At 68.4% G+C, this 109713-nt stretch carries 93 protein-coding genes (1 of these 93 running past the window's edge); 49 read left to right on the forward strand and 44 right to left on the reverse strand.

All coding sequences use genetic code 11. From position 1 onward, the window contains the following. Window positions 1-510: the final stretch of a glycerol-3-phosphate dehydrogenase/oxidase gene (locus WYM_RS03390; RefSeq protein ID WP_019179422.1), read on the forward strand. 1227 nt of this gene lie to the left of the window's left edge; only the last 510 of its 1737 coding nucleotides appear in the window; its start codon lies beyond the left edge, outside the window; the stop codon is at window positions 508-510. A gap of 95 nt (window positions 511-605) precedes the next feature. Then, window positions 606-2144, forward strand: a complete 1539-nt coding sequence (gene glpK, locus WYM_RS03395) for a glycerol kinase GlpK (RefSeq protein WP_019179423.1) — start codon at window positions 606-608, stop codon at window positions 2142-2144. A gap of 6 nt (window positions 2145-2150) precedes the next feature. On the opposite strand, the gene WYM_RS03400 is transcribed toward glpK, so the two are convergent. Both WYM_RS03400 and WYM_RS03405 read right to left on the reverse strand, forming a co-directional pair. Next, window positions 2151-3011, reverse strand: a complete 861-nt coding sequence (locus tag WYM_RS03400; protein WP_019179424.1) for a DNA-formamidopyrimidine glycosylase family protein — start codon at window positions 3009-3011, stop codon at window positions 2151-2153. An 81-nt stretch (window positions 3012-3092) separates the two neighbouring features. Next, the gene (locus WYM_RS03405; protein WP_026059509.1) at window positions 3093-3659 is read right to left on the reverse strand and encodes a GNAT family N-acetyltransferase; all 567 of its coding nucleotides are present in this window, start codon (window positions 3657-3659) and stop codon (window positions 3093-3095) included. Window positions 3660-3963: 304 nt separating this feature from the next. Here WYM_RS03405 and WYM_RS03410 point away from each other — a divergent pair, with 304 nt between their 5' ends. Then, the gene (locus WYM_RS03410) at window positions 3964-4725 is read left to right on the forward strand and encodes an endonuclease domain-containing protein (RefSeq protein ID WP_237739284.1); all 762 of its coding nucleotides are present in this window, start codon (window positions 3964-3966) and stop codon (window positions 4723-4725) included. A 327-nt stretch (window positions 4726-5052) separates the two neighbouring features. Here WYM_RS03410 and trpS read toward each other — a convergent pair whose 3' ends face one another. After that, the gene (gene trpS / locus WYM_RS03415; protein WP_083866126.1) at window positions 5053-6057 is read right to left on the reverse strand and encodes a tryptophan--tRNA ligase; all 1005 of its coding nucleotides are present in this window, start codon (window positions 6055-6057) and stop codon (window positions 5053-5055) included. A gap of 27 nt (window positions 6058-6084) precedes the next feature. After that, a complete protein-coding gene (locus WYM_RS03420) occupies window positions 6085-6789 on the reverse strand; it encodes a TetR/AcrR family transcriptional regulator (protein ID WP_019179428.1) in 705 nt (234 codons plus the stop codon). 149 nt (window positions 6790-6938) lie between these two features. On the opposite strand from WYM_RS03420, the gene WYM_RS03425 reads away from it, so the two are divergent. Beyond that, the gene (locus WYM_RS03425; protein WP_019179429.1) at window positions 6939-7991 is read left to right on the forward strand and encodes an NAD(P)-dependent alcohol dehydrogenase; all 1053 of its coding nucleotides are present in this window, start codon (window positions 6939-6941) and stop codon (window positions 7989-7991) included. A gap of 39 nt (window positions 7992-8030) precedes the next feature. Here the strand turns inward: WYM_RS03425 and WYM_RS03430 are convergent, their stop codons facing one another. From WYM_RS03430 to sdhC, 7 genes are read right to left on the reverse strand one after another with little or no spacing between them, the layout of a single operon-like run. Further along, complete coding sequence (locus tag WYM_RS03430) at window positions 8031-8879, reverse strand: exodeoxyribonuclease III (RefSeq protein ID WP_019179430.1); 849 nt, start codon at window positions 8877-8879, stop codon at window positions 8031-8033. 44 nt (window positions 8880-8923) lie between these two features. Continuing rightward, on the reverse strand, window positions 8924-10234 hold the full coding sequence (locus WYM_RS03435) for a YihY/virulence factor BrkB family protein (RefSeq protein WP_019179431.1): 1311 nt from the start codon (window positions 10232-10234) through the stop codon (window positions 8924-8926). A gap of 9 nt (window positions 10235-10243) precedes the next feature. Then, window positions 10244-11500, reverse strand: a complete 1257-nt coding sequence (locus tag WYM_RS03440; RefSeq protein ID WP_019179432.1) for an MFS transporter — start codon at window positions 11498-11500, stop codon at window positions 10244-10246. Window positions 11501-11507: 7 nt separating this feature from the next. Further along, window positions 11508-12311: a succinate dehydrogenase iron-sulfur subunit gene (locus WYM_RS03445; protein WP_019179433.1), complete on the reverse strand. Its 804-nt coding sequence runs from the start codon at window positions 12309-12311 to the stop codon at window positions 11508-11510. Continuing rightward, complete coding sequence (gene sdhA, locus WYM_RS03450) at window positions 12311-14137, reverse strand: succinate dehydrogenase flavoprotein subunit (protein ID WP_019179434.1); 1827 nt, start codon at window positions 14135-14137, stop codon at window positions 12311-12313. The genes WYM_RS03445 and sdhA overlap by 1 nt, the downstream gene beginning before the upstream one ends. Window positions 14138-14180: 43 nt before the next feature. Next, the gene (locus WYM_RS03455) at window positions 14181-14627 is read right to left on the reverse strand and encodes a succinate dehydrogenase hydrophobic membrane anchor subunit (RefSeq protein ID WP_019179435.1); all 447 of its coding nucleotides are present in this window, start codon (window positions 14625-14627) and stop codon (window positions 14181-14183) included. 1 nt (window position 14628) lies between these two features. Beyond that, complete coding sequence (gene sdhC, locus WYM_RS03460) at window positions 14629-15060, reverse strand: succinate dehydrogenase, cytochrome b556 subunit (RefSeq protein WP_083866127.1); 432 nt, start codon at window positions 15058-15060, stop codon at window positions 14629-14631. A 236-nt stretch (window positions 15061-15296) separates the two neighbouring features. Between sdhC and WYM_RS03465 the strand changes: the two genes are divergently transcribed. From WYM_RS03465 to WYM_RS03500, 8 genes are all read left to right on the forward strand, one after another. Beyond that, window positions 15297-16412: a mannose-1-phosphate guanylyltransferase gene (locus WYM_RS03465; protein WP_019179437.1), complete on the forward strand. Its 1116-nt coding sequence runs from the start codon at window positions 15297-15299 to the stop codon at window positions 16410-16412. Between the two features lie 185 nt (window positions 16413-16597). After that, window positions 16598-17746, forward strand: a complete 1149-nt coding sequence (locus WYM_RS03470) for a BMP family lipoprotein (protein ID WP_019179438.1) — start codon at window positions 16598-16600, stop codon at window positions 17744-17746. Window positions 17747-17876: 130 nt separating this feature from the next. Beyond that, window positions 17877-19394, forward strand: coding sequence for an ABC transporter ATP-binding protein (locus tag WYM_RS03475; protein WP_019179439.1), 1518 nt, complete (start codon window positions 17877-17879; stop codon window positions 19392-19394). Continuing rightward, window positions 19391-20722: an ABC transporter permease gene (locus tag WYM_RS03480; RefSeq protein ID WP_019179440.1), complete on the forward strand. Its 1332-nt coding sequence runs from the start codon at window positions 19391-19393 to the stop codon at window positions 20720-20722. The genes WYM_RS03475 and WYM_RS03480 overlap by 4 nt, the downstream gene beginning before the upstream one ends. Further along, on the forward strand, window positions 20719-22008 hold the full coding sequence (locus WYM_RS03485; RefSeq protein ID WP_019179441.1) for an ABC transporter permease: 1290 nt from the start codon (window positions 20719-20721) through the stop codon (window positions 22006-22008). Before WYM_RS03480 ends, WYM_RS03485 begins: the two co-directional genes overlap by 4 nt. Before the next feature lie 2 nt (window positions 22009-22010). Beyond that, window positions 22011-22412, forward strand: coding sequence for a cytidine deaminase (locus WYM_RS03490; RefSeq protein WP_026059512.1), 402 nt, complete (start codon window positions 22011-22013; stop codon window positions 22410-22412). Next, window positions 22409-23740, forward strand: a complete 1332-nt coding sequence (locus WYM_RS03495) for a thymidine phosphorylase (protein WP_019179443.1) — start codon at window positions 22409-22411, stop codon at window positions 23738-23740. The genes WYM_RS03490 and WYM_RS03495 overlap by 4 nt, the downstream gene beginning before the upstream one ends. A 39-nt stretch (window positions 23741-23779) precedes the next feature. Further along, on the forward strand, window positions 23780-24895 hold the full coding sequence (locus WYM_RS03500; protein WP_019179444.1) for an adenosine deaminase: 1116 nt from the start codon (window positions 23780-23782) through the stop codon (window positions 24893-24895). Here WYM_RS03500 and WYM_RS19055 read toward each other — a convergent pair. Continuing rightward, window positions 24892-25851, reverse strand: a complete 960-nt coding sequence (locus tag WYM_RS19055) for a DUF559 domain-containing protein (RefSeq protein WP_157524833.1) — start codon at window positions 25849-25851, stop codon at window positions 24892-24894. The two genes, WYM_RS03500 and WYM_RS19055, sit on opposite strands and share 4 nt — an antisense overlap. Window positions 25852-26188: 337 nt before the next feature. On the opposite strand from WYM_RS19055, the gene WYM_RS19060 reads away from it, so the two are divergent. Further along, window positions 26189-27499: an acyltransferase family protein gene (locus WYM_RS19060; RefSeq protein ID WP_019179446.1), complete on the forward strand. Its 1311-nt coding sequence runs from the start codon at window positions 26189-26191 to the stop codon at window positions 27497-27499. Here WYM_RS19060 and WYM_RS03515 read toward each other — a convergent pair. The 9 genes from WYM_RS03515 to WYM_RS03555 all read right to left on the reverse strand — a co-directional run bounded on the left by WYM_RS03515 (window position 27463) and on the right by WYM_RS03555 (window position 36544). Further along, complete coding sequence (locus WYM_RS03515) at window positions 27463-28122, reverse strand: response regulator (protein WP_019179447.1); 660 nt, start codon at window positions 28120-28122, stop codon at window positions 27463-27465. The two genes, WYM_RS19060 and WYM_RS03515, sit on opposite strands and share 37 nt — an antisense overlap. Beyond that, window positions 28119-29315 carry a sensor histidine kinase gene (locus WYM_RS03520; protein ID WP_040569000.1) on the reverse strand — a complete coding sequence of 399 codons (1197 nt, stop codon included), beginning with the start codon at window positions 29313-29315 and terminating at the stop codon, window positions 28119-28121. The genes WYM_RS03515 and WYM_RS03520 overlap by 4 nt, the downstream gene beginning before the upstream one ends. Window positions 29316-29317: 2 nt before the next feature. Beyond that, complete coding sequence (locus WYM_RS03525) at window positions 29318-30109, reverse strand: alpha/beta hydrolase (protein ID WP_019179449.1); 792 nt, start codon at window positions 30107-30109, stop codon at window positions 29318-29320. 22 nt (window positions 30110-30131) lie between these two features. After that, window positions 30132-31286 carry a mannitol-1-phosphate 5-dehydrogenase gene (locus WYM_RS03530; protein WP_026059513.1) on the reverse strand — a complete coding sequence of 385 codons (1155 nt, stop codon included), beginning with the start codon at window positions 31284-31286 and terminating at the stop codon, window positions 30132-30134. Further along, the gene (locus tag WYM_RS03535; protein ID WP_019179451.1) at window positions 31286-31723 is read right to left on the reverse strand and encodes a PTS sugar transporter subunit IIA; all 438 of its coding nucleotides are present in this window, start codon (window positions 31721-31723) and stop codon (window positions 31286-31288) included. Before WYM_RS03535 ends, WYM_RS03530 begins: the two co-directional genes overlap by 1 nt. A gap of 647 nt (window positions 31724-32370) precedes the next feature. Next, window positions 32371-34062: a PTS mannitol transporter subunit IICB gene (locus tag WYM_RS03540; protein WP_026059514.1), complete on the reverse strand. Its 1692-nt coding sequence runs from the start codon at window positions 34060-34062 to the stop codon at window positions 32371-32373. Next, entirely contained in the window at window positions 34059-35813 is a 1755-nt protein-coding gene (ptsP, locus tag WYM_RS03545; RefSeq protein ID WP_019179453.1) for a phosphoenolpyruvate--protein phosphotransferase, read from the reverse strand. The genes WYM_RS03540 and ptsP overlap by 4 nt, the downstream gene beginning before the upstream one ends. A gap of 2 nt (window positions 35814-35815) precedes the next feature. Beyond that, complete coding sequence (locus WYM_RS03550; RefSeq protein ID WP_019179454.1) at window positions 35816-36091, reverse strand: HPr family phosphocarrier protein; 276 nt, start codon at window positions 36089-36091, stop codon at window positions 35816-35818. A 99-nt stretch (window positions 36092-36190) separates the two neighbouring features. Further along, window positions 36191-36544 (reverse strand): PTS sugar transporter subunit IIB, encoded by a 354-nt coding sequence (locus WYM_RS03555; RefSeq protein ID WP_019179455.1) that lies wholly within the window; start codon window positions 36542-36544, stop codon window positions 36191-36193. 176 nt (window positions 36545-36720) lie between these two features. Between WYM_RS03555 and WYM_RS03560 the strand changes: the two genes are divergently transcribed. After that, complete coding sequence (locus WYM_RS03560; RefSeq protein WP_019179456.1) at window positions 36721-38652, forward strand: BglG family transcription antiterminator; 1932 nt, start codon at window positions 36721-36723, stop codon at window positions 38650-38652. Window positions 38653-38685: 33 nt separating this feature from the next. Here WYM_RS03560 and WYM_RS03565 read toward each other — a convergent pair whose 3' ends face one another. Beyond that, complete coding sequence (locus tag WYM_RS03565) at window positions 38686-39270, reverse strand: GNAT family N-acetyltransferase (RefSeq protein ID WP_019179457.1); 585 nt, start codon at window positions 39268-39270, stop codon at window positions 38686-38688. A gap of 146 nt (window positions 39271-39416) precedes the next feature. Between WYM_RS03565 and WYM_RS03570 the strand changes: the two genes are divergently transcribed. From WYM_RS03570 to WYM_RS03590, 5 genes are all read left to right on the forward strand, one after another. After that, window positions 39417-40985: an ABC transporter substrate-binding protein gene (locus tag WYM_RS03570; RefSeq protein WP_019179458.1), complete on the forward strand. Its 1569-nt coding sequence runs from the start codon at window positions 39417-39419 to the stop codon at window positions 40983-40985. A 119-nt stretch (window positions 40986-41104) separates the two neighbouring features. Then, window positions 41105-42064: an ABC transporter permease gene (locus WYM_RS03575; protein WP_019179459.1), complete on the forward strand. Its 960-nt coding sequence runs from the start codon at window positions 41105-41107 to the stop codon at window positions 42062-42064. Then, a complete protein-coding gene (locus tag WYM_RS03580) occupies window positions 42061-42930 on the forward strand; it encodes an ABC transporter permease (protein WP_019179460.1) in 870 nt (289 codons plus the stop codon). Before WYM_RS03575 ends, WYM_RS03580 begins: the two co-directional genes overlap by 4 nt. Further along, window positions 42927-43772, forward strand: coding sequence for an ABC transporter ATP-binding protein (locus WYM_RS19065; protein ID WP_019179461.1), 846 nt, complete (start codon window positions 42927-42929; stop codon window positions 43770-43772). The genes WYM_RS03580 and WYM_RS19065 overlap by 4 nt, the downstream gene beginning before the upstream one ends. After that, window positions 43769-44692 carry an ATP-binding cassette domain-containing protein gene (locus tag WYM_RS03590; protein ID WP_019179462.1) on the forward strand — a complete coding sequence of 308 codons (924 nt, stop codon included), beginning with the start codon at window positions 43769-43771 and terminating at the stop codon, window positions 44690-44692. Before WYM_RS19065 ends, WYM_RS03590 begins: the two co-directional genes overlap by 4 nt. A 19-nt stretch (window positions 44693-44711) precedes the next feature. Here the strand turns inward: WYM_RS03590 and WYM_RS03595 are convergent, their stop codons facing one another. The 3 genes from WYM_RS03595 to WYM_RS03605 all read right to left on the reverse strand — a co-directional run bounded on the left by WYM_RS03595 (window position 44712) and on the right by WYM_RS03605 (window position 48937). Continuing rightward, complete coding sequence (locus WYM_RS03595) at window positions 44712-46097, reverse strand: MFS transporter (RefSeq protein WP_019179463.1); 1386 nt, start codon at window positions 46095-46097, stop codon at window positions 44712-44714. A gap of 123 nt (window positions 46098-46220) precedes the next feature. Beyond that, window positions 46221-47987, reverse strand: a complete 1767-nt coding sequence (locus tag WYM_RS03600; protein ID WP_026059517.1) for a phospho-sugar mutase — start codon at window positions 47985-47987, stop codon at window positions 46221-46223. A gap of 116 nt (window positions 47988-48103) precedes the next feature. Then, window positions 48104-48937 (reverse strand): purine-nucleoside phosphorylase, encoded by an 834-nt coding sequence (locus tag WYM_RS03605; RefSeq protein WP_019179465.1) that lies wholly within the window; start codon window positions 48935-48937, stop codon window positions 48104-48106. A gap of 96 nt (window positions 48938-49033) precedes the next feature. Here WYM_RS03605 and WYM_RS03610 point away from each other — a divergent pair, with 96 nt between their 5' ends. Then, window positions 49034-50491 carry an NAD(P)H-quinone dehydrogenase gene (locus tag WYM_RS03610; RefSeq protein ID WP_019179466.1) on the forward strand — a complete coding sequence of 486 codons (1458 nt, stop codon included), beginning with the start codon at window positions 49034-49036 and terminating at the stop codon, window positions 50489-50491. 259 nt (window positions 50492-50750) lie between these two features. Further along, window positions 50751-51860: an alpha/beta hydrolase gene (locus WYM_RS03615; RefSeq protein WP_019179467.1), complete on the forward strand. Its 1110-nt coding sequence runs from the start codon at window positions 50751-50753 to the stop codon at window positions 51858-51860. 156 nt (window positions 51861-52016) lie between these two features. Here the strand turns inward: WYM_RS03615 and WYM_RS03620 are convergent, their stop codons facing one another. Both WYM_RS03620 and WYM_RS03625 read right to left on the reverse strand, forming a co-directional pair. Continuing rightward, window positions 52017-53783: an acetyl/propionyl/methylcrotonyl-CoA carboxylase subunit alpha gene (locus tag WYM_RS03620; protein WP_026059519.1), complete on the reverse strand. Its 1767-nt coding sequence runs from the start codon at window positions 53781-53783 to the stop codon at window positions 52017-52019. 75 nt (window positions 53784-53858) lie between these two features. After that, window positions 53859-54539: a Maf family protein gene (locus tag WYM_RS03625; protein ID WP_019179469.1), complete on the reverse strand. Its 681-nt coding sequence runs from the start codon at window positions 54537-54539 to the stop codon at window positions 53859-53861. 147 nt (window positions 54540-54686) lie between these two features. Between WYM_RS03625 and WYM_RS03630 the strand changes: the two genes are divergently transcribed. From WYM_RS03630 to WYM_RS03645, 4 genes are read left to right on the forward strand one after another with little or no spacing between them, the layout of a single operon-like run. Then, the gene (locus WYM_RS03630; RefSeq protein WP_019179470.1) at window positions 54687-56060 is read left to right on the forward strand and encodes a class I SAM-dependent RNA methyltransferase; all 1374 of its coding nucleotides are present in this window, start codon (window positions 54687-54689) and stop codon (window positions 56058-56060) included. A 9-nt stretch (window positions 56061-56069) separates the two neighbouring features. Beyond that, a complete protein-coding gene (locus tag WYM_RS03635) occupies window positions 56070-56747 on the forward strand; it encodes a response regulator (protein ID WP_019179471.1) in 678 nt (225 codons plus the stop codon). Further along, window positions 56728-58002, forward strand: a complete 1275-nt coding sequence (locus WYM_RS03640) for an ATP-binding protein (protein WP_019179472.1) — start codon at window positions 56728-56730, stop codon at window positions 58000-58002. Before WYM_RS03635 ends, WYM_RS03640 begins: the two co-directional genes overlap by 20 nt. Continuing rightward, window positions 57999-59048, forward strand: coding sequence for a hypothetical protein (locus WYM_RS03645; RefSeq protein ID WP_019179473.1), 1050 nt, complete (start codon window positions 57999-58001; stop codon window positions 59046-59048). The genes WYM_RS03640 and WYM_RS03645 overlap by 4 nt, the downstream gene beginning before the upstream one ends. Before the next feature lie 356 nt (window positions 59049-59404). Here WYM_RS03645 and WYM_RS03650 read toward each other — a convergent pair whose 3' ends face one another. After that, window positions 59405-59635: an acyl-CoA carboxylase subunit epsilon gene (locus WYM_RS03650; protein ID WP_019179474.1), complete on the reverse strand. Its 231-nt coding sequence runs from the start codon at window positions 59633-59635 to the stop codon at window positions 59405-59407. Window positions 59636-59663: 28 nt separating this feature from the next. Further along, entirely contained in the window at window positions 59664-61253 is a 1590-nt protein-coding gene (locus tag WYM_RS03655; RefSeq protein WP_026059520.1) for a carboxyl transferase domain-containing protein, read from the reverse strand. A 204-nt stretch (window positions 61254-61457) separates the two neighbouring features. On the opposite strand from WYM_RS03655, the gene WYM_RS03660 reads away from it, so the two are divergent. Further along, window positions 61458-62255 (forward strand): biotin--[acetyl-CoA-carboxylase] ligase, encoded by a 798-nt coding sequence (locus WYM_RS03660; protein WP_026059521.1) that lies wholly within the window; start codon window positions 61458-61460, stop codon window positions 62253-62255. A 96-nt stretch (window positions 62256-62351) separates the two neighbouring features. On the opposite strand, the gene WYM_RS03665 is transcribed toward WYM_RS03660, so the two are convergent. Next, window positions 62352-63026 carry a hypothetical protein gene (locus WYM_RS03665; RefSeq protein ID WP_019179477.1) on the reverse strand — a complete coding sequence of 225 codons (675 nt, stop codon included), beginning with the start codon at window positions 63024-63026 and terminating at the stop codon, window positions 62352-62354. A gap of 178 nt (window positions 63027-63204) precedes the next feature. On the opposite strand from WYM_RS03665, the gene WYM_RS03670 reads away from it, so the two are divergent. From WYM_RS03670 to WYM_RS19070, 6 genes are all read left to right on the forward strand, one after another. After that, the gene (locus tag WYM_RS03670) at window positions 63205-63789 is read left to right on the forward strand and encodes a PH domain-containing protein (protein ID WP_026059522.1); all 585 of its coding nucleotides are present in this window, start codon (window positions 63205-63207) and stop codon (window positions 63787-63789) included. A 63-nt stretch (window positions 63790-63852) separates the two neighbouring features. Then, on the forward strand, window positions 63853-64989 hold the full coding sequence (locus tag WYM_RS03675; protein WP_019179479.1) for a 5-(carboxyamino)imidazole ribonucleotide synthase: 1137 nt from the start codon (window positions 63853-63855) through the stop codon (window positions 64987-64989). A gap of 218 nt (window positions 64990-65207) precedes the next feature. Then, the gene (gene purE, locus WYM_RS03680; RefSeq protein ID WP_026059523.1) at window positions 65208-65675 is read left to right on the forward strand and encodes a 5-(carboxyamino)imidazole ribonucleotide mutase; all 468 of its coding nucleotides are present in this window, start codon (window positions 65208-65210) and stop codon (window positions 65673-65675) included. Window positions 65676-65680: 5 nt separating this feature from the next. Then, window positions 65681-67147 carry an LCP family protein gene (locus WYM_RS03685; RefSeq protein ID WP_192813704.1) on the forward strand — a complete coding sequence of 489 codons (1467 nt, stop codon included), beginning with the start codon at window positions 65681-65683 and terminating at the stop codon, window positions 67145-67147. Window position 67148: 1 nt separating this feature from the next. Further along, on the forward strand, window positions 67149-68276 hold the full coding sequence (locus WYM_RS03690; protein ID WP_019179482.1) for a glycosyltransferase: 1128 nt from the start codon (window positions 67149-67151) through the stop codon (window positions 68274-68276). 819 nt (window positions 68277-69095) lie between these two features. Beyond that, window positions 69096-71627 (forward strand): hypothetical protein, encoded by a 2532-nt coding sequence (locus WYM_RS19070; protein WP_237739287.1) that lies wholly within the window; start codon window positions 69096-69098, stop codon window positions 71625-71627. Window positions 71628-71704: 77 nt separating this feature from the next. Here WYM_RS19070 and WYM_RS03705 read toward each other — a convergent pair whose 3' ends face one another. Then, window positions 71705-73177 (reverse strand): DUF2142 domain-containing protein, encoded by a 1473-nt coding sequence (locus WYM_RS03705; RefSeq protein WP_019179485.1) that lies wholly within the window; start codon window positions 73175-73177, stop codon window positions 71705-71707. A 211-nt stretch (window positions 73178-73388) separates the two neighbouring features. Here WYM_RS03705 and WYM_RS03710 point away from each other — a divergent pair, with 211 nt between their 5' ends. Next, a complete protein-coding gene (locus WYM_RS03710; protein WP_019179486.1) occupies window positions 73389-74099 on the forward strand; it encodes a glycosyltransferase family 2 protein in 711 nt (236 codons plus the stop codon). Continuing rightward, complete coding sequence (locus tag WYM_RS03715; RefSeq protein WP_019179487.1) at window positions 74096-74500, forward strand: DUF2304 family protein; 405 nt, start codon at window positions 74096-74098, stop codon at window positions 74498-74500. Before WYM_RS03710 ends, WYM_RS03715 begins: the two co-directional genes overlap by 4 nt. 7 nt (window positions 74501-74507) lie before the next feature. Here the strand turns inward: WYM_RS03715 and WYM_RS19075 are convergent, their stop codons facing one another. The 3 genes from WYM_RS19075 to rfbB are packed head-to-tail and all read right to left on the reverse strand — an operon-like array spanning window position 74508 to window position 77374. Then, window positions 74508-74909 (reverse strand): GtrA family protein, encoded by a 402-nt coding sequence (locus tag WYM_RS19075; RefSeq protein WP_157524835.1) that lies wholly within the window; start codon window positions 74907-74909, stop codon window positions 74508-74510. Window positions 74910-74939: 30 nt separating this feature from the next. Continuing rightward, on the reverse strand, window positions 74940-76373 hold the full coding sequence (locus WYM_RS03725; protein ID WP_019179489.1) for a sugar nucleotide-binding protein: 1434 nt from the start codon (window positions 76371-76373) through the stop codon (window positions 74940-74942). Window positions 76374-76375: 2 nt separating this feature from the next. Further along, complete coding sequence (gene rfbB / locus WYM_RS03730) at window positions 76376-77374, reverse strand: dTDP-glucose 4,6-dehydratase (RefSeq protein ID WP_019179490.1); 999 nt, start codon at window positions 77372-77374, stop codon at window positions 76376-76378. A gap of 81 nt (window positions 77375-77455) precedes the next feature. On the opposite strand from rfbB, the gene rfbA reads away from it, so the two are divergent. The 8 genes from rfbA to WYM_RS20975 all read left to right on the forward strand — a co-directional run bounded on the left by rfbA (window position 77456) and on the right by WYM_RS20975 (window position 89516). After that, on the forward strand, window positions 77456-78325 hold the full coding sequence (gene rfbA / locus WYM_RS03735) for a glucose-1-phosphate thymidylyltransferase RfbA (RefSeq protein ID WP_019179491.1): 870 nt from the start codon (window positions 77456-77458) through the stop codon (window positions 78323-78325). 116 nt (window positions 78326-78441) lie between these two features. After that, a complete protein-coding gene (locus WYM_RS20970; RefSeq protein ID WP_019179492.1) occupies window positions 78442-80379 on the forward strand; it encodes a rhamnan synthesis F family protein in 1938 nt (645 codons plus the stop codon). Next, complete coding sequence (locus WYM_RS03745) at window positions 80376-82313, forward strand: rhamnan synthesis F family protein (RefSeq protein ID WP_019179493.1); 1938 nt, start codon at window positions 80376-80378, stop codon at window positions 82311-82313. Before WYM_RS20970 ends, WYM_RS03745 begins: the two co-directional genes overlap by 4 nt. Window positions 82314-82505: 192 nt before the next feature. After that, window positions 82506-83285 carry an ABC transporter permease gene (locus WYM_RS03750; RefSeq protein ID WP_019179494.1) on the forward strand — a complete coding sequence of 260 codons (780 nt, stop codon included), beginning with the start codon at window positions 82506-82508 and terminating at the stop codon, window positions 83283-83285. Further along, window positions 83285-84493, forward strand: coding sequence for an ABC transporter ATP-binding protein (locus WYM_RS03755; protein ID WP_019179495.1), 1209 nt, complete (start codon window positions 83285-83287; stop codon window positions 84491-84493). The genes WYM_RS03750 and WYM_RS03755 overlap by 1 nt, the downstream gene beginning before the upstream one ends. A gap of 51 nt (window positions 84494-84544) precedes the next feature. Further along, window positions 84545-85681, forward strand: a complete 1137-nt coding sequence (gene glf, locus WYM_RS03760) for a UDP-galactopyranose mutase (RefSeq protein WP_019179496.1) — start codon at window positions 84545-84547, stop codon at window positions 85679-85681. Beyond that, window positions 85678-87501: a glycosyltransferase gene (locus tag WYM_RS19085; RefSeq protein WP_019179497.1), complete on the forward strand. Its 1824-nt coding sequence runs from the start codon at window positions 85678-85680 to the stop codon at window positions 87499-87501. The genes glf and WYM_RS19085 overlap by 4 nt, the downstream gene beginning before the upstream one ends. Then, a complete protein-coding gene (locus tag WYM_RS20975) occupies window positions 87498-89516 on the forward strand; it encodes a DUF6541 family protein (protein ID WP_019179498.1) in 2019 nt (672 codons plus the stop codon). The genes WYM_RS19085 and WYM_RS20975 overlap by 4 nt, the downstream gene beginning before the upstream one ends. Window positions 89517-89531: 15 nt before the next feature. On the opposite strand, the gene WYM_RS03775 is transcribed toward WYM_RS20975, so the two are convergent. Next, entirely contained in the window at window positions 89532-90923 is a 1392-nt protein-coding gene (locus WYM_RS03775; RefSeq protein WP_237739289.1) for a glycosyltransferase, read from the reverse strand. 80 nt (window positions 90924-91003) lie between these two features. Next, a complete protein-coding gene (locus WYM_RS19100; RefSeq protein ID WP_019179500.1) occupies window positions 91004-92023 on the reverse strand; it encodes a glycosyltransferase family A protein in 1020 nt (339 codons plus the stop codon). Between the two features lie 328 nt (window positions 92024-92351). Between WYM_RS19100 and WYM_RS03785 the strand changes: the two genes are divergently transcribed. Continuing rightward, on the forward strand, window positions 92352-93623 hold the full coding sequence (locus WYM_RS03785) for a hypothetical protein (RefSeq protein WP_019179501.1): 1272 nt from the start codon (window positions 92352-92354) through the stop codon (window positions 93621-93623). Between the two features lie 15 nt (window positions 93624-93638). Here the strand turns inward: WYM_RS03785 and WYM_RS19105 are convergent, their stop codons facing one another. From WYM_RS19105 to WYM_RS03805, 4 genes are all read right to left on the reverse strand, one after another. Then, window positions 93639-94130 (reverse strand): GtrA family protein, encoded by a 492-nt coding sequence (locus WYM_RS19105; protein WP_019179502.1) that lies wholly within the window; start codon window positions 94128-94130, stop codon window positions 93639-93641. 86 nt (window positions 94131-94216) lie between these two features. Further along, window positions 94217-95245, reverse strand: a complete 1029-nt coding sequence (locus tag WYM_RS03795; RefSeq protein WP_019179503.1) for an NAD-dependent epimerase/dehydratase family protein — start codon at window positions 95243-95245, stop codon at window positions 94217-94219. Further along, window positions 95245-96036, reverse strand: a complete 792-nt coding sequence (locus tag WYM_RS03800; RefSeq protein ID WP_237739291.1) for a glycosyltransferase family 2 protein — start codon at window positions 96034-96036, stop codon at window positions 95245-95247. The genes WYM_RS03795 and WYM_RS03800 overlap by 1 nt, the downstream gene beginning before the upstream one ends. Then, window positions 96003-97214: a nucleotide sugar dehydrogenase gene (locus WYM_RS03805; RefSeq protein WP_237739292.1), complete on the reverse strand. Its 1212-nt coding sequence runs from the start codon at window positions 97212-97214 to the stop codon at window positions 96003-96005. Before WYM_RS03805 ends, WYM_RS03800 begins: the two co-directional genes overlap by 34 nt. A 130-nt stretch (window positions 97215-97344) precedes the next feature. Between WYM_RS03805 and WYM_RS03810 the strand changes: the two genes are divergently transcribed. Continuing rightward, the gene (locus WYM_RS03810; RefSeq protein WP_019179506.1) at window positions 97345-98142 is read left to right on the forward strand and encodes an ABC transporter permease; all 798 of its coding nucleotides are present in this window, start codon (window positions 97345-97347) and stop codon (window positions 98140-98142) included. Continuing rightward, window positions 98142-98888: an ABC transporter ATP-binding protein gene (locus WYM_RS03815; protein ID WP_019179507.1), complete on the forward strand. Its 747-nt coding sequence runs from the start codon at window positions 98142-98144 to the stop codon at window positions 98886-98888. Before WYM_RS03810 ends, WYM_RS03815 begins: the two co-directional genes overlap by 1 nt. A 3-nt stretch (window positions 98889-98891) precedes the next feature. Here WYM_RS03815 and WYM_RS03820 read toward each other — a convergent pair whose 3' ends face one another. The 3 genes from WYM_RS03820 to WYM_RS03830 are packed head-to-tail and all read right to left on the reverse strand — an operon-like array spanning window position 98892 to window position 102799. Next, window positions 98892-99878 (reverse strand): glycosyltransferase, encoded by a 987-nt coding sequence (locus WYM_RS03820; RefSeq protein ID WP_019179508.1) that lies wholly within the window; start codon window positions 99876-99878, stop codon window positions 98892-98894. 57 nt (window positions 99879-99935) lie between these two features. Further along, complete coding sequence (locus WYM_RS03825; protein WP_019179509.1) at window positions 99936-101309, reverse strand: O-antigen ligase family protein; 1374 nt, start codon at window positions 101307-101309, stop codon at window positions 99936-99938. After that, window positions 101306-102799, reverse strand: coding sequence for an O-antigen ligase family protein (locus WYM_RS03830; protein ID WP_019179510.1), 1494 nt, complete (start codon window positions 102797-102799; stop codon window positions 101306-101308). The genes WYM_RS03825 and WYM_RS03830 overlap by 4 nt, the downstream gene beginning before the upstream one ends. Before the next feature lie 95 nt (window positions 102800-102894). Here WYM_RS03830 and manA point away from each other — a divergent pair, with 95 nt between their 5' ends. The 4 genes from manA (at window position 102895) to WYM_RS03850 (ending at window position 108983) form a co-directional block, all read left to right on the forward strand. Next, on the forward strand, window positions 102895-104046 hold the full coding sequence (gene manA, locus WYM_RS03835; RefSeq protein ID WP_019179511.1) for a mannose-6-phosphate isomerase, class I: 1152 nt from the start codon (window positions 102895-102897) through the stop codon (window positions 104044-104046). A 181-nt stretch (window positions 104047-104227) separates the two neighbouring features. Beyond that, on the forward strand, window positions 104228-104554 hold the full coding sequence (locus WYM_RS03840; RefSeq protein WP_019179512.1) for a WhiB family transcriptional regulator: 327 nt from the start codon (window positions 104228-104230) through the stop codon (window positions 104552-104554). A gap of 89 nt (window positions 104555-104643) precedes the next feature. Continuing rightward, complete coding sequence (locus WYM_RS03845; protein ID WP_237739294.1) at window positions 104644-107571, forward strand: glycosyltransferase family 2 protein; 2928 nt, start codon at window positions 104644-104646, stop codon at window positions 107569-107571. After that, complete coding sequence (locus WYM_RS03850; protein ID WP_019179514.1) at window positions 107568-108983, forward strand: DUF5719 family protein; 1416 nt, start codon at window positions 107568-107570, stop codon at window positions 108981-108983. The genes WYM_RS03845 and WYM_RS03850 overlap by 4 nt, the downstream gene beginning before the upstream one ends. A 32-nt stretch (window positions 108984-109015) precedes the next feature. On the opposite strand, the gene WYM_RS19110 is transcribed toward WYM_RS03850, so the two are convergent. After that, window positions 109016-109456: a metallopeptidase family protein gene (locus WYM_RS19110; protein ID WP_019179515.1), complete on the reverse strand. Its 441-nt coding sequence runs from the start codon at window positions 109454-109456 to the stop codon at window positions 109016-109018. Window positions 109457-109713: the final 257 nt, after the last annotated feature.

Below are 109713 nucleotides of genomic sequence, written 5' to 3' on the forward strand. Positions count from 1 at the left end.
GCGTCCGCCGAAGACCTGGCCGACCGCGCACTCGCGCTTCTCGCCCACCCGCGGCGCCGCTCCACCAAGGGCCTCGCGATCGGCGGAGGGCGCGGATACCCGGTGACCGAGCGGGCGCGGCAGCAGTGGATCGCGGGGCACACCGACGACCTTCCTGCGGCGCGGGTCGCCACGCTGCTCGATCGCTACGGGACGGTGGCCTCCTCGGTCATCGACGCCATCGCCGCCGCCGACGACGACGCGCCGTTCGAGCACGCGCCTGAGTACAGTACGGGGGAAGTGCGCCACCTCGCCGCGAGCGAGGATGTCGTGCACCTCGACGACGTCCTCATGCGGCGCACGAGCATCGCCTTCATCGGCGCGGCGACCCCCGCCGCCGTCGCCGAAATCGCCCGCGCCGTCGCGCCCGTCCTCGGGTGGGATGCCGCACGGACCGACGCCGAGACGACTCGGGCGCTCGCCGCCGTGCACGCCGCCGACCCGGCCGGGGCCGAGGCGTCCGCACGATAGCCTGACCGCACCCGTGAACGGCGCCCGGCGCTTCGATCGCGGGAACAGCGAGCGGGCGACGCCGCGAAGGCGCGGCTCGCAGAGAGGAGACGGCGTTGGCCGACCACGTCCTTGCCATCGACCAGGGCACCACATCGACTCGTGCGATCGTGTTCGATGCGGGAGGCGCGATCGTCTCGGTCGCACAGCGAGAGCACGAGCAGGTCTTCCCCCGGGCCGGCTGGGTCGAGCACGACCCGGTCGAGATCTGGACCAACACCGAGTGGGTGATCGCCGCCGCCCTGTCGCGGGCGCGGATCGCGGCATCCGGCGTCGCCGCCATCGGCGTGACGAATCAGCGCGAGACCGTGATCGTGTGGGAGAAGCGCACGGGGCGCCCGGTCTACAACGCGCTGGTGTGGCAGGACACCCGCACCCAGCCGCGCATCGATCAGCTCGCGCGCGATGGCGGCTCCGATCGCTTCGCGGAGACCACGGGCCTGCCGCTGGCGACATACTTCTCGGCGTCGAAGGCGGCCTGGATCCTCGACAACGTCCCGGGTGCCCGCGCTGCTGCGGAGGCGGGCCAGCTGCTGTTCGGGACCCCCGACACCTGGGTGGTGTGGAACCTCACGGGCGGCGCGCGCGGCGGCATCCACGTCACTGACGTCACGAACGCCTCGCGCACGCTGCTGATGGACCTGCGCACTCTGGACTGGTCGGACGAGCTCCTCGACGTCTGGGGGATCCCCCGCGCGATGATGCCCGACATCCGCTCGTCCTCGGAGGTCCTGGGGCACTCGCAGCTGCCGTCGGTGCTGGACGGCGTGGCGATCGCGGGCATCCTCGGCGACCAGCAGGCGGCGACCTTCGGGCAGGCCGCGTTCGACGCCGGCGAGTCGAAGAACACCTACGGAACCGGCAACTTCCTGCTCGTCAACACCGGCACCGAGATCGTGCGATCGGGCAGCGGCCTGATCACCACGGTGGCCTACCGCTGCGGCGACGAGCCGGCGCGGTACGCGCTCGAGGGCTCGATCGCCGTCACCGGCTCGCTGGTGCAGTGGCTGCGCGACAACCTCGGGATCATCCAGCGCTCGGAAGACGTCGAGACGCTCGCCGCCACTGTCGACGACAACGGCGGCGCCTACTTCGTTCCGGCTTTCTCGGGCCTGTTCGCACCGTACTGGCGGCCCGACGCGCGCGGTGCACTGGTCGGCCTCACCCGCTACGTCAACAAAGCCCACATCGCCCGCGCCGCGCTGGAGTCCACTGCCTTCCAGACCCGCGACGTCATCGACGCCGTCATCGCCGACACCGGCCGCGGCCTCGATGAGCTGCGCGTGGACGGGGGCATGACCCGCGACGACCTCCTGATGCAGTTCCAGGCCGACATCCTCGGCATCCCGGTCGTGCGCCCGAAGGTCGTCGAGACGACGGCGCTCGGCGCGGCGTACGCCGCCGGCCTCGCGACCGGCGTGTGGCGAGACCTCGACGAGCTGCGGACGCACTGGCGGGAAGACGTCCGCTTCGAGCCGCGGATGCCCGAGGAGGAGCGCGAACGCCGGTACCGGATGTGGCGCAAGGCCGTCGCGAAGTCGCTGGACTGGGTGGACGACGACGCGCGGGTGCTCATGGGCACGACCGGCGACTGAGGCGGGCTACTTCAGCAGCCGCGACAGCCGGCGGTCGGCGAGGATCTTGCCGCCCGTCTGGCAGGTGGGACAGTACTCCAGCGAGTTGTCGGCGAAGAACACGCTGCGCACCGTGTCGCCGCACACCGGGCACGTCGCGTCGCGGCGCCCGTGCACCTGCATGCCGCGGCGCTTGGCGTCCTTGAGCTCGGCAGGCGGCTTGCCGGATGCCGCGGCCACCGCCTCGGCCAGCGTCGCCGTCAGCGCGCCGTAGAGCCGGTCGACCTCGGCCCGATCAAGGCTCGCGGCCAGCGCGTACGGCGACATCTTCGCCGCGTGCAGGATCTCGTCGGAGTAGGCGTTGCCGACGCCGGCGATGACCGACTGGTCCCGCAGCACGCCCTTGATCTGCGTGCGGCGGCCCTCCAGCAGTGCGGCGAACGTCTCGCGGCTGAAACCGCGGTCGAGGGGATCGGGGCCCAGACGAGCGATACCCGGGACATCGGCGGGATCGCGCACGACGTACACCGCGAGCGACTTCTTGGTGCCGGCCTCGGTGAGATCGAAGCCCGACCCGTCGCTCAGTGCGACCCGGAGTGCGATCGGCGTCTTGCCCGGCTTGATGAGCGTAGGCGTCAGCTGGTCGGTGAAGCGCAGCCAGCCGGCCTTGGCGAGGTGGAACACGAGGTGGGGGCCGGTCGTGGCGAGGTCGATGAACTTGCCGTGACGCGACGCTCCGGTGATCTCGGTGTCGTTCAGGGCATCGATGGGCGGATCGTACGTCTTCAGCGCCGCGATGTTGGCGACCATCGTCCGGGTGATCCGCAGACCGGTCACCCGCTCGCCGAGGAAGTCGACGAGCCCCTGCACCTCCGGCATCTCGGGCATGGCCTCATCCTGCCATGGCGCACCGACGCGCCGACAGCCGGCGTTTCACGCTCGCCGGGCGCGGCACCGGCACGATCGGAGTCAGTCCTGCAGGACCGGCCAGGGCTGCGGCATCCGGTCGTCCGTCGTCAGCAGCCCGGCGATCCAGCCGTCGTCGCGTCCCTGCGGATTCACGAGCGCCCCGCGGAGCGTGCCCTCGTACCGGAAGCCGAGGCTGCGCGCGGCGCGGGCCGAGCCGATGTTGCCGACGACGGCACGCCACTCGATCCGGTGCAGGCCGGGGCCCTCGGACGCGAAGCCCCAGTCCACGACGGCCCGTGCGGCCTCGGTCAGCAGCCCGCGCCGGCGCGACCACGGCGAGACCCAGTAGCCGAGCTCGCCGCTGCCGGTTCCGTCGAGCCGGTACAGCCCGATCATGCCGGCGAGCACGCTGCCCTCGCGCATCGCCCAGGTCACGTGGGCTCCGCTTCTCCAGTCCGCGGCGACCTTCGGCACGAACTCCTCGGCGTGCCGGCGTTCGTACGGCGACGGGACCGTCGTGTACCGCTGGGTCTCGGCATCCTGGCAGGCGTCGTAGATCGCGTCGACGTCGTCGACCGTCGGAAGCGACAGCACCAGCCGCTCCGTACGCAGAATCACAGGCTCCACCTCGTTACCGTACAGCCCCGCCCCGGTTCGCAATTCAGTCTGCAACGGATGCCGAGGGGCGCCGCATTGGCGCGGAGTCCGCGAGCGCGCACACACGAGGTCTCACGCGGACTGAATTGCGAACCGTGGGTCGCTGGTTCCTCCCCAAAGGAGACGTGGTGCAGTGCTGCCCACAGTCCCGATGATCTCGAGGCGGATGTGGTCGGCCCGCAGGGAGACTGCGAACGTGCATGTGAAAACCCGCGCCGAACTTCTCGCATGCGGCTGGACCTCGCGGCAGATAACTGCGAGCGTCCGCACCGGGGTGGTGATTCGTGCCCGCCGGAACCGCTATGTGCTCGCCGACGCGCCGGACGACGTGGTGAAGGCGGTCCGGGTCGGCGGACTTTTGAGCTGCCTCTCGCTGCTGCGCGCGCTGGACGTCTTCGTCTTCGGGAAGCCGGATCTGCACGTTCACATGCTTCGCGGCGCGAGCCGCATGCGCTCGCCGAAGAGCGCGAGCAAGAAGCTGCCCGATCGCCGACGGCGAAAGATCACCCTTCACTGGCACGCGCTCGTCGTCGAGCCCGGTGCCGGATGTGTCAGCGTCTTGGACGCTCTGATCCATGCCGTGCGGTGTCAGCCGCCGCGGCATGCCGTTGCCTCGATCGACAGCGCGCTGAACAAGGGTCTGCTCGAAGTGGACGAGCTCGCCATTCTCTTCGGTGCCCTTCCGAAGCGCCATCAGATCCTGCGGGAATTCATCGACGGTCGAGCTCAATCCGGGCCTGAAACGCTTGTCCGGCTCATGCTGCTGACTCTCGGGTGCGAGTTCGCGCTCCAGGTGGAGTTCGGCGGAGTCGGCTTCGTCGACCTCGTCGCCGACGGCTGGCTCGTCATCGAATGCGACAGCAAGGCGCATCACAGCTCCTGGGAGCAGCAGATGAAGGACTACCGACGCGACCTCGAGCTGGCCAAGCGCGGCCTCTCGGTGCTGCGCCTCACCGCCGAGGACATCCTCTACAACCCCGATGAGGTGCTCGACGCGCTTCGGAGCCTTCTCCGCGGTCCTCGCCCCGTGGTGTGAGTCTCCGCGAGCAGCGCGTCTGCTCGGCACCTCTGACCCGTCGGCTGTTCGCAATTCAGTCTGGATCGGATGCCGGCCCTCACGATTCCGCGGATCTCCGGGGCGCGCCGCCTCCCTTCGCACGGCAGGGACTGAATTGCGAACGGGGGAGGGAGTCCTGGGTGGGGATCGGGAACCGTGACTGCGGCCGTGGAGGTTCGTCGCTCAGTCCGCACGGGATGCGACCGGCCGAGAAACCCCGGAGATCCCGGGATCGGGGCGGCGTCGCCCGCACCCGAGACTGAATTGCGAACGCGGCCGCCACTGAACGCGCCGGTCCGCACCGGGTCAGATGCGGCGGAGGAGGCCGACCTTGTCGTAGACGTCCGAAAGCGTGCGGCCGGACACCTCGTCAGCCTTGGCGGCGTTCACGGCGAGCACGCGGTCGAGCTCGGCCGGGTCGTCGAGCAGCTCGAGCGCGCGAGCGCGCACCGGACCGAACTCGTTCACCACCACCTCGGCGAGACCCTTCTTGAAGTCGCCGTAGCCGCGACCGGCGTACTCGTCCTCGATCGAGGGGATCTGGCGGCCAGTCAGGGCCGCGTAGATCACCAGCAGATTCGAGACGCCCGGCTTGGACTCCCGATCGTAGCGCACCGAGCCCTCGCTGTCGGTGACGGCGCGCATGATCTTCTTCGCAGACACCGCCGGGTCATCGAGCAGCCAGAGCACACCGGCATCGGACTCCGCGGACTTCGACATCTTCGAGGTCGGGTTCTGCAGGTCGTAGATGCGCGCGGTCTCCTGCTGGATGACCGGCATCGGCACCGTGAAGGTCGCGCCGTAGCGGCTGTTGAACCGCTCGGCGAGGTCGCGCGTCAGTTCGACGTGCTGCTTCTGGTCGTCGCCGACGGGCACGATGTCGGTCTGGTACAGAAGGATGTCGGCCGCCATCAGCACCGGATAGGTGAACAGTCCGACCGACGTGACGTCGGCCCCGTAGCGCTGCGACTTGTCTTTGAACTGCGTCATCCGGCCGGCCTCGCCGAAGCCGGTGACCGTGGACAGGATCCACGCCAGCTCGGCGTGCGCGGGCACGTGCGACTGCACGTACAGCGTCGACTTCGACGGCTCGATGCCGGCCGCGATGTACTGCGCGGCGGTGCGGCGAGTCTTCTCGCGCAGCTCGGCCGGATCGTTCGGCTGGGTGAGGGCGTGCAGGTCGACGACGGAGAAGAACGCGTCGTAGGTCTGCTGCAGGTCGCGCCACTGCATCAGGGCCCCGATGTAGTTGCCGATCTGGAGGGAGTCGGCCGAGGGCTGCATTCCGGAGTAGAGGCGCGGTTTGCTCACCTCACGATCCTAAGGGCGGCGGATGCCTCAGCCGGCCGCCGTCGGCAGCGCTCGGCGTTCGATGCCCTCGAGCAGGATGTCGAGGGCGAACTCGAACTCCGTCCGGTCGTCGCACCAGCCGAGCGTCCCGACCTCGTCGTCGTGGACGACATCGACCAGCATGGCTCGGACATTCGGCATGAGCTCGCCCAGCGCCGCGGCGGCGGCCGCGTCGACCTGGCCGTCAGCGCCGGGCGGGTCGTCGAGGATCAGCTCCTGCGAGAACCCGAACTGGCGACTGCCCAGGGTGTGCATCGCGTGATGGATGAGGTCCCACGACAGCCCGCCGGACCGCATGACGCCGACGTTGGTATCGACCCACGAGCCGAAGGCCGGTGTCATCGTGCCCCGGGCCTCCAGTGCGCGCGGCACCCACGAGTGATCCTGCAGCACGTCGCGGGCTGCGAGGATCCGTGCGCGGAGGTGCTCTCGCCAGGAGGCCGGCGGGGGAGTGGTCGCCGCTTCGGCGCGCCGGGCGACGTCTTCGAAGATGAGGTCGAGCGCGCCGGTGACGACGGCGTCCTTGCCCCGCACGTGGTAGTAGATCGACATCGGCTCGACGCCGAGCTGCTGGGCGAGCCGCCGCATGGTGAGGGCGTCGAGGCCGCTCTCGTCGGCGAGCCGGATCGCCTCTCGCAGAACCCGCTCGCGAGACAGCGGCACTCGTGCGGGCGTCGTCGCGGCCGTCGTCATTCGTGACCTCCTGTCTCCACGGTACCGCCCCGGCTCTGGCGCGAGCCTGACCGGAGTCGACCGGAGGGGGCTGGACGGCGGCTGATCGACGCGCTACCTTACGATGTAAGACTTACACCGTAAGGCTCGGTCATTCGAAAGGCGAGGCAATGGACACGACAGAGCGCCACACCGGCACATCCGCAGATCGAGCGGCGGCATCCGATTCGACGCGAACGATGCGCGCCGCCGTGTACCACCGGTTCGGCGGGCCGGACGTCGTCAGCATCGAACGGATGCCGCGGCCCGAGCCCCGCGCGGGAGAACTGCTCGTGCGGGTGCATGCCGCGAGCGTGAGCATCGCCGACCACCGGGTCCGCGCCCGAGATGTGCCGCGGGGTCTGCGGGTGCCGACGATGCTGGCCCTCGGCATCCGCCGGCCGAAGCACGCAGTGCTCGGCATGGATGCGGCCGGGGTGGTCGAGCGCGTCGGCGCCGACGTGACCGGCTTCCGCCCGGGCGACCGCGTCGTGCTGCTGCGCGGCGCGCGCTTCGGCTGCCACGCCGAGTACACGACCGTCTCAGCATCGGGGGCGGTGGCGCGCATCCCGGACGAGCTGTCGTTCCTCGACGCCGCCGCGCTCCCGTTCGGCTTCGGCACCGCCGAGACGTTCCTCGAGGCCGGAGGGGTCTCCGCCGGGAACGACGTGCTCGTCAACGGCGCTTCGGGAGCGGTCGGCTCGGCCGCGGTGCAGCTGGCGAAGCAGCGCGGTGCGACGGTCACGGCTGTCACCAGCGCCGGCAACGCCGGTCTGGTGCGCGAACTCGGGGCCGATCGCGTCATCGACTACGCCCGCGAGGACTTCGCCGCCGAAGCGGCCCGGTACGACGTGGTCGTCGAATGCGTCGGCAACGCGCCGTACCGCCGATCGGCACGAGCACTGCGCGCCGGCGGGGTGCTCCTGCTCGTGATCGCCGACCTCGCCGGGATGCTGGGTTCGAAGCTGCGGCCGGTGCGCGGGGGCATCCGGCGGATACAGGATGTCGGGGCCGTCACCGGCGCGCACCTCGAGCAGTTCGCGCGGCTGGCTGCCAGCGGTGCGATCCGCCCCGTGATCGACCGGGTCTACCAGCTCGACCAGATTCGCGAGGCCCACGCCTACGTCGACACCGGTCGAAAGCGCGGCAACGTCATGCTGCTCCTGGCTGATCAGACGGCCTAGTCCGGCGGCGCTCCGTCACGCCGTGGTGTGTCCGGGGCGCTACCGGCCGATCGCGTAGTCCGCGATGACCGGAGCGTGGTCGCTCCAGCGCGTGTCCCACGACGGGGCGCGCACCACGCGGTACTCCGTCACGCGGTCGCCGAGCGCCGGGGTGGCCAGGTGGTAGTCGATCCGCCACCCCGAGTCGTTGTCGAAGGCGCGGCCGCGCATCGACCACCAGGTGTACGGGCCGTCGACGTCACCGTGATAGCGACGGCCGACGTCGACCCAGCCGAGTCCCGTTCCCACCGAGCCGTCGGCGCCGGTCACGTCGGCGCCGGCCGCCCCGAAGAATCGGTCGAAGTACGCGCGCTCCCGCGGGAGGAACCCGGCCTTCTTGACGTTCCCTTTCCAGTTGCGGATGTCGAGCTCGCGGTGGCCGACGTTGAGATCGCCCATCACGAGCGCGAGGGGCGAGGCTGCCGCCAGCTGCGGCATCCGCTTCTCCATGGCATCGAGGAACGCCCACTTGGCGTCCTGCTTGGGCGTTTCGGCCTCGCCGGTGTGCACGTATGCGCTCACGACGATCAGCCGCTCGCCGTCGATGTCGAAATCGGCCTCGATCCAGCGCCCGGCGCTGTCCAGCGGCTCGGGGCCGAGCACGCGGCGGACTTCGACCGACGGCATCCGGCTCGCGACGGCGACGCCGGCTCGGCCCTTCGAGAGCGCCTCGTCGTTGACGATCTCCCAGCCCGGAAGGGCAGTGCGCAGCTCCTCTTCGGTGGCGCGCACCTCTTGCAGGGCCATCACGTCGATGTCGGCGGCGTCGAGCCACTCGAGCATGCCTTTGCGCGTTGCCGCACGGATCCCGTTGACGTTGACAGAGGCGATGCGAACACGGCGAGACACGTCCGCCAGCCTATCCGCGCCCGCCGACACGGGCGCGGCTCCGGTCACACCCCCGGGCGGCGCGGGGTGTCGTCCGCGGCCCCCGGAGGCGCGGCGTCCCGGGATCGTCGCGGCTTCTTCGCCGCGCTCGAGCTCGACGCCATCCCCCGGACCGCGGGCGGCGGCGCGGAGTCCTCCACCTGCCGAAGCTCCTCCTGCGCCTCACGGAGCGCCCGGTCGGCGAGCCAGGTGCGGTACCAGGGCGCCTGCGCCCGGGCGTCCTGAGCGGTGCGCACCCGCAGCTGCGCGGCCAGCAGCAGCGCCGCGTGCTCGGCGGCCAGGCGTTCCGCCTCGGTCTGGGGAAGCAGCACGACGTCATGGTCTCGGGCCGATACGGCGACCCACGCGGCGCCGACCAGCATGACGATTCCCAGCAGCCGGAACCACAGCAGCATCCCGATGAAGATCGCGAAGGTGGCCAGGAGCGGATTCGACGGCGTGTAGCTCAGCAGCAGTCCGGCGCCGAGCTGGAGGACCGAGATGCCGAGGCCGCCCAGCATCGCGCCCGGCCAGATGCGGCGCCACGGAAGCCTCGTCCCGGTCAGGAAGCGGAACAGGCCCGCCAGAGCGGTGGAGGTCACCGCGAAGCCGATCACGAGCGAGCCGATGCTGACGCTGACCTCGGTCAGGGCGGTGGTGTCGGTCCAGCCGATCAGGGAGAAGATCCACTTGATGGCCAGCGTGCCGATGGTGCTCAGCGCGGCGCCGAGGATGAGGGCGGCGCCGAAGATGAGCGCGGCGAGGAAGTCTCTGGCCTTGAGCAGGACGTAGCTGCGACGATCCGGGGGGATGGCGAAGAGCTCGCGGACCGCTCGGCGTGAATAGGTGACCCAGTCGATCGCCGTCCAGATGAGAGCGCCGAGGGCGATCACGCCGGTCCACCCCAGCACCCCGGAGTTCTGCGACGCGATCTGCTGCATCTGCTCGGGCGTGGCGATGCCGCCGCTGGGCGCGATCAGCCCCGGGATGTAGCTGTTGATGAGGTCGATCAGCGCATCGACCGCCTCCGTGCTGCCGCCGAGCCACAGCCCCGCGATCGCGAACACCAGGTAGATCGCGGCGAAGCACGCGAACAGCGCGACGTAGCTCACGCCCGCGCCGAGGAGGAAGCCGTTCTCGATCAGGAAGTGTCGCCACACCCGCACCGGGAACCAGGCGAGCGTCGCCTGTGTGATGCGCGTCGCGCGGTTGATCGGTGCGTCGAAGCGCTCGCGGAGCGACTGCTCGGTCTCTTCCCACCGGTCGCGGAGTGTCTCCTCCGCGCGTTGCGCGGCGTCCGCCGCCGCGCGGGCGTCGGGCGGGGGAGTGTGCGTCACGGTGTCAGGTTAGCGAGTCGAGTCCGTGACCGGCGGCAGGTCGCCGCTCGCGCGGGATGGCGCACGGTCCGGAGGCGTCGCACTCACGCTGCTCCGGAATCTGGGCACGGCGAACAGCACCAGGGCCAGCGCGACAGCGGGAAGCAGGAAAGCCGGGCCGAGACCGGGAGCGTCGGCGAGGAGGCCGATCACCACCGCGCCGAGGATCGCGCCGGCGTAGTTGAACAGATTGACGCGTGCGATCACCTGATCGCTGTGGACCGGAGCGAGGTCGCCGGCGGCCCCGAAGGTGACCGGGATCAGCACGCCGGCCGACGCGCCGGCCAGCGCGAACCCGATCACGGCCGCGGCGGGCATCGGCACCAGCGCCACGATCGCGCATCCGATCGCGGCCGTGCTCGCGGCGATCGCAACCAGCAGCCGGCGTCCGAGGGCGACGATGAGGCGGTCGGTCACCAGGCGGGTAACGAGCACCACGGCCTGGTAGGCCGCGTACCCCAGCGGCGCCACCCAGGCGAGCGCGGCGAGGTCGTCCTGCAGGTACACCGTGCTCCAGGTGCTCACCGCCGAGTCCGCGACGAAGACGGCGAGGATCACCAGGCCGAACACCCAGATCCCCGCGCGCGGCAGGCGGGCGCGTTCACCGGGTGGCAGCGCGTCGTCGACCGCGACCTCGCGTGCCGCCAGCCGCGCCACGACGATTCCGGCCGCGAGCGCGATCACGGCGGCACCGGCCAGCGCGATGCCGGCGGCGAGGGCGGATGCCGCGACCGCCGACACCAGCAGCGCTCCGACGATCGCAGCCGCCGTGGCTGCGGCGAAGAAGCCGCCCAACAGGTGCCTGCCGAACGCCCGCTGCACCGCCACGCCCTGCATCGCCGCGGCGGCGTCGACGCAGCCGAGCCCGATCCCGAAGACGGCGAACGCCGCCGCGAACACCGGGAACGGAGTGGGAAGCGCGATGACGGGGAACGCCACCGCCTGCACGACGAGCCCCAGCGTCAGTGCCGCCCTGCTGCCGTGCCGCACTGCGACCGCGTTCGCAAGCAGCGAGCCGAGGGCCGCGGTCAGGGCGACGCCGAGCACCAGCAGCGAGACGACCGTGTCGTCGACCGACTGGCGCGCCTTCAGCGCCGGAAGCGAGGTCACGACCACGGCGTAGCCGAGACCCTGAGCCGCGTAGGCGCCCGTTATCGCGAGGCGCGCGCGGCGCAGCGCGAGAGAGGTCTGCCGATCCGGCGCGTCGTTGCGCCGCGGAGCGGTCATCGGCCCGCTACGGGCGTCCGCGCAGCACGGCCTGCTTGACCTCGGCGATGGCCTTGGTCACCTCGATGCCGCGAGGGCATGCCTCGGTGCAGTTGAAGGTCGTGCGGCAGCGCCAGACGCCCTCCTTGTCGTTGAGGATGTCGAGGCGCACATCACCGGCGTCGTCGCGCGAGTCGAAAATGAAGCGGTGCGCGTTGACGATCGCGGCGGGGCCGAAGTACTGGCCGTCGGTCCAGAACACCGGGCACGACGAGGTGCACGCGGCGCACAGGATGCACTTGGTGGTGTCGTCGAAGACCTCGCGGTCGACGATCGACTGCACGCGCTCCTTGCCCGGCTCGGGGGTGGAGTTCGCGATCAGGAACGGCTGCACCTCGCGGTAGGAGGCGAAGAACGGCTCCATGTCGACGATGAGGTCCTTCTCCAGCGGCAGGCCCTTGATCGCCTCGACGTAGATCGGCTGCGAGATGTCGAGGTCCTTGATGAGCGTCTTGCACGCCAGACGGTTGCGCCCGTTGATGCGCATGGCGTCCGAGCCGCAGATGCCGTGCGCGCACGACCGGCGGAACGACAGCGAGCCGTCGACCTCCCACTTGATCTTGTGCAGGGCGTCGAGGACGCGGTCGGTGGAGTAGAGCTCGACGTCGTAGTCGACCCAGCGCGGCTCTTCGTCCACCTCGGGATCGAAGCGGCGGATGATGAAGGTGACCAGGAACGACTGGATGCCGGTGTCGCTGGCGGCGGCATCCTGTGCGCTGTCCTGCGACTCGGCGTCGGTGCGCTCGATGACGTCTGTGGCCGTGGTCGCCATCAGTACTTCCTCTCCAGCGGCGGGTAACGCAACTCGCCGGCCTCGTTCTTCGTGAAGACGACGGGCTTCCAGTCGAGGCGGATGTGGTCCTCGGAGTGCGAGGACGCCGCGTCACCCGAAAGGTACGCCATCGTGTGCTGCATGTAGTTCTCGTCGTCGCGCTGCGGGAAGTCGTCGCGCATGTGACCGCCGCGGCTCTCCTTGCGGTTGCGTGCGGTGACCACCACGACCTCGGCGATGTCGAGCAGGAAGCCGAGCTCGACCGCCTCGAGCAGGTCGGTGTTGTACCGCTTGCCCTTGTCGTCGACGTGGATGTTCTGGAAGCGCTCGCGCAGCTCTTCGATGACGAGGAGCACCTCGCCGAGCGACTCGTCGGTGCGGAACACCTGCGCCTTGCGGTCCATCTCGTCCTGCAGCTTCTTGCGCAGCACGGCGATCCGCTCGGTGCCCTGGTTGTTGCGAAGGCCCTCGATGAGGCCGCGCACCTCGGCGGCGGGGTCCTCGGGGAGCGGCACGAACTCGGCGGTCTTGACGTACTCGACCGCGTTGCGGCCGGCGCGCTTGCCGAAGACGTTGATGTCGAGCAGCGAGTTGGTGCCGAGGCGGTTCGACCCGTGCACCGAGACGCACGCGCACTCGCCGGCCGCGTAGAGGCCGGGGACGACGGTCGTGTTGTCGCTCAGCACCTGAGCGTCGTTGTTGGTCGGGATGCCGCCCATGGCGTAGTGCGCCGTGGGCATGACCGGAACCGGCTCGACGACCGGGTCGACGCCGAGGTAGGTGCGCGCGAACTCGGTGATGTCGGGGAGCTTGGTCTCGAGCACCTCGGCGCCCAGGTGCGTGCAGTCCAGCAGCACATAGTCGCGGTGAGGTCCGGCGCCGCGGCCCTCGGCGACCTCCTGGACCATGCACCGGCTGACGATGTCACGCGGGGCGAGGTCCTTGATGGTCGGCGCATAGCGCTCCATGAAGCGTTCGCCCGACACGTTGCGAAGGATGGCGCCTTCGCCGCGCGCGCCTTCGGTGAGCAGGATGCCGAGACCGGCGAGACCGGTCGGGTGGAACTGGAAGAACTCCATGTCTTCCAGCGGCAGGCCCTTGCGCCAAATGATGCCGACGCCGTCGCCGGTGAGGGTGTGCGCGTTCGACGTCGTCTTGAAGATCTTGCCGAACCCGCCCGTGGCGAAGATCACGGCCTTCGAGTGGAAGACGTGCAGGTCGCCGGTGGCGAGCTCGTACGCCACGACGCCGGCGATCTCGGTGCCGCCGCCCTCGCTCTGCACCGTGATGAGGTCGAGCACGTAGAACTCGTTGAAGAAGTTGATGCCGAGCTTCACGCAGTTCTGGAACAGCGTCTGCAGGATCATGTGGCCGGTCCGGTCGGCCGCGTAGCACGCGCGGCGCACCGGCGTCTTGCCGTGGTCGGCGGTGTGCCCGCCGAAGCGGCGCTGGTCGATCTTGCCCTCGGGGGTGCGGTTGAACGGCAGACCCATGTTCTCGAGGTCGATGACCGCGTCGATCGCCTCCCGGGCGAGGATCTCGGCCGCGTCCTGGTCGACGAGGTAGTCGCCGCCCTTGACGGTGTCGAAGGTGTGCCACTCCCAGGAGTCCTCTTCGACGTTGGCCAGCGCCGCGGCCATGCCGCCCTGCGCGGCGCCGGTGTGCGAGCGCGTCGGGTAGAGCTTCGAGATGACCGCCGTCCGCGCGCCGGGTCCGGCTTCGATCGCCGCACGCATGCCGGCGCCGCCGGCACCCACGATGACGATGTCGAACTGGTGGTAGTGGACGCCGTCTCGGACGTAGCTGTCGATGCTCTGGGTGGTCACTCTCAGTGCTTTCGGTGGGGGAGGATCTCGGTCGTTGCCCGCGCTACGCGCAGAGCTCCTGCAGCCAGTCGGCGCTCGTGTCGCTCAGGCCCAGGCACGGGTCGAAGGTGAACACCACGAGCGTGCCGAGGACGATGAGGAACCCGGCCGAGAGCCACAGCGCCCACACCAGGACGGTGCGCGTGCGCTTGTGCGTGACGTAGTCGTTGACGATGGTGCGCATGCCGTTGGCGCCGTGGATGAGGGCGAGCCACAGCATCAGCACGTCCCACCACTGCCAGAACGGCGAGGCGAACTTTCCGGCGACGAAGGCGAAGTCGATGCCGTGGATGCCCTCGCCGAGCATGAGGTTCACGAAGAGGTGGCCGAAGATGAGGATCACGAGCAGGACGCCCGAGGCCCGCATGTAGATCCAGCCCCACTTCTCGAGGTTGGGACCGCTGCGGCGGACGGGGGTGTGGGGAGCGCGGGGGTCGGCGATCGTCGTCATGTCAGTGACCTGCCATCTCGCTGAACACGTTGATGAGGTGGCGCGGCGTGAAGCCGAGCATCGTGACGACCCACAGGCCCAGCACGCCCCACCACAGCTGCCGCTGGTGACGGGTGGCCCACGACCAGAAGTCCACGAGGATGATCCGCAGCCCGTTGTAGGCGTGGTAGGCGATCGCGCCGACGAGGGCGACCTCGCCGATGCCCATGATCGGGTTCTTGTAGGTGCCGATCACCGCGTCGTAGGCCTCGGGCGAGACGCGGATCAACGCGGTGTCGAGCACGTGCACCAGAAGGAAGAAGAAGATGGCGACGCCGGTGATGCGATGCAGCACCCACGACCACATGCCTTCGTTCCCGCGGTACAGAGTGCCGCGGGGGACTCGGGAAGTGGTCTCGGATACCGACGGTGCGATGCGTGCTGGAGCAGACACGGCCGTCCTCCCTGGATCGAACACGATGGGGCGGATCTCTGTCCCTGGCGGACAGGGCCCCTAGGTGGCCCGGGGCACGGGGCTCGGGCCATCGGCGTCACGCGGGCGCTGTCGTCCATCCTATTCCCGCATTTCACGAGGGGGCGACGAAGGCCCGCCTTACCATCCCTTCTTACGGAGGGATCTTCACCAGCGTGAAGAACGGCGTTTGTTTCACCCCGGCTACTGTGTGAGTCATGCCTGAACCGATCGAGGACTTCTACGCGGTGATCCCCGCCGGCGGCATCGGCAGCCGGCTGTGGCCGCTCTCGCGCGCCGATGCCCCCAAGTTCCTGCACGACCTGACCGGTTCGGGTCGGACGCTGCTGCGCGACACGTGGGACCGGCTCGAGCCGCTTGCCGGCGCCGATCGCATCGCGGTCGTCACCGGCCGCGCGCACCGTGCCGCCGTGGAGCGGGTGCTTCCGGGCATCCCCGACAAGAACGTGTTCCTCGAGTCCGAGCCGCGCGACTCGACCGCCGCGATCGGGCTCGCCGCGGCGATCCTCTCGCGCCGCAACCCCGACGTCATCATCGGCTCGTTCGCCGCCGACCATGTGATCCGGGTGCCGCAGCTGTTCGACTGGGCCGTGCGCCAGGCGGTCGCCACCGCGCGCGAGGGCTACATCTGCACCATCGGCATCCAGCCGTCCGAGCCGTCGGTCGGCTTCGGATACATCAAGAAGGGCTCCGCGCTCGCCGTCGACGGCGCTCCCGAGGCCGCTCTGGTCGACAGCTTCGTCGAGAAGCCCGACCTCGAGACGGCGAAGGAGTACTACGCCGATCGCAACTACCTGTGGAACGCGGGCATGTTCATCACGCGCGCCGACGTGCTGCTCGGCGAGATCGCCGAGAACGAGCCGCACCTGTACGCCGGCCTCATGGACCTCGCCGAGGCGTGGGACGACCGCGAGCTGCGGGGACCGGTAGTCGATCGCATCTGGCCGACGCTGACGAAGATCGCGATCGACTACTCCGTCGCCGAGCCCGCAGCCGCGCGCGGCCGGCTCGCCGTGATCCCCGGGCACTTCGACTGGGACGATGTCGGGGACTTCGCCAGTCTCGCCAAGCTGAACTCGGGCGGCCGCAAGAACGACCTCGCCATCCTCGGCGAGAACGCCCGGGTTCTCTCCGACGCGGCCAGCGGCATCGTGGTCAGCCAGACGCGGCGCGTGATCAGCCTCATCGGAGTGCGCGACATCGTGGTGGTCGACACCGAGGACGCTCTCCTCGTCACCACGAGCGAGCACGCGCAGCGCGTGAAGGGCGTCGTGGACGCGCTCAAGCTGAGCGGCCGCGGCGAGGTGCTCTGACCCGCCTGCTCGATGAGACGGGATGCCGCGGGTCGCGGCATCCGGTATCGGCCGTGTATCGCGAGGTTGCGTCTTTGTAACCATTCCCTCGCGGGGGTGCTCGACGTATGCAACTTCCGCGACACAGTGGGTAACTTTGTGCAGTCCCCCGTGAAGGACGCGGGGCCACCTATGTGGAGGCTGAGTTGACCATCTCACGCACCAAGAAGCTCATCGGCGTCACAGCCGCCGCGGGCTTGCTCATCGCCCTTGCGGGCTGCGGCTCCGCGCCCGAAGCGGACCCGACCGAAGGCGGCGACGCCGGCAACGTCGTCGAAGGCTTCACCCCCTGCCTCGTCTCGGACGACGGCGGCTTCAACGACAAGTCGTTCAACCAGTCGGCGCTCGAGGGCATGGAGCGCGCGGCGGAGGAGCTCGGAGTCGAGGCGATCGAGGTCGAGTCCAGCTCGGCGAACGACTACGCCCCGAACCTCGAGAACCTCATCGCCGAGGGCTGCACCTTCATCGTGTCGGTGGGCTTCAAGCTTTCAGCCGACACCATCACCTCGGCCAACGCCAACCCCGACGTCAGCTACGCGATCATCGACGACTGGGCTGACAACACGGGCGCGACCAACGACGAGGGCGACGACATCGGCGACGGCACCACCGACGCGCCGAACATCAAGCCCCTCATGTTCGACACCGTGCAGGCCGCGTACCTCGGCGGCTACGCCGCTGCCGCATGGTCGGCGCAGTCCGGCGTCAACAAGGTCGGCACGGTCGGCGGCATCCCGATCCCGCCCGTCACGATCTTCATGGACGGCTTCGTCCAGGGCGTCGAGAAGTACAACGAGGACAAGGGCGCCGCGGTCGAGACCCTCGGCTGGGACGTCGACTCGCAGCAGGGCTCGATGACCGGCGGCTTCCAGGCCAACGACACCGCCAAGCAGGCGATGCAGGGCATCCTCGACCAGGGCGTGGACGTCATCCTGCCCGTCGGCGGCCCGATCTACCAGAGCGCGCGTGACGCCATCACCGACGGCGGCTCCGGCACCGTCATGCTCGGCGTCGACTCCGACCTCGCCGTGGCCGACCCGTCGGTCGCCGACATGGTGCTGGTGTCGATCATGAAGCGCATCGACGAGGCCGTCTACCAGGCCACCCTGGAGGCCTCCACCGGTGAGCTCGACGTCGCGCCGTACGTCGGCACGCTCGAGAACGAGGGCGTCGGACTGTCGGGCTTCGGCTCGTTCGAGTCGCAGCTGCCCGAGGGTCTCGCCGACGAGCTGGCGACCCTGCAGGACCAGATCATCTCGGGCGAGCTCGAGGTGACCTCGCCCAGCTCGCCGTAAGGCAGCGGGTACCGCGACGCGGCCGGGTGGACTCCACCCGGCCGCGTCCGTGCGGGGACCGTGTGACGGGAGGGCCTGCGGCCGGCCGGATCTCTGGTGCCGTGGGCGAACGGATATATAAGGTGCACATATGAAGCTCGAGCTGCGCGGGATCACCAAGCGCTTCGGCTCCCTCGTGGCCAACGACCACATCGATCTGGTGGTCGAGCCCGGGGAGATCCACGCCCTGCTGGGCGAGAACGGGGCGGGCAAGTCCACCCTGATGAACGTGCTCTACGGCCTCTATCAGGCCGACGAGGGCGAGATCCTGCTGGACGGCGCCGTCCAGCGGTTCCGCGGGCCGGGCGATGCCATGGCCGCCGGCATCGGCATGGTGCACCAGCACTTCATGCTCATCCCCGTCTTCACCGTCGCCGAGAACGTCATGCTCGGCCACGAGGACACCAAGGGTCTGGGCGCCCTCGACCTCAACAAGGCCCGTGCCCACGTTCGCGCGGTGGCCGACCGATTCGGGTTCGAGGTCGACCCCGATGCGCTCGTCGGTGACCTGCCGGTCGGCGTTCAGCAGCGCGTCGAGATCATCAAGGCGCTCTCGCGCGACGCCAAGGTGCTCGTGTTCGACGAGCCCACCGCCGTGCTCACGCCGCAGGAGACCGACGAGCTGATGGCCATCATGCGTCAGCTGCGCGATGAGGGCACCTCGATCGTCTTCATCACCCACAAGCTCCGCGAGGTGCGCGCGGTCGCCGACCGCATCACCGTGATCCGCCTCGGAAAGGTGGTGGGGGAGGCATCCCCGACCGCCTCGAACGCCGAGCTGGCCTCGCTCATGGTCGGTCGCGCGGTCGAGCTGACCGTCCAGAAGGATGCGCCGCGGATCGGCCAGGGCGCCGGCCTCGAGGTCCGCGACCTGCGGGTCACGACCGCCGCCGGCACCGTCGTCGTCGACAGCGTGAGCTTCGAGGCGCGGCCCGGCGAGATCCTGGCGATCGCCGGCGTCCAGGGCAATGGTCAGACCGAGCTGGTCGAGGCCATCGTCGGCCTGGCCGAGCGGGTCACCGGCTCGATCCAGCTCGACGGCGTCGAGCTGGTCGGCAGGAGCGTGCGCGCGCTCCTCGACGAAGGCGTCGGTTTCGTGCCTGAGGACCGCACCGAGGACGGACTCGTCGGCGGCTTCTCGGTCGCCGAGAACCTCATCCTCGACCGCTCCGGCGACAAGGAGTTCGTCTCGGGCGGCACGATCCGCCGCGCCGTGCTCGACGACTTCGCGCAGGACCGCATCGCCGAGTACGACATCCGGACGCAGGGTCCGGGTGTCCCCGCGGGCACACTGTCGGGCGGCAACCAGCAGAAGGTCGTGATCGCTCGCGAGATGAGCCGCGATCTGAAGCTCCTGGTCGCCGCGCAGCCGACGCGCGGCGTCGACGTGGGCTCCATCGAGTTCATCCACACGCGCATCGTCGAGACACGGGATGCCGGCATCCCGGTCGTGGTCGTCTCCACCGAGCTGGACGAGGTCGCTGCCCTCGCCGACCGCATCGTGGTGATGTATCGCGGCGCGATCATCGGCATCGTGCCCGGCGACGCACCGCGAGACCTGCTCGGCCTCATGATGGCCGGCGAGAAGCCAGAGGAGGCCGCCGCGTGAGCGATCAGACACCCGGGGCCGGTCCCGAGCCGCTGAAGGGGCTGCCGCCCGAGCAGCTGCCCTCGGTGTCGGGACCCCTCACCGGCTCGCCGAGCCCGGCCGACGTCCCTGCGGCACCGCGCCAGAACGTCTTCATCAAGGACCTGCTCCGCAGCAGCTGGGTCACCACCCTGCTGGCGATCGTCGTGGCGATGATCGTGGGCGGCATCCTGATGGCGCTCACCGATGAAGAGGTGCGAGAAGCATCGGGGTACTTCTTCGCCCGCCCCGGCGACACCCTCGGCGCCGTCTGGAACGCCGTGTACGGCGGCTACGAGGCCATGTTCCGCGGGGCGATCTTCAACCCGCGCGCGAACGACTTCGCGACCCAGATCCGGCCGCTGACGAACACCCTCGGGTTCGCGGCTCCGCTGATCGCCGCGGGTCTCGGTGTCGCACTGGCGTTCCGCGTGGGCCTGTTCAACATCGGCGGCCGTGGTCAGATCCTCATCGCGTGCGCGGTGGCGGCGCTGCTGACCTTCAACCTCGACCTGCCGATCTTCCTCCAGCTGCCGCTCACGCTCGCGGCCGGCATCGCCGGCGGCGCGATCTGGGGCGGCATCGTCGGCGTGCTGAAGGCCCGCACCGGTGCGCACGAGGTGATCCTCACGATCATGCTCAACTACGTCGCGTTCTACCTCGTGACGTGGATGGTGCGCACCCCCGGCATCCTGCAGCGCCCCGCCGGCGACCAGCCGATCTCGGGGGCCACGCCCGCGAACGCCCAGTTCCCCGAGCTCCTCGGGCCGCGGTTCCCGCTGCTGGACTGGGGCTTCGTCATCGTCATCGGCGCGACGGTGTTCGTGTGGTGGCTGGTGGAGCGCTCGAGCCTCGGCTTCCGCCTGCGCGCGGTGGGCGAGAACCCGCACGCGGCGCGCGCGGCGGGCATCTCGGTGCAGCGCATGTACATCTACGCCATGCTCTTCGCCGGCGGTCTCGCGGGTCTGGCGGGCATGAACCAGATCCAGGGCTCGGTCACCACCGGCTTCGACGGCCTCATCGACGCCGGCATCGGCTTCGACGCGATCACGGTCGCGCTCCTGGGCCGCAGCCGCGCGTGGGGCGTGTTCGCCGCCGGCATCCTGTTCGGCGCACTGAAAGCGGGCTCGTTCACGATGCAGGCCTCGCAGGACATCCCCGTCGACATCGTGCTCGTCGTGCAGTCCCTCATCGTGCTGTTCATCGCCGCTCCGCCCCTCATCCGCACGATCTTCTTCCTTCCGAAGACGGATGCCGAGAAGGCCGCCAAGGCGAGAGCCAAGGCCGCGAAGAAGGCGGTGGCGGCATGACGCTCACATCCGCTCCCGCGCCGACGCCCGCCGGCACCGTGCAGCTGGCCACCGTGAAGGTGCGGCACTTCAAGATGCCGATCACGCTGGCCATCGCCACGATCCTCATCGGGCTGCTCTTCCTGCTCGTGCCGCGCGACGGCGTCAGCACCTTCCGGCTCGGCGACCCGGCATCATCGATCGGCCTGCCCAATGTCAGCGTCCCGACGGCGCTGACGAGCTGGATCGTCTTCGCGATCCTGGTCGTCTTGACGCTGTGGGCGTTCTGGGAGGCCTACTCGTACCGTCGTCCCGGCCTCTGGCTGGCGATCGTCTTCGGTGTGCTGGCCGTCTTCGGGTTCCTGGTGTGGGCGGCCGCCGGAGGTCTCGTGCCGGTCACGGGGCTGCTGTTCGGGGCCCTCTCGCTGTCGGTGCCGCTGATCTTCGGCGCCCTCGGCGGCGTCATCGGTGAACGCGTCGGCGTCGTGAACGTCGCGATCGAGGGCCAGTTCCTCTTCGGCGCATTCAGCGCCGCACTCCTGGCGAGCATCACCCACAACCCGTTCGTCGGGCTGGTCGGTGCGATGGTGGGCGGCGTGCTGGTCGCGTTCGTGCTCGCCGCGTTCTCGATCAAGTACCTCGTCGACCAGGTCATCGTCGGCGTCGTGCTCAACGTGCTGGTCACCGGGCTCACCGGTTTCCTCTACGGCGCGCTGCTCGTGCCGAACGAGGCCGAGCTGAACCGGCCGGTGCGCTTCACGCGGTGGGAGATCCCGCTCCTCGGCGACATCCCGATCATCGGCCCCGTGCTGTTCAACCAGACGTTCATCGTCTACCTGATGTACATCACGGTGGCCGTCGTGGCGTGGGGCCTGTACCGCACGCGGTGGGGCCTCCGGCTCCGCGCCGTGGGCGAGCACCCGCAGGCGGCCGACACCGTGGGTATCAAGGTGAACTCCACCCGCTTCTGGAACGTCTCGCTCGCGGGTGCGATCGCCGGCATCGGGGGCGCGTACTTCACCCTCGTCTCGGTCGGCCAGTTCACGAAGGAGATGACCGCGGGGCTCGGCTTCATCGCCCTCGCCGCCGTGATCTTCGGGCGGTGGGACCCGATCCGGGCGACGCTGGCCGCGCTGCTGTTCGGGTTCGCGACGAACCTGCAGAACCTGCTGACGGTGCTGCGCACGCCGATTCCGAGCGAGTTCATGCTGATGCTGCCGTACATCGTGACGATCATCGCGGTGGCTGGTTTCGCAGGGCAGATCCGAGGTCCGGCCGCCGCCGGCAAGCCGTACATCAAGGGATGACTGTGACCGATATCGACTGGGATGAGCTGCGGTCCGCCGCGACCGATGCGATGAAGCGCGCCTACGCGCCGTACTCGCGATACAAGGTGGGTGCTGCGGCGCTGGTCACCGACGGGCGCATCGTGACGGGCTGCAACGTCGAGAACGCGTCCTACGGCGTCACGCTGTGCGCCGAGTGCGGGCTCGTCAGCGAACTGGCGATGTCAGGCGGCGGAGGCCTCGTGGCCTTCGTCTGCGTCAACGCACAGGGCGACACGATCATGCCGTGCGGCCGGTGCCGCCAGCTGCTGTACGAGTTCGCGATCCCGGGCATGCTGCTCGAGACGGTCTCGGGCATCCGCACCATCGACGAGGTGCTGCCCGACGCCTTCGGTCCCCGCGATCTCGAGGACGCAGGGCGATGACCGCCAGCGCGAGCGCTGAACCTGTCACAGGGCACGGACCGGGCGTCGAACCCCATGACGCCGTCGACGTCATCCGCACCAAGCGCGACGGGGGAGCCGTCTCGGACGGCGCGCTGCGCTGGATGATCGACGCGTACACCCGCGGCTACGTCGCCGATGCGCAGATGGCGGCGTTCGCGATGGCGGTGCTGCTCAACGGGATGACGCGCGAAGAGGTGCGCGTCATGACCGCCGCCATGATCGCCTCGGGCGAGCGGATGAGCTTCGCCGGTTTGGGCAAGCCGACCGTCGACAAGCACTCGACCGGGGGCGTCGGCGACAAGATCACGCTGCCGCTCGCACCGCTCGTCGCCTGTTTCGGCGTGGCCGTGCCACAGCTGTCGGGGCGGGGCCTCGGGCACACCGGAGGCACGCTGGACAAGCTCGAGTCCATTCCCGGATGGACCGCCGCGCTCACGAACGACGAGCTCTTCGCGCAGCTGCGCGAGGTCGGTGCGGTCATCTGCGCCGCCGGGTCCGGTCTCGCGCCGGCCGACAAGAAGCTCTATGCGCTCCGCGACGTCACCGGCACGGTCGAGGCCATCCCGCTCATCGCCTCGAGCATCATGTCGAAGAAGATCGCCGAAGGCACCGATTCGCTCGTGCTCGACGTGAAGTTCGGCTCGGGCGCGTTCATGAAGGACGTCGACAAGGCCCGTGAGCTGGCCCGCACGATGGTCGAGATCGGCACCGACTCGGGTGTCGCCACGACGGCTCTCCTCACGGACATGAACACGCCCCTCGGCCTTGCGATCGGCAATGCCAACGAGGTGCGCGAGTCGGTCGAGGTCCTCGCCGGAGGCGGACCCGCCGACGTCGTGGAACTGACCCTCGCTCTGGCGCGAGAGATGCTCGCGCTCGCAGGGCAGCCGGACGCCGACGTCGAGGCGGCGCTGAAGGACGGCCGCGCGATGGACGCCTGGCGCGAGATGATCCGGGCGCAGGACGGCGATCCGGATGCCGCGCTCCCCGCTCCGCGCGAGACCCACACCGTCACTGCGACCGAGACGGGCTTCGTCACGGGAATGGAGGCGCTGCCCTTCGGCATCGCCGCCTGGCGCCTCGGCGCCGGACGCGCGCGTGCGGAGGACCCCGTGATGCACGCGGCGGGGATCGACCTGCACGTCAAGCCCGGCGATGCGATCTCGGCCGGTCAGCCGCTGTTCACCCTCCTCGGCCATGACGCCCACCGGTTCGAGCGCGCGATGGACGCGCTCGAAGGCGCCTGGTCGATCGGCCCCGACGCGCCCGACCCGCGGCCGCTCGTCCTCGAACGCATCACGGAATAGGCTGAGCGGGGCCTTCCCGACCCCCCACGAGGAGAACACATGCCCATCGATCAGCACGGCGACGCCCTCCTCGACGGCACCTCGATCCGGGCGCTGCCGAAGGTCTCGCTGCACGATCACCTCGACGGCGGCGTGCGGCCGCAGACGATCATCGAGCTCGCCGACGCGATCGATCTGGAGGTGCCCGAGACGGACGCCGACGACCTCGCGGACTGGTTCGCCGAGAAGAGCGATTCGGGGTCGCTCGTGGAGTACCTCAAGACTTTCGACCTGACCACCGGCGTCATGCAGACGCGGGAGGGGCTCACGCGCGTCGCGCGCGAGTTCGTCGAGGACCTCGCCGCCGACGGCGTCATCTACGGCGAGGTGCGCTGGGCACCCGAGCAGCACCTGTCGAGCGGGTTGTCGCTCGACGAGGCCGTCGCCGCCGTGCAAGAGGGCATCGAAGAGGGCGAGGACGCCGCCGAGCGTCAGGGGCGCGACATCCGCGTGGGTCAGCTCATCACCGCGATGCGTCACACCGACCGGTCGCTCGAGATCGCGAAGCTCGCCGTGCAGTGGCGCAGCCGCGGCGCCGTCGGCTTCGACATCGCCGGGCCCGAGGACGGCTTCCCGCCCTCCCACCATCGCGAGGCGTTCGACTACCTCGCTTCGGAGTTCTTCCCCGCCACCGTCCACGCGGGCGAGGCCGCGGGCCTCGATTCCATCCGATCGGCCCTCATCGACGGCCGTGCGCTGCGCCTCGGCCACGGCGTGCGCATCGCCGAGGACCTCGAAGTCGTGTCGCGGGCCGGCGAGGAGGTGCTCGTGCAGTTCGGCGAGCTCGCCCGCTGGGTCCGCGATCGCGAGATCCCTCTCGAGCTCTCGCCGTCGTCGAACCTGCAGACCGGCGCGATCGAGCGCTGGGGCACGACCATGGAAGACCACCCCTTCGACCTGCTCTACCAGCTCGGCTTCTCAGTGACCGTGAATGTCGACAACCGCACGATGAGCCGCACCTCCCTGACGCGGGAACTGGCTCTCCTGGCCGAGACGTTCGAGTACGGCCTCGACGACCTCGAGGTCTTCCAGCTCAACGCGGCGGCCGGCGCGTTCCTCGCGGTCGAAGAGCGCGAAGAGCTCATCGAGCTCATCTCGGAGGGCTTCAGCGCCTAGCGTGCCGCCTGGCGGGGCCATTTCGTGTGCCCAACTCCTGAGATCTCCGCCTCTAGGGTTGGGATTGCCGCAGAGCGGGCCGGTTGCACAGCGTTTCTCAGGAGTTGCGAACGTCTGTCGCCAACGGGCCGCCCGATGATGTGCTTGAGATCGGACTGGACGGCGCCGCGGTTCCACATGACGTCCTCCGCGATCAGCCTGACGGTCGTGTACCCGAGGCGCGCAGCGGCGACATCGCGGCGACGGTCGCGCTTCTGGGCTGCCCATCCCGAGTGGAACTGCTCACTGTCGCACTCGATGATCAACCAGCCGTCGACGACGAAATCGACTCTGCCCACTCCGGGGATCGAGACCTGCACATCGAATCGGCAGCCGAGGGCTCGCAGCATGAGCCGCACCAACGTCTCCGGGCCTGACTCGCTTCTTCGGTCGAGAAGCGGCCGGAGCACTGTGTAGCGGCCCGGGAGCAGCGAGAATACCTGCCCGATTCCACTCTCGTCGACGAGTCCGAGGTGCCATGCGCTGTCCAGAGTCGCGATCGCCGCTCGGGGGCTCTGGCACTTCGTCGCCTGCACGAGCGCCTCGATGACGTCGGTGACGAGCGCATCTCTCGTCGCCGACGCCGGGCGCCAATGGGCGATGACTCCTTCGGGTCGCCGCGGAACCCTGCTTGCCAACGGGTCCAGCTGCATGTGGAGCGGTTGCGCCTCGAGCACGAAGGCGCCGAGATGTCGCAGGAGCGACACGCAGTCGAGTCGACCGCTGAGGCGCGCGACCGTCACGAGATCAGGATGCGTCCCGGCAACGACGTGTCGGCCCTTGCGGACGCGGATGAGGTGGCCCATGGCGACAGCGGCGGCCAGCTCTCGCTTCGATACGCCGGCGTGGGCAAGAGCGGCACTGCTCAGGAACGTGGGCGGGAAGTCGCCCCACGGTGGTCGATGTCGCTCGCTCACGCTCTCGACTGTGCCGGGAGGCGCCGGACTTACAGCGTTCCGGAGCTTGCTCGGTGGAGGATGTCACGATTCTCCGGCCTGGGGAGGAACCAGGCCGCCGCCCACAACTCCTGAGAAACTCGGCCGCAGAACCGGAAAGAGGGCATCAACGGCCATCAGTCGCTCAAAGTTCAGGAGTTAGGTCGCCGCGGCCCGCGGGGCGACCGCTGCCCACGGCCCCGGCATCCCCCCTACCGGGGTAGGGGGTGCGAGGACGGCTCTCTGGGGTGACGCGCGCGACAGGCTCCGATTCGTACGGTGGCAGGACACCGCACGCACCGAGAGGACTGGGACCGCCGTGACGCTTCTGGATCGCCCCCGCATCGGATCCGTCGGCAGCGCTCCCGCGCCGCGCGACACCGCCATCGATCTCGTCCGCGCCGTGTGCCTGGTCGTCGTCGTCGCGCTGCACGCGTTCATGGCGGGCATCGCGGTCGTCGACGGACAGATCGCGGTCACCAACGTCGTCATCGGTCAGGCCTGGTTCGCGCCGGTGTCATGGATCGTCCAGATCATGCCCCTCTTCTTCATCGTCGGCGGCTTCGCCGGGATCACGCAGTGGCGCCGTCTGCGGGCACGCGGCGGTACGGCCGTCGGCTTCGTGACCGGCCGCCTCCGCCGGCTCGCCGTGCCCGCGATCGCGGCCTTCGCCGCCATCGGCGCGGGCCTGACGATCGCCCTGATCTCCGGTGTCTCGCCGGAGCTCGTCGGCGAGCTCGGATTCCGGATGGCGCAGCCGATGTGGTTCCTCGGCGTCTACCTCGGTGCCACGGCTCTCGTGCCGGCCCTCGCCGCCGCGCACGAGCGTGCGCCGGGCATCACGCTCGGCCTGCTCGTCGCCGCGATCGTCGGAGTCGACGTGCTCCGGATGAGCACCGGGATCGAGGGTCTCGGCTTCCTGAACCTGGCCTTCGTGTGGCTCGCGGTGCAGCAGCTCGGCTTCTGGTGGGCCGACGGACGGATCGGCGCGCTGTCGCGCCCCACGCTCGTGATGGGGCTGGTCGCCTCGCTCTCCTCGCTGACGGCCCTCGTCGCCTCGGGCCTTTACTCGGCCGACATGTACGTGAACCTCAACCCGCCCACCGTCTGCCTGATCCTGCTGGGCTCGGCTCAGCTGTTCGCGCTGGCGCTGGCCGCCCCTGCGCTCCGGCGCGTGGCGGTGCGCCCCCGCGTCGCGCGGGCGGTCGACGCGGTCGGCACCCGCTCGATGACGATCTACCTCTGGCACATGCCGGCGCTGGTGGTCTTCGCGGCGCTCCTCTTCGCCGCCGACGTGCCCTTCCCCGACCCGCTCAGCCCGCTGTGGTGGGCCACGCGGGTGGCATGGATCCTGGGCGTCGGGGCTGCGACAGTCCTTCTCGTGCTCGTCGCTCAGCGGTTCGAGCGCCGACCGGGAACGGGGTCCGTCGCGGGAGGTCGTCGCACGGTTCTGGCCGTCGCGCTCGGCATGGCGGGCGTCGTCGGGGTACTGATCGGGGGCTTCACGCCCCTGACCGCCGCCCTTGCAGTCGCCGCGCTGATCGGTGCCCTCCGGCTGACGTCTGACGCGAACCGGCCCTCTGTCGCGGCGGCCTATCGGGCGCCCGGCGCCACCAGCCCGGCCTCGTAGGCGGCGATCACCAGCTGCGCGCGGTCGCGGGCGCCGAGCTTGGCGAGGATGCGAGAGACGTGCGTCTTGACCGTCTGCTCGGCGATGAACAGCCGCGCCGCCACCTCCGAGTTCGACTCGCCCTGCGCGACCCCGATCAGGATCTCGCGCTCGCGGTCGGTGAGCTCGCCCAGCACGACGCGGTCCGTGCGACGGGGTCCGCGCGTGGCGGCGAACCGCTCGATGAGCGTGCGGGTGGCGCTCGGCGAGAGCAGGGCATCGCCGGCCGCGATCACCCGGACCGCCCGCGCGAGCTCCTCGGGCGAGGCATCCTTCAGCAGAAAGCCGGCGGCCCCCGCCGACAGCGCCTCGAAGACGTAGTCGTCGACGTCGAAGGTCGTGAGGATCAGGATGCGCGGGGCGTCCGGCACGGCAGAGAGCTCGCGCGTGGCCGAGATGCCGTCGAGCACCGGCATGCGCACATCCATCAGCACGACGTCCGGGCGCAGCTGCGCGACCACGCGCAGGCACTCCTCGCCGTCGGAGGCGAGCCCGACGACCTCGATGTCGGGCTGCTCGCCGAGCAGCGCGGAGAACCCTGCCCGAACCATGGCCTGGTCGTCGGCGATCACGATGCGGATCATCGGGGGGTCTCCTCGTCTCGGAGGGGGAAGCGCGCCTGCACCTCGAAGCCGCCGTCGGGCGTGGGCTGCGCCTGCACGGTGCCACCCGCGCTGCGCACACGCTCGCGCATCGCGATGAGGCCGTGCCCACCGCCGGGGATGTGCGCTGTGGTGCCGGTCGCGGGGGTGTTCCGGATGCGGATGCCGAGGCTCCCGTCGGTCGCCTCCACCGCGACGATGATCTCGGCGCCGGAGGCATGGCGCAGCGCATTGCTCAGGGCCTCCTGTACGACACGGTAGGCGGCGAGGTCCGCGAGCGCGGTCAGCGGCGGCGCTTCAGGACCGTTCCACTCCAGCCGGACGTCAGCGCCGGCCTGGGCGGTCTGCCGCACCAGGACCCCGACGTCGGCGACCCCGTGCTGAGGCTCGACGAGCGGCGCGTCCGAGTCGTCGCGCAGGGCGTCGAGCAGGCCGCGCATCTCGCGGAGTGCGGTGCGCGCCTGGGCGGCGATGTCTGAGAACTCCTCGGCCGTCCTCGGCTCGACGCCGCCGAGGCGTGCGGGCGCGCTCGCCGCCTGGACATTGATGACCGACATGCTGTGCGCGATGACGTCGTGCAGATCGCGCGCGAGGCGCGCCTTCTCCTCGGCGATGACGCGGCGCGACAGCTCTTCCTCGCTGTGGCGCTGCTCACGGACGAGCTGAACGCGGATGCGCCGCCACTGCCGGACGGCGATGCCGATGCCCAGCGCTCCCGCGCCGATCGAGACGAACACGACGATGTTGGCCGTCGCGGCGTCTTCCTGGCCCGCGCCGTGCAGGAAGGCCACGGCGATCGAGCCGGCGACCGAGACGCCGAGGAAGACGCTGGCGACCTGCCACGGCGCTCGCAGTGCGAGCAGCACGACCATGAGGAACTGGGTGATCTCGGGCGCCACGCCCCACGGCCACGGAGCGCTCGGCGTCGGCTCCGACAGCCACAGCAGGCCGCAGGCCGCGACCACCGACACGGCGCCGGCGGCGACCGGCCAGCGCAGCGCCATCGGCAGCGCACCGGCGTGCAGAATCGTGAGGCTGAACGCGGCGGCCAGCGGCACGTCGTACAGCGTCGCAGTGAGCGGCGTCTGGACGGCGACCAGCGTGAGCGCGACGACCGTCACAGAGAGCCACGTCCACGCGCCGGCCCGCGGCGTGGTCTCGACCGTCTCGCTCATGCTCACTCCGCCGCCTCGAGTCGCCCGGCGAACGTCGATACGAGCTCGCCCAGGGCGGCGCGCATGTCGTCGTCGGAGATCGTGGGGGTGCCGTCGCCGTCCTGGGGTCCGTAGTCGCCGAACGACGAGTGACTGGCGCCGGCCAGCTCTTCCATCTCGGCGTCAGCCGGAAGCAGCGGGCGGGCGTCGGCGATCTTCTCCGGAGTCGACAGGCCGTCCTCGCTGCCCGCGATGCTGAGCACGGGAAGATCCGACGCCGACACGTCGGCGGCGCAGTACGAGCCGAAGAGGGCGAGCGCGTCGGCATCGGCCGCCAGCTGACAGGCGCGTACGCCGCCCAGCGAGTGGCCGCCCACGATCCAGGTGTCGATGCCGGGGGAGAGTTCGGTGAAGGCGGACAGCGGCCGGAGGTCGAAGAACGCGAGGTTCAGCCAGGGCCTCGTGATGACGACCGTGACGCCGGCTTCCACCGTGCTCGCCAGCTTGTCGGCGTACGCCCACGGGTCGACCTTCGCACCCGGGATGTACACCAGCCCGACGTCACCGGCGCCGTCGGCCGGCGCGAGCACGATGCCCCCGGCCGTCTCGGTGATCTCGATGGCGGCGTTCTCGCGCACCTCGGCGAGCGGTTCCGCCTCGGCCTGGTATACGCCGACCTGACTCCAGATCACGATCGCGACGACCGCGATCACGATCAGGGCGCCGAGGGCGCCCAGCACCCACCACACGACCCGCAGGGCCCGTCGCGGGCGTTCCGCGGGAACCTCCGGAGCGTGCGTCTCGCTGTCGGTCACGTCCTCGACAGTACCCGCCGGGTCAGTGCCCCGACTCTGCCTGCCGCTCGGCGACGATCGTCTCCACGCGAGGGAAGAGCGGATGCTCGGGCTCGAGGCCTGTGACCGCGGCGGTGAACGTCGGGGCATCCTGTTCCCGCAGCATCCGCTGCAGGTCCACCGACTGGGCGTCCTCGGAGTCGTCGAACGCGAGCGCGGCGCCCATCGCATCGACGAGCGCGTCGACGGGGAGTCCCCGCTCCGCGGCTTCGGCGGCGGGACCGACGAAGCGCTCGTGACGAGACAGCTTGCGCAGCGGCTGCCGGCCGACGCGCCAGACGGTGTCCGGCAGGGCACGGTTGCCGAAGCGCGTGAGGATGGTCGCCCGGTACCTGGCGAGCTCGCCCTCGTCGAGACCGTGCTTGGCCGAGAGCAGCGCCGAGGTCTCTTCGAGCGCCGCACTCACACGCGCGGCGAGGTCGTCGTCGGCCAGCGCCTCCGAGATCGTCTCGACGCCGGCCTGCGCGCCGAAGTAGGCGGTCGCGGCGTGGCCGGTGTTGACCGTGAAGAGCTTCCGCTCGATGTACGGCGCCAGGTCGTCCACGAAGTGCGCGCCGGGAATGCGCGGCGGATCGTCGCCGAACGGCGGTCGCTCGATGGCCCACTCGTAGAAGGGCTCGACGGTGACGTCCACGCCTTCACCAGGGGTTTGCGCCGGCACGATGCGGTCCACCGCGGTGTTGGCGAAGACCGCCCGAGAGGCCAGCGCGTCCCACGCGTCGCCGGCGAGAGCGACGATCTCATCCCGGAGCAGGTCGGTCGCGCCGATGGCGTTCTCGCACGCCATGACCTGGAGCGGGGGAGCGGAAGGGTTGCGCAGGGCGAGCCCCGACATGATGAGCGGCGCGACGAATTTCAGAACCGTCGGCCCGACGGCGGTCGTCACGACGTTGGCGGTGGCGATCTCGTCGATCACCCGGTCGGGATGCTCGGCGCTGTTGATCGCGCGGAAGCCGGTCACGACGATGTCGCGCCCGCCCTCGCCCACCTCGTGCACGGTGTACTGCGACGCCCCGTTGATAGCGTCGACCAGCGCGGCGGCGACGTCGGAGAAAACCAGCTCGTAGCCGCCCTGGTGGAGGAGCAGACCGACGAACCCGCGGCCGATGTTGCCCGCGCCGAAGTGGACGGCCTTCATCACACGCCCGCGGCAGAGACGAGCGAGTAGAGCTCTTCGGGGGACTGCGCCGCCTTGAGCTTGTCGACCTCGTCCTCGTCCGAGAACAGGATCGCGATCTGCGACAGGATCTCGAGATGCTCGTCGCCCTTGCCGGCGATGCCGATCACGAAGGTGACGGGCTCGCCACCCCAGTCCACGCCACCGTCGTAGCGCACCACCGAGAGCGCGGAGTCCAGGATCGTGTGCTTGGTCTCATTGGTGCCGTGCGGGATCGCGAGCTCGTTGCCCATGTACGTCGACACGGTCTGCTCGCGCTGCTGCATGGCGTCGAAGTACGCGTTCGTCACGGCGCCGGCGGCTTCGAGGATGTCGGCGGCCTCCTTCATCGCGTCCTCGCGCGTCGCGCTTCCGGTGTGGATGCGCACCTGACCGATGCTCAGAACCTCACGTGCCATGATTGCGCTCCTATCAAAAGGTCGATTTAGTTGGCCGATTGTGCGATTGTTCGCCCGTGTGACGACGCCGGGCGTTCGGCGAATCGTACTCGCGCGATGGTCTTGTCGCCAGGCGTTGTGTGAGTTGAGCCGCCCGTCTAGCGTGCGATTCGGGGGGAGACTGGCCGACTAAGGAGTCGAGATGGTCACTCAAATTGAACCCAGCATTCCCCAGACGCCGACGTTGAGGCGAAAGGTCGGCGTGCTCGTGGTGTCGCTTGCGCTCGCCGCGGGGATCGCCCTTGTGCCGTCGCCAGCCAACGCCGCTACATGGCACGTCGTCCGAACATGGACATCCTGCAACGGCGGTAGCTGGGGGCAGCAATGTGTCAAACACACTGAGTGGAAACGTGCGCATGACTCGTATTGTGCTTCTCGCCCGTTTCCGGGATCTCTGAGCTACCTCGCGTGGTACAACTACTGCTACAAGACGACGTCGCAGTACCTCTAGAGATCGAGTGAAGCCAGACATCGGGAGTTGAGTTTGCGTCGAATGGAGATGCGGCACTGACACTGCGTGTGCTGACCGTTTGAGCGACCCGGTCAGCAGGCTACAGCCGCGAAGGCGTGGAGTCGGACGGACAGCCGCCCGACTCCACGCTGAGCGCCTACGCACGTCCCCCGCGTGGATCTTCGCTGTGCTGGTCTCGGACTAGTTCCACGACCTCGTCGTACTTCGGCGAGTTCACGAAGTTGTCGACCGAGATGTGAAGCGCGTCCGGCGTCCGCTGACGTGCGCGGTCGGTGAGCTGATTCTGCGTGATAACCAGGTCGGCCGAGGCGTCCAGGTTCGCGATGGCCTTGTTGACCACGGTGATGTCCTCGATACCGGCCTTCTTGATCTTGTTGCGAAGCACGCTTGCCCCCATGGCCGACGAACCCATGCCCGCGTCGCACGCGAACACGATGTTGCGCACCTGCTTGGTGGTGAGGATGCCGCCGCTCAGGGCACCGTTGGTCGACCTGGCGATCTCCGCCTCGTCGTACGCCGCCTCGGCATCCCGTTCCGCGGCTGCGTCGTTGCCTGCGCTCGCGCGGAGACCGGCCAGGGCTGCCGACTCCTTGCCCTTGTTGGCTTCAGTCTGGGCGATGGCCGCGCTGAGGTCGCCGTCCAGGCCCGCTTCGAGGTCCCGCTTGCGCGTCGAGCGCAGGATGATCGCGGCGAGGATGAACGTGACGGCGGCCGCGAGCAGCACCGACAGGTAGACCACCAGCAGGTTTCCCAGTCCGCCGGCGGCAGGGCCGGCCGCCGCGGCGGTGACCGCGATGATGCTGCCGGGCGCGGCTGGGAAGGCCAGGCCGCCGCCGAGGAGCATGTTGGTGGTGACTCCGGCCGCGCCGCCGGCGATGAGCGCGAGGATCGTCATCGGCTTGCTCAGGGCGTACGGGAAGTAGATCTCGTGGATGCCGCCGAAGAACTGGATGATGATGGCACCCGGTGCCGATGCCTTGGCCATCCCGACTCCGAAGAAGGAGAACGCCAGCAGCAGGCCCACGCCCGGGCCGGGGTTGGCTTCGATGAGGAACAGGATCGACTTGCCGGTCTCAGCCGCCTGCTCGATGCCGAGCGGGGTGAACACGCCGTGATTGATCGCGTTGTTCAGAAACAGGACCTTGGCAGGCTCGACGATGATCGACAGGAGCGGCAGCAGGTTCAGCGAGACCAGCCATCCGACGGCTCCGCCGAGAGCCGCGCTGATGCCCAGCATCACAGGACCGAACGCGAAGAATCCGACGATCGCCAGGAGCATGCCGAGGATGCCGGCGGAGAAGTTGTTGATGAGCATCTCGAACCCGGGCTTGATCTTCCCGTCCCACAGCTTGTCCATCTGCTTGGTGATCCAGGCCGCGAGCGGCCCCATGATCATTGCGCCGAGGAACATCGGGATGTTCGTGCCGACGATCACGCCCATGACGGCAATTGACGCGACGACGCCGCCGCGCTCGCCGTAGACCATTCGTCCGGCGGTGTTGGCGATGAGCAGCGGCAGGAGGTAGGTCACCATCGGACCGACCAGGCCGACGTACTGGGGGAAGGTCGTTCCCTCGGGTGCCTCGGCGAGCGCCACCATGGCGCCTTCCCATCCGATCTCGGCGGCGTTCCCGAACCCGCCGAGCATGTCGGCGACGGGGTACCACTGACCCAGCCAGCCCACGGAGATGAAGAGCATCGTCACGAAACCCCATGCGATGAAGGCCGCGATATTGGGCATGATCATGCCCGAGAGGAAAGTTCCGAAGCGTTGAACTCCGACCCTCGCCTTGTTCATGCCCGATGTGGGCGTCGACGTCGTTGTCATTGCTGTGCTCCCTTGTTCTCTGGGTTCGGCTGTGCCGCGAACGCGGCCCTTCGGGTGGATGCTTCCTGTGCCGCGCTGCGGGCGCCCGCCGCCGAATCGGCGCTGAGCGCGGCCGCGGCGATGTCTCGCGCGTCGTCGATCGTGTGCTCGAGCAGGGTTGCGCGCACGTCGGCCAGCGCGGTGGGGGCCATCGACAGGCTCGTCGCCCCGAGGCCCACGAGCACGACGGCCAGCAGCGGGTCGGCCGCGGCCTCGCCGCAGATGCCGACGGGCTTGCCGGTCGTGCGCCCCGCCTCGCCCACCTCGCGGATGAGGCGGAGCACCGCCGGGTGCCACGGGTCCTGGAACGACGCCACCGATCCGAGCAGGCGGTCGGCGGCCAGCGTGTACTGGGTGAGGTCGTTCGTGCCGATCGAGGCGAAGTCGGCGTGCTCGAGGATGCGGTCGGCCAGGAGCGCCGACGAAGGGACCTCGACCATCACTCCGGCGGTCTTCACGCCGTAGTCCCGGGCGACGTCGACGAAGTACTTCGCCTCTTCGACGGTCGCGACCATCGGGGCCATGACCCACAGGTCCGCGGCGCCGCCGATCTGCCCGCGGGTCGCGGCATCCGCTTCGGCCAGAGCCGTCAGCTGCTCCCGCAGGATGTCCTCGCTGGCGCGCAGAGCGCGAAGTCCGCGCAGTCCGAGGGCCGGGTTCTCCTCATGCGCGTCGTTGAGGAAGGGCAGCGGTTTGTCGGCGCCGGCATCGAGCACGCGCACCACGACCTTCTTTCCGGGGAACGCCGCCAGCAGCTTCGTGTAGGCCTCGCGCTGCTGCTCGACCGTCGGCGCCTGGCTCGAGCTGAGGAACAGGAACTCCGTCCGGAACAGGCCCACGCCCTCGGCCCCGAGCGACACCGCGTCGGCAGCGCCGTCGGCGTTGCCGAGGTTCGCCAGCAGCGGCACCGGGGTGCCGTCCGCGAGCGCGCCGTCGGTGACGGGAGCGGATGCCGCGGCCGCCCGCGTCTCGGCACGGGTTCGGGCCCGGCCGAGGTCGTCGTCGGTGGGGTCGGTCGTCACGACGCCGGCGGCGGCATCCACGATCACCGTCTCGCCGTCGCGGAGGTGGGTGGCCTCCACCGCGCCGACGACGGCGACGATCGACTTCTCGCGGGCGAGGATCGCCGTGTGCGAGGTCGGCCCGCCCTCGGTCGTGACGAGGGCCAGCACCTTGTCGAGGTCGAGGAGCGCCGTGTCGGCCGGCGCGAGGTCCTTCGCCACGAGCACGAACGGATGTCCCGGGTCGGGCACGCCGGGAGCCGGAACGCCGCGCAGCCGGGCGATGATGCGCTGGGCGACGTCGTCGAGGTCGGCGGCGCGCTCGCCGAGGTAGCCGCCCATGGCGGTCAGCTGGTCGCGGAACGACGCGAAGGCGTCGAACACCGCCCATTCGCCGGTGCGGCCCTGCGCCAGTCGTGCGTCCACCTCGTCGGCCAGGCTCGGGTCCTCGGCCATCATCGCCTGAGCCTCGAGCACCTCCTGCGCGGCGCCGCCCGCCTGGGCTCCGCGCTGCTCGAGCTCGCGTGCGACGGCGGCGACGGCATCCGTCACCCGCGCCTTCTCCTCATCGGCGCTCAGCGTGCTGGGTGCGTCGGTCGGTGCGGGCAGCGGCTCGGCCATGCGCGCGACCGGGCCCTGGGCGACGCCGAGGCCGATCCCCACCCCTCGGAGCTCTTGCGAGGTCTGCTCTGCGGAAAGCTGCTCGGCCATGATCAGGCGGCGTCGTGGTCGGTCGTGAGCAGTTCGGCGAGCGCGTCGAGCGTGGCGTCCGCGCCGTCGCCGTCCGCGGTCAGGGTCACGTAGTCGCCCTGCTCCACGCCCAGCGCGATCACGCCCAGGATGCTGGCCGCGTTGACCGGGCCGCCGGAGTCCTTCGCGATCGTGATCGGGATGCCGGCATCCTTCGCCGCCTGGGCGAACAGCTTCGCGGGGCGGGCGTGGAGGCCGTGGGAGGATCCGATCCGGACGGTGCGTGAGATGGCGGGCATGTCGTGACCTCTCTGTCTTCCTGCGGTCTGGCTTCGTGCGGTCTGGCTCTGGTGCGGTCTGGCTGTGGTTGGTGCGTGGCGTCGGGGTGTTGGTGGCGTTCAGGTCCCGGGTGGGTGATCTGCGTTCGTGATCGGAGCCGGCCCACCGGGGGTCCCGACTGCGTCGCGGACCAGTGCGAGCGTGCGCGTGCCGTCCAGGTCTCCGAAGATGTCGGGCGGCAGCAGCACCACGGTCGTGCCCCGAAGAGCCGCGTCCCGCTCGATGCGCTCCAGCGCATGACCGAGGTGCGGCCCCACGAGGACGACATCGGCGGCATCGAGATCGATCGGGAGCGACAGCTCCGTGCCGGCGAAGGCGGTGTAGGCGAGACCCCGGTCGTGGGCTGCGTGGCGCACGCGCTGGGCGACGAAGGTGCTCGAGGCACCCGCTCCGCAGACAACAAGGATCCTCATCGACCCGCCTCCTCATGAGCCATTCTTGTGAAGACGCTGAGAGGCGACAACCAGTCCTTCTTCCGCGGGGGAGGAAACCGTGACCGCTTACGGACGGAACACGCCGCGAACCGTCAGCGTGTACGCGGCGTGTCCCGTCCGTAACCGGTGGGACCAGCGCGTGGTTGACTGGCACCGTGACGCGGGCGAGGCAGGATCGGCTTCTCGGCCTCCTCGCGCGCGACGGCGAATGGGCGACGGCCGCGACCCTGGCCGATGCGCTGGGAGTCACTCCGCGCAGCGTCCGCTCCTACGTCACCGCTGTCAACGCCCGGGTGGCGCCGGGGGTCGCGGTCGAGTCCGGACCTCAGGGCTATCGCGCCGGCCCCGGCGCGGCGACCGCCCTGCGTGCGGCGGGCGACTCCGGCACGCCGCGGGATCGCCTGCACACCCTGGTGCGGGCACTGCTCGACAGCGCCGACGGGATCGACGTGTTCGAGACCGCCGACGACCTCCACGTCTCACCGGCGACGCTCGACGCCGACCTCGCGCGGGTGCGAGGGCTGCTCGGCGGCACCGAGCTCACGCTCGAGCGCTCCGCCTCCCGCGCACGGCTGCGGGGCACCGAGGGCGCGCAGCGGCGCCTCTTGAGCAGGCTCGCACACGACGAGATGGATGCCGGATCCTTCGACCTCGCCGCCCTGCGCCGCACGCTCGGCGAGGGGTCGGTCGGCGCTCAGGCCTTCGGCCCGTTCAAGACCGAGCTCGTCGCCCGGCTGGGAGAGCTGGGCTGGTTCGTCAACGAGTTCGGAATCGGGGACGTGGTGATGCACATCGCGATCGCCGCCGACCGGGTCGCGCGCGACCGCCCGCTCGAGACCGTCGCCGCCGAGACCCGCTCCGAGCAGGCCGAGGTCGCCGCGATCATCGGCGAGCTGGCCGAGCAGCACCTCGGCGTGCAGCTCGGCGCCGGGGATCTGAGCCACCTCGCGACGCTGGTGCTGACCCGCGTCGTGGCTCCGGGGGCCGCCCAGGCCGACAGCGCGCGCGAGCACACCCGGGCGCAGCTCGAGCCGGAGGTCGAGCGCGTCGTGCGCGACGTGGTCCAGCAGGCGGCGGCGGAGTTCCTCGTCGACATCGTGCACGAGGACTTCCTGCTCCGCCTCACGCTGCACGTGCAGAACCTGCGGCACCGGGCGCGCGAACAGGCATGGTCGCGCAACCCGCTCACCCGCTCACTGAAGTCGACGTACCCGATGATCTTCGAGGTCGCGGTCTTCATCGCCAGCGGCCTGCACGAGAGGCTCGACATCCCGCTCCTCGATGACGAGATCGCCTACATCGCGATGCACGTCGGCGGCCGGCTCGAGCGCAGCAGGCGGGCCGATCAGCTGCTCACCGCGACGATCGTCTGCCCGGGCTACTACGAGCTGCACGAGCTGCTGCGCTCCTCGGTCGACCGCTCGCTCGGCCAGGCGATCGAGGTCGTCGGCGTCGAGACTCGGGTGGACCCCGACTGGGCGTCGATCGACACCGACCTGGTGCTGACCACGATCGAGCCCGCCGTGCCGGGGGAGCGCATCGTGCGCATCCAGCCGTTCCTCACCGACGCCGACGTCGAGCGCGTCCAGGCCGCCGCGGGACGCATCCGCCGGTCCCGTCGCCTCGCACGGCTGCGCACCGAGCTCGAGCGCTACTTCGAGCCGGCGGCGTTCGTCCGGGGCCTCGAACCGGCGCTCGGAGAGCAGGGTGTGATCCGGCTCCTCGGGGAGCCCCTCGTGGCGCAGGGCGTGATCGACGCCGACTACGTCGACCGCACGATCCAGCGGGAGCAGCTGTCGTCGACCGCGTTCACCGATGCTCTGGCCGTTCCGCATGCGCTGGGGATGACGGCATCCCGCACCGCCATCGCGATCGGCATCGCCGACCCGTCGATCCCGTGGGGCGACGGCCGAGTGCAGGTCGTGGCGCTCGTGGCGTTCTCGGAGACCGACCGCGAAGCGTTCCAGACCGTGTTCGAGCAGTTCGTCGAGGTCTTCTCCGAGCGCGACAGCGTGCAGCGCATCGTGCGCCGCGCCTCGTCGTTCGCGGCCTTCCTCGACGAGCTCGTGGCCGTCATCGACGGCTGAGCCGATACCCGGGCGGATGCCGCGGGCCGGGGCTCAGCCGCGGGCGAGGCGCTGCTGCAGGCCGAGCTTCACTGCCGGCCACTCGTGGGGAAGGATCGAGAAGACGACGGTGTCGCGGAGAGTGCCGTCGGGGCCGAGCCGGTGGTTGCGCAGGACGCCGTCCTGCTTGGCGCCCAGGCGCGCGATCGCGTCCCGCGACTGGCGATTGTGCCAATGCGTGCGGAACTCGACCGCGATCGCGTCGCATGCCTCGAACGCGTGCGTGAGCAGCAGCAGCTTCGCCGCGGTGTTCACGGCCGTCCGCTGGGCTTCGAGGCCGAGCCAGGTGTGACCGATCTCGACATGCCGGTTCGCCTGGTCGATGTTGCAGAAGGTCGTGCTGCCGACGACGCGGCCGGTGTCCAGGCGGCGCACCGCCCACGGGTTCATCGTGCCCTCGTCGTGCCACGACAGGCGCTGCGCGATGTCGGCGGCAACGCCTTCGGGCCGGGGAACAGAGGTGTACCACGCGTGGTCGAGGCCCGTGGCGGCCGCAGCCAGGTCGACCTCGTGATCCCGGCTCAGCGGTTCGAGGCGGACGTCTGCGTTCTCGAGCGTGACGGGCAAGGTGAGCAGCATCTTCCGAGCCTAGGGCTCGATGTGCGCCGACTCCCGCCGACATACTTCGCAATTCTTCGTCCTCGTGGCCCGAGAGGCTCGTGAGCCTGCTTAGGCTCGTTGAGGCGTTCATTCCGACGCATGCACAGCGAAGAGGATCCCCCACGATGTTGAAGACCACACGGCGCGTTTTCGCGCCGGTCGCACTGGCGCTCGCAGCGACCATCGGACTGGCCGCGTGCGCTCAGGGCGGCCCCGCCCCCGAGTCCAGCGGCGCCGAGGCGACCGGGCAGTTCACCTACGTGATCGCGAGCGACCCGACCTCGCTCAACCCGATCAACGTGGCCGACCGCTGGGGCCTCACCGTCACGAACCTCGTCTACTCGCCGCTGGCGCGGGTCGAGGGCGACGGCACCGTCGTCAACGAGCTCGCCGAGAGCATCGAGCCGGCCGAGGACGGATTGTCCGTGACCGTCACTCTGAAGGAAGGACTCACCTGGTCGGACGGCGAGCCGCTCACCGCCGACGACGTGGTCTTCACCTACACGAACAAGGCCGTGCGCGAGAACGGCAACGCCGACCTGCTCTACGTGGGCGATCAGCCGATCACGGCGAGCGCCGCTGACGAGCGCACCGTCGTCTTCACGCTTCCCTCGGTCAGTGCGGCGGCGCTCAGCAACATCGCGACCGAGACATACATCATCCCCGAGCACGTGTACGGAGAGGTCACCGACTTCTCGGTGCCCGAGCTCGACCCGCTCGCGGTGGGCTCCGGCCCGTACGAGCTGACCGAGTACGAGCGCGGCCAGTACCTGACGTTCGAGGCGAATGAGAACTACTACGGCGAGGCGCCGAACATCCCGCAGGTCACCCTGCGCATCGTCTCGAATGCCGACACCGTGAAGACGGCGCTGCAGACGGGTGAGGCGGATGCCTCGTTCGCGACGCCCGATCAGGTCTCCGAGCTCGAGGGTGCCGGACTGAACGTCTCCCCCTACGCCGAGGGCCGCGTCGCCTACTTCGGCCTGAACGCCGCCAAGCTCACCGACCCGAAGGTGCGCCAGGCGCTGTTCTTCGCGCTGGACCGCGAGGAGATCAACACCGGCGCGTTCCTCAGCGAGGACTACTACGAGAGCGCCTCCACCATCCTCCCGCCGAGCAATGCGTTCGCCACCGAGGACGTCGAGACCTACGAGCAGGACCTGGATGCCTCGGCAGCCCTCCTCGAGGAGGCCGGTGTCGCCGATCTGTCGATCACGCTGGCGTACGCGGGTGCCGATCCCGCGCAGACCACCCAGGCGACGCTCATCCAGCAGCAGCTGCAGGAGGCGGGGGTCACCGTGGAGCTCGCCGGCATCGAGCCGGCCGCGGTGTTCGAAGAGATCAAGAAGGGTGCGGAGTCGCAGTACGACGCGTTCCTGGGCGGCTACATCATGGGTCAGGATCCTGACGCCTACAGCCTGCTCTACCGCACCGGCGCCTCGGCGAACTACTTCTCGTACTCCAACCCCGCGACCGACGCGCTGTTCGATCAGGGCGCCGTCGAGCTCGACCCGGACGCTCGCAAGGCCGTCTACGCCGACCTTCAGGCGCAGATCGCGGAGGACGCGGTGATGTTCCCGCTCGCCGACAACCTCAAGATCCTCGCCGTCAACCCGCGCATCGGCGGTGTCGAGGAGGCCCGGCTGGTTCCGATCTACACGCTGGAGAACTTCGGGCTCCTCACCGAGCAGTGAGCCGTGACGTCACGGGCGCCCGCCCACTTTGATTCAATGAGACCGGGCGCCCGTGACGTCGTCATGTGTGCCGGCGGGTCGTGCCTCCGGCATCCGATCGTCGCGCGGAAGGGAGTGCAATGGCGGTCTACATCCTGCGGCGCCTGCTGCAGGTCGTCCCGATGCTCCTCGTCGTGACATTCGTGGTCTTCCTCCTCATCCAGGCCGCGCCCTACGACGTGGTCGACGCGATCACGACACCGCAGATGTCGGACGAGACCGTCGACGCGATCCGCGCGAAGTACGGCCTCGATCAGCCGATCGTCGTCCAGTACGGACTGTGGCTCGGGAACGTCCTGCAGGGCGACCTCGGCTACTCGCTCGTGAGCCGGCAGCCGATCGCGCAGGAGCTCGCGGCGCGAGTGCCCAACACCGTGATGCTCGTCGCGCCGGCGTATCTCGCCGCGCTCGTGATCGCGATCGTGCTCGGGCTGGTCGCCGGCTCGCGCCGGGGCACCGTCCTCGACAAGGCGATCGACGGCCTCGCGGGCGTAGGCATCGCGACGCCCTCGTTCTGGTTCGCGCTGCTGGTGATCTACGTCTTCGGCTATCAGCTGCGCTGGTTCCCGATCATCGGCATGCACTCCGTCGGCAAGCAGGGCGACCCCGTCGACTTCCTGCTGCACTTCGTGATGCCGTTCACCGTCCTCGTCGTGGCGTTCTTCCCCGAGCTCGCCCGCTACGTGCGATCGGCGACCATCACCCAGCTGTCGCAGGAATACGTGCTGGTGCAGCGCGGCTTCGGCGCCACACGGCGCCAGGTGCTCACCCGGCACGTCAGCCGGAACGTCACCCTGCCGATCATCACGCAGCTGGGGCTGGCGCTGCCGATCCTCGTGACCGGTGCGATCGTCACCGAGTCGATCTTCGGCTGGCCCGGGATCGGACCCTACTTCCTCACCGCCACGCGCAGCCTGGACTACCCCGTGATCCTCGCCGTGCTGCTGCTGTCCGCGGTGCTCGTGATCCTCGGCAACCTCCTCGCCGACATCCTCTACGTCGTCGCCGACCCGCGCATCCGGATCGGAGCGCGCGCATGACCGCGATGCCCGATGTCGCCGCCACCGTCGACGCCACCAGCCTCGTCCACCGGGCGCGGTCGTTCCGCTCCGTCTCGGCGATCCTCGCGATCGCCTTCCTCGCGGTCGTGGGCGCCGTGTCGCTCCTCGCGCCGCTTCTGCCCCTGGACCCGACGACGACCGACCTCGCGATCCGGTGGCAGCCGCCGAGCGCCGCGCACTGGTTCGGCACCGACGAGCTCGGACGCGACTACTTCTCGCGTGTCGTCTACGGCGGCCGGATCTCGCTCACCGTCGGGATCCTCGCCATGGCGGCGGCGACGGCGATCGGCGTCGTCGTCGGCCTCGTCGCCGGATACGCCGGCGGGCGTCTGGACGACGCCCTCATGCGCGTCGTCGACTTCCTCTCGTCGATCCCGTGGATGGTGCTCGTGATCGTCGCGAGCGTGTTCCTGCGTCCCGGACTGTGGACGATCATCGTCGTGATCGGCGCGTTCTCCTGGATGGCGACCGCCCGGCTCGTGCGCGCCGAGACGCTGTCGCTGCGGGAGCGGGCGTACGTCGGCTATGCCCGCTACATCGGCGTGCGCCGCGCGCTCGTGGTGTGGCGTCACGTGCTGCCCGACGCCGCCCCGACGATCATCGTCGCCGCGACCGCCAGCATCTCGACGGCGATCCTCACCGAGTCCGCGCTGAGTTTCCTCGGCCTGGGCATCCAGCCGCCGATGGCATCGTGGGGGAGCCTGCTCGAGACGGCGCAGGGAGCCCTGCAGACCGCGCCGTACCTGGCCCTGATCCCCGGCATCCTGATCCTCCTCACGGTGCTGTCGTTCAATGTGCTCGGCGACGCACTCCGCCAGTCCGTCAGCGAAGGGGGAGCGTCGTGACCGAACCCGAGCTCGAGCCCGATCCCGGCACGGGTGCCGGCGCTGCCGCGAACGAGGTTCTGCTGGGCATGACGGGCCTCGCCGTCGACCTGCCCGGCCGGACGGGCGGGCGGGTGCGAGTGCTCGACGACGTGTCGTTCGAGATCCCTCGCGGACGCATCGTCGGAGTCGTCGGCGAGTCCGGTTCGGGCAAGACGATGCTGCTGCGCTCGCTGCTCGACATCCTGCCCGACCGGGCCGAGCGCTCGTGGCGCAGTGTGGTGCTGGACGGCGAGGACGTCACCGCGACCTTCAGGAGTCGGCGCCTGCCGGCGGCGATGATCTTCCAGGACCCGATGACCTCGTTCAACCCGCTGGTGCGGATCGGCGGGCACCTCACCGAGGTCGCGCGGCGGTTCCAGGGCGTCGGAGGCCGCGAGGCCCGGACTCTCGCCCGGGAGGCGCTGGCCGCTGTGCGCATCCCCGACCCCGATCGCGTGCTCGGACGCTTTCCGCACGAGCTCTCCGGCGGCCTGCGCCAGCGGGCGATGATCGCGATGGCTCTGCTCGCTCAGCCCGAGCTGCTGCTCGCCGACGAGCCGACGACCGCACTGGACGCGACGATCCAGGCTCAGATCCTGGCACTTCTGCGGACGCTCCAGCGGGAGCGGGAGCTCACGGTCCTCATCGTGACGCACGACCTCGGCGTCGTGGCCGCGATGTGCGACGAGGTGCTCGTGATGAAGGACGGACGCATCGTCGAATCGGGCCCCGTCGATCGCGTGTTCGGTGAGCCGCGGCATCCGTACACGCGGTCGCTGCTCGATGCCGCGCCGGACCGCCGGACGGAGGTGCCGGAATGAGTGCGACGGATGCCTCCGCCGCGGTGTCGTCGACGCTCGTCGAGGCGCGGGGCGTGGTGAAGACGTACCCGCTGCGCAACGCGTGGGGCCGCACGCGCGGCACGGTGCGCGCGGTGGACGGCGTCGACCTCGCGATCCGCCGTGGCGAGACGCTGGCGCTCGTGGGGGAATCGGGGAGCGGCAAGTCGACTCTCGGGCGCTGCCTGCTGCAGATGGAGGAGCCGGACAGCGGCACCGTCGCCTACGACGGGGTGGACCTCACCGCGCTTCCGCGCGCGCGGCGAGCGGACTATCACCGCTCGATGCAAATCATCTTCCAGGATCCCTTCTCGTCGCTGAACCCGCACCGCACCGCGTTGCAGAACGTGATGGAGCCGCTCGCCGTGCTGGCACCCGGAGCCGACGCGAGAGCCCGAGCGGTCGAGGCGCTGGCTGCGGTCGGGATCGAGGGGGATGCCGTCCACCGGCGTCCGCGCGCGTTCAGCGGTGGGCAGCGTCAGAGGATCGTCATCGCCCGGGCCATCGCGGTGCGCCCCGGCTTCGTGGTCTGCGATGAGCCCCTCTCGGCCCTGGACATGTCGATCCAGGCGCAGGTCACCGACCTGCTCCTGACGCTGCAGCGCGAGCTCGACCTGACGTATCTGTTCATCTCGCACGACCTTTCGGTGGTGCGCCAGATCGCCACGCGCACCGCGGTCATGAACCGGGGCCGCATCGTCGAGCTCGGCCCGACGGCGGAGGTCTTCGCCTCGCCGCAGCACGCCTACACCCGGCACCTTCTGGATGCCATGCTGACCGCCGACCCGGCCGAGGCCCGGCGCCGGCTGGAGCGGATCTCGGCGAGGCCGGAGCCTGCCGCGTTCGAGGCCGAGGGCGGCGCGCTCGCCGAGGTCGCACCCGGCCACTTCGTCCTGCGCTGATCCGCGGCGGATCTCGGGCTCAGGAGTCCTTGGTGTGCATCTCGGCTTCCACGGCGGCCGGTGCCGCGGCGGGGTTCGCTTCGCCGACGGCGGCCGCTCGCCGCGCTGCCGTGATGGCGCGCTGACCGGCGGGCAGCCACACCGCGAGCCCGACGACCACGAAGGTCAGGACGCCCGCGGCGATGAGCAGCACCTCGATCGACACGACGTCGGCGAGCGGACCGAAGACGACCATGCCGATCGGCATCGCGACGGCCATCACGATGCCGACGAAGCCGAACACGCGGCCCTGCCGCTCGGGTTCGACCGTTTCCTGGAGGAGCGTCATGGACGGGGTCGAGAAGAACGGCACCGCCAGGCCCACCAGGAACATGAAGCCGAAGAAGACCCAGATGTTCGACGAGAGGCCCAGGCCGATCGACAGCGCACCGAAGATCAGGGACGAGATGACGATGAGCCCGATGCGGCTGCGCTTGGCGAAGAACGACGCGACGAGGATGCCGCCGAGCATCATGCCGACGCTGAAGGCGATCTCCAGCACCGCGAGGTTGACGACATCCTGCGCCTCGCCGGCGGGGAAGGTGCGCACCAGCATCAGCGGCGTGAGGTTCGACGGCGCCACGGTGAGCAGGAAGATGATCGCGAAGAGCACGAGCAGCCACCGCACGAAGGCGTGGTGCACGATGTAGCGCACGCCGTCGACGAGGTCGGCGAAGTAGCCGGTCTCCACGTCACCGGCCCGGCGGATCGTGGCGACCGGGATGAGCGCCACGATCCCCACACCGATCACCGCGGTGACCACGTCGATGAAGAAGATCGGGATGAGCGAGGCGGCGGTGCCGTCCGAGGCCGCCGACGCCCACGCGTAGAGCCCTCCCGCGGCGGCGGGAGCCAGCAGCATCATCGCCGACTGGATCGAGCCGTTGATGCCGTTGACGCGGATCAGATTGCGGGTCGGGACGATCTGCGGGATGAGCGCCGAGACGGCCGGCATCTGGATGCCGGCGCCCGCCGAGCGGATCGCCATCGTCGCGAAGATCAGCCACACCGCGTCGTAGCCGGTCATCATGATGAGCGCGAGGGCGAGCGTGGTGAGCGCGATCGCGGCATCGGCCCCCATGATGAGGTACTTCCGGTTGTGGCGGTCGGCCCAGACCCCGCCGAAGATCGACACCACGGCCTGAGGAAGGAATCCGAACACCGCCGCCAGCGCCATCACGAGGCCGGACTGGTACGTGATGGTGAGGTACCAGAACACGGCGTACTGCACCAGCATCGAGCCGAACAGGGTCACCGTCTGGCCGCTCAGGAACAGGATGACGTTGCGCAGCCAGTGCGGGGGATCGGGCGTCTCGTCGACCGGAGCCGCGGCATCCGTTCCGTCGTCGTTCGGCGCGCCAGTCATCGTTCACTCCTCGTCTCGATGTCGAATCCCCCGCGAAGCGCACATCTCGCACGCGATCTCACGCGGCCGCGACTTTAGCACGCGCGTCGGACACGCGTCCGGCGAGGAGTGATCCGTGGCAGCTCAGCCGCCGTATTCGGCGAGAAGTGAACGGGCGCTCTCGGCCAGCGCCTCGATGCGCTGCGCCGCGTCCTCGCGTGACTCGCCGCGCACATCGAGGTACAGCTTCAGCTTCGGCTCGGTGCCGCTCGGACGCACGATCACGCGCGATCCGTCGGTGAGCCACAGCCGCAGCACATCTCCTGGGGGAAAGTCATCGACCCCGGCAAGAAGGTCGTCGACGCGCTCGACGGCGACATCGCCGAGGGACTCCGGATGCCGCGCCCGCAGCGCCTGCATGATGCGGGCGATCTGCGACACGTCGTCGACCCGCACCGAGATCTGGTCGCTGGCGAATGACCCGAAGGTCTCGTCGAACTCGCGCAGCAGGTCGGCGAGGGTGGCTCCGCGCCCTCGCGCCTCCGAGACCATGCCGAGGATCGCGACGGCCGCCGAGATACCGTCCTTGTCGCGGACCGTCTCGGGGTTCACCAGGTACCCGAGCGCCTCTTCGAAGCCGAAGACCATCCCGGGGGCGCGCGAGATCCACTTGAAGCCGGTGAGGGTCGCGTGGAAGTCGAGACCGTAGTGCTCGGCGACCGTCTGCAGTCCTGGCGACGAGACGAGCGAGCACGCGAGCGACGCGCCCTCGGCGGCGCCGTCTGCCGCTGCGCGCTCCGCGGCGCGCCAGCCGAGCAGCAGGCCGATCTCATTGCCCGACAGGCGGCGCCAGCCGCCGTCGGCGGATTCGTCGGGGATCGCGACCGCCAGCCGGTCGGCGTCGGGGTCGTTCGCGATGACGAGGTCGGCCTCGGCCTCGCGCGCCGCGGCGAAGGAGAGGTCCATCGCCCCCGGCTCCTCGGGGTTAGGGAACGCGACGGTGGGGAAGGCGGGGTCGGGGTCGAGCTGCGGCGTCACCGGGATCGGCGACGGGTAGCCCGCCGCCTCGACGATCCGCGCGAACGTCTCCCACCCGACGCCGTGCATCGCGCTGTACACCCAGCGCAGTCCTTCGGCACCCGGCGGCGCCGGCGCGACCGCGACCGTCGCCGCGACGTACTCGTCGACGACCGTCTCCGGCGCGACCTCATAGGCGAGCGAGCGCGGCAGCGTGCTGATGTCGGCGGCGTCGGCCACCCGCTGGATCTGCGCGGCGATCTCGGCGTCGGCCGGTGAGACGATCTGCGACCCGTCGTCGGGGCCGCCGAGGTAGACCTTGTAGCCGTTGTCGTTGGGCGGGTTGTGGCTGGCCGTCACCATGACCCCGGCCGCTGCCCCGAGCCGGCGCACCGCGAAAGCGAGGACGGGAGTGGGGAGCAGGTGGGGGAGGAGGATCGCGCGCAATCCCGCGCCGGCGAAGATCTCGGCGGAGTCCCGGGCGAACACGTCGGAATTGCGTCGCCCGTCGTAGCCGATCACGACGATCGGCGCGTCGTCGAGGATGGCGGGGGTGGCTGTCTCCTCAGCAGCGGCCGCGGCATCCGTCGGCGTCGTCACGGGCGCGGACAGGCCGGCGCGCCCGCGGACGTAGGCCGCGAGACCTGCCGCGGCCTGCGCCACGAGCACGCGGTTCATGCGATTGCTGCCCGCACCGAGCTCGCCGCGCAGACCGGCCGTGCCGAAGGCGAGGCGCGTGGCGAACCGGTCGTCGAGCTCGGCCGACGCCGTCTCGTCGCCGGACTCGGCGGCTTCGATGAGGGCGCGCAGCTCGCCTCGGGTCTCACCGTCGGGATCCTGCGCGAGCCACGTCCGAGCCGTCTCGAGAATTCCCCCGGGCGTGGTCGTAGGCACCTTGTCGGGTGCCGGCTCCTGGCGCTCGGCGTCGGCGGCGGGCACGTCGGCGCCGTTCCTACCAGTGCCGTCGATGCCGGCGCCGTCGATGCCAGCGCCGTTCGCGCCAGCGCCGCTCACATCGCGCCGATCACGCGGGCGAGCAGGGACGAGATCACCGGCTCGGCGTCGCGGCCGGCCTCGATCACCTCCTGATGACTGAGCGGGGTCGTCTGGATGCCGGCCGCCATGTTCGTGATGAGCGAGAACCCGAGGATCTCCATGCCGGCCTGCCGCGCGGCGATGGCCTCGAGAGCGGTCGACATGCCGACGATGTGGCCGCCGAACGACTTCGCCATCCGCACCTCGGCCGGGGTCTCGTACTGCGGACCGCGGAACTGGCAGTAGACGCCCTCGTCGAGGCTCGGATCCACCGTCCGGGCCAGGTCGCGCAGGCGCGTGGAGTACAGGTCGGTGAGGTCGATGAAGGTCGCGCCTTCGAGAGGCGACGCGCCGGTGAGGTTGATGTGGTCGCTGATCAGCACCGGACGGCCGGGCGTCCACGTGTGCTTGATGCCGCCGGCGCCGTTGGTGAGCACCATCGTGCGGGCGCCGGTGGCCGCCGCCGTCCGCACGCTGTGCACCACCCGGCGCACGCCGTGCCCTTCGTAGAAGTGCGTGCGGGCGCCGATCACGAGCACGCGCCGCCCCTTGGGCGTCACGACGCTGCGCAGCGTGCCGACGTGGCCCTCCAACGCGGGAGCGCTGAATCCGGTGACCTCGGTCGCGGGGAAGCTCGCGGTCGTCTCTCCGAGCAGCTCCGCCGCCTTGCCCCAGCCCGACCCGAGCGTCAGCGCGATGTCGTGGTGCTCGACGCCCGTGATGCGCGCGATGTCCTGCGCTGCCGCGGCCGCAACCTCGAACGGGTCGGCGGCGGGGTCGTCAAGAGGGTTGCCGGTGCTGTCTGACATCCCCCCACTCTAGGAACCTGCGCGCGCGAGAGCCAGCGGGGGCAGGTCGGCCGCGACGGGACCCGATGTCGTGGCCGAGGCATCCGAGAGGAGAGAATGGAAGACATGTCCTTGAGCTTCGAGCGCACGCAGAGCGTCGCCATCATCGGCGGCGGACCCGGAGGCTACGAAGCGGCGCTGGCCGCCGCCCAGCTCGGAGCCGAGGTGACCGTGGTCGAACGGGCGGGCATCGGCGGCTCCGCGGTCATCACCGATGTGGTCCCCTCCAAGACGCTCATCGCGACGGCCGACGCTGCGGTGGCCATCTCGGGTGCCGGCGATCTGGGAGTGCAGCTGTTCGCCAAGGGCAAGGACGGCAAGCCCCTCAAGCCCGAGATCGCGATCAACCTCATCGCCGTCAACAAGCGGCTGCTCTCTCTGGCCCGCCAGCAGTCCGACGACATGCGCGCCTCGCTCGCCGAAGCGGGCGTGCGCATCATCTCCGGCCACGGGCGCCTCGAAGGCGAGAACGCGGTCGTCGTGTCCACCGGCGCCGGCGGCACCGACTTCGATCGCATCGAGGCCGACACGCTCGTCGTCTCGACCGGCTCCTCGCCGCGCGAGCTTCCGACGGCCCGGCCAGACGGCGTGCGCATCCTCACGTGGACGCAGCTGTACGACATGACCGCCATCCCCGAGCACCTCATCGTGGTGGGCTCGGGCGTCACCGGCGCCGAGTTCGCCGGCGCCTACATGAACCTCGGCGCGAAGGTGACCCTCGTCTCCAGCCGCGACCAGGTGCTGCCCGGTGAGGACTCCGACGCCGCCGCCGTCATCGAGAAGGTCTTCAAGCGCGGCGGTATGACCCTGCTGTCGAAGTCGCGCGCCGAGAAGGTCGAGAACGTCGGCGAAGGTGTCGTGGTGACGCTCAGCGACGGCCGGACGATCGAGGGCAGCCACTGCCTCGTGGCCGTCGGCTCGGTGCCCAACACCTCCGGGATCGGGCTCGAGCAGGCCGGCATCCAGATGACCGACTCCGGTCACATCCAGGTCAACCGCGTCGCTCGCACCTCGGTGCCCAACATCTACGCCGCGGGCGACTGCACCTCGTTCATCCCGCTCGCGTCGGTCGCTTCGATGCAGGGCCGGACGGCCGTCTTCCATGCGCTCGGCGACGTCGTGATCCCGCTCGAGCAGCGTCGCATCACGTCGAACATCTTCACCGCGCCCGAGATCGCCACGATCGGCTGGCAGGAGAAGGACATCGCCGACGGCCTCATCAACGGCGTGGTGCACAAGCTGCCACTGGCAGCGAACCCGCGCGCGAAGATGATGGGCATCAAGGACGGCTTCGTCAAGATCATCGCCCGGCAGGGCAGCGGCACCGTGATCGGCGGCGTCATCGTCGGTCCGCGCGCCTCCGAGCTCATCTACCCGATCGCGATCGCCGTCGAGCGTCGCCTCACGGTCGACCAGGTCTCGCGCGTGTTCGCGGTCTACCCGTCCCTGTCGGGCAGCATCACCGATGCCGCCCGCGCCATGCACGTCGTCGACCACACGATCTACGGCGGCTGAGACCCGCGTCTTCTCGAGCCCACGAGAACCGGGCGCCGCGGCATCCGTCCCGATGGGCTGGTCTCGACGCACTGCGTCGCCCGACAGGTCAACCACGGTTCCACAGGAGATACGCGGTCGGACTCCTTCTGCCGAAGCCCGGTTCTCCTGGTGACGGCGCGGCTGGGTTCGTCAGGCCGGCCGTGGAGCCATGACGGATGACGAGGCCGAGGCTCGAGCGAAGCTCGAACGCGCCTTGGCGAATCGGTAGAGTGCGGCCGTGCCGATCAACCCCGCCCCCCGCACCGAAGCACGCGACTCGACCGCACCGGCCACCGTGGTCGATCCCACGCTCCTCGAAGTCCCCGAAGGCCAGCACGACGTCACCGTCGTTCAGGAGATCGACGGCCTGAGCTACATCGACCCGGACGACCCGGCGATGCCGTCGTATCGGGTCATCGCCAACAACCGCCAGCCGGTCGCCCTTCGGGACATGATGATCCTCCCCGTCCGCACGGGGTACGTCGGACAGGACCGCGTGAAGCCGGATCCGGAACTGGACCCGCCCTCCGGGGCCGACGCCGTGCCCGAGGTCGACGTCACGACGGTGTATCTGCCGGTGCGCGACGGCGTGGCGCGATGCCTCGTCTATCGACCGCAATCGAAGCCAGCGGCCACCGACCTCCGCGTCATCCTCTATGCGCACGGCGGCGGATTCACCGTCGGGTCAGCCGAGGACACGGACTACATCACTCGTCGGCTCGCCTTCGACAGCGGTGCCGTCGTCGTGTCGGCGAACTACCGTCTGGCGCCGGAATTCCCGTTTCCCACGCCCCTCGACGACGTGGCCGATGTCTACCAGTGGCTCCTCGAAGATGCGGCCCGCATCGGTGGTGACACAGCGCGGATCGCTGTGGCCGGAGATTCGGCCGGGTCCAACTTCGCCGCCGCCCTCCCGATCGCCGCGCGCGCTCGGGGGCTCGCGGCTCCGCGGGCGGTGCTGATGTTCGGCGCGTTCGTCGACTTCGCCCAGGAGCGCTGGACGTCGTTCCAACAGCAGGCGCCGCGCGGCATCGTCTACGACAGTGCGTTCTTCGGCTTCATCCGAGGGGCGTACCTGCCGACCACGCCGTGGACCGAACCCGCCGCCAGCCCCATCTACGCCGACCTCACCGAATACCCGCCCACCTTCATCGCGACCGGCACGCACGACCCGGTCGTCGACTCAGCTCGCGAATTCGCCCGGCTGATAACGGAGCGCGGCGGCACGGTGGACGGCTATTGGCCCGAGGGCATGCCCCACGGCTTCTACTTCTTCCCGGGGGTGCAGCAGCCCGAGGGCGACATCTCGTTCGAGAGGGCGAAGGCGTTCCTGTCGGCGCACCTCTGACGGCCCGGATGCCGCGGGCCCCGGCATCCGAAAATCAGGCCTCTTCCGGGAGCGTTCAACAGGTGACCCGCGGTTCCACAGGAAGTTTGCGGCCTCGATCCTCCTGCCGGAGGCCGGTTGACCTGTCTGCGCGGGCCGCGCTGGGCGCGACTGGACTCAGCTGATCGTCAGCAGCTGGTGGCCGGCCGACACGGTCGTGCCGGGGTCGGCGTTGATCCCGCCGATGACACCGTCCTTGTGCGCCTGGATCGGCTGCTCCATCTTCATCGCCTCGAGCACGACGACGAGGTCGCCCTTGACGACCTGCTGCCCGTCCTCGACGGCGACCTTGACGATGGTGGCCTGCATCGGCGCCTTGACCGCGTCTCCGGATGCCCCGGCGACGACGGTCGGCGCGTGAGAGCGGCGCGACGGGGGCACGGCCACCGGGCGGCCGGTCGTGCCGGGGGCCGAGACGACGCGGTCGGGCAGACTCACCTCGAGGCGCTTGCCGGCCACCTCGACGACCACAGTGTGACGGTGCTCGGAAGGCTTGGGTGCTTCGAGCTCGCCGTCCCAGGCAGGGATGTCGTTGACGAACTCGGTCTCGATCCAGCGCGTGAAGACGCCGAACCGGCCATCCTCGGCCGTGAACGCGGGGTCGCGCACGACCTTGCGATGGAACGGCAGCACGGTCGGAAGCCCGGCGACCTCGAACTCGTCGAGCGCACGACGGGCGCGCTCGAGGGCCTCGGCGCGGTCGCGACCGGTGACGATGATCTTCGCCAGCAGCGAGTCGAAGGCGCCGCTGACGCTGTCGCCCGCGGTCACGCCGGAGTCCAGGCGGATGCCGGGGCCGCCGAACGTCTTGAACACGTGGATCGGACCCGGCTGGGGGAGGAAGCCCCGGCCGGCGTCCTCGCCATTGATGCGGAACTCGATCGAGTGCCCGTCGGGGGCCGGGTCTTCGTAGCCGAGCTCTTCTCCCTCGGCGAGACGGAACTGCTCGCGCACCAGGTCGACGCCCGTGATCTCCTCCGAGACGGGATGCTCGACCTGCAGACGGGTGTTGACTTCGAGGAACGAGATCGTGCCGTCGGCGCCGATCAGGAACTCGCAGGTGCCCGCGCCGACGTAGCCGACCTCCTTGAGAATCGCCTTCGACGCGTCGTACAGCGTCCTGTTCTGCTCGTCGCTGAGGAACGGAGCGGGCGCCTCTTCGACGAGCTTCTGATGCCGGCGCTGCAGCGAGCAGTCGCGGGTCGAGATGACGACGACGTTGCCCGCGGCATCGGCCAGGCACTGCGTCTCGACGTGACGCGGCTTGTCGAGGTACTTCTCGACGAAGCACTCGCCGCGGCCGAAGGCGGTGATCGCCTCGCGCGTGGCCGACTCGAACAGCTCGGGGACCTCGTCGAGGGTGCGGGCGACCTTGAGGCCGCGTCCGCCGCCGCCGTACGCCGCCTTGATGGCGATCGGAAGGCCGACCTCCTGCGCGAACGCGACGACTTCGTCAGCGCCCGACACCGGGCCGGGGGTTCCCGGGGCGAGCGGCGCCCCCACCTTCTCGGCGACGCTGCGGGCGGTGACCTTGTCGCCGAGGGCCTCGATGGCCTCAGGGCTGGGGCCGATCCAGATCATTCCCGCCGTGATCACCGCGCGCGCGAACTCGGCGTTCTCGGCGAGGAACCCGTAGCCCGGGTGAACCGCATCGGCGCCGGACCGACGCGCGATCGAGAGGATCTTGTCGATCGACAGATAGGTGTCGGCGCTGGTCGAGCCGTCGAGCGCGTAGGCCTCGTCGGCGAGCCGCGCGTGCATCGCGTCGCGGTCCTGGTCGGCGTAGACGGCGACGGACGCCTTGCCCGCATCGCGAGCGGCGCGGATGACGCGGACGGCGATCTCGCCGCGGTTGGCAACGAGAACCTTGGCGATCTGGGGCATGAAGGCCAGCCTACCGACGGCGTCCATCGGGCTTTTGACCGGTTCATACAAGAACCGACCAGAAACGTGGGGTTCCTACGACAATTCCGGAGTGCCGTCCAGGGAGGGATCGGTGGTGTGCCACAGCGCCGTCCAGTCGACGCCCAGTTCCCGCACCAGACGTCGCAGCGTGGAGACCGACATGCCCACGACTGTGGAGGGGTCGCCGTCGACGCGGTCGATGAACGCGCCGCCGAGACTGTCGACCGTGAACGCTCCGGCGACGTGCAGAGGTTCCCCGGTCGCCACATACGCCTCGATCTCGGCATCCGTCACGTCGTCGACGAACCCCACGGATGCCGCCGCCGTCGCGTGCACCTCGCGCGGAGCATGGCCGGGCTCGAGGCGCACCACGGCGTGACCGGAGTGCAGCACGCCGGTCCGGCCGCGCATCGCACGCCAGCGGGCGACGGCGTTCTCGGGAGTGAACGGCTTGCCGAGCACCTCTCCGTCGAGCTCGAACATCGAGTCGCCGCCGATCACGATGCCGTCGAAGGCAGGGATGTCGTCGGCCAGGCGTGCCGCGACCTCGGCGGCCTTGCGGCGGGCGAGAAGAAGCACGTGCTCGTCGGGAGCCAGCCGCCGCCCCTCGGACGCCTCGACCGCCTCGACGACCGCTTCCTCATCGACGTCGGGGGCGATCGTGAGGGGACGGATGCCGAACTGCTGCAGCAGCATCAGACGGGCGGGGGACGTCGAGGCGAGGCACACGCGCATGTGGACAGGGTATCGACGCCCTCGCGCGCCGAACTCCTGAACAACCGGCGTCGAGGTCAGAGCTTCGTGCGAGATTCGGCAGGTCTCGTCGCCGACCACGCGCTTTCTTCAGGAGTTGGGCTCCGGCGCGCGGCCTAAGCTCTTCAGGTGACCGAACCCGGCGAGACCATCGACCTCGAGATCACCGACGTGGCGCACGGCGGCGTCTTCGTCGCCCGTCACGAGGGGCGCGTCGTCTTCGTGTCCGACGCGATCCCGGGTGAGCGGGTGCGGGCGCGGGTGACCGATGCGAGCAAGAAGTCGTTCTGGCGGGCCGAGACGGTCGAGGTGCTCGACGCCTCACCGCACCGTCAGCCGCACGTGTGGCGTCAGGCCGACGTCGATTTCGCTCCCGAGCAGCGTCCGGGCGGAGCGGACTTCGGCCACATCGCACTCGCGCATCAGCGAGAACTCAAACTCCGGGTGCTGCTCGACGCACTGGAGCGCTTCGGCGGCATCGCCGAGCCCGCAGCCACCATGGCGACCGCGGGGCCCGCCCTGTCGGACGCTGCCGAGGTCCCCGACGACGAGACGCCGGACGGGACACGGTGGCGCACGCGTCTGAGCCTGCACGTCGACGATGCCGGGCGCGTCGGACCGTATGCGGCGCGCAGTCACCGCGTGATAGAGGTCGACGGCCACCCTCTCGCCACGGCCGCGGTGGAACAGGCCGCCCTTGCCCTGCGGGGTCACCAGCCGGGCCGCATCGACCTGATCCAGCCCACGGACGGCCGCGTGCGCGTGCTGCCGCGGCCGGAGCGGCGAGCGGATGCTGCGCGCCCGCGTCGTCGCGGCAGGCCGGCGAAGTCGGGCCCCGCCGCACCGGCGCCCACGGCCGAGGTGGTCATCGAGCGCGTCGGCGGACGGGAGTTCCGCGTCGATGCCGGCGGATTCTGGCAGGTCCACCGCCTGGCGGCACACCGCCTGACGTCTGTCGTCTCGTCGAGACTGCGCAGCCTTGGACAGGCTCACGGAACAGGGTATGGACCGGTCATCGACCCTGACGCCTGGCACCTCGACCTCTACGGCGGCGTCGGACTCTTCGCCGCCACCCTCGGGGATCTCGGCGGTCCGTCGACGCGCGTGACGACCGTCGAGTCCGATTCCCGCGCCACCGAGCACGCCGGTGAGAACCTCGCCGAGTGGGTCGGCGCACGCGCCGAGACCGGGCGCGTCGACCGGTGGCTGGCGAAACTCGCGGACGAGGCATCCGTCACCGAACGCGAGCGTCTCGGACGCGGTGTCGTCCTTCTCGACCCGCCGCGTGCGGGAGCCGGTCGCGAGGTCGTCGAACGCATCACGGAGCTGGCGCCGGCGACCGTCGTGTATGTGGCGTGCGATCCCGTCGCGCTCGCGCGCGACCTCTCGACGTTCCGTGACGGCGGGTACGAGCCTGCGTCGATCGACGCCTTCGACATCTTCCCGAATTCGCACCACGTCGAGGCCGTGGCCGTCCTCACCCGGCACGGCGCACGTGGCTAGGCTGGCGGCATGACGCGCGTGGCCCTCATCGACGACCACGAGTCGGTTCGACTCGGACTGGCTGCTGCCTGTGCGCGGGCGGCGACCAAGAAGGTCGTCTTCTCGGGCAGCACCGTGACCGAGTACCTGTCGTGGCGCACGTCGACGTCGGCCGCGCCCGCCGACGTGGTCGTGCTCGATCTGACCCTGGGCGACGGCACGACGGTCACCGAGAACGTGCGACGCCTGGTCGTGGACGGTTCGAGCGTGATCATCCACAGCGTCGCCGACCGCCCTGCGGCGGTGCGCGAGGCGCTCGCGGCGGGAGCCGCCGGCGTGGTGAGCAAGTCCTCGCCCATCGACGACGTCATCGCAGCGATTCGCACGGTGGCCCAGGGCGAGCCGCTGAACAACGTCGAATGGGCGAGCGCGGTCGAGGGCGACCGCGAGTTCGCCGACGCGCAGCTGTCGGCCCGCGAGCGCGACGTGCTGCGCCTCTACGCCGCCGGCCTTCCGCTGAAGGTCGTGGCCGAGAGGCTCGGCGTGGCGTACTCGACGGCCAAGGAAAACATCACGCGCGTGCGTGTGAAGTACGTCGAGGTGGGTCGTCCCGCGCCGACGAAGGTGGATCTTCTGCGTCGCGCGATGGAGGACGGACTGCTGGCTGAATCGGCGGCGGACGCGGGGGATGTCGCGCGTGGCCGCTGACGGTCAGAGCGCGGTGCTCGACACCGCGTGGGCGCAGATTCCGCGCTCGCGCGAAGCGACATCGAGCACCGGATCGTTCACCCGTTCTCGCGTCGAGCGGATCATCTCGATCGCCGCCGCGTCGGGTTCCGTCCTGATCGGGACGCAGTCTTTCCTCGCGGCGCTGGCATCCACCGCCGAGCGGCCGGAATGGCGGCTCCCGCTCATGATCGTCGTGTTCGGCGCCCTCGCCGTCATGCTGCTCGCCTGTGCCTTCGGGCGAGCGGTCAAGGTCACCTCCGGGATCTTCGCGTGCGTTTACCTGCTGGCGCTCGCCGCGTGGCCCTTCGCCACTGCAGGCATCGAGCCGACGCCGCTGCCCGAGCCGTGGATCTGGTTCCTCGTGAACCTCGCGACGCTCGCGGCCGTCCTCGCGTTCCCCCTTCCCGTCCAGATCGGCTTCACGATCCTCGCGCCGCTGCTGTTCTACTTCGTGCGGCTGGTGCAGGGCGGCTTCGCGCCCGACTACTGGTTCGCCGTCGGGCTGGACGTGTCGTTCGCCCTCATCCTGGGCGGCGTCCTCGTGGCGCTCGGCTGGATGCTGCGGTCGGTGGCCGAGAACGTCGACGAGACGCGTGGACGGGCGGTCTCGTCCTACGCCCGGGCCGCCGCTGACGATGCCGCCGAGCAGGAGCGTGTGGCGGTCGCGGCTCTGATGCACGACAGCGTGCTGGCCGCTCTGATCGCCGCAGAGCGGGCGACGACGCCCCGGGAACGTGCCCTGGCTGCGACGATGGCGCGCGAGGCGCTCACCCGCCTGGCGAACACAGAGCAGGACGCGCACGAAGGCCCCGACGAGCCGCGCAAGCCCTCCCAGCTCGCGGACGACATCGAGACCGCCGCAGCCGAGCTCGGCGCCGACATCGAGGTCCACCGTGAGATCTCGGCCGACAGCGGGCCCATACCCGGCCGCATCGCCCGTGCCCTCGCCCTGGCCACGACACAGGCGATCGCCAATGCGCTGCAGCACGCCGGCGGAGCGGGCCTCGGCGTCGCGGTGGTCGCCACACAGGATCGCGTGCGCGTGGAGGTGCACGACGCGGGTGAGGGCTTCGACCTCGAAGCGGTCCCCGACGACCGTCTCGGCATCCGCGCTTCGATCGTCGCACGCGTCGCCGCCGTCGGTGGATCGGCCGATCTCGAGACGGGGCCCCAGGGAACCACCGTCCGCCTCACCTGGCGCGGCGAGTCCTCGGTGATCGGAGTGGGTCCGTGATCAGTGTCAAGAAGATCCTGACGGTGCTCGCTCTCGCCTTCACCGCCTATCTCGCCGCCCGCGGGCTCTCGTGGACCGGCAACGTCCAGCAGCCACTCGTCATCATCGCGGCGCTGCTGTTCTACCTCGGCGTCACGTGGTTCTGCATCTTCCGCGACTCGGCGGCCGAGCCTTCGCCTGAACAGCCCGTCGGCGACGCGCCGCGGCACACGCGGAGACTGCCCGTCTTCGCGCAGGTGCTCGCCCTCGTCTGCGCGGCCTCGGTGCCGAGCGCCATCTCGTGGGCGGTCGGGCCCGAAAACCGCACTGCTTCGTTCGGCACCTGGTACATCGGCGGGATGGGCGCGCTCATGGTGATCGTGATGGTCAGGCGCCGGCCGATCACCGCCTGGGTCGGCTTCGTGCTTCTCGCCATCGCGTCGATGGCGTGGATGGGCGCAGGAGACGCCATCGGCCTCGGCCTCCTGGGGTCTCTGGTGTGGCTCGTCGTGGCGCAGCTCGTGGCGTTCTCCGTCGACCGTGCGGCGCGTGACACGTCCCGCCTCACGCGGCTCCAGCGTGCGGCATCCGCGTGGCAGACCTCTCAGATCGTGCGCCAGCGGGAGCGGCGGATCCAGGTTCAGAAGGCGCTCGCCGTCGCCGGACCGGTGCTCACCCGCACGGTTGCGCAAGCCGGCGATCTCTCGGACGAGGATCGCCTCGAGGCACGGCTCGCCGAAGGACGGCTGCGCGACGAGATGCGCGGCCCGCGCCTTCTCGACGACGACGTGCGCGCCGAGCTCGAGCGGGCTCGCCGGCGCGGCGCGAACGTCACGGTGCTGGACGAGGGCGGTCTGGACGACCTCGACGACGAGACCCTCTCCCTGATCCGCGTCCAGCTCGCCGAGACTCTGCGCGCGGCGACGTCGGACCGTCTCTACATCCGCACGTCACCCGATGCGCGCGTCGCCGTCACGGTCGTGGGCCGTTCACCTTCGGTCGGCGCTCCCAGCGACGAGGACGCCGTGGACCTGTGGCGCGAGATCGCGCACCCCGGCCGGGCCTGACCGGTTCTTCCGCGGTCCGGCGCGCCGGCCGATCGATGATGCACGTCCATCGCACCAGGCCGCGCGGCATCCGCTCGCAGACAAATCTCGTCCCCCGTCCGACAGGGGGAGGGGAAGTCGGACGGAGGACGGAATCGAAAGAGGCGAGGGGCGGCGAAGCCGCCCGCCCCTCGCCTAGCGGACGGTTACCCGAAAACCGTCCGCGTGGCCGAATCCGGGTAGTCCGCAGAGCGGAGGTCGGATCAGCCGAACGCAGAAGCGTTCCAGCGGTTCAAGTATCGCCGGGATGCAAGCGCGGCGTCTGTAGGTATTTCGGGGGACAAGAGTGTCCTATGATTCGTCCTCCGCCAAGAGGGTCAGAAGCGCGATCCGCCCCAGCCGAGGTCGCGGCGCAGGGGCTCGCGCAGGGCTCGCTGCGAGACCGACCAGGCGCTTCGCTCGCGACGATCGTCGGCCACCGCCTCGGCGGCCTCGCCGGTGTACGCCTCGGTCACGACGGCGATGAGCGCCGCGAGCTCCACCTCGGAGGGCGCGCCGCGCCGCACGTCGATCGCGACGTGCTCGGCCTCGTCATCCGCGAGCGTCACAGGCCTGCCCCGCTGTCCAGGCGGCCGATCACAGCGGGATGTTCCCGTGCTTCTTGGGCGGCAGGCTCGCGCGCTTGCCGCGAAGGGCGCGCAGAGCCTTCGCGATGGAGACCCGCGTCTGCGCCGGCTCGATGATGCCGTCGAGCTCGCCCCGCTCGGCGGCGAGGAAGGGAGACGCCACGTTGTACGTGTACTCGTTGGCCAGGCGCGTGCGCACCGCGGCGACGTCCTCACCGGCTTCTTCGGCCCGCTTGATCTCGCCGCGGTAGAGGATGTTGACCGCGCCCTGACCGCCCATGACGGCGATCTCGGCCGTCGGCCAGGCGAGGTTGATGTCGGCGCCGAGCTGCTTGGAGCCCATGACGATGTAGGCACCGCCATAGGCCTTGCGCAGGATCACCGTGACCAGCGGCACGGTAGCCTCGGCGTAGGCGTACAGCAGCTTCGCGCCGCGGCGAATCACGCCGGTCCACTCCTGGTCGGTGCCCGGGAGGTATCCGGGAACGTCGACCAGCGTGACGATCGGGAGCGAGAACGCGTCGCAGAAGCGCACGAAGCGACTGGCCTTCTCGCCGGCCTCGATGTTCAGGGTGCCGGCCATCTGCGACGGCTGGTTGGCGATGATCCCGACGCTGCGCCCTTCGACGCGTCCGAAGCCGATCACGATGTTCGGCGCGAACAGCGGCTGCACCTCGAGGAAGTCTTCGGCATCGACGATCCCGCGGATCACCTGGTGGATGTCGTACGGCTGATTCGGCGAGTCGGGGATGATCGCATTCAGGGCCCGATCGGCATCCGTCGTCTCGAACTCGAACTCCGTCTCGTAGACGGGCAGCTCGGCGAGGTTGTTGTCGGGAAGGAAGCCGAGCATCGTGCGGACGTAGTCGATCGCGTCGTCCTCGTCCTCGGCGAGGTAGTGCGCGACGCCGGAGCGGGTGTTGTGCGTGTACGCGCCCCCGAGCTCTTCCATCCCGACGTCCTCGCCGGTGACGGTCTTGATCACATCGGGGCCGGTGACGAACATCTGGCTCGTCTTGTCGACCATGACGACGAAGTCGGTGAGGGCGGGGGAGTACACCGCGCCGCCCGCTGCCGGTCCCATGATGATGGAGATCTGCGGGATCACGCCGGACGCCTGCGTGTTCAGGCGGAAGATCTCGCCGTACTTGCCGAGCGCGACGACGCCCTCCTGGATGCGCGCGCCACCCGAGTCGAGGATTCCCACGATCGGGATGCCGGAGCGCAGCGCGAACTCCATGACCTTGATGATCTTCTCGCCCGCGACCTCGCCCAGCGATCCGCCGAACGTCGAGAAGTCCTGCGAGTACACCGCGACGGTGCGACCGTGGATCGTGCCGACGCCGGTGACGACGGAGTCGCCGTAGGGGCGGGAGCGGTCCATGCCGAAGGCGGTCGTGCGGTGCCGCACGTACTCGTCGAGCTCGACGAAGCTGCCGGGATCGACGAGCTGCTCGATGCGCTCGCGCGCCGTGCCCTTGCCCTTCGCGTGCTGCTTCTGCTTGGCAACCGTCTCGGCGTCGAGGACGGCCTCTTGATAGCGGGCGCGGAGGTCGGCGATCTTGCCGGCGGTCGTGAAGAGGTCGGGCTGATCGGTCACGGATTCCACCCTATCGGCGGGTCCCCGCCATCCGTTGGAGGGTTCGCACAAGGGGCCGCGGCATCCGCTGTCGATGCCGTCCCTGAGTACTCCTCTCCATTTCCGTGCGCGCTCCTCTCCGTTCCGTGAGCGCTCCTCTCCGGTCCCTGAGCCTGTCGAAGGGACGGATGCCGCGGCCCGCCGCTCGCGGGTAGCGTGTCGGACATGCCGATCCCCGAGCACGGATATCCCCGCACCGCCGCCGTCAGCCCGCGCGTGCAGGTCGTCGAGACCACCGAATCGACCAACGCCGACGTCGTCCGCCACATCGTCGAGTCGCCCGAGGACTGGCCGCACCTCTCGGTGCTGCTCACCACCGATCAGCGTGCCGGCCGGGGTCGCCTCGACCGCACGTGGGTCACGCCGCCGGGAACCGCGCTCGCCGTCTCGACCGTCGTGCGCGTGTCGGCCGTCCCCAATGAGTCGCGCGGATGGATTCCGCTGATCGCCGGCGCCGCCATGACCCGGGCGATCCGAGAACAGGTGCCGCCGAGCGGTCATTCGGTGGCGCTCAAGTGGCCGAACGACGTCCTCCTCGATGCCGGAAAAGTGTGCGGCATCCTCGCCGAGGTCGTGCCGGGGCACCCGGACGTCGTCGTCATCGGCTCGGGAGTCAACACTCGGATGCCGCGCACCGATCTTCCGGTCGCCACCGCCACATCGTTCGAGGCAGTGGGCCTCGAGTGCGACGAGGACCGACTGCTCGCCGACTACCTCGGTGCGCTCGACGAGATGCTCGGCGTGCTCATCGGCGCCCGCGGGAACGCGGTCGCCGCCGGACTGCTCGCCGACATCGAGTCGCTGTGCAGCACCATCGGCAGCGACGTCGCCGTCTCGCTGCCCGATGGCGAAACCCTGCGGGGGCGTGCGACGCGCATCGACGCGGACGGCCGGCTCGTCGTCGAGCAGGAGTCCGAGTTCGAGTCGGCCGTCTCGGCCGGCGACGTCGTGCACGTTCGCTGAGCCGGGTCGTTTCGGATTCGCGGCGTACACCCGTCGGCCCGGGTGCGACGGCATCCCCTCGACGCGGCCCCAGTCGGGGCCGTCAGAGCGCGGCCATCACAGATCGGTGAAGTCGTTGGAGGGCGTCCACATACGGTCGACTTCATCGCCGGTGAGCGAGAGGCCGATGAATTCGGCACCGACTTCTCCGGGCCTGCTGAGCGAATCCGTTCCCGGAACTGCTCGCATGCCGAGATTGACGGTGTCGACGACGCCGTCGCCGTCGCTGTCCCCCTCGCCCCAGCCGCCCGCTGCGATCACCTCGGCACGGGTCGAGCCGACTTTGATCCCCTCGGCGGTGATCACGTCTGCGTCGCCCACCGCTGGACTGAGGAACGTCACTGACGTCGGACCCCCGTCGAAACTCGCGACGGTGACATCCGCCCATGTGAAAGAGGTGCCGAAAAGGTCGCCGTTGCCCCTCGGGTCCTCGATGTCTTCTCGAGCCGGGGGCTGACCCGTGAGTTCCTCGATCAGCGCAACGAGCGACTCGGCCTGATCCAAAGTGAAGACATCCGTGCGGCCGTCATGCGTGTACTCGATCGCGTCGAGGGTGACGACGAGCTCATCAGCCGAAGTGTCCGAATCCAGGGGTGTGGGAGCAGGATCGGGCAGCGGCCGAATCGTCGGCGCGGCGGCGGTGCTCGTCGGGTCGCTCGAGGCGGCTCCCGCGCACCCCGTGAGCAGGAACGGAATCAACAGGATCGACGTGAGCATCGGGCGAGCGCGCATCGATCCAACCTACGTCCTGGAGTGCGTAGACATGACCTCCGTCCGTGCTCGGGCGAGCGGGTTATCGTCGGCCGGTGCTGGGCACGCTCGCTCCGCGCTCCTCGCCGCTTGGCGTGACACATGACGTTCCATGGCGTGGCAGGTCGGCGGTGTCGCAGACGCCGCCCACAATGGGTGCATGACGCAGCCGAGTACCTACGGCGGCAGGCCGATGGCGCCGGCGCCGGGGGCGCCGACGCCTGAGCTGCTCGTGGCGCGGTTCCGTGCGCATGCCCGCCGGCTGACGTGGTCGGCGATCGTGCTCATCGGGGTGGCGGGAGCTGCCGGCTACTTCTTCGGCAACCTGCCCGCGCCTCTCGAAGACTGGATGCTGCTGACCGCCGCGGGCGTGGTCGTCGTGTTCCTCGTCCTGCTGCCGTTCCTCCGCTGGTGGGCGCACATCTACACGATCACGACGCGTCGGGTCATCGAGCGGGGTGGTGTCCTGGCTGTGCGCCGTCGCGAGCTTCAGCACGTCCGCGGCTATACCGTGCAGGTGCGTCGGGGCCCTCTGCAGCGCATCTGGCGTACCGGAACCATCACCCTGACCAACGGCGTCGATGCTCCGCTTCGGCTCACGAACATCCCGAGCGTCGAGCTCGTCCACGAAGCGCTCGTCGATCAGGTCGAGGTCAATCAGATCCTCGCGCACCGCGACGGGCAGGCGCTGCCTCCGACCGCGAACGCCGCGCCCCCCGTCCCGCCGCTTCCGCCGGCGCCGTAGCCCGGCCGTGGCCGCCGCCGGAGTGCGGGATGATGGAAGCGGCCCATCGAGAGGGGAAGCGGTATGTCGCTGCGTGTTGGAGTCGTCGGTGGCGGGCAGCTCGCCCGCATGATGATCGCACCGGCCGTGGAACTCGGCGTCGAGCTGCGGGTGCTCGCCGAGGAGGAGGGGATGTCGGCATCCCTCGCCGCCACCGCCGTGGGCGACTATCGCGACGCCGAAACGGTGCTGGCCTTTGCGCGCGACGTCGACGTGATCACGTTCGACCACGAGCACGTGCCGCAGGACGTCCTCGCCACGCTCGTCGACGCGGGCGTCGCGGTGCACCCGGGTCCTGACGCGCTCCGGTTCGCGCAGGACAAGCTGCTCATGCGTGCCAGGCTGCAGGAGCTGGGGATGCCGCAGCCCGCGTGGGCGTCGGTGGAGACCGTCGACGAGCTGCAGGCCTTCATCGATCAGCAGGGCGGCCGCGCGGTGGTCAAGACGCCGCGCGGCGGATACGACGGCAAAGGCGTGCGCGTCGTATCGGCAGGCGTCGAGGCCGAGGACTGGTTCGCGACGCTCGCCGAAGACGCGCGCGGCGGTGCACTCCTCGTCGAGGAGCTCGTCGACTTCTCTCGCGAGCTCGCTCAGCAGGTCGCCCGCCGCCCGTCCGGGATGGTGCGCGCGTACCCCGTCGTCGAGACGGTGCAGCGGAACGGCGTCTGCGCCGAGGTCATCGCACCGGCACCGCACGGGAACGAACGGCTCCAGCAGGTCGCCGCGCAGATCGGCGTGGCCATCGCCGAGGGGCTCGGGGTGACCGGGATGCTCGCGGTCGAGCTGTTCGAGACGACCGATGAGCGCCTGCTCGTGAACGAGCTGGCCATGCGCCCGCACAACAGTGGTCACTGGAGCCAGGACGGCGCCGTCACCAGCCAGTTCGAGCAGCATCTCCGCGCGGTGCTGGACCTGCCGCTCGGCGACCCGTCGCCGCTGTCGGAGTGGTCGGTCATGGTGAACGTGCTCGGCGGACCCGCCGAAGGCTCGCTCGGCGAACGATTCTCCGCCGCCATGACGGAGCACCCCGCCGCGAAGATCCACACCTACGGCAAGGCGCCGCGACCGGGGCGCAAGGTCGGCCACGTCACCGCGGTCGGCGACGACCTCGACGAGGTCGCGTATCAGGCGCGCGCCGCGGCATCCTTCTTCCTCGACTGACACGGGGGCTGGGGTCCCTGAGCCGCCCGCCGTCCCTGAGCCGCGCTCGTCCCTGAGCCGTCCTCGGTCCCTGAGCCATCCTCGGTCCCTGAGCTTGTCGAAGGGCCGCGCCGTTGCGGGGATCTTCCAGGCACGCGCCCTAGCCTTGACGGGTGTCTGAGACCCCCACGAGCTCGCCGCCGCTGCACTCCTCCGACGCGCCGCTGATCGGCGTCGTGATGGGGTCCGATTCGGACTGGCGGGTCATGAGCGATGCGTCGCAGGCGCTGACCGACTTCGGGATCCCGCACGAGGTCGAGGTCGTCTCGGCGCACCGCACGCCCGACAAGCTCATGCGCTACGGCCGTGAGGCGCGAGCACGCGGATTGAGGGCCATCATCGCGGGTGCCGGCGGCGCGGCGCACCTGCCGGGGATGCTGGCATCCGTCACGGCCCTCCCCGTGATCGGCGTGCCGGTACAGCTCGCGACCCTCGACGGCATGGATTCGTTGCTGAGCATCGTTCAGATGCCGGCCGGAATCCCGGTCGCAACGGTGTCGATCAACGGCGCGAAGAACGCCGGACTGCTTGCGGCGCGCATCCTCGGAGCGTCAGACCCCGCCGTGGCCGATCGCGTCGAGGAGTACGCGCGCACGCTCGAGGGGCAGGTCGAGGAGAAGAATCGGCGGCTCAAGGAATCGCTGTGACCGTCATGAGCGCACCGCCGTCATCCGTTCGACCTCCGCGGTCGCGCGTCGTCGAAGAGCGACCCATGCGGTATCCGGACGCCTCATCGCGAGCTCTTATGACGAAGCGCGGGTGGTGGCTCGTGCTGCTGAACTTCGTGATGCCCGGATCGGCGCAGGCACTCGCGGGCAATCATCGGCTCGGACGCCTGGGACTCGGCTCCACCCTGCTGCTGTGGACCCTGGTCGTCGTCACGATCCTGTTCGCACTGCTCGCCCCGACCGCGGGGCTGAGCATCATCACCGGCGCATGGCTGCCGGAATGGCTGAGCCTCGTACGTCAGCTTCCCCTCCTAATCGCGCAAGGTCTGCTCGTCGCGTATGCCGTTCTCTGGAGCGTCCTCACCGTCGACACTCTGCGGCTCGTCCGCCTGGTCAAGACGGGCCCCGCTGCGAGATTCGGCATCGCCAGCCTGGCCGTCGTTCTCCTCGTCGTCGCGGGTGGCACAGCTGCCTACGCGGCGAACGTCGCCGGCACGACCCGCGCCACCCTCGGTGCCATCTTCGGCGTGAGCGGGCCCTCCGTGCCGCCGTCCGAGGGGTACTACAACATCCTGCTGCTCGGGGCAGACAGCGGAGAGGGCCGCGACTCGATGCGGTTCGACAGCATCTCTGTGGTCTCGGTCAACGCGACCACGGGTGCGACCACGATCACCGGCATCCCGCGTGACATGCCGAACTTCCCCTTCGCAGCCGGTCCGATGCAGGACCGCTACCCGAACGGACACGAGGGCCACGCCGACCCGGACTGCGGCTGGGGGAGCGGCATCAACCAGCTCCGCACCGAGGTCGAGGTGTGTCAGGACGGCAGCGCCGTGTATCCGGATGCCGTCGCGAACGGCTCCGCGCCGGGCATCGAGGCGACGAAGGACGCTGCCGAGGGGATCCTCGGGATCGAGATCCCGTACTACGTCTTCATCGACATGCACGGGTTCGCCTCGCTGATCGATGCGCTGGGAGGCGTCGACATCAACGTCGCCGAGCGCCTGCCGAAGGGCGGCGGCCCGGTGTACTCCGGTCAGCCGGTCGACGAGTGGGCGACGGGATGGATCGAGGCAGGCCCGCAGCACATGGACGGAGACACCGCCCAGTGGTACGCCCGCTCCCGCTACACGACGAGCGACTTCGATCGCATGGAGCGCCAGCGCGTGCTTCAGCAGGCGATGCTGGCGCAGTTCACGCCGCAGACGGTCTTGACCCGCTTCCAGGAGATCGCCGCGGCGGGCACCGACATCGTCGAGACCGACCTGCCGCAGTCACTCGTGCCGTTCCTCGCGGAGCTGGCGTTGAAGGCGAGGGAGCATCCCGTGACGACGATCGAGCTCACTCCCGAGGGCGGTATCGACGAGTACAACCCGGACTACACGTATATCCAGGAGCTGGTGCGCACAGCACTGCACCCGCCGACGCCGACCCCATCGCCGGAGGGCTGACGTGGTCGCCACACTGCGCGTCATGCTGGATCAGCTGGTGGCGCCGACCGAGCCGGAACTCGCCGAGGCGTCGCGCGAGCTCGCCCGGGCTCTGGTCGCGGGCGCACCTTCGGGGTGCGAGGTGGAGGCGATAGCGCCGGCGGGCGGCGAGGATGTCGTGGCCGCCGTTCCGGGTCTCACCGGATTGCGTCGCACGGCCCTCGCGCGGCGCGAGCTGTCTGCGGCGTTCCAACTCGGCGTGGGCACCGGCATCGGCGGCGGCATGATCCACTCGCCGTCCCTGTTCGCGCCGCTCGTGAAGCACGATCGCGTGCATGAGAACGACCAGACGGTGGTGACCCTCTGGGACTTCCGACCGTGGGAGTCGCCGAACGAGCTGCCTCGTTCGGTCGTGGGCTGGCACAAAGCCATGCTGAAGCGGGCGATCAAGCACGCTGATGCGATCGTGGTCCCCACCCACTCGCTGGCCGGCCATCTGCGCGAGATCGCACCCGCGCTCAGCGACCGGATCCGAGTGATCGCGGGTGCGTCACCGCTGCACTTCGAGGTCCCCGGAGACGAGGTGGGCCGCCGTCGAGCGATGGATCTGCCCGAAGGGTTCGTGCTGCTGTCGGGCGGGGCGTCGGCATCAGAGGGATTGGATGCCGGTCTCGCGGCGGTCGCGGCATCCGGGGTCGATCTTCCCGTTGTCGTGATCGACGTGGAGGAGGGTCATGAGCCCGCTGTCGCGGAGCTCGCGTCCGCCGCAGGCGTGCCCGAGCGGATGCTGCACGTTCGCGGCTCGCTGGACCCGGCCGATCGGGCCGCGGTGTTCGGGGCGGCGGTGGCGTTCGTGGCGCCGTCGCGGCGAGCGGCGTTCCCGTGGCGGGTCGTCGATGCCCTCACTCTGGGCGTGCCGCTGATCGCGGCGTACTCGACCGTGCACGACGAGGTCGTCGTCGACGGGGGCGTGCTGGTTCAGGCGACCGATTCCTCGTCTCTCGTGGACGGGTTGGGATCGGAGCTTGCGCGGGCGCTGTCGTCGACCGTGACGGCCGAGCGGCTGGGAGTGCTCGCCGGGGACCGGGGGCGAGTGTTCTCGTGGAGCGAGGCGGCTGACAAGGTGTGGATGCTGCACGCCGAGCTGTGACGTGCCTCTGAGCGCCACCTCGTCACCGTCGTCGACTTTCGGCAGACCGCGACGGCGTGGGAGACGGAAGTTTTCGCCCCCGTCACCTCAAGATGGCAACGTGTTGCGTGCGCAAAGTCTTGAACTCGCCTGGCGGAGATCCGTTCGAGCTCGACTCGGGGTCCTGGGATTGATCTGCGCGAGTGCCATCACGCTCGTCGCTTGCGCGACTCCATCCCAGGCCCCGGCACCGGTTGCGACCGCCAGCGTCGGCGCCACCACGCCGGCCACGTCGCCGTCGGCATCGCCCTCGCCGACAGAGAGCACTCCGGCTCCCATTCCCACGGAGTCGGCATCGCCAGTCACGCCGTTCAACGGAGAGGTCCTGGTCGTGACCGCGGAAGTGATCGGTTCCCGCCTGGAGGTCAGCGCGATGATTCCGGAGGTCAGTGAGTCGGACGGAACATGCACTCTTGAACTCGTCGACCAGGGCATCGCCGCAACGGTTGCAGGCACCGCCGGCAACGGGGTGACCTACTGCGGGCTCATGACCGTCGAGCCTCTCGACAGCGCCCCTAGTCCGTGGCAGTTCCGTGTGAAGTATGAATCCGCGTCGACGCGCGCCGAGTCAGCGGTCGGAACCGTGGAGCCCACACGATGAGCGCTCGCCGAAGTCTTCGATCTCGGGTTGCCCTGCTCGCTGCCTGCGCGACGGCCGCAGCGTTGCTCGTGGCTCTTCCTGCCACCGTCGCCCCCAACACTCCAGCGCAGGCCGCCGTCGCGTCCGAGTGGAACGCCGGGAACATCATCGACGATGCGGTCTTCTACAACTCGAACGCGATGGATGCGGGCGGTGTCCAAGGTTTCCTCAATCAGCGCGTTCGCAGTTGCTCGGCGGGATACACATGCCTGAAGGATTACAGGCAGAACACCGACAACAGACCGGTCGACCGCTACTGCGACGGCTATACCGGTCGAGCCAACGAGTCTGCTGCGCAGATCATCGACAATGTCGCTCGATCATGTGGCATCAGCCAGCAGGTGCTCTTGGTTCTGCTGGAGAAGGAGCAATCGCTCGTCACAAGCACGGCGCCATCGGCGTGGGCGTATTCAGCCGCAACAGGACAGGGCTGCCCGGACACGGCGCCCTGTGATGCCGCTACATCCGGATTCTTCTATCAGGTGTACTACGCGGCTCGACAGTACGAGATCTACCGACTCAGTCCGGCATCGTGGGGCTACCAAGCCGGGCGTTGGAACAACATCCTGTATCACCCTGAGGCGTCGCGGAATTGCGGTTCGGCACGGGTGTACATCGAGAACCAGGCCACCGCCGGCCTGTACATCTACACGCCGTACACCCCGAACGCGGCCGCGCTCAACAATCTGTATGGCACCGGCGACGGATGCTCTTCGTATGGCAACCGTAACTTCTGGCGCCTGTTCACGGACTGGTTCGGCTCGACTCGCAGCGCCGGTAGTCCGATTGGAAATCTCGAGATACTCGAATCGCTCCCCGGAGAACTGCGTGTCGCTGGTTGGGCGATCGATCCGCATACTGCGGATCCGATAGAGGTTCATGTCTACGCCGGGGACGTGGGCACCCCCTTCGTGGCGGATCGGGATCGACCGGATGTCGGCTCCGCCTACCCGTCCGCTGGGAGCCGCCACGGGTTCGATCAGCGCATTCCCGTGTCCGCTCCTGGGGCGACCAACGTCTGTGCGTACGCGATCAACGTGGGCCCGGGGGGCAACAAGCTGCTCGGCTGCCGTACGGTGACGGCGTACACGGGTGCGCCGGTCGGAGCGATTGATCAGATGACGATCTCGTCGGGATCCGTTGCGTTCAGCGGATGGGCGATCGATCCCGATACTTCCGGCTCGATCGAAGTTCACGCGTATGCCGACGGCGCGGGTGTGCCCCTTCTCGCAGATGCCGAGCGCAAGGACCTCGCGCCGCACTTCCCGCGACATGGGACGAGGCACGGCTTCTCCGCAAAGCTCGCGGTCCCCGTCGACGCGAAGACCCTCTGCCTCTACGCCATCAACGTCGGACGAGGCGAGAACACCACGTTGGGTTGTCGAAGCGTCATGGCACCGTCCGCAACCGACGCGGGCCGTCAACCGGTCGGAAATCTGGAGAGTCTGACCGTCGTCGGCACAACAGCGAGTATCGCCGGCTGGGCGATCGATCCCGATACCGCGGGCCCACTCAAGATCCATGTCTATGTGGGAGCCGCGGGCCGTGAGTACAGCGCGAATCGAAGCCGCCCCGACGTCGGCGTCGCCTATCCGCCTTACGGCCCTGGGCACGGGTTCGCGGAGCGCATCGACCTGCCGGCGGGCAACTCGACGGTGTGTGTGTACGCGATCGACACGGCCGGTGGCTCGAACACGAATCTGGGATGCCGCGATGTCACGGCCGCTGATCAAGGGCGAGTGCCGATCGGGAACTTCGAGGCGGTCGTCGTATCCGGGAGCACCGCGACTGTGGCCGGGTGGGCGATCGATCCTGACACGCCTCGGCCCATCGACGTCAAGATCAGCGTGAACTCGGCGACCACGCTCGTCACCGCGGACGTTGCGCGTACTGACGTCGGAGCCGCTCATCCCGGGTACGGGGTCGATCACGGGTTCTCTCGGAAGTTCGACATCCCGCCCGGCCCGTCGACGGTGTGCGTCACGGCGGTGAACACCGCCGGTGCCGACACGAATCTCGGATGCAAGACCGTTGCGACTCGGGACGAGGGCCGCGAGCCGATCGGAAGTGTGGATCGGATCACGGTTGTGGGTACGAAGGCCACCGTGCAGGGCTGGGCGATAGATCCCGACACCGCGCAGCCGATCGACGTTCATATCTACGCCGGTGGGGCTCGAACCGTGATCTCGGCAGCCGGGCACAGAACAGATGTCGCGGCGGCCTTTCCGCACTATGGCACCAACCACGGATTTGATGCCACTGTCGCCATCGGTGCCGGCTCGTCGAACATCTGCGTGTATGCCATGAACACGGCGGGCGCGAACATCGTCCTCGGCTGCAGTAAAGTCGTCGGCGTCACCGGCCCACCGTTCGGCAGCTTCGACGCCCTTTCAGCCTCGAACGGAGCCCTCACCGCAACCGGTTGGGCCATCGATCCCGACACGGTCGATCCGATCGGCGTCCACATCTATGTCGATGGTGTGCGGCACGAGTCGCCAGCAGGCCTCGCGCGACCGGACGTTGCGCGGGCCCACCCCGCTTACGGTGTGAGCCACGGATACTCGGCGACGATCTCCGCGTCTCGTGGATCGCACCAGGTCTGCGTCTATGCGATGGATGACACCGCCCGGCATAACTCGATGCTGGGATGCAAGACCGTCACGGTTCCCTGAGAGGGAGGAACAGCTGAGACATACCGAGTCGAGCGGCGGTCGAGCCGGACGGGATGGATCGACGACGCTTGAGCGGCTCAGCCTCTGCCGGGTCCGCTTGTTGAGTGCGCGCTGTCGAGATCCGGGGTCGGCTTGATCGATCCAACTGGTCGCGCAGCCAGTGACGCGGTCAGAACCACGATGCCCGCGAGGAACACCACGGCGAGGAACGGCATCGCAACCGGAGGAGTCCAGGTGGGGGAGGCGAGCCAGGGGGCTGGATCGCCGACGCTGTATCGGTGTGCCGCTCGAATAGCGATGACGATTGCCCCGAGGGCGAAGAACCCGGGGTAGATGACTCGGAACGAGCTGAGCAGCCGGGATGTGAGCGCGTCCTCCCGAGCGACCGGATCGAATGCGGCGTCTGTTGTCCAGGCGCAGAGCCCGAGAAGCAGGGCGACAAGCGGGAGGGTGTAGCGCCCCTGCCAGCCGAAGCCCGACCACTGCATGCCCGCCAGGATCCCCGGCAGGAGCGTGCAGACGGCGAACGCGAACAGGATCGCAATACGTTTGCGCCCGATGACGGCGGCAAACGAGACGAGGACGAAGCCGCCCGCGAGCAGGACCCACAGGATCGACAGGATCTGCGGGCTCGGGAGATCAAGCCAACCGAGATTTCCGTACATCTGGGTGACCTGCTCATGGTAGTTGGAGTAGAACACTGAGATCCCACGCAGACCGGCACGCAGGCCAGCAGGGCGCTCCACTCCCACATAGTTCGTTCCGTGCAAGAGCACCCATCCGACACTCCCGAGAGCCACCATCGCGAGAACGATCGCGATGACCCATGTGGAGCGTCGCCGTAGTACATGGAGCGTCTGGCTCCACGGCACAGTGAGGAGCAGCGCGACCGCGCTGATCACAAGAAAGAGCGGGGACAACCCTCGAGTCACGATGAGCACACTCCCCGCCGCGAGCAGGAGCGAGTGATGCTCGCCCCAGGACTTCGAAGTCGAGGTGATGACGTGATAGCCCGACACCGTCACGGCGAAGAGAGACGCGATCTCCCAAGCGCTCGGATTGAGCACCATTCCTACGTAGATCGTCATCGGGGTCAGGAGGAGTGCCGCGGCGACCGTTGGCCAAGGTGTGCGTGCCCGGCGCCAGGTCAATGAGAGGCCCCATGCAAGGAAGAGCGAGGTAAACAGGGCGGCAAGTGCCCGCGCGACGTAGAGCCCGTACTCCGTGGGGAGGATCAGCGAGCCGAGTCCGGTCCATGCGTAGAAGACAGGATTGTAGAGACCTGCGTTCGTCTGCGACAACACGGCTGCGTTCGACGCGATGCCGAGCGGCTCCTGGCATGCTGCGGTGATATCCGGGTGGAACGCGATGCACGCGGCCAGATGGTGAAGATTGGCGATCCGCGCTGGCACCGTCGGCTCGAGCGTTCCCGCTTGACCCCTCGCGACGGCTGCGGAATAGACGTAATGGGCCGCCTCATCCGCACCTGACACGAGTGGGAAGAACAGTGAGCCCGCAAGCAGCATCGCGAAGATCGCGATGAACAGCATCGAGACATGAAGCAGTGGTCTCGTCGCCAGCTTTCGGGTGGCGTCGCCAACGGTCGTCACGATGCGCGAAGTCGGCTCGCTGGAAGAAATGTCGGTACCACACTTTCGATCTGCGGCGACCAGCCTACAAGAGTCCACGCAGGGCGAACGCGCGGCGGGGTCTACCGACTGCCTGTTACGATTCAGCGTGATGTCCCCCCACCGTCCGCGCATGCTCGTCATCGTTCCTGCCTGGAACGAAGCGCAGAACGTAGGCGCTACAGTCCGAGAGATTCTCGCGCAGCCCGAGGGCTACTCGGTGGTCGTGATCGATGACGGTTCATCCGACGAGACAGCACAGATGGCGCGCTCTGCTGGAGCGGATGTGCTGAGTCTGCCGTTCAACATGGGCGTCGGCGGCGCGATGCGAACTGGATTCGTCTACGCCCAGCGCCTCGGGTTCGATCAGGCGATTCAAGTCGACGCCGACGGGCAGCACAATCCCGCGGACATCGCCCGCGTGATGAGCGGCCTCGCCATTGCTGACATCTCTATCGGCGCTCGATTTGCCGACGTCGGGGATTACTCCGCGAAGGGTCCGCGCCGCTGGGCGATGAAGCTGCTCGCATCGGTGCTCAGCAGGATCTCCAAGAAGCGTCTCACCGATGTGACCAGCGGCTTCCGCGCGGCGAATCGGCGGGCGATCGATCAGTATGTGCGCTACTACCCGGCCGAGTACTTGGGTGACACCGTCGACTCCCTCGTGAGCGCGATACACGCCGGCTTGACGGTGACGCAGGTTCCCGTTGCGATGCGTCCTCGCGCTGCCGGCAAGCCGAGCCAGAATCCGCTCGGCGCGACCCTCTATCTTGTCCGGGCGGTGTTCGCTTTATCACTTGCGCTGATGCGAGGATCGCGTACGACCACAGTGGTACACGCATGATCCTCACCATCGCCGGAGTGTGTTTCGCACTTCTCGTCCTCGCAATCATCATCACGATGCTGTTGCGCCGCCAGTTGCGTGAGAAGTATGCGACACTCTGGCTGGTCATCGGCGTCGCCGTGTTGATTCTCGCGGTCTTCCCTGGGCTGCTCTTCGGGTTGAGCGACGTCCTCGGATTCGAGGTGCCGTCGAATCTGTTGTTCGTCCTCTCGATCGTGCTGCTTGTCGGAGTCGCATTGCACCTCTCGTGGGAACTGTCCCGCGCCGAGGAGGAGATCCGCAGACTGGCTGAAGAAAGCGCGATCAGCCGCGGAGAAGCCGAAGCCCTCTCAGCGCGAATCACGCGGCTCGAGGGTGTCGCGGGGCGTGAAGAATCGGACTCACCGAAGCGCCGCTCCTAAGCCACTGTCAGCGACGCTTCGCAAATACCCAGTACCTGTAGGCGAAGTAGTTCCATATGGTGGTGGACGCTACCGCCGCCACCTTGCCGATTTCCCAAGGCCAGCCGATGGCGTCTATCCCCGCGACGATGGCGGTCGTCGCGAATGTGTTGAAGATGACCAGCAGCGTGTATTTGACGGCGCTGGATCCCCACGCGCTCTCTCCATCGAACGTGATCGCACGTTGCATCAGATAGGTCAAACCGAAGCTCGTCAGGAAAGCGGCCGGCGTGGCGATGACGAGCGGTACCCCGATGATCTCGTGAAGAATCGCCAGAAGCCCGATGTCGATGAGGAAGGCTAGTCCGCCGACGAGGAGATAGCGGACAGCGCTCATCGACCACGCTCGAGCAGCCACGCGAGCGATCACGTTGCGATGGTGTGCAGGCACGGACGGGTCTCAGACGGGAGCAGCTCTGGATGTGAGGTACGCCTTGAGCTCGGCTCGGTGATCGGCAGGTCGACCCATGATGCGCGTGATCTTCTCGCAGTCGAGCCCGCTGTTGGTGGGCCGCGATGCAATCGGGCCGGCAGCACTGGAGAAATAGGCGGAAGTCGTCACCGGGGTGACACGGTCCGGGTCGTGCCCGGTGAGGCGGTAGACGTCGCGCGCGATCTCGTACCAGGTCGTGAGCTCGCCGCTATTGGTGACGTTGTACACCCCGGGCTCCGCTTCATCCTCGAGCAGGTGTCGAATCGCTTTCGCAATCGTCGAGGTGAAGGAGAGGCGTCCCGATTGATCGCTGACCACCTTCGGGTCCACCCCTCGCTCGGCGAGCGACGCCATAGTCCGAACGAAGTTGTTGCCGTCCCCGATGACCCAGCTGGTCCGAACGACATAGTGTCGCGGCACCGTCTGGGCGATGAGATCGCCAGCGGCCTTGGTCTGCCCATAGACACCGAGCGGCGAAACAGGATCGAGCTCGCTGTAATCGGTGGACTTCGTGCCGTCGAAGACGTAATCGGAAGAGACGTGGACGAGCACGATCCCGTTGACGTTGGCGATGTGGGCGAGTCGTGCGACGGCCGTGACGTTCGCCGCCCATGCCGCAGTGCGGCCGTCTGGGGTCTCGGCCGCGTCCACTTTGGTGAAGGCGGCTGCATTGATGATCGTGCCGTAGTCGCGCCAGCGACGCGCCCCTTCGAGGTCGGGCCCGGTGAGATCCAAGTCGGCGCGCGAGGCGTACTCGATGTGAGCATCGCCGCCGAGTTCGACGCGGAGAGCGCGTCCGAGCTGGCCGTCCGCGCCAGTGACCAGAATCCGCTTCGGACCCATCGGGGTGACGTCGCCGAGGCGCGGGTGATTCTTGTCCTTCTCGCTGATCTCGACCTGATCGAGGGGGATCGGCCACTGGATGTTCGCCGTCTCGTCGGCGAGATTGAGGAACGTGTAACTCGCGCTCGAGGACCAGTGATCGTTGACGAGGTAGGTGTATGCGGTGTCCGGCTCAAGCGTTTGATATGCGTTTCCCACGCCTCGAGGCACGAAGATCGCTCGGGAAGGGTCGATCTCTGTCGTGTAGACCGTCCCGAAAGTGGCGCCTTCGCGAAGGTCGACCCAGGCTCCGAAGATCCGGCCGGTGGCAACAGACACGTACTTGTCCCACGGTTCCGCGTGGATCCCTCGTGTGGTTCCTACGGCGTCGTTGAAGGAGACATTGTTCTGCACCGGCCCGAAGTCGGGCAGGGAAATCCCCGAATCAGTCATCTTCTCGCGTTGCCAGTTCTCCTTGAACCAACCTCGCGTGTCGCCGTGCACAGGCAACTCCAGCACCAAGAGTCCTGGAATCGGGGTTTCGATGGCCTGGAGGCGCTTGCCGAACTCGATCCCCACCGTTACTGGCCCTTCGACGCGTAGAACGCCTCGACGCCGTCTTTGTCTCGGGCCCACCATGCGTCATTCCGACGGTACCAATCGATGGTCGCAGCGAGCCCCGCCTCGAAGTCTCGGTACTGCGGCACCCAGCCGAGCTCCGTGCGCAGTTTGGTCGAGTCGATCGCGTATCGCATGTCATGCCCCGCGCGATCGGTGACGTGATCGTATGCATCAGAGGGTTCGCCCATGAGGGAGAGGATCAGTTCGACGACCGTCTTGTTGTCCTTCTCCCCATCGGCTCCGATCAGATAGGTCTCACCTATCCGTCCCCTGTCGAGGATCGTGAGGACGGCCGACGAATGATCGTCGGCGTGGATCCAGTCCCGCACATTCTCGCCCGCCCCGTACAGCTTGGGACGAATGCCCCGGATGACGTTCGTGATCTGACGCGGGATGAACTTCTCCACGTGCTGGTAAGGGCCGTAGTTGTTCGAGCAATTGCTGATCGTTGCCTGCACGCCGAAGGATCGCACCCACGCTCGCACCAGCAGGTCGCTGCCCGCCTTTGTCGACGAGTACGGCGAGGAGGGGTTGTACGGGGTTGCCTCGGTGAATCGCGCCGGATCATCGAGTTCGAGGTCTCCGTAGACCTCGTCCGTCGAGATGTGGTGGAACCGAGTTCCGTTTCGGCGTGCGGCCTCGAGCAGCGTGTAGGTGCCGACGATGTTGGTGTCCAGGAACGGCCGTGGGTCGTCGAGGCTGTTGTCATTGTGCGATTCGGCGGCGTAGTGGACAACGGTATCGACTCGCCCGACCAGGTCATCGACGAGTGTCGCATCCGCGATGTCGCCGACCACGAGCTCCACGCGGTTCGCGGGAAGACCGGCGAGCGAATCCCGGTTGCCGGCGTAGGTCAGCTTGTCCAGGACGGTGACCGTGTGGTCTGTATGGCGGATGACATGGTGCACGAAGTTCGATCCGATGAACCCGGCGCCACCGGTGACGAGCAGCTTGGACATTCCCCCAGGTTAGCCGTCAGGCGCCAGGGGCGAGCAATCCGCCGTTTGGTCTGCCTCGAAGCATCGGAGACACTGGACTACATGCGTGGAATAATCCTGGCGGGCGGCACCGGCTCGCGTCTGCACCCGATCACACTGGGGACATCGAAGCAGCTGGTCCCTGTGTACGACAAGCCGATGATCTACTACCCGCTCTCCACCCTGATCCTCGCAGGCATCCGCGACATCCTGGTCATCACGACACCTCAGGACTCGGAGCAGTTTCAACGGCTCCTGGGCGACGGGTCGCGTTTCGGGATCTCCCTGACCTACAAGATCCAGCCGTCTCCCGACGGACTCGCGCAGGCATTCATCCTCGGCGAAGATCACATCGCAAACGAATCGGTGGCTCTCGTCCTGGGCGACAACATCTTCTACGGGCAGGGGATGGGAACGCGCCTTCGTCGATACAACGATCTGCAGGGTGGTGTCGTGTTCGGTTACTGGGTCGACGACCCCACGGCTTACGGTGTGGTCGAATTCGACACCGATGGCCGCGTGGTCTCCCTCGAGGAGAAGCCGACGCAGCCCAAGAGCCATTACGCCGTGCCGGGTCTGTACTTCTACGACAATGACGTGATCGGCATCGCGAAGGACCTGGCTCCTTCACCGAGAGGCGAATTGGAGATCACAGACCTCAACAAGGTCTACCTGTCGGAGGGCCGCCTTCGCGTCGAGCTTCTCCCGCGGGGCACCGCCTGGCTGGATACTGGAACATTCGATTCCCTCGCCGAGGCGACTGACTTCATCCGAACGGTCGAGAAGCGGCAGGGGCTGTCGATCGGCTGTCCCGAAGAAGTCGCGTGGCGGATGGGATTCCTCAACGACGAAGAGCTACGGCAACGCGCTGAGCCGCTGGTGAAGAGCGGCTATGGAGGCTACCTCTTGTCCGCCCTCGAACAGGGTCGCTGATCGACGTGTTGGCCCGAATGCTGGAAGGCCCTCGCATTTGTGCGCAGTAGACTCACGATCTTGTGCGCTGGTCATCCTCGGACCGGCGACGTACGGGGACCGAAGGATGAGACACGATGGACAGCGACTCCGCGAGCCGGCCTCAGCTTCCCGCTGATCAAGGCTCGCGCGTGCGCGGCGTCGTGTACATCCTCAGCCGCGGCAGCGGCCAGCTGGACGAGTATGTGTTCCAGGCGCTTGATGGCCTACGAACGTGCGCGCAGCATCTCACGGTGTTGGCACTGAGGAGTCTGCAAGACGACGACATCTCGAAGCTGCGCGGTCTCGTCGATCGCCTGGCGGTAGACATCGGCGCCGCCTTCGACCCCCGTCTCTACTTCGCGGAGACGGACCGGATGCGCGACGATGTCCCCGGTCTCGACGAGGTCGTGCTGACGGGAGACGGTTGGTTCGGGCCGATCGGGACCTTCTCTCAGGCGCTGAGCCGCAGCGAGGAGCTCGAGGTCGACCTCTGGGAGATGGTGCAGAGTCCGAGCGGCGCACGCGAGTCGTTCCCCGAGGAGGGATTCCCCGACCTGAGCCGACCATTCCAATGGACGGCCGTGCGCGCCTCACTTTTCGCATCGCCCGCATGGCGCCGCTTCAGCGAAGAGGAGACCAGCGGACCCGGCTCCAGCAGTGAGTTCTCCTTCCGAGCTCGATTCGAGCGGGAAGGATTCCGCGCGGCGGCATTGTTCGGCGCGGCCGAATTCGGATCGCATGACCCCGGCCTGTTCTCGTCGACAGCGCTCGTCGAAGCTGATTGCCCGCTTGTGGACATCGCCGCACTCTCCGACTATCCGCCGGCGCTCAGCCGATTCGCCACCGTCGGGCGCGAGACCGTCGAAGCCATGACGGCCCGAGGCTATCCTGCCGCAGCGGTGTGGCGGCATCTGTCGCGCACGGTGCCGCCGAAGGCGCTGAACGCCAACGGAGGCATGCTGGAGGTCCTGCCCTCGCTCTCGGCATACTACGATCCGAGCAAGCCCCTTCGCCTCGCAGCGATCGTGCACATCACGGACATGGAAGGCGTGGAGGACATCTTCCTCCGCCTGGGGTACCTGCCCCACGAGACGGACGTGTTCGTGACGACGACCGACGGTATGTGGGCTGCCCGACTGGAACCGCTGCTGGAATCGTGGGCGACACGATTCGGGCATACGTTCGAATTGCGCGTGACGCCTGACAGCCCGGGCCGTGACATGAGTGATTTCTTCGTCGCCTGTCGCGATGTCCTGACTCAAGGTCGGTACGACCTCATCTTCAAGCTCCACAGCCGCTACAGCGGAGACAAGACGGTCAATGTACGACGCTATTTCCGGCGCTACCAGCTCGAGAACCTGCTGGACGGCGCCGGATACACCGAGAATCTGATCGGTCTGTTCCAAGATGAACCTGGTTTGGGAATCGTCTTCCCGCCGATGATGCACATCGGCTACGCGACCATGGGCAAGGGGTGGGCGGGGATGCGAGACAAAGCACTCGATCTCTGTGAGCTGTTGGGTATCACGGTGCCTCTCGACATCGGCTCCCCGCTCGCCCCTTACGGTGGAATGTGGGTTGCTCGCCCGGAGGCATTGGCGGTCTTGTCGGAGCACCCGTGGACTTTCTCCGACTACTCGACCCGGATGCAGAAGAAGTTCGGCCGGCTCGCCCACGTGCAGGAACGGATCGTGGTCGCCGCCGCGGGCCAGCGTGGCTTCCATGCGCGAACTGTCCTCACCTCCGAGCACACGGCGATCAGTCACACTGCTCTGGAGTACAAGGTCGACGAGATGTTCTCCACGACACGCGGGTATCCCGTGGAGCAGATCCGGCTACTGCACAGAGCGGGGTCAACGGGGTACGGGGGGCCTGTTGCGCTGACACGGATGTATCTGCGACTGAATCACCCGGGAGCTGCGCGGGCGCTCCGTCCGCTCTACCGTTTCGCATTTCGTGCCCACGCCGCTCTGGGATGGGTCCGTCGTGTCGCCTCGCGCGTGCTCGGAGAGCAGGGGAGAGGCAGGGTATGAAGACCGCGGAACTGATCGCCAACCCGGCTCGTCCAGCGCTTGCTTTCCCAGAGGGCGGCAAACGCCTCCTCGTCTATGTCGTCTACGACCCTCGAGGCGATGTCGAAGACTACATCCCGCACGCCCTGCATGCGTTGAGGCCCCACTGCACGCACATCCTCGCCGTGAGCAATGGTCCACTGACCGATCGCGGCCGCGCCCAACTCGCGCCCGTGGCCGATGAGGTCTTGGAACGGGAGAACAGCGGGTACGACATCTGGGGGTACAAGGCGGGACTCGACGCCATGGCCGATCGCCTCGGTGAGTTCGACGAGGTGCTTCTCGCGAACGACACGTGGTTTGGGCCCGTCCGCCCGTTCGGGCCCGTCTTCGAACGAATGGAGGGCCGCCCGCTGCATTTCTGGGGCATGACCGATCACGTTCGGGTCGAGCCGCACCCCTACACTCAGAGCGGTTATCTGCCCTATCACCTGCAGTCGTACTGGGTGGCGGTCCGGCGGGAGATGCTCGAGTCAGAGGAGTGGCATGCCTACTGGCGCGACCTTCCGGAGATGACGAGCTACTCCGACGCGGTCGTCAAGCACGAGGGTGTCTTCACAGAGCACTTCACCCGGCTCGGATTCTCGGGAGAGGTCGCATTCCCGACCCTCACGAACAAGGTCGAGAACCACGCCGTCCTTTATGCGGAGCAGCTCCTCGACGCGGGATGCCCCACGCTGAAACGCCGACCCTTCTTTCAGTGGCCGCCGTTCATGGACGCCCTCGGCGTTGTCGGGCGATGGACGCTCGAAGCCGTTGAGCGTTACGGCTATCCGCTGGAGTTGATCTACTCCGACCTCGCGCGCAATGTCGCACCTAAGGTGCTGAATGCCGATGCTGCGATGCTCGAGGTCCTTCCGGAGACGAGGTCGTCTTACGATCCGACGAGCCCGCTACGAACCCTCGTGGTGGCGCACATCTTCTACGTCGAGATGACAGCCGAGATTCTCGACCGGGTGGACACCCTTCCCGCCGGTTACGACCTCATCGTCACCACGCCCGACAGCGAGCGGGCGGCGGCGATCAAGGCGATCCTGTCCGCCCGCCCTTCGTCGACTGAGCGGCGTGAGGTGCGGGTCGTGCCGTCCAACGACGGTCGGGATCAGTCCGCATTCCTGATCGGATGCCGCGACGAGCTCCTCTCGGACGACTACGACCTCGTGGTGAAGCTCCACTCCAAGAAGACCCCACAGGGCGGTCGCACCGTCGGCGCTCATTTCAAGAATCAGCAGTTCGACAATCTCTTGCGCTCTCGGGAGTACGCCGCCAACGTCGTCGCCCTCTTCCAGAACGAACCTGGTCTGGGTCTCGTCTTCCCGCCGATGATCCACCTCGGCTTTCCAACCATGGGCCACGCGTGGTGGGCGAACAAGGCCGCTTTCACTGAACTCTGCGCTCGGCTCGGCGTTCGCGTTCCTCTCGACGATACGTCGCCTCTCGCGCCGTATGGTTCTATGTTCGTCGCACGGCCTGCCGCGCTTCGTATCCTGGTGGAGGAGCCCTGGACATACGACGAGTTCGCCGGGGCCTACGACGACGGAAGCCTTGCACATGTCCTGGAGCGGTTGCCCGTCTACGCGGCCGGCGAGCGCGGCTATCACTCGCGGACAATCGCGAACCGCGACTACATCGCTTCAAGTCACACGACGCTGGACTACAACCTGGATCAGATGTCGCAGACGCTTCCTGACAACACCATGCATCAGATTCAATTCCTCAAGCGCATGGGCTACATCGAGGACGGGTCGCTGCGGGACTTCATCTCGGTGTTCTTCCGCATGTACCGACCTGCACACGAGGTGCGCGCGCGCGAGTTCTACGACAAGACTTTCCGCGCCCGCTCGGCGCTTCGACGGCTCCGCCAGCCGCGCTCGTGGCTGCGTCGGCCTCGATGACAGTTTCCTCTCGCGCGACCGAGTGGCGCGCGAAGGTACGATTGGTTGGTTATGCCAGAACTTGACCCTGCCAGCGCGCAGGCGCGATTCGACCGGCTGTCCGTCACTCCGATGCGGACCGTTGGAGCGGTTGGCGGACTTTCACCCCGGGCCGTCGTAGCGTCCGCCCGCGACGTCTTCACACATCGCGAGATGCTGGATCTCCTCATCAAGCGCGACCTGAAGGCGCGATACAAGGACTCGGCGCTCGGCTTCCTGTGGGCGCTGGCGCGTCCGCTCGTGCAGCTGGCGATCTACTTCGTCGTCCTCGGACATTTCCTCGGGGCTGCGCGCGGAATCCCTGACTTCGCCATCTACGTCTTCACTGGCCTCACGGCGATGGGTCTCTTCCAGGAGATCGCGGTCGGCGGCACCGGATCGGTCCTCGCCAACGCCGGACTCGTGAAGAAGGTCTACATGCCGCGGGAGCTGTTCCCCCTCGCGAGCACCGGTTCCGCCCTTTTCAACTTCGGCATCCAGCTCGTCGTACTCATCGCCGCTACCATCCTCGTCGGAGCGATCCCGTTTCACACTGACATCGTGTACGCGATCCCCTCACTTCTGATCATCCTGGTGTACGGTCTGGCTTTCGCACTCTTCTTCTCCGCGATCAACGTCTACTTGCGTGACATCCAGTACCTGGTCGAGGTGGCGACGATGCTGCTGTTCTGGATGTCGCCGGTCGTCTACTCGTGGCAGATGGTGCAGGGGATCATCACGAATCCACTTGCGCTCGAGATCTACACGAACAATCCTCTGACCCTCGCCATTCTGGGTTTCCAGCGTGCGTTCTGGGTTGCCGGCGACGCGCTTCCGTCGCCGTCATTCCTCGCGCTGCGGTTACTCGTGGCGCTGCTCGTGGGGCTCGTGCTCCTCTTCGTCGCCCATCGGGTGTTCCTGCGTCTGCAGGGCAATTTCGCGCAGGAGCTGTGATGCAGGCAGACAATACGACGCCGACGACGGATGCGCGCCGCCCCGAGGTCATCCGCCTCGACGCGGTCTCCAAGCGCTTCACGGTGCGCAAGGACTCGTCGCTGAAGGAGCGGATCGTCACCTTCGGTCGTGCCGGCCGACGCCATCGGCAGGACTTCTGGGCGCTCAGCGACGTGGAACTCGGAATCCGGGCCGGCGCCACGATCGGCTTGATCGGACACAACGGCTCCGGCAAGAGCACCTTGCTGAAGGTCATCGGTGGAATCATCCAGCCCACGTCGGGCACTGTGGAGCAGCGCGGCCGCATCGCCGCTCTGCTCGAACTGGGTGCCGGCTTCCATCCCGACCTGACCGGCCGGGAGAACGTTTTCCTAAACGCCTCCGTGCTCGGGCTCAGCCGTGAGGAGACGGCCGCCAACTTCGATTCGATCCTGGAGTTCTCGGGCGTGGGGGACTTCATCGATACGCAGGTGAAGTTCTACTCATCGGGCATGTACGTCCGGCTTGCTTTTGCGATCGCCGTGCACACCGACCCTGACATCCTTCTCGTGGACGAGGTGCTGGCGGTCGGCGACGAGCAGTTCCAGAAGAAATGCCTCGACAAGATCGAGGAATTCCAGAAGCAGGGACGCACGATCATCATCGTCAGCCACGCCCTCGATCAGATCGAGTCGCTCTGTGATCGCGTGGTCCTCATGCACCGGGGCCGGATGGCATTCGACGGGCTTCCGGGTCCCGCGATAGAACGATTCCGCGAGCTCCTCAACGAGAACGCGGTCGGCAAGGCTCGTCCCGAGCAACTGTCGCAGTCGGTAGAGGTGGAGCGAATCGAGATTCTGGACGCCAGCGGTGCAGTGCTGACCGAGATGGCGGTCGGCGACGACTTCACCGTCCGCGTTCACCTCGAGGTCAATCGCCCGGTCGAGCGCTGGCTGTTGGGTTTCAGCATCGACACGGCGCACGGACAGATGGCGCTCGCCTCCAACAGTGACGTGCTCGGAGTGCATCTCGAGCCCCTGGCGCAGTCGCGTTCCTTCGACCTGCATGTGCGAGGAGCACGGCTCAATCCCGGCAGCTACTACGTGAACGCCAACTTCTCAGGTGTCAGTGACCCGACGGCTCACGCGCTGATGGGCGCGACAGAATTCACAGTGGTCGGTTCCTCGGACGCGCTCGGCGCAGTCGCGGCATCTGTCGCGCTCGCCTGACGGTGGGACGGCCTTGAGCTTGTCGGCAAAGGGCCATAAGAAAGGGGCTGCATGGATCTCCTGATTGTCGGTTCGGGTTTCTTCGGACTCACTGTCGCAGAGCGAGCGGCGTCCGCCGGCCGGCGCGTGACTGTGATCGATCGTCGGTCGCACATCGGCGGCAACGCGTACAGCGAGAATGAGCCGGAGACCGGTATCGAGGTGCACCGATACGGAGCGCACCTGTTCCACACGTCCAATCCGACGGTATGGGAGTACGTGAATCGCTTCACGGGCTTCACGCCGTATGTTCACCGAGTGTTCACGACGCACGCGGGGGTCGTGTTCCCTCTCCCGATCAACCTCGGAACGATCAATCAGTTCTTTCGCGCCGCCTACACGCCGTCCGAGGCCCGCGAGCTGGTACAGAACTTGTCGGGGGAGTTCGATCCCAGGCAGGCGGGGAATCTCGAGGAGCGGGCGATCGGTCTGATCGGACGCCCGCTGTACGAGGCGTTCATCCGGCAGTACACCATGAAGCAGTGGCAGACCGATCCCAAGGATCTTCCGGCCGAGGTCATCTCGCGCCTTCCCGTGCGATACACATATGACAACCGGTACTTCAACGACACGTGGGAGGGGCTGCCGGTGGACGGGTACACAGCCTGGCTCGAGCGGATGGCCGACCACCCGAAGATCGATGTCCGTTTGTCGACGGATTTCTTCGACACCGACCAGCCTCTGAACAAGCGCGACACCGTCGGGCAGATCCCGATCATCTACACCGGGCCGGTCGATCGTTACTTCGACTACACAGAGGGGGCACTGGGCTGGCGGACACTCGATTTCGAGCAGGAGGTGCTTCCGGTCAGCGATTTTCAAGGCACGAGCGTGATGAACTACGCCGACGCGGATGTGCCCTACACCCGCATTCACGAGTTCAAGCACTTCCACCCCGAGCGCGCCGACCGGTATCCGACGGACAAGACCGTGATCGTGCGGGAATACTCACGATTCGCAGACGGGTCCGACGAGCCGTACTACCCGGTGAACACGCCGGGAGACAGGGCGCGTCTCCTCGAGTACCGCGACCTCGCGAAGGGTGAAGACGAGGTGATCTTCGGCGGTCGCCTGGGCACGTATCAGTACCTGGACATGCACATGGCGATCGGCGCTGCCCTGGCGGTCTGGAACAACCAGCTCGCATGAACGCCGCCGCCCGCACTGTCGTCTGGCGCACGGTCTTCCCGGTTGCCGACGTGGATCAGGTGCTGCCCCTGTACATAGACGGAGATAGCGGGGCAGCCTCGGTGGTCGGACGCCACGCAGTGCGCGTCCGACCGACCGGACGTGTCTCCCTCGGCTCGTATTTCAACGCGTTCCCGGCGAGCTATTGGCAGAAGTACACGGATACCTCTTCCGTGCGGCTCCACGTACGCGCATCCGGTCACGGAACGGTGCTGGTGCAGGGGTCGGACGCGACAGCTCGGTCCCATGTCATCGCGCGCACCGAGGTGATCGAAGACGCGGAGATCGACCTCGTAGTCCCGTTGGAGCCTTTCGGTGCAGGCGGTGCACTCTGGCTGGACCTCCACGCCGCACCTGACGCGCATCTCGAATTGCATGAAGCGGCGTGGTCGGTCGACTCCGAGCTGAAGGCGACCGCCACCATCGCGATGGCCACTTTCAACCGCCCCACGGATTGCGTTGCCCAGCTGGCGGTGCTCGCTCAGGACACCGGCATCGGCGGCGTCATCGATCGCGTCGTCGTCGTCGATCAGGGCAGTGATCTTGCCGAGAACCAGCCCGATTTCGGTCGCACGGCCGAAGCGTTGGGTGACAGGCTCGTGCTCCTGCGGCAGAGGAATCTGGGTGGTTCAGGTGGGTTCTCGCGCGGCATGCTCGAGGCGATGCGGATGGACGAGAGCGAGTTCGTCCTCTTGCTCGACGACGACGCCATCAGCGAGCCGGAGGCGATCGTGCGGGCTGTCCGATTCGCCGACGCCGCCCGTTCTCCGATGCTCGTGGGGGGTGGGATGCTGCATCTCGACGACCGCGCCGTGCTCTATGCACAGAGCGAGCAATGGGACCACAGGATCGGCTGGGTTCGCCTCGATCGCGAGGACGCTTACGACCACGATTTCTCCCGCGTCGGCTTCCGCCGCGCGGCGTTCTTCCACGCGCCGCAGCGGTCGGACTTCAATGGGTGGTGGATGTGCCTCATCCCCTCGTCGCTCCTGCGCGAGATCGGTCTGGCAATGCCCGTGTTCCTCAAGGGAGACGATGTCGAGTTCTCGCTGAGAGCTCGAGATCACGGCGTGCCGACGATCAGCATCCCGGGCGTCGCGCTGTGGCACATGGGCTGGAGGGGGAAGTCGCCCACTCGAACGTGGGAGGCCTATTTCCTCCATCGGAACCGCCTCATCACCGAGTTGCTTCATTCTCCGCACCATCGCCCGACAGGGCTCATCCTGCACTCCTTTCTCGGCGACATGAAGCCGCTGCTCACTCTTCAGTACTCGGCGGTGCGCCTGCGCGCCCTCGCGGTTGCGGACGTTCTCTCAGGGCCGGATCGCTTGCTGGACTGGCTGGATGATCGTGCTGGCCGTGTGAAGAAGGAGTGGAGTACCTACCCTGACGCCACCCCCGTCGATGATCAGAAGCCGGATCTCGAAGGGGCCGATCCTCCACGGGGCGGTCTCCGAGCCGCATCCACACTGATCCTCACGCTTGGTCGCCACCTCCTCTTGCGTCCGAGGGGAGACGGGGTGGCCGAAGTCCACGTCGCGGCCGATCGGCTCGGCTGGTGGACGTTTGCAGCGGTCGACGCCGGTCTCGTCGACACCGCCGACGGCGCCGCGCGTGTGCGCTACGTCCGCTCGCGGAAGGGTACCCGGCGGGCCCTGTGGCGCAGCCTTCGCCTTCACGCGATGCTGTGGTCAAGGTGGCCACACCTCGCAAAGACATTCCGGACTCGTGCCGGGTCACTGACCGCCCCGGAGCGGTGGGCTGAGGTCTTCGTCAAGTGAGCGCCGGGGCAGAATGGGCGCTTGCGGCCGGCGTGACCCTGGCAGCCACCGCCTTGATCCTCCTGCCGGGGCTGCTCGCGACGGCACCCCTGCGTCTGCCGCTCTTCGCGCGAGTGGCGCTCAGCGGCGCGTTCACCGTCGCGTTCGTCGGCATCGCCGGAATCGTAGCCGGAGCGCTCGGCCTGCCTCTTGCTTCATGGCAGCTGCTCCTCCTGGCGGCGATGACCGGCACCGGCCTGTGGCTCATTCGGCGAAGGCGACCAGCGCCACTTCTGGTACACGATCGTTCGGTGAACCCGGCGTGGCTCATGCTCACCTGGTTTGCGGCATCGATCGTCATCGCGGTCGTCGCATTCGGGGCAGTGCCGAGCCCGGAGAGAATCAGCCAGACATACGACAATGTCTTCCATCTGTCGTCGATCGGTCACATCCTCGAGACGGGCGATGCGTCGTCTCTCACGCTGCGGACCACCATCGAGACGGGTGGGGCTTGGGGCTTCTACCCTGCGGCCTGGCACTCCATTGTGGCGCTGACCGTACAGGTCACCGGATCGACGGCCGCGGTCGCAGTCAACGCCGTGTGGATCGCGGTGGCTGGCGCGATCTGGCTGCCGGGGGTGACGTGGCTCGCCCAAGTTCTCCTTACGAGATTCGACCGGGACGTGGTTGCGCTCGTCGCGCTTCCTCTGGGTGCCGCGTTCGGCGCCATGCCCTATACGCTGCTCACCTGGGGGACGCTGTACCCGACCTTTCTGGCGACGGCGCTGCTTCCGACCGCGTTGGCGGCGCCACTCTCGGCGAGACTGCTGTACCCCCGAACCGCGCGTCGAGAATCGCTTCCCTCCTGGATCGCAGCGGTCGGCACTGCTGCCGCTGTCGCCGCCATCTGCGTCGCCCAGCCCCGTGTGCTGACGACATGGGCGCTGCTCCTCGGACCTTTCGCGGTCGCGGCGATCGTTGGCCTGTACCGGCGTGCGCGAAAGGCAGGAGGCCGCGCGCGGCGAAACGCCCTCCGTGCACTGATCGTGGGCTTCGTCGTCATTGCGGCCATCGCCGGAGCAGCCTTCGCATATCTCGTCCTCCGACTGGGGCTGTTCGATCGGCCTCTCGACGATCGACTAGGCGGGCCTCAGGCCCGCGCCACTCAGCCCGTTGCGGAAGGACTGTGGCAGGTCTTGTCCCAGTCGTGGCCGACCGGGGTCGGACACGCCACGACGTTCCCGGCGGTGCTGCTCGCAGTGGCCGTGCTCGTCGGGATCGTCGCAGCTGCCCGCACCCGGGGAATGCGGTGGATCGTCGTCGCGTACGTCGTCGTCGCAGTACTCTTCGCCCTCGCCGCCGGTTCGGACGATGTCATGACGAAGCTTGCGACGGCACTGTGGTACAAAGACCGTTACCGGCTGAGTTCCGCGCTTCCTGTTCTCGGAGTCTCATTGGCCGCTCTGGGCATTCTCGTGGCTGGACGCCGCCTCCGCCGCGGCCGAGCAGTCGTCATGGCCGCAGCGGCATGGACGATCGCGCTCAGCTCCGCTATCGGGATCGGGGCAGGCGGCCTTTCAGCTGACGTCGGCTTCGTGTTCCGCCTCCCTGCGCGTGCGGCGGACACGGAAGTCCTGTCGCAGGCGCAGATCGATTTCATGCACCGAGTCGGCCAGACGGTTCCGCCAGACCAGCGGCTTCTCGGCGATCCGTGGGACGGGTCGGCCCTCTCCATGGTCTATGCCAGGCGAGAGCCGATCTTCCCGCACGTGAACGGGCAGTGGGATCCACAGCGTGCGGTGCTCGCCGCGAGCCTCCAGGACATAGAGGTGAATCCAGCTGTGTGCGCTGCACTTGACGGACTTCGGGTGCGGTTTGTGCTTTATCACCCACACGAGTTCGGCGGCGGCGATCCAGCCGGAAATCTCTTCGCTGGAGTTCACACGGCTGTGGAGGCCGGACTGTTCACCGAGGTCCTCTCAGATGGGGATTCTACTCTGTACCGCATCGATCAATGTGGCGAGCTGCCGCTGTGATCTCGGCTCAAGCCGTCACTCGTCGGAAGTGAGGCGAGTGCGCCGGTCCGCCCATTTTTCGCGCACGAGGGTGAGCCCGCCCCGCCGAAGGTAGTACGCGAGCAGTGTGAGGTCGCGACGACGTCCGCGAGGCATGGCCAGGATGCGCTCGAACCGGTTGCCGCCGAGCATCGATCCAGATTCCGCCATGAGATTCCTATCCGGAGCCGGACGAGGCGAGGAACAGAAGTCGACGAGCGGCGCCAGAGCGCGGTCCCATCGGAAATCCGTGCGCATCTCGACGGCCGCAGCAGCAGCCTCGGCGAGGGCGCCCTCATTCCCCAGCAGTGTCCGGATGGCGTCGGCCAGGGCCTGGGGATCGCCCGCAGGGACGACTCGACCACATCCGGAAGCTCGGATGATCTCGGCGAAGGCGTCACCGTCCGAAGCCACGATCGGCAGTCCCGCCCAGAGGTAATCCAAAATGCGAGTGCGGAAGGAGAATCGAGTCTCGGCGTGGATGGGATGCGTGCTCACTCCCACGTCCGCGTCCAGCAGATAGTTCACGCGATCGTCGTAGTCGACCCATGAGTCGTTGAAGAAGACCGTTTTCCCGATGAGACCGAGACGTTCCGCGGTCGAAACCGCGTCGGCGGTTGCTTGCATCTCGGGAACCTCGGGATTGAAGTGCCCGGAGCTGAGGAAGAACAGTTTGATCTCGGGATTCTCCGAGGCCAGAATCCCCATGGCCTTCACCAGCGTTTGCGGGTCGAACCAGTTGTATATCCCGCCGCCCCAGATGAGGACTTTGTCGTCGCGTTCTATACCAGGCACAGTGCCTTTGATCGCGTGACGAGATCGTTGCGGCGGGTCGGCGGGAAGGCCGAATGGCGCAATGTCGATGAGGGCGTTGAATGTGGGATCGGCGAGATATGTGTCGGGGTTGAGTCGGCCAACCGCCGAGAGGCTGCCGAGCCACAGGTCTCGTTGCCGTTCTGAAGCGCACAAGAAGAAGTCCGCGCGCACAAGCTGCTCGTTCAGGAGCGATACCGCCTTGCGGACCTCCTCGGTCCAGGTGGCGCGCTGTTCATACTTGTTCTGTTCCAGCTGCTCGAGTTGGAACGGGTCGTATAGGTCGGCCACAACGATCTTGCTTGTCTTCGCGATCGTCGGAAAGATGCGGAAGGACATTCCCTGGACGACGATGACGTCTGCCCACCGTTCGTGGACCGCAATACCGGCGTCATCCGACTCGCGCACGTAGTGGAGGTCGAAGAGCTCGCTCGAACGCTCGATGCGCTTCCACGAGACGACGCGTACGTCGCACTTCGAAGAGAGCTGTTCGGCCATATTCCATACGCGTATGGCGGGCCCGGCCATCTTTGCTCGAATAGGATCGCCGGTGATCAGCAGGACGCGCGTGCGCACGGGGCGAGTGAAGGCCGGATCCGATTGATTCATAACCGGCAAACCCTACCAGCAGACGCGTGTGAGCCCGTCGCTTGACGCTATCGTCGGAGCATCCTTCCGGCCCGTCGGAAAAGAGACCCGATGCTCGTACGCTCGAGAACCAACGGGGCGATCTGCGCGACACCCGTCTGGATCTGCTCGAGAGTCGCGGGCAGAGCGTTCACCTGGCGCTCGAGCCGCTCGAGGCGCTCGCGCAGATCGAATACCGCTTCCTGCTGTGCGCGCAGGTCGGCTTCGAGTGCCTTCGTCTCCGCAGCAAGGTGAAGAGCGGGGCCGAGTCCGATCCGAGCGATGCTGGTCCGAAGATGGTTGTCTTGAACACGTACGCGGCCGGCGTCGTGATCGGCGTCGAGGACGAACACACTGTTGCCCTCGTCGCCGATCGCCTCCGGACGGTGGTGCCAGAAAGCGCGGGCGGGGAGCGGAATCAGGTCGATGGGGTAGCGAACGATGAATCTCAGATAGAAGTCCCAGTCCTCGTGCGCGACGAGGTCCTCATCCAGAAAACCGATCTCTTCGTGGACGGCTGCGCGGTACAACAGCGAGTGGGTCGTCACGCGGTTCTCACGGACCATGTCCATGATTGAGATCGCGGTCAACGATGGATTCAGCAGGAGGTGCTCCAGCCGTTCCTCGCCGGTCGCGGGATCCGTTCGATGGATGATGACCTCGGTGTGTGCGCTCACTGCTTGGGCGTCTGGATGCCGCCGCAGATGGTCGACGGTGACCGAAAGGAAGTCCGTCGCCCAGGTGTCATCATCGTCGTGGAGCACCAGGAGCTCCCCCCTGGCGGCACGGACGCCCGCATTGGCCGCACGGGCACGGCCGTGCTCGAGGTTCGTGCGATCGATGATCCGGACGCGATCAGCGATAGCGGGGACCGCAGTGACGGCCTCCTCGACTGTGCGTGTGTCATCGCCGTCATTGACGAGCACGACTTCGAAGTCGGTGTAGTCCTGCGATGCGATATCCCGAAGTGCTTCGGCCAGGAGCGTCGGCCGGTTCCTCGTGCGCACGACGATCGAAACGGTGGGGATTGCTGCGGCGTCGCGTGGCATAGGTCCAGATTATCCCGAGCTTCGTGGGACGCCGTTCCTCACAATCATCGTCCGGCTCACCTCGCGTGGCACGCGACCGAGCCCGATTAGACTTCTGGAGGCGACTGAGCCTCAGCCGCCGTCGGATCACATCAACCCCGAACCACTCGAGTACTGTCACGGTAGTCGTCAGGCTGCAGGAGCATCAATGAGTCCAGCTGGATCCGTCCAGGCGCCTCCGACGACGGCAGGACGATCTCGACTGTCGACTTCCGCGCGGCGATTGTCCGCAACCGCCGCGACATGGTTCCCGGAACCGGAGGCGCCGGCTTTCCGTGGTGCGGCGAGGATGTGCCTGTTCGGCATCCTGGTCATCGTCGGGACGCTGCTGTCGATGCTGCGGACGCCGATGTCTCAGTGGAACACACTGTGGGCAGAAGACGGCGCCGTCTTCCTCGATGCGGCGCTCGCCGGCAGTCCGTGGGCCCTCTTCGAACCGTACGCCGGTTACATGCACCTCGTGCCCCGGTTGGTGATCTCCGTCTGCGCGCTGTTCCCTCTCGAGATCGTACCGGTCGTCGTGACGATCGCTGCGGCCCTCGTGCTGTCGCTCACCGCGGCCGCCTGCTACCTGTTCCTCGAGACTCGTATCCGCTCCCGGCCCCTGCAGCTGCTGTCCTGGGCCGTCGTCATCGTTGCGCCGATGGCAGGGGGTGAAGTCGCGAACAACCTGGCCAACCTCCACTGGTTCCTCATGATCGGTGCGGTATGCGCCTTGATCGCCCGGTCGCGCGGAAGGGGCTTCGCGGTCGTTCAGAGTGTCGTCGTCATCGCAGCCGTGGGCAGCGACCCGCTGGCACTCATGTTCCTGCCCCTGGTCGCGATACGTTGGTTCGCGCTGCGAGGACGCGGTGATCGGGCGGTGGCCATCGCATTCGGAGCGGCGGCTGTCGTTCAGCTCGGAGTGACACTCGCGGGGTACGTGATGGGTGCGGGCAGGTCATTTGCAGGACTGACGCCCACCATCCCGGAGCTCCTGGACTTCTACAGCTATCGGATCGTTCTGAGTGGACTCATCGGCCCGACTGCGGCGCTGGATGCATCCAGGTGGATCGGCGTGACGCTCCCAGGAGTCGTCGTCCTCGCGATCTTCACGTTCATGATTCTCGTCTCCTGGCACGAGGTCGGTCCGCGTTACGTCGTTCTCACGCTGAGCGCCAGCTCCGCGATCTTCTTCGCGATCGTCTTCCGTCTTCAATGGAACGGCGTCGGACCGGCGGGAACCCTCGGCTTCACCTTCGGACAGCGTTACGCCGTCCTTCCGGCAGTCCTGTTCCTGATCGCGATGATCGTCGCCGTCGATGCGTTCACTCGCGTGCGCGGGCGAATATCGAAAGTCGTTGCCATAATCGCGGTTTCGGCTGTGGTGCTCATACCCGCTGCGCGAGATTATCGCTGGGCGGTGCCGAGAGTGGACGCGGTCACTTGGCCTGAGGCGCTGGACGATGGGATCGATCAGTGCGACGCGGGATCACGATCGGTCGAGATCCCGATCGCTCCCGTGGGATTCGGGGGGCCCACGCTCGAGTGCGACCTGCTCACCGGAGTCGACACCCGCTGAACCGACCTAGACGTGCTACGAACGAGGAGCGGAGTCCTCGTGATGCTCCTCGATGAAGGTGATCGGGTCTTCGCCTGGGGAATGCGGGAAGACCCACAAGGTGTAGAGGACGTACCGCAATCCAGTCGCCAGAGCCTGCCCGATGAGCGTCCCTGAGATGTTGTCCGCGAGTGGAGTGTCGAAGCCGAGAACGTAGCGGGAGAAGCCGAGACAACCGAGCTGGACCAGCACCGCGAGCACGTTCACGACGCCGTAGCGGACCACCTGACCCCAGCTGATCGGAGCCTTCCTATCGCGATAGGTCAGGAGCTTGTTGCCCGAGTACGTGACGATCAGACCCGCGATGACGGCGATCGTCTTCGCAAGGAGTGGCTCGCTGTGGAGCGGGCCGCTGCCGCCGGCGAAGACGAGGACGTTGTAGACGACAGCGTCGATGACGAAACCCAAGCCGCCTATGGCCAGAAATATGCCGCCGCGGCGCAGATTCCGGATCAAGAAGTCGCGCATGTGAGTCGTATCGGGAAGACGCATGTGCAGCTCTCAGCGAAAGTGGAGCGACGGCGCCGGATTCCTCCGGCGCCGTCGGCTTCTCTCTAGATCGTTCCTTCGGAGATGGCGTTCCGGATCCAAGGGATGACCTCATCGAGCATGTCCTCGAGCGTGGTCGTCGCCTCGAAGCCGAGGACATCCTTCGCCTTCTGCGTGTCAGGCACACGCTTCTGCACGTCGTACTCGAACGCCGGGTCGCTCACGAGGTTGAGAGGCACGTCCGCACCCTTGATCTTGCGCCAGATCACCTCGGCCAACTCGACAACTGTGTGCCCCACCGGTGTGGAGATGTTGAAGTCGGTGTTGAGGGCGTCGGGATGATTGAGGCTCAACACGATTCCTCGAGCGAGATCTCCGCCGTACGTGTAGTGGCGCACCTGATTGCCCTCGCCGAGGATGTGCAGGGGGTCCTGCCCTTTGAGGACCTTCTGCACGAGATCGGGGACGACGTGGCTCATCGCAAGCTGGACGTTGCCCGAGTGGATCTCGACATCTCCGAGGGCGCGGGATTCCCCGATGCCGACGCAGTTGAACGGGCGCAGGATCGTGAAGTCGACGTCATACTGCCCCTTCGCGGCGCGCGCGAAGTACTCGACCGCCAGCTTCTGAAATCCGTACGACGACAGCGGCGGCGGCACAATCAGCTCGTCGCCCTCCTTGGACGGCCACCGGTCCGTCGACTCGAAGACCATCGACGATGACATGTACGTCACCTTCTTGAGCTTGCCGCCCGCTTTCTTCACCGCGATCGCAGCGTCGCAGGATGACGCGATGATGCGCTCATTCGTCGCCAGAAGGTCGTACTGATATGTGTGGAAATAGGAGATGCCACCGATCAGGGCGGCGCCGGCGATGAAGTGGTCGCAATCCATCAGCAGCTCAGTCATCTTGGCCGTGTCGAGGACGTCGGCGACGACGAGCTCGTAGTTCGGGTTGTCGTCGTACGACTTCTTCACGGGGCCGTACTTGGAGTAGTTGTCCACGCCGACGACCTCATACCCCTGGCGCAGAAGCTCTTCGACCACATAGCCGCCGATGAAGCCTGCGGATCCCGTTACGAGGACCTTTTCCATTACTTACTTCCCTTCGCGCCTTCCAAGGCGGCTCTTTCGATCTCGGTCAGGGGGAGGGGCTTGCCGAATGCGAAGAAGTACCACCGCAGGTACTTCGGAATCCACTTCCGCAACTGGAAGTTGGAGACACCCTCGGTGCGGTCGAGCCAGATCGTCGGCAGTTCCGCCACGGGCTGACGCGCCCGGCGAGCCTTGGCGGTGAGCTCAAGCCCGATCTCGAAGCCGTCTCGCGACTGGATTGTGACGGTGCGGACGAATTGAGCGTTGTACGCCTTGAAGGAGTTGGTCGCGTCGCGGGTGCCGATGCCTGCGAAAAGGTGCAACGATCGACCGGCAAGGCGGGAGAGCAAGCGCTTGAAGCGCGGCCCGCCGATTTGTTGCCCGCCCGCCATATAGCGACTGCCGGCTGCGACCACAACGCCACGTTCGACCAGTTCTGTCAGCTCGTCGATCTGACGTGGATCGTCGCTTCCGTCCGCCATGGTGACGACGACCGTCTCGGCTCTGGCGGTATCGAACCCGTATCGAATCGCCTGAGCCGGACCACGACCGTGCGTGTTGATCACCGTGCGGATGCGGGGATCGCGTTCAGTGACCGCAGCGACAGCTGGAATCGTGCTGTCGTCGGCGCTGTCGACGACGACGAGAAGTTCGAACGGGTGCTTCACGGCGTCCGCGACCTTCGACAGGTACGGAAGGATCGCATCGCCCTCGTTGTACGCGGGAACGACGATGGAGACGCGGGGTGTCGCGTCGCTCAAATCAAGGCTCCCTGTCCGAGCAGGTTCCACACGTCGGCAACGGGCTTGTCCGTCGTGAGGTTCTGGTACTCCCGATGGGGTGTAGCGATGATCAGGATGTCGCTGCGTTCGAGAACCTCGTCCAGCGGAAGAAGGTTCGGATCGATGTCGGACGGAACGTACGGGTCCGTGGTCAGGACTTCCCGCGCTTTGAACCGCAGAACACGCTGAAGCTTGTAAGAGAGGCTCGAGCGGATGTCGTCGGATCCGGCCTTGAAGGCCATACCGAGCACGCCGACCGTCTTGGTCGACAAGTCATGTGACTTCTCGAGCTGGCTCGCCACGTACAGGGGAAGTCCTTCGTTGACCAGCATCGCCGAGTGACCGAGCTGGAACGTGTTGTCGCTGAAGGCAGCGAGTTGCATGGTGTCCTTGAAGAGGCAAGGCCCTGCCGCGAATCCCGGGCCCGGCATGTCCTGGGCCCGCGGATAGTCGTGTGTCAGACCGGCGCGAATACGCTCGAAGTCCAGTCCCTTGGAGTTGGCCATCATGTAGAACTGGTTGACCGCCGCGAACTTGATGTACCGCCACGTGTTCGTGAAGAGTTTTGCGAGCTCTGCCTCTTCGGGAGTGAGTTCGACGATCGACTCAGTCAGAGTGCCGAACAGGGCACCGGCGCGCTTGATCGACTTCTCGTCGTACCCCGAAACGATCTGGGGGAGCTCGAAGAGCTCAGTCATCGCTCGATGCTCGGCGATGCGCTCCGGGCAGAAGGCGATGTCGACGTCCAGCCCGCGACCAGCCAACATGTCGCGCACGAGCGCTGTGACGCCAGGATATATCGTGCTTCGCAGTGCGATCAGTTGACCGTCCTGGAAGAAGGGAGCACAAGTGGAGAGCGCCCGGGGTATCGCGTTCGGATCCGGATTCAGGTGCTCATCGACCGGCGTTCCGATGACGACGACGACATTTTCCGCGGTGCCCACGACGGCGGGGTCGGTGGACGCGGTGAGCATTCCCGATGCCACCACATCTCTCAAGATCTCGTCGGCGCCCGGTTCGATGAACGGCATGCGCGCTCCCCGGATCTGTTCCACGGCGCGCTGAGAGACGTCATACACGATCGTGCGTTGCCCACGACTGGCGAGTGCTATCGCGAGGGGGAGACCGACATGCCCCCCGCCGCCGACCACGACGACATCGTTCTGGAACACCATGGGTGCGCTCACCTGACCCTCTCTCAACAACCAAGCAAGCGTACTTGATCTCGCCGCATCGCCAGACTTCACCATCGGAGGCGTCGTTGGATCAGGCGGTGCCGAGGAATCAGCTCGGGTGCGGCGGAACTAGGATCGAATCGTGACCACAGCCGCCGTCGGCGCCCCCGGATCGCCCCGGCGCTACCTTCACTCGCTGTGGCTGCTGTCAGCGCGCGACCTCAAGGTGCGGTACGCGACGAGCGCGCTCGGATACCTCTGGTCGATCCTCGATCCGCTCGTTATGAGTGCTATCTACTGGTTCGTGTTCACGCAGATCTTTCAGCGCACGGTCGGCCACGAGCCGTACATCGTGTTCCTCATCACGGCTCTGCTCCCGTGGGTGTGGTTCAACTCCGCGGTGTCGGACTTCACGCGTGCCTTCAGCAAGGACGCTCGACTGGTCCGGTCAACGGCGATTCCGCGGACGATCTGGGTCAACCGGATCGTGCTCTCGAAGGGCATCGAGTTCCTCTGTTCGCTGCCGGTGCTTGTCCTCTTCATCGTGTTCTCGCGGCCCTTCGTGGAGCTCAACTGGGGGCTGCTCCTCTTCCCGGTCGCGATCGTGCTGCAGACGGTGCTGCTGGTCGGACTCGGACTGCTGGTCGCGCCTCTGTGTGTCCTCTGGAGCGACCTCGAACGCACGACCAAGCTCATCCTGCGGGCCCTCTTCTATGCCTCGCCGGTGATCTACGGCGTCTCCGACCTTCCGGGGGCATTCGAGACTCTCGCGGCGTTCAATCCGCTCGCCGGCATCTTCGCCCTCTACCGAGTGGGTTTCTTCCCCGAGGAGTTCGATCCCTGGGTGATCGCGATCGGCGCGGTCACGAGCTTCGGGTTCCTCGCCCTCGGCATTGTCGTGTTCCGACGCCTCGAGCGTCCGATGCTGAAGGAGCTGTGATGGGCACCGATCTTGCGATCGAGGTCCGCGACCTCGGGGTGCGCTTCCGCCGCAACCGCCGAGGCCGACGTAACGTCAAGGACCTCTTCTCCGATTCTTCGCGCCGATCCAAGCCCGACGAGTTCTGGGCGCTTCGCAACGTCACGTTCGATGTGACGCCAGGCGAATCGATCGGCGTCGTCGGGCGGAATGGGCAGGGCAAGTCGACGCTGCTCAAGCTCGTCGCCGGCGTGCTTCTGCCCGACGAGGGCAAGGTCACCGTGCACGGAGGGGTTGCGCCCCTCATCGAGATCACGGGCGGTTTCGTCGGTGATCTCACCGTGCGAGAGAACGTCCGCCTCACATCGGGACTGCACGGGATGTCGAAAGCCGAGGTCTCCCGCCGGTTCGACGGCATCATCGACTTCGCCGAACTCGCCGACTTCGTCGACACTCCTTACAAGCATCTCAGCAACGGCATGAAGGTTCGGTTGGCGTTCTCCGTCGTCTCACAGCTCGAGGAGCCGATCCTGCTCGTCGACGAGGTGCTCGCGGTCGGTGACAAGGCCTTCCGTGAGAAGTGCTATCGGCGCATCGATGAGCTGCTCGCCGACGGCCGCACGCTGTTCTTCGTCTCGCACAGCGAGCGAGATCTGCGCCGGTTCTGCACCCGCGGCCTGTATCTCGACAAGCACCGTCTCGCCATGGACGGCTCGATCGGCGAAGTGCTCGATCGCTACAACTCCGATCATCCCACCGGAGTCTGAGCGTCAAGCCTCCGCTGCGGCGACCTCAAGCGGCGGCATCGGCTGCCACGCGGCATCCTTCGCGATCTTCCGGCCGTCTTTCAACCCCCGGAACAGGTTCGACGTGCCGCGCACGGTCCGCTCGACGAAGAGGAGCCGGATGAGCTCCTTGCCGAACGTCAGCGCGGTGCCGAGCCCGAACAGCACCGGGTTGTAGACGCCGAGCGAGCGGTAGTAGCGCTTGATGATCGCGCGGTTGCGCATGATGTAGTACCGGTACGCGTTGCTCGAGGCGTTCATGTGCCGGATGCCCATGTCCCACTGCTTGATCTCGCGGGTTCGGCGCAGCACGAACTCGTCGACGATCACCGACGTCGTCTTCCGCGAGGCCAGCCAGCCGTACGTCTGGTCGTCCCAGTAGATGAAGAAGCGCGGATCGGGGAGGCCGATCTGCTTCACGATGTCGCGGTGGATGAACATGCCCTCGAAGCAGCCGGAGTTCATCGGCTTGTACCCGGACGAGTCGAAGGATGCCGGGGCGAAGGGGATCGGGATCCCCATGCGCTCGGCGATGCGGTACTGCCAGTAGAACTCGCTGCCGTCGTAGTCGTAGCGACGGCCCTGGATGCTCTGGAACCGCGGCGCCCACTTGCCCATCTTGGCCAGCCCGTCGTCGATGACCTCGACGTCGTCGTCCATGAGCCAGATCCACTCCGAGCCGAGCTCGTACGCGACCCGCATGCCCTCGCTGAATCCGCCGGATCCACCCGTGTTCGTCTCCATACGGCGGTAGACGAGCTCGGTGTCACCGAGGCGCTCGCGATAGGACTCCACGACGTCGGTCGTGTCGTCGGTCGAGGCGTTGTCGATCACGACCACATGGCCGGGCTTCGGATCCATGGCGACGATGCTTGCGAGAAGGCGCGTCAGCAGGCCCGAGCGGTTGTAAGTGACGACCGCGATGGTGGCGGTCGCCGGGTCGAACGCAGCAGCAGACGGAACGTGGGTCACGGGGGAGTTCTCCGGGAACGGGGCGACGGGCGCCGAGGCGTCGGGCCGGAGAGAAGCCTACCCTGCCGTCCCGTCGGGAGCCTGAGCGCCCGGCGACGGCGGCGTGCCCGAGCCGCCCGGCACATGAGGCAGGCCCTGGCCCCCGGCATCCGTTCGCGAATCGATGCGCTCGCGCCACGACCGCGACTGGCCGGCGCGCACCGCGCACAGCACGAGCATCATCCAACCGAGGCCCGACAGGGTGAAGCTCTCGAACATCGAGTCGACCATGAGCGCGACGAGGATCAGCGGCGTCCACGCGTAGACGACGGAGCGTCGCTCGCTCGCCACCAGCCACGACCGCACCAGCGCGAGACCGGCGAGACCGACGAAGAGCACGAGCCCGACCCAGCCGAGCTGAACCAGCACGTCGAAGAAGGCGTTCAGCCCGGTGGCGTGCGTGGAGTCGAGCTGGAAGTTGATGGCGTTGAAGGGGAACTCCCGCGGCGCCCACGGGCCGTACCAACCCCAGCCGTGGACGGGGCGGAAGCGCGACATGTCGACCATCACGTTCCACAGGTCCACGCGCATCGAGAAGTCGCTGCCGGCGCCGAGGACGGCGATGATCGGATGCCGCGCCAGGTAGCCGACGAAGACGCCCACGACGACGAGCGCACCCAGCGCGAGCTGGAGGCCTGCCCGGCGCTCGGGCCGCGTGTGACGCACCCACGCCAGCGCCGCCACGGCCAGTCCGACCCCCAGCGCGAGCACGAGCACCGTGGGGGAGTCGCTGAAGGCGGCGAGGCCGCCGGCCAGGACGACCGAGGCGATCGACAGCCCGGGGCGCACCGACTGCGTGCGGTACTCGATCAGGAAGGTGATGAGGGCCAGCACCGCGACGAAGCCGAGCAGGTTGCGCGTGCCGAAGACGCCCTGGATCGGTCCGAGCTGGGCGAGGTTTCCCTGCACACCGAGGAACGGGATCGGGACGTCGAGCAGCACACCCGAGAGCACCTCGACGATCAGCGACGCCGCCAGCAGGACCCGGAGCACATCGCCGAGTGCGCGAACCGTCTGCAGCGTGTCGCGGATGTGGCCGATCACCACGGCGAGGATTGCCAGGGCCGCCGTCGACACCCAGCTCCAGAGCGACGACGAAACGTCGGAGCTCCAGAACACGCTCGCGAACGCCCACGCGACGAACATCAGGACGGTGGTGGGTACGAGGCGGAGCAGCGAGATCTCCTGCCGGCGGACGATGAGCACTCCGACGCCCAGGGCGACCAGGCCGGCCACGATCGTCACGTAGGTCACCTGTCCGGCCACCCGCTCGATCAGCCGCGACGAGAACACGGCACCGAGCACCGCCAGCGTGTAGGCGCGGGCGAAGGATGCCGAGGCCAGCAGCGTCACGAGCCATCCCGGCTGCGCGGCACGGGCCGACGAGCTCACGCGTCCTGCTTCGTCGGCGTGTCCGGCGTCGAGGAGCCCCGACCGCGCGCTGAGCCGCGTCGCGAAGCGCCGGAGAGCGGCTCGGCGGCGAGGTCATCGGTGGGCACCGTCTCGCCGCGCTCGATGGCGGCGCTCTGCTCGGCGGGGCCTACGCCGACGTGCGGAGACTGCTTGATCTTGGCGCCGAGCATGACGACGAACAGCCACCCCCACAGCAGCAGGGGAGTGGACTCGGCGATGCCCTGCACGAGCACGATCGCACCGACGAGCGTGGGCAGGAGTGTCAGCGGCGAGTAGGGGCGGTCGGCGCGGAGGTCCCAGCGAGGGCGGTCGATCGCGAAGAACCACGACCGCCACACGAATGCCAGGTAGACGGTGGCGAGCAGGACGACGCCGATGAAGCCGAGCTGCATGGAGACGTCGATCCACATGTTGTGCGCCTGGAGCACCGTTTGGCCGTGGTCGATGATCCAGCCGTCGAACGCCGGATCCCACGGCGCCCAGGGCGTTGCGAAACCCCAGCCGGCCCAGGGGCGCTCCGACGTGCGGGCGAGGACGTCCTGCCAGATTCCCTCCCGTCCGGTGAGATCGGAGCTTCGGCCGAGAGCGCTGAAGATCGCGTCGCGCAGCAGCCAGAGCGTGAGAAGCCCGCCGATGCCGACGACCGCGTACGCGACGTAGTACTTGGTGCGCTCGCCCGGGCGGCGGGCGCGTCGCATGAGCAGCACCGTGGCGAGCACGACGACGACCGCCGCCGCTGCGAGGTAGGCCGTCGCGGACGAGGCGCGCAGGAAGAGGAACGCCGCGAGGCCGATCCACGCGTAGAGGAGCGCGCGCCGTGGAGCGCCCGAGGCGATGCGGATGCCGAACACGATGATGGCGAGCAGCGCGACCGGCCCGAGCAGGTTCGCGTTGCCCATGAGGCCCTGGATGCGCTCGCCCCAGTCGAACAGGTTGTCGCGCGACCAGTACTCGATGGGGTCGTCGGCCTTGCCGACGACGAAGCCCGGCAGGAGCGGTGCCCGGACGAACACCGACACCGCCAGTTCGAACAGCAGCGAGAGCGCCAAAACCCATTTGAGAGCGGATGCCGCGGCTCGGATCAGCTCGCGCCAGGTGAGGACGGTGCCGATGAACAGCGCCTGGACGGTGGTGATGTACAGGAGCAGCAGGGTGATGGCCGTGGTCTGCGGCCACGCCGACCAGAGGAGCGACATGGTGGCCCACACGACGTACACGACGACGAACCAGGGCAGGCGCCGCCAGTTCACCGGTGGTCGCAGGACGATCCACAGGATGACCGACAGCAGCCCTCCGGCGATCGTGATGGCGGCGGCGACCGCCGCCCCGAAAGCGTGTACCCAGGCCGTTCCGGACAGCGCCATGAAGAGTACGAAGATGCACCAGCCGCGCAGCAGGAGGTGGCCGGTCTTCTCACGGACCGGCGGCGTGGGCGGTGCCGACGCCGGGTGCTTCGAGTAGACGGCCATCGCGTCACAGGTTACCCCGGCCGCCTCGGCGTTTCGGGAGCGTCGCTCCGGCTGCTCCGATCGGGCGCCGAGCCGGGCGTCATTAGGCTGGGCGGGTGCTGATCCCGCTTGCCAATGACCCGCGCGACTACGCCTGGGGTTCGACATCCCTGATCGCCGATCTCGAGGGTCGCGAGCCCTCGGGCGGGGTCGAGGCCGAGGTGTGGTTCGGCGACCACCCTGCTGACCCGTCCGAGACGCCCGATGGGCGCACGCTGGACCGGTGGATCGCCGACGAGGGCGCCGACGCCGGCGTCCCGGAATCCCTGCCCTACCTGCTGAAGCTGCTGGCCGCGGCATCCGCTCTGTCGATCCAGGCCCACCCGTCGAAGCCGCAGGCCGAAGCCGGCTTCGCGCGGGAAGAGGCCGCCGGCGTCCCGCGAGACGCCGCGGATCGCACCTACCGGGACGACAACCACAAGCCCGAGCTCATCGTGGCGCTCAGCGACACCTTTCGCGCGCTTGCGGGCCTGCGCGAGCTCGACGCCACTCGGCGTCTCATCGGTGCGCTGGGTTCGGGGGCGCAGCCGCTCGCCGACCGCGTGAACGCTCAGGACGCGACCTTGGCTGGGGTGGTCGGCTGGCTCCTCTCGGACGGTGTCGACGCGGCACGCGATGTCATCGCGGCAGCCGTCGCCGCCGAATCCGAGGAGTTCGCGACGGAGCTGGACATGGCGAGGACCTTGAATGCGGCCTTCCCCGGCGATCCGGGCATCGTCGTCGCGCTGCTGATGAACCTCGTCACCCTGCGCCGCGGCGAGGGCCTGTTCGTGCCGGCCGGCGTCCTGCACGCCTATCTCGAAGGCCTGGGCGTCGAGCTCATGGCGGCGAGCGACAACGTGCTGCGCGGGGGCCTCACGCCCAAGCACGTCGACGCCGCCGAACTCGTGAGTGTGCTCGACGACACCCCAGGTCTGCCGCCGGTCCTGCATCCGCGCGATCTGGGCGACGGCGTGGCCGCGTACGACGTGCCGGTGGACGACTTCACGCTGCTGACGGTCCGTTCGCAGGAGGACGGCGAGGCGTCGGTCGCCGTGACCGGACCGGCGATCGTGCTGGCCACGGCCGGAGCACCCACCGTGAGAGGCCGCGCCTCGGGCTCGTCTGCGACGCTCTCGCCCGGGCGCGCGGTCCTCGTCACGCCGGACGAAGGTCAGGTGCTGGTGAGCGGCGGGGGCGACCTGTTCATCGCGCTTCCCGGACGCTGATCGCAGAGCCGAGCGTTCTCATCGGACCGTTACCTCCGCACGACACGCCGACGGCGCGTCGTGAAGGTTCAAGACTCGGTTGAGGCTTTAGTATCTGCGACTTGATTTCCGTGAACTACACCGGTGTAATTATCGGTACACGCACCAGCGTGTAAGTGGGATCACGGGGGGTGAGAACGACATGACGGTTTCGCAATTCCGTTCCGGCGTTCCCGACGACTGGTTCGTCGATCCGGTCCAGCTGGGGGTTCCGGGGGTTCGCCGCAACACCGATACGGAAGAGGACAATCCGCTCTCCTGGCAGACGGACGCCTTGTGCGCACAGACGGATCCGGAGGCGTTCTTCCCCGAGAAGGGCGGTTCCACCAGAGACGCCAAGCGCATCTGCACGTCCTGCGACGTGCGCGACCAGTGCCTGGAGTACGCGCTTCAGAACGACGAGCGCTTCGGCATCTGGGGCGGCCTCAGCGAACGCGAGCGCCGCAAGCTGAAGCGCCGCGCGGGTTGAGACGCGCGAACGGATCGGCCGGCGTGATCCGGCCGACCCGGCGCGTGCGTCCTGAGCGCTCCGGCGCTCCCGCCTAGGCTGACCACGTCATGCCCGCCGCCACGCCCGACCCCACGGCTCCGTCCCGCGCCTTCACGTCCCCTGCAGCAACGGCTCCTGCAGCCGCGATGTCTCGTCGTGTGCACGCCCTCGTCGTCGTTCGACCCGACGGTCGCGCCCCGGCCGCGTTCCACCTCAAGCGCACCCTCGCGGCGCTGACCGAGCAGTCGCGCCGGCCTGACGCGCTGACGATCGTCGTCTGCGGCGGAGACGATCGCCTCGCCGAGATCGCGGATGCCGCGGGCGCAGCCTCCGTCGTGAAGGCACCGGCATCGGCATCCTTCGCCGCCGCCGTCGCCCTGGCTTCGCCGAGCATCGACGGAGACGCGGTGTGGCTGCTCGCACAGGACACCGCACCCGAGCCCGACGCGCTCGCTCGTCTGATCGGCGCCCTGGAGCTCTCGCCGTCGGTCGGCTTCGTGGCGCCCAAGCTCGTGCGGTGGGATGACCGCTCCGAGATCGTCTCGCTCGGCGCGGCGATGACCCGCTTCGGGCGCGCCATCGGCCTGGCCGATGGCGAGCTCGACCAGGGGCAGCACGACGCGCGCGAGGACGTGCTCGGAGCCGATGTCCGCGGCATCCTGGTCCGTCCCGAGGTGTGGCGCGAACTCGGCGGTCTCGACCGCGGGCTGGCGGGGGCGGACGAGGGCCTCGACCTCGGCGTTCGGGCGCGCCTTGCCGGCGCCCGTGTCACGCTGGTGCCCAGCGCGCTCGTGGCCGTCGCGGGCGACGGCGCCGCCGGTCTTCCCGCGCCGATCACGCCGCAGCGCCGTCGGCGTATCGCCTACGCCGAGCGCGTTGCTCAGCTGCACCGGCGTCTGGCCTACGCGCCCGCCGCGGCGGTGCCGTTCCACTGGCTCTCCCTGCTGCCGCTGGCTCTGTGGCGCACAGTCGTCGACCTGGTGCGCAAGCACCCCGTGCGCATCGCCCCGGAGTGGGCCGCGGCCGTCGTCGTCATGGTGCGACTCATCTCGGTCGGGCGCGCACGCCGACGCATCTCCCTGACGAAACGGGTGCCCTGGACGCAGCTCGTGCCCCTGCGCATCTCACACAGCGACCTCCGCGAGCGTCTCGACGATGATCCCGAGGTCGCCCTCGGCGGTCATCGCCGCAGCGATCTGCGCTTCTTCTCCGGCGGAGGGGCGTGGCTCGTGCTGGGCGCGCTCGTGGTCTCGATTGCGGCGTTCCCCGCCCTGCTTGCCTGGCCCGTCCTGGGCGGCGGCGCGCTGCAGCCGTTGTCCGAGACGCTCGCCGGTCTGTGGAACGACGCCGCGTACGGCCAGCGAGCACTGGGTCTGGACACCGTAGGCCCCGCCGATCCCTTCGCGGCGGTGATCGCGGTCCTGGGCTCACTGGCGCCGTGGGATCCATCGCGTGCCCTCGTCTTGCTGTGGATCCTCGCCCTGCCGCTTGCTGCGCTCGGCGGATGGTTCGCCGCGACGCGCGTCACCGAGCGCTCGGTGCTCCGCCTCCTCGGCGGCGCGGCATGGGCGCTCGCGCCGACGTTCCTGATCGCCCTGACCCAGGGGCGGCCGACCGCGGTCATCCTGCATCTGCTGCTGCCGTGGCTCTTCCTGGCCGCCTCGGTCGCCCACCGTTCATGGTCGGGCGCGGGAGCGGCCTCGATCCTCCTCGCGGCCGTGATCGCCACGGCGCCGTCCCTCGCCCCGGCGCTGGTGGTGCTGTGGGCGGCCGCGATCCTGCTCGCCGTCGCCCTGCGGGCCGGCCGCGGCGTGGCCCGGCTGATCTGGACGGTCATACCGGCGATCGCCCTGTCGCTGCCGCTCGCCTGGAACGCGGTGACCAACGACCGGGCGTGGGGACTCCTGGCCGACCCGGGTGTGTCATGGGCTGGACCACAGGTCGCGCCCGACGCGGCCGGCCGGGGGCTTCTGGCCGCCGGCATCCCGACGCCGGATCTGGCGGGATGGACGACGCTGCTGCCGGAGGGGCCGACGTGGTGGGTGCCGCTGCTCGCCGCCCCCCTCGCCCTGCTCGCGCTCGCCGCGCCGTTGACGCAGCGCTGGGCGGTCGGGACCGGATTCCTCCTGATCACGGCGCTCGGTCTGGCGACCGCCTTCGCGGCCGTCGGCATCTCGGTGGCGTTCGCGGAGTCGGTCTCGGTGCCGATCTGGCCGGGCGCGGGACTGAGTCTCGCGTGGCTGGGAGTCATCGGCGGCGCGCTGGTCGCGCTCGACGCCGGTCTCGCGCCTCGCGTCGCACTGGTACGCGGCCTCGCCGCTGTGGCCGTCTTCGCTGCTGTCGTGGTGCTGGCGATGCCGTCTCTGACCGCGATGGCTCGGCAGACGACCTCTCTCACCAACGGGCCGGCGAGCACCCTTCCCGCCTTCGTGGCGGCGCAGGGCCGCGACGACGTGGACGTCGGGACCATCGTGCTCACGCCACAGGCTTCATCCGGAGTCTCGGCCCGCGTCGTCTGGGGCGAGAGCGAGACGATCGGCGGACAGACCACGATGCTCTCCACGCGCACGAGTCCGACCCCGCAGGATGCGGAGGTTGCCGAGCTCGCCGCCGACCTGGTGACGTCGTCGGCCGAGGATGTCGTCGCGGTACTCGCCGACCTCGGCGTCGGGTTCATCCTGCTCGCGCCGTCGACGGCGCCCGAGTCCGACGAAGCGCGAGCCATGCGCCTGTCGGCCACCACCGCCCTCAACCAGCGTGACGCGCTCGACAGCGTGGGCGACACCGCCAAGGGCGAGCTGTGGCGCGTCATCGACGAGGTCGCGCCCCGACCGGAGGAACCGGCATCCGTTCTGACCTGGGCGCGGCTCATCGCGCTGGGCCAGCTCATCGTGCTCGGCATCGCGCTGCTGCTCGCCGTCCCCACCTCGGCCTCGCGCCGGGCGGCGCGCCGCACGCCCCGCGTTGTCGGGCCGCACTGGCAGGAGGGACGATGAGCGACCGCCGCGTGTTCCGCTGGGCGACCACCAGCACCCGCATGCTGATCGGCACCGTGGTGTCCGTCGCGGCGGTCATCCTCGTCGTCACCGCGGTGTCGGTGCCCTGGCCCACGCTGGTCCGCGACCCCGTGAGCATCGCCGCCGTCCCCGCTCCCGCTGCGTCGATCGTCGCGTGCGACGGCGGCCTGCTCTTCCTCGGCCGTGACCCGATGAATGCCGCCGCCGTCTCGGCCGTCGCTCCGCAGAGCGTGACGGCCGGGGCGAGCGAGGGTGCGCCGGAGCCGCAGGAGCAGGTGCTGGAGGCGCCCGGCGTCACAGGAGACGGCGGTCCGCTCGCGCTCACCGCGGCGCCGCTCGAGCGCGCGCGCGTGGATGTCGCAGCCGCCGGCTCGTCCACGATCGCCGCCGACGACATGGCCGGCTTCGCCGCGTCCGCGTGCCGCCCCCCGCTCCTGGAATCGTGGCTCGTCGGTGGCTCGGGCACCACCGGAGCCTCGGATCTCGTGCTGCTGTCGAACCCGGGCACGGTCGCGGCGACGGTCGAGCTCACCGTCTTCGGTGCCGCGGGGGCGCAGAGCCCTCCCGGCGGCTCCGACCTGATCGTCGCCCCCGGCTCCCAGCGGCTCGTTCCGCTGGCCGGCATCGCGCTGGACGAGGCGAGCCCGGTCATCCGCGTCTCAGCGACCGGAGCCCCGGTCCACGCGTCGTTGCAGACCAGCATCACCCGGACCCTCACCCCGGGCGGCGTGGATCAGGTCGGCCCCGTGACGCAGCCGGAGGCGACGCAGACGATCACCGGCATCGCGGTGACGGATCCTCCCGGCGTCGACGGAGCCTCCGACGCGGCGACGGTCCTGCGCGTGCTGGCTCCGTCGGCCGACGGCACCGTGCAGGTGACGGTGACGCCCGTGGGCCGTGCCGAACCCGCGATCGAGCCGGAGGAGGTGCCCTTGACGGCGGGGCAGCCGGTCGAGGTGGCGCTGCCTGGACTGGCCGTCGGGTCGTACAGTGTCGAGATCACGGGCGACGTGCCGGTCGTGTCGGCCGTGTGGCAGGCCACCGGGTTCGAGGAGGGCGACGACTTCGCCTGGTACACCCCCTCGCCCGAGATCGCCGTCCCGAGTCTGTTCGCCGCGCCGGGCGGCCCGCCGCCGACGCTGACCGTCGCGAACCCCGCGAGCGGGGCCGCGGTCGTCGTCATCACCTCGGACGACGGCGCCTACCGCCTCGAGCTCACCGTTCCGGCGCAGAGCACGATGACCGCGCGCCTGTCGGCGCGGACGGTCTATCTGCTCGAGCCGAGCGCGCCGGTGCGCGCGTCGCTGTCGTTGTCGGGCGACGGTGCGCTGGCCGGCATGCCGGTGTGGCCGGCGGATGCCGCGTCCCCCGAGATCATGGTCTACCCCTGAGCCGCCGACCCCGGTGAGGAAGTCCGCACGGCTCAGAAGGAGCGGAACCGCTCCGGTCCGAGATCCCATGGGTCGCGGTCGAGATACTCGGCGGCGGCGCGGAAGACGGCGCTCTCGATCAGCATGCGGCGGTGCAGCTCGTCGTTGCGATGCAGATGACTCAGCCGCTCGATGGGCAGCCGGTACATGATGATGCGCTTGGCATCGCGCAGGACGGTCCAGCGGGGGATGCCGCCGGCATCGGTCGCCGGAGGCATGTCGGCCACCTCGAACCGGACGTCGCGGAGGTCCTCCCACGCCGAGCGCAGGAACTCTGCCGCTGTGCCGACGGCGAGATCGAACCGGTCGACGCGCGTGTCGAGCGGGGGAAGCGGGGGTCGCACGACGGGGCTGCGCCCTTCGCGGCCGTGCCGTCCGTGCCGCGGCGCGCGTCGCGGGGCGCGCTCGCTCGTCCGGGTTCGCCGCCAAGCCATGGCTCCATCCTAGGTCTGCGCGGCAGCCGAAGACCGAGCCGTCGCGAACGGCCGCCGCGTTCGGCGTGCCGCGGCCGTTCGCGACGGCTCGATGATCCCGAGCGGCCGTTCGCGACGGCTCGGCGGGCGCCGTGACGGGGCGTCCGCGGGAGCGAGCGTGGCGCGGCATCCCGCGATCGAGACGTCACGAATGGCCGCCGCCAGTGCGTGCGCACAGCCGTTCGCGACGGTTCGATGATTCCGCACGGCCGTTCGCG

Source organism: Microbacterium yannicii PS01 (genome assembly GCF_000304335.1).
Taxonomy (GTDB): Bacteria; Actinomycetota; Actinomycetes; order Actinomycetales; family Microbacteriaceae; genus Microbacterium; species Microbacterium yannicii_A.

What these genes read in the sequence shown, in the direction of transcription:
- WYM_RS03400 (WP_019179424.1), bottom strand. Translation starts at nt 3,011, where the DNA reads ATGCCCGAGATGCCGGAGGTGCAGGGGCTCGTCGACTTCCTCGGCGAG.
- WYM_RS03420 (WP_019179428.1), bottom strand. Translation starts at nt 6,789, where the DNA reads ATGACGACGGCCGCGACGACGCCCGCACGAGTGCCGCTGTCTCGCGAG.
- WYM_RS03425 (WP_019179429.1), top strand. Translation starts at nt 6,939, where the DNA reads ATGGACACGACAGAGCGCCACACCGGCACATCCGCAGATCGAGCGGCG.
- WYM_RS03440 (WP_019179432.1), bottom strand. Translation starts at nt 11,500, where the DNA reads ATGACCGCTCCGCGGCGCAACGACGCGCCGGATCGGCAGACCTCTCTC.
- WYM_RS03445 (WP_019179433.1), bottom strand. Translation starts at nt 12,311, where the DNA reads ATGGCGACCACGGCCACAGACGTCATCGAGCGCACCGACGCCGAGTCG.
- WYM_RS03455 (WP_019179435.1), bottom strand. Translation starts at nt 14,627, where the DNA reads ATGACGACGATCGCCGACCCCCGCGCTCCCCACACCCCCGTCCGCCGC.
- WYM_RS03465 (WP_019179437.1), top strand. Translation starts at nt 15,297, where the DNA reads ATGCCTGAACCGATCGAGGACTTCTACGCGGTGATCCCCGCCGGCGGC.
- WYM_RS03475 (WP_019179439.1), top strand. Translation starts at nt 17,877, where the DNA reads ATGAAGCTCGAGCTGCGCGGGATCACCAAGCGCTTCGGCTCCCTCGTG.
- WYM_RS03485 (WP_019179441.1), top strand. Translation starts at nt 20,719, where the DNA reads ATGACGCTCACATCCGCTCCCGCGCCGACGCCCGCCGGCACCGTGCAG.
- WYM_RS03495 (WP_019179443.1), top strand. Translation starts at nt 22,409, where the DNA reads ATGACCGCCAGCGCGAGCGCTGAACCTGTCACAGGGCACGGACCGGGC.
- WYM_RS03500 (WP_019179444.1), top strand. Translation starts at nt 23,780, where the DNA reads ATGCCCATCGATCAGCACGGCGACGCCCTCCTCGACGGCACCTCGATC.
- WYM_RS03515 (WP_019179447.1), bottom strand. Translation starts at nt 28,122, where the DNA reads ATGATCCGCATCGTGATCGCCGACGACCAGGCCATGGTTCGGGCAGGG.
- WYM_RS03520 (WP_040569000.1), bottom strand. Translation starts at nt 29,315, where the DNA reads ATGAGCGAGACGGTCGAGACCACGCCGCGGGCCGGCGCGTGGACGTGG.
- WYM_RS03530 (WP_026059513.1), bottom strand. Translation starts at nt 31,286, where the DNA reads ATGAAGGCCGTCCACTTCGGCGCGGGCAACATCGGCCGCGGGTTCGTC.
- WYM_RS03535 (WP_019179451.1), bottom strand. Translation starts at nt 31,723, where the DNA reads ATGGCACGTGAGGTTCTGAGCATCGGTCAGGTGCGCATCCACACCGGA.
- WYM_RS03540 (WP_026059514.1), bottom strand. Translation starts at nt 34,062, where the DNA reads ATGACAACGACGTCGACGCCCACATCGGGCATGAACAAGGCGAGGGTC.
- ptsP (WP_019179453.1), bottom strand. Translation starts at nt 35,813, where the DNA reads ATGGCCGAGCAGCTTTCCGCAGAGCAGACCTCGCAAGAGCTCCGAGGG.
- WYM_RS03550 (WP_019179454.1), bottom strand. Translation starts at nt 36,091, where the DNA reads ATGCCCGCCATCTCACGCACCGTCCGGATCGGATCCTCCCACGGCCTC.
- WYM_RS03555 (WP_019179455.1), bottom strand. Translation starts at nt 36,544, where the DNA reads ATGAGGATCCTTGTTGTCTGCGGAGCGGGTGCCTCGAGCACCTTCGTC.
- WYM_RS03565 (WP_019179457.1), bottom strand. Translation starts at nt 39,270, where the DNA reads ATGCTGCTCACCTTGCCCGTCACGCTCGAGAACGCAGACGTCCGCCTC.
- WYM_RS03570 (WP_019179458.1), top strand. Translation starts at nt 39,417, where the DNA reads ATGTTGAAGACCACACGGCGCGTTTTCGCGCCGGTCGCACTGGCGCTC.
- WYM_RS03575 (WP_019179459.1), top strand. Translation starts at nt 41,105, where the DNA reads ATGGCGGTCTACATCCTGCGGCGCCTGCTGCAGGTCGTCCCGATGCTC.
- WYM_RS03580 (WP_019179460.1), top strand. Translation starts at nt 42,061, where the DNA reads ATGACCGCGATGCCCGATGTCGCCGCCACCGTCGACGCCACCAGCCTC.
- WYM_RS03590 (WP_019179462.1), top strand. Translation starts at nt 43,769, where the DNA reads ATGAGTGCGACGGATGCCTCCGCCGCGGTGTCGTCGACGCTCGTCGAG.
- WYM_RS03595 (WP_019179463.1), bottom strand. Translation starts at nt 46,097, where the DNA reads ATGACTGGCGCGCCGAACGACGACGGAACGGATGCCGCGGCTCCGGTC.
- WYM_RS03605 (WP_019179465.1), bottom strand. Translation starts at nt 48,937, where the DNA reads ATGTCAGACAGCACCGGCAACCCTCTTGACGACCCCGCCGCCGACCCG.
- WYM_RS03610 (WP_019179466.1), top strand. Translation starts at nt 49,034, where the DNA reads ATGGAAGACATGTCCTTGAGCTTCGAGCGCACGCAGAGCGTCGCCATC.
- WYM_RS03620 (WP_026059519.1), bottom strand. Translation starts at nt 53,783, where the DNA reads ATGCCCCAGATCGCCAAGGTTCTCGTTGCCAACCGCGGCGAGATCGCC.
- WYM_RS03625 (WP_019179469.1), bottom strand. Translation starts at nt 54,539, where the DNA reads ATGCGCGTGTGCCTCGCCTCGACGTCCCCCGCCCGTCTGATGCTGCTG.
- WYM_RS03635 (WP_019179471.1), top strand. Translation starts at nt 56,070, where the DNA reads ATGACGCGCGTGGCCCTCATCGACGACCACGAGTCGGTTCGACTCGGA.
- WYM_RS03640 (WP_019179472.1), top strand. Translation starts at nt 56,728, where the DNA reads ATGTCGCGCGTGGCCGCTGACGGTCAGAGCGCGGTGCTCGACACCGCG.
- WYM_RS03660 (WP_026059521.1), top strand. Translation starts at nt 61,458, where the DNA reads ATGCCGATCCCCGAGCACGGATATCCCCGCACCGCCGCCGTCAGCCCG.
- WYM_RS03665 (WP_019179477.1), bottom strand. Translation starts at nt 63,026, where the DNA reads ATGCGCGCTCGCCCGATGCTCACGTCGATCCTGTTGATTCCGTTCCTG.
- WYM_RS03670 (WP_026059522.1), top strand. Translation starts at nt 63,205, where the DNA reads ATGACGCAGCCGAGTACCTACGGCGGCAGGCCGATGGCGCCGGCGCCG.
- WYM_RS03675 (WP_019179479.1), top strand. Translation starts at nt 63,853, where the DNA reads ATGTCGCTGCGTGTTGGAGTCGTCGGTGGCGGGCAGCTCGCCCGCATG.
- purE (WP_026059523.1), top strand. Translation starts at nt 65,208, where the DNA reads ATGGGGTCCGATTCGGACTGGCGGGTCATGAGCGATGCGTCGCAGGCG.
- WYM_RS03685 (WP_192813704.1), top strand. Translation starts at nt 65,681, where the DNA reads ATGAGCGCACCGCCGTCATCCGTTCGACCTCCGCGGTCGCGCGTCGTC.
- WYM_RS19070 (WP_237739287.1), top strand. Translation starts at nt 69,096, where the DNA reads ATGGATGCGGGCGGTGTCCAAGGTTTCCTCAATCAGCGCGTTCGCAGT.
- WYM_RS03705 (WP_019179485.1), bottom strand. Translation starts at nt 73,177, where the DNA reads ATGCTGTTCATCGCGATCTTCGCGATGCTGCTTGCGGGCTCACTGTTC.
- WYM_RS03710 (WP_019179486.1), top strand. Translation starts at nt 73,389, where the DNA reads ATGCTCGTCATCGTTCCTGCCTGGAACGAAGCGCAGAACGTAGGCGCT.
- WYM_RS03715 (WP_019179487.1), top strand. Translation starts at nt 74,096, where the DNA reads ATGATCCTCACCATCGCCGGAGTGTGTTTCGCACTTCTCGTCCTCGCA.
- rfbB (WP_019179490.1), bottom strand. Translation starts at nt 77,374, where the DNA reads ATGTCCAAGCTGCTCGTCACCGGTGGCGCCGGGTTCATCGGATCGAAC.
- rfbA (WP_019179491.1), top strand. Translation starts at nt 77,456, where the DNA reads ATGCGTGGAATAATCCTGGCGGGCGGCACCGGCTCGCGTCTGCACCCG.
- WYM_RS20970 (WP_019179492.1), top strand. Translation starts at nt 78,442, where the DNA reads ATGGACAGCGACTCCGCGAGCCGGCCTCAGCTTCCCGCTGATCAAGGC.
- WYM_RS03745 (WP_019179493.1), top strand. Translation starts at nt 80,376, where the DNA reads ATGAAGACCGCGGAACTGATCGCCAACCCGGCTCGTCCAGCGCTTGCT.
- WYM_RS03750 (WP_019179494.1), top strand. Translation starts at nt 82,506, where the DNA reads ATGCTGGATCTCCTCATCAAGCGCGACCTGAAGGCGCGATACAAGGAC.
- WYM_RS03755 (WP_019179495.1), top strand. Translation starts at nt 83,285, where the DNA reads ATGCAGGCAGACAATACGACGCCGACGACGGATGCGCGCCGCCCCGAG.
- glf (WP_019179496.1), top strand. Translation starts at nt 84,545, where the DNA reads ATGGATCTCCTGATTGTCGGTTCGGGTTTCTTCGGACTCACTGTCGCA.
- WYM_RS19085 (WP_019179497.1), top strand. Translation starts at nt 85,678, where the DNA reads ATGAACGCCGCCGCCCGCACTGTCGTCTGGCGCACGGTCTTCCCGGTT.
- WYM_RS19100 (WP_019179500.1), bottom strand. Translation starts at nt 92,023, where the DNA reads ATGCCACGCGACGCCGCAGCAATCCCCACCGTTTCGATCGTCGTGCGC.
- WYM_RS03785 (WP_019179501.1), top strand. Translation starts at nt 92,352, where the DNA reads ATGTGCCTGTTCGGCATCCTGGTCATCGTCGGGACGCTGCTGTCGATG.
- WYM_RS19105 (WP_019179502.1), bottom strand. Translation starts at nt 94,130, where the DNA reads ATGCGCGACTTCTTGATCCGGAATCTGCGCCGCGGCGGCATATTTCTG.
- WYM_RS03795 (WP_019179503.1), bottom strand. Translation starts at nt 95,245, where the DNA reads ATGGAAAAGGTCCTCGTAACGGGATCCGCAGGCTTCATCGGCGGCTAT.
- WYM_RS03815 (WP_019179507.1), top strand. Translation starts at nt 98,142, where the DNA reads ATGGGCACCGATCTTGCGATCGAGGTCCGCGACCTCGGGGTGCGCTTC.
- WYM_RS03830 (WP_019179510.1), bottom strand. Translation starts at nt 102,799, where the DNA reads ATGGCCGTCTACTCGAAGCACCCGGCGTCGGCACCGCCCACGCCGCCG.
- WYM_RS03840 (WP_019179512.1), top strand. Translation starts at nt 104,228, where the DNA reads ATGACGGTTTCGCAATTCCGTTCCGGCGTTCCCGACGACTGGTTCGTC.
- WYM_RS03845 (WP_237739294.1), top strand. Translation starts at nt 104,644, where the DNA reads ATGCCCGCCGCCACGCCCGACCCCACGGCTCCGTCCCGCGCCTTCACG.
- WYM_RS03850 (WP_019179514.1), top strand. Translation starts at nt 107,568, where the DNA reads ATGAGCGACCGCCGCGTGTTCCGCTGGGCGACCACCAGCACCCGCATG.
- WYM_RS19110 (WP_019179515.1), bottom strand. Translation starts at nt 109,456, where the DNA reads ATGGCTTGGCGGCGAACCCGGACGAGCGAGCGCGCCCCGCGACGCGCG.